The organism is Larkinella terrae, from assembly GCF_009668025.1.
In the GTDB taxonomy this organism is placed as follows: Bacteria; Bacteroidota; Bacteroidia; order Cytophagales; family Spirosomataceae; genus Larkinella; species Larkinella terrae.
Window position 1 is genome coordinate 865,543 of sequence record NZ_WJXZ01000001.1, and the last position, 115,343, is coordinate 980,885.

Consider the following 115,343-nt stretch of genomic DNA (forward strand, 5'->3'; position numbering starts at 1 on the left):
GGCTGCCTGTGTCGCGAAAGGGTAAGGAACTGGCACATTCGGGTAAACACGACCCGGTTTTTACGTCAAAACTCCTTTTCACCAAACTCGCTGGAAGGAAGTTTCGCTTTTTTCGAAGGTTGGTTCAGGGTGTAACTCAGGCTCAACAGGAACAGATCGGTTTCCTGAATGTAATTGGTTGTGGTGAAGAAGTTCCTGCCCCATGTGGTGATTCGTTGCCGGTTTGAACCCAGCAACCCCAAATCGATATTCTGCCATTGAAACGTCGCGGCAAGCCTGCTCTTCCAAAAAGTCTTCTTAGCCGATGCGCCCGGGGTAATAAAGCGCGAATCTTCGCCCTGCGCGGTTACTCTTTTTGAAAGATAATTCAACGCAAGCTGAACCTGAAAGGAAGGAGAAAGCCGGAACGTTGTATTGGCATTGATCGAATAAACCACACTGGCGGTCTGAACATTGACCGAATTATTAAAAAGAGAGCCCCGGATCTTGTAATGATAAACATTTCCTCCGGCGTACAATTGCCATAACCTGTTTAAATTCAGGCTACTCCCGGCTTCCAGCCCCCAGGAAGTGGCGAGTCCGGCGTTGGTGTAGATCCGGTTTAAAATCGTGTCATTGTAGACACTATTGACCCGGTTTACGACATTTTTGATGCGCTGGTTATACAACGTTACAAAGAGGTTTCCCTTGTCAAAATCCTTGATTACCCCAAGTTCGCTTAAATCAATAAATTCCGGTAAAATATTGGGGTCGCCCGATTCAAGCGTCTCGGAATGTTCCCGTTCCGGAAACGGGTTCAGCTCGTTGTTGGTGGAGCGCTGCACTCGTTTGCTATAGCCGCCCCTGGCCCGGAGGGATTTGGTGATTTGGTACTGCACATTCAGCGACGGAAAGAGATTGGACAGATTCAGGTTCCGGGTTGCCTGGCTGCCCGCCGTAAACGCGCGGGTGGCATACTCGTAGCGCAGCCCCCCGATGTAGGCCAGCTTACCCACCTTTGCCGTGTACTGCCCGTAAACGGAATGGATATGATTCACGACTCTGGTCCGGCTGCTAAACTCGGGGACAACCCGAAACGATCCACTTTCCAGATCCAGGTCCAGGTATTGGAAATTCCCTTTTTGAACCTGGTTTCTATATTGATAACCCGTTTCCAACGTCCCTTTTCCCAGGGTGGTTGTATAGTCCGACTTCATCCGGAAAGCCATCAGCGGATTTTCGCCCGGATTACGGCTGCTTTGCAAAACCGCCTGTCTGTCGGGCTCCCGCAAGTTCAGATTGGTGGTCAATCCATCCAGCGTAGCGTTTTCAATCAGACTGGAAACCGTCAGAAAGGATTTATTTGTAAAGGTGTGGGTGTAGTCGAGGTTTCCTAAGGAAATGCTTCCCGATTTGCGGGCCACATTCGAATTGAAGTACGTCATCTGTCCGATGGTTTTCCCCGTACCCAGATCGGTTTTTGTGTTATTGTAAACAATGTCGGCCCGGCGTGACTGCGAGCGGTAACCCCGGTAAAACCCGACCGAAAACGTATTTCTGGTGTTTGGCGTGAACGAAACCGCACTTCGTATCGTGTAATTATACCGGATAAAACTCCGTTCACCATCCGAAGGAAATGACGTAAAAACCTGGCCAATGGAGGTATTAACGTCGCCAACCCTTCTGCCCGCAATGTCATTACGCAAATAATTACCACTCAGCGTAATATCCCATTTTTCAGAATGGCTATTCAGGGTTACATCGGCTCCGTAACGCCGGGGATTTTGCAGGTTATGATAGGTGTACACTGCCGGAAAACCGCCCTGAATCGTAGCCGAAAGAGACCGGCTTCCCGCTACGCCGGTCCGGGTGGTGATATTGATGATACCCGCTTTCCCGTCCGGATCGAAACGGGCCGACGGCGAGGTGATCACTTCTACATTTTCAATGGTATTGGCCGGGATCTGGTTGAGCACCGTAGCCGGATCCGATTGCACCGGTTTTCCATTGATCAGCACCAGAAATCCCGAGGCTCCCCGAAGGGTGATGTCGCCCTCGCTGTTTACCGTCACAGACGGCGTATTTTTAAGCACGTCAAGGGCGGTGCCTCCCTGGCTGTTCAAAAATTTACTGGCCCGGTAAACCTGCCGGTCTATTTTATGATCGGTCGTTTGCCGCTCTCCCGTTACCTGCACTTCCCGGAGCGTCCGCAAATCAGGATTCATCCGAATCGACGGCAAGTCGACCCGGTTTTGACCTGTTGAAACAGGTTGTAAAGAGATTCTGGATTTGCGGTAACCTATATATTGGGTTTCCAGATAATAGAGTCCAACGGCAACATTTTCAAATTTGAAGCTCCCTTTTTCATTCGTCAGCAAGCCCGTCACCAGGCTCGAATCCGGGCTTTTGAAAAGGGCAACGGAGCAGTAAGCCAACGGTTGATTCGTGAGTGTGTCGACCACGTCGCCCGCAATCGTTGAACCGGTTTGTGCCTGGGCGTAGAACGGTGTACTAAGGATACTGAATACTAAAACCGTAAAAACTTTCATCGTGCGTAAGTTGCCTGTTCCACTGCCTCAGCAGATTTGCAAAATTAGCTCTATGAAGAAAGTAGACTTTGTACATCAGGGCCGATTTCTGGTACATTCAGGAAATTCCTTTGCGGTAAACGCCCGGCAGAACGCCGGTCTGGCGTTTAAAAAATTTGTTGAAGTGCGACAGGTCGGCAAATCCCAGTTCGAAAGCCAGCTCCGTCAGATTTTTAGAAGAATACAACAGCTGCTTTTTTGATGCGGAGGTTACTTTTTCGTTGATAACTGCGCCTGCCGTTTTTCCCAGAAACTTTTTACAGGCAGAATTAAGCGTTTTGGAGGTCGTATTCAATACTTCCGCATAAAACTTGGTTTCATGGTTCAGCCTGAATTCCACATCCAGAGCGGCAAAAAACCGCTTAAGCAGGGGCGGATACGTTAGCAGTTGCCCGGCGTTCATCTCGCGTTTGAGCAGGTTGAAAAGTAACAGCAGATACGTTTGAATGACAGCTTCGTAATTGGGTTCGCTTTTGGTATACTCCAGGTCAATGCTCCTGAAAAGGCCTGAGAATGTTTCGTGTACGTTTTCCAGGTGAAATCCGCTCGGAAAGGGCAACGGAAACGTCTGGAACAGGACGTCGTAAAGCGGGTGATCCAGCAGAAAATCCTGCTGAATCATCACCACAAACCCTTTCGGAATTTCAGTCAGCTCCCAGCTGTGGATCTGGCCAGGCATCACCAGATAAAGGCTGTGCGGTTTAACCGGAAACCGGTTATAATCAATCTGGTGAATCCCGGCGCCCTGCTCCAGATAGATAATTTCAAGATAATCTTTATGACCGTGCGGATTGGTGGTTTTGATTACCTCCTTCATTCGCTTAATTCGGAATAGCTCTTGTTGGTTGAGCTTGTTTTTAATTGGAATATTCATCAAGAGTAGCTAGGGTCAGCGCTGTCAAACGGTTTTTAAACCAGCGAAAATACGATTTATTGCTTTATACCCATTTTCACCTCCTCCGAATCTGAAATGATCCTGCAAGCCGCTGCAACCGACCGAATGCGTCTGACAAATAAGAATAGTAATAGTAAATTTTTATATCCGTCTATACCCGGCATCGGGCTATACCCTTCTTCGTCAACCTGCTTATATTATACCAATATGTGAGTAAAAGGTAAATATTATTACCAAAATACTATTATTAACAAATAATATACATTGAAAAATAGTTGTACTTATTTGTTAATTCACTACCTTTGTAAAGTAATTTTAATAGGCAGTTCCGACTGCCTGAAACCTCAGTACCGACCGTTACTTCCCCACCGTAACATTTTTTGAAGCGTCTTTTCTTATCCATGTTTACTCAGCGACTTTTTAAGTTACGCCTTTATGTCGTTACCGTTAAACCAGCAACAAGCCGAATCGCCAGATTTGCTGAAAACGTTTCCTCAATTTGACTGCATCTCGGATGCCCTTTACCGTCGGCAGTGCATCGACAAACGCACGGGCGTGCTCCACAGCGTGATCCGTCTGGAAAAAATGCGCTACTGCGTGGTGCCTCCGCAGCTGACCCGGCAATTGGAAAAAGCCGGTTATTCCATCGCGGTTCGCTAAAAACAAAACCGGATTATCCGATTTTGGAGTTGGTTAGCCGGGCAATACGCCCTACCTTGCCAACATGAAAAGGCAGATCCGGGAAGTCCGGTATTTTCTATTCGGTCAGCATTTTTCGGATGGGCTGCGAATTACGCTGGCCATCCTGATTCCTTCCGTCGTTTCCTATCATTTTGGCCAGTTCGAAACGGGAATGCCCATTTCGCTGGGTGCCTTTTGGGTGAGCATTACCGACGCCCCCGGCCCCGTTGTGCACCGTCGGAACGGGATGCTGGCGGGCAATCTCGTCGTGGTACTGGTTTCGCTGCTCACCGGTTTTATCCGGATGAACGTCTGGCTGCTGGGCGCCGAGATTCTCCTGCTCAGCTTTTTCTTCTCGATGTTTGCGATCTACGGCAACCGGGCCACGTCCGTCGGCACCGCCGGGCTGCTGGCGATGATTCTGATGATGGACCGCGAACTGGACCCTGCGGCCGTCTGGCGGTACGCGGGTCTGGTGTGCGCGGGCGGTTTCTGGTATACGGCCATCAGCCTGTCTTTTTCGCAGCTCCGCCCCTACCGAACGGCCCAGCAGGCCCTGGGCGAGTGCATTCACGAAATTGCGAAGTTTCTGACGATCAAGGCCGAATTCTACAGCATTCGGACGGATTTGCAGGAAGATTACCGGAAACTGGTGGCCCAGCAGGCCGTTGTTAGTGAGAAACAGGATGCGGTTCGGGAAATTCTGTTTAAAACCCGGGTTATTGTCAAGGAAACTACCTGGACGGGCCGGTTGCTGGTGCTCACGTTCGGCGACGTCGTGGATCTGTACGAACAGATTATTGCGATGTATTACGATTATGCCTCGATTCGGGAGCGATTTGGCAACACTGGCATTCTTGACGAAATCGCCCGCCTGATTCGCCAGATGGCCGTTGAAATGGATTACATTGGTCTGGCCATTCAGTCCAATCGTCCTTATAAAAGCCGCACGGATTTGATCCGGCACCTGGAACGGCTAAAAACGCGGATCGACGAGCTGGGTAAAAATGAAAAGGAAAGCAGCAATCTGGTGCTGAAAAAAATACTGGTTACGCTCCGCAACCTCAACCAGCGGCTGACCGACATTCATACCTATTCACCGTCGGAGTTGTCGGAAAAACCGAAAAACAACGAAGCTCCCGAGTATTCGCGGTTTGTGTCGCATCAGGAAATTGATCCGAAATTAATCGTCAACAGCCTCACACTCAGTTCGTCCATTTTCCGGCATTCGCTGCGGGTCACCATCGCGTGCCTGATTGGGTTTGTGGCCGCCAAATTAATTACCTACGGCCACCACGGCTACTGGATTCTGCTAACGGTTTCGGTGATCCTGAAACCGGCGTTCAGTCTGACAAAGCAACGCAACTACGAACGGATTATCGGCACGATAGCGGGTGGTTTGATCGGCGTCGGACTGCTGATCGCGATTCCGAACACGACCGGTTTATTCTGGGTGATGCTGGTGCTGATGATCGGTGCCTACAGTTTCCAGCGCACCAATTACATCGTGATGGTGATTCTGATGACGCCGTACATCCTGATTCTGTTCCGGTTTCTCGGGCTGGGCGGCATCAGCGTGGCCGAAGAGCGCGTGCTCGATACACTAATCGGCTGCGTAATCGCGTTTGCGGCCAGTTACCTGTTTCCGCATTGGGAATCGCAGCAACTGAAAGGCCTGCTTCGTGACGTGCTGGAAGCCAACCTGGCTTACCTGCGCAGACTGGCCGACAGCCTGTCGGGCAAACGGCTCACGGTGATGGATTACAAACTGGCCCGCAAGGACGTGTACGTCAGTTCGGCCAACCTGTCGGCGGCTTTTCAGCGGATGACGTCCGAACCGCAAAGCAAGCAGTGGCACAAGAACGAAATCCACGAATTTGTGGTGCTGAACCACATTTTATCGTCCAACATCGCCACAATCGCTTCCGCCCGACTGAACCTCGAGCAGCCGACCGGCTGCCCGCCCGACGTACTCCGCCCGCTCAAACGCTCGCTGACGGTTTTGAACGAAAGTTTGAAAAAACTTGACCCGGAACCCGCCAAACCGCTTCCCGAAGCCGTTGTTTTGGAAACTGCTATCGTCGAGAAGCCCGAGCCCGTTGTCGCCGACGATCGCTCCCTGAAAGAACAACTGGATTTCATACAGAAGGTCAGCCACGATATTGGTAAGCTAACCGACGCCATTCTGGCCTGAGTATCCCGGTTTTTTGCCCATCATAACGCCCCAAATCCGTTTGTAAGAAAGTTCTTTCGCTACTTGGCATTGCATAGTACCTTTGAATCAACAATAACAACAAAGAAACGGAACAAAGTAAACAACTAAACTAATAAAGCCATGACAACCAAGCAATTGCACCGCATTCCTTCCGAATCCATGTTAGGTGGTGTAGCCGCCGGACTTGCTGATTATTTCGGAATTGATAAAGTTTTCGTACGTCTTTTCTTCGTCTTGATGTTCATTGTCCCGACTCCGTTCCCGGTTTTTGTGGTCTACATCGTTTTGTGGATCATCATGCCGAAAGGCGAGCGGTATCTGGAAGCCCGGCCCGACCCGCACCATCAAACCCGATAAACGCACAGCTAATCATACAAAAAGGCGGACCGTTGAGGTCCGCCTTTTTGTATGATGCCGAGACTATGGATAACCCCGAATGCAATTCGGGGGCCTGACGAACCAACCCGTCCCAACCAACCCCAGTGGGGGTAAATCGGTGTTAAAGTCAACCCCTCCGGGGTTGGAGTCTGGGATCGATCCCCCTGCCCCGAATTGCATTCGGGGTTATCCATAGTCAAGCCCTTTGGGCTTTTGTACCAGTTCAGTAACTTCACAACCGTTCGCGCTGCGGCTGCCGAATCCTTCGCAACCGCCGAAACCGCTTCCGGGCGGTTTTCCGCTGCTTTCCGAATCGTTTCGACCCGGTAACCGGCGGCCGAGAGCGCCAGCAAACTACTTAAAACGAGTCCTTTGATCATGGTTTTGGGGTGGATTTGGTGGTCAGCTTCTTTTTAAAATTCAGGTAAACAACGGGCATCGTTTCCGGTCCGCTATACGGTTTTTCGAACTCGTCCAGCACTTTTTTGAGGTCGTCGCCCCCCGGCGTCCGGTAGTTCGGGTCGGCCCCGCGTTCCAGCAGCAATTCGCAAATCGCCCACGACTGGCGTTGTGCGGCATACATCAAGGGCGAGGTAAACGGTCGGATCGCGTATTCGTGGCTCCCGGCGGGCGCGTTCGGATTGGCCCCGTGATCGAGCAGGGTTTGCACTTTTTCCAGTCGCTCCACATCCAGGTCCATTACTTTAAAAATGATCGGGCTGCCGTCGCGCGGCACCATATTCGGATCGACGCCCTTATTGAGGAACCAGGTCAGCAATTCCGCCGAACCGGGTTCGCAAACCTGAAACTGAGTGGGGATGTGCGCCGAATCGGCAATCTGAAAAGTTGCACCGTGTTCCAGCAACACGTCCAAACATTGCATGATGAGTTGCGGGTTATCGCTTTTTGTCGCCGTCAGGGCCGCAAAATCGAGCAGCGTTTTGGACTGAAAACCGGGTTCGTTGATCGATGGCAGCGGTTTTGCCAGTAGCGTTTTCAGTTGAGTCACGTCACCCGCGGCAATCGCGGCCGCGATCTGCTGGCGACCGGCATCCTGAAAATAGGCTGAGCCATCCTCGCTGGCTGCTGCGTTCCGACGTTGTTTCTGTAATTCGAAGTAATTCCCAAAGGCGATATACAGCCCAACGAGGGCGGGCAGGGCCAGAACAACCAGGGCGATGATTTTCGTTGCCCGGTACGGCAGGATGTTTAAAACAATGAGTCCGGCCAGCAGAAGGGCCGCAAAAAACACCAGTCCCGACTCCATGCCGCGCCCGGCCGCGTCGTTGCCCGAACGATTGATGCCCAGCAGCGTATAGAGGACCAGCAGGCCGTAAATACCGATTAAAACCCAGTTGGAAATAGTAACGATTTTCATAATGTGAAAGTGGGTCGAATGAGCGTGGATTTCATACCCCGAAATTGCAACCGTTGCCTCACGGAAACCACCGGAAATAAACAATAAGTCGTTCTCAGTGAATAAGTAACAAACCGGGCCGACGGCTTACGCCGGCGTTTTGATTTCACTCAATAGATTTCCGGCATAAATTTTTAGTCGGATGTCGTTTTTGGCTAAACTTAAAGTAACTTAGGTAGCTGAAATACAGGGAGTTTTTTGCGTTCTATGATTTATACGATCCGAAGTCCGTTATGAAACGATATCTCACGCTCCTGCTGCTTGTGCTGTCGATTGCCAGCCGGGCCAATTCCATCCTGATTCCGATGGATGACCGCCAGAAAAACCATCTCAAATCATACGGTATTGCCTATTTTGTCCTGAAAGCCGGGCTGGAAGTCGACTGGCTGCTCAATTACCGGGGCGGTAGTTTCATGATCAAGCATAGCCCGACGGTCGAAACCGAGTGCCGGGTTCGGGGCATTTCGTTCGAGATCATCTCGGATGCCGACGCCAATACCATTCAGCAGCAGATTTCGAATCCGGACCTGAACATGGCTTCGGTCAAACTGGTGTCGGCCGCCCGGATCGTGGTCTATTCGCCGATCAAGGTCAGCCCCTCCGAATTTGAAAATACCGATGCGGTTTTGCTGGTCCTCAAATACGCCGAAATCCCGTTTGAAGTGGTGTATGACGAAGAAATCCTGCGGGGCGACCTGGCAAAATACGACTGGATTCACCTCCACCACGAAGATTTTACGGGTCAGTTTGGCCGGAATACGCGCCGGATGTCGGTCGAAGACGTGAAGGCGCAGGAAGACATTGCCAGGAAATTCAACTTCCCGAAAGTTTCGCAGATGAAGCTGGCCGTTGCCAAGAAAATCCGGGATTTCTGCGCCGGGGGCGGTTACATGTTCGCCATGTGTTCGGGGGCCGAAACCTTCGACATTGCGCTGGCGGCCGAGGGCGTCGATATTGTGGGCAGCACCTACGACGGCGACGGTGTCGACCCGAACGCCCAATCGAAACTCGATTTCAGTAAAACCGTTGCTTTTCAGAACTTTACGCTGGAACTCGACAACGGCTACGGTGGCATGGCCTTTTCCGACATCAACAGTTCGGCGGGTCGTTTCGGAGGTTGGGATCAGCCGTCGGGCTATTTCAGCCTGTTTAATTTTTCGGCCAAGTGGGACATGATTCCCGCCATGCTCGTTCAGAACCACGAATCGAACATCAAGGAATTTCAGGGCCAAACCACGGCTTTCCGCAAAAGCACCGTCAAACCGAACGTGCTCGTGATGGGCACCAGCCCCTCATCCGACCGGTACATTTACGGCGAAGTGGGCATCGGGCAATGGACATTTTACGGCGGCCACGACCCCGAAGGCACGCGCGGTGGCGGCTGGAAAATGCCCACCGACCTGAACCTGCACCCCAATTCGCCCGGTTATCGCCTGATTCTCAACAACGTATTATTCCCTTCCGCAAAAAAGAAAAAACGGAAAACCTAGGTGCACGGAAGGCAGCGTACGGGCCGGTTTTCGCCGGTCAAACGGGGAAGTGCTGGGTTTCCTGCGCCATAAATTGCCGGAACCGGTCCTGAAGCCCCCGGTAATAGGTGAGGTATTTTACACCTTCCGCCGTTACGCTGGCTCCCCCACCCCGCTCTCCGCCGGTTTGGGTAACCACCAGGGGTGCATCGGCCTGGCTATTCATGGATTGAATCAGGTCCCAGGCGCGTTTATACGACATTTTCATTTCTTTGGCGGCCTGGTTGATCGAACCCGTTTCCTGAATACGTTCCAACAATTCCATGCGGCCAATGCCAAAAAACCGCTCCTGAGCTTCCAGCCAGATCCGGCCGTTGATGCGTAGATTTGTCATACCAAACTTGTGACTTGCCTAAAACAGAGCTGTCACTTTCTTAAACGATCGTTCCAGCCGATTTAACGATAAAAACCGGTTTGAGGGCCGGAATTTCAGGGTCACGACGGCCCGGGTACCGTCGCTGGGCGAGGACTGCCATTCAATTTCGCCGTTAATCAATGCCACCCGCGACTCGATGTTGCCAATTCCCAAACCGCGCCTGGCGGCTTTGTAATCAAAACCCTGCCCATCGTCGTTGTAATACAGTTTCAGTTGCGGTTCTTCAAAAACCAGCCGAATGCTAACCTGCCGGGCGTTGGCGTGTTTCAGGGTGTTATTCAGCAGTTCCTGCGTAATTCGGTACAGCATCAGCTCGGTTTCGGGGTCCAGCCGCGACGGCAGCTCGTCGGCCCAGAAGTGGATTTCGAGCGTCGATTTGTCGATGCGGGAAATGAGTTCCTCCACGGCAGCCGCGTAACCGTACTGCTCGAGCGTCCGCGGACTCAGTTCGCGCAGGAGGTTGCGGATATTCCCAATGATATCGCTGATGAGCTGCCGGGCGTGGTCGCCGAGCGAAACCGTCCGCGTGGGATTGCCGGGCGGATCAACCAGGCGTCCGACATACAGCTTCAGAGTAGCCAGTTGGGTACCAATTTCGTCGTGCAGATCGCGAGCCAGGTTTTTCTTGATCTGCTCCTGCAACTCGACCGCCAGCCGGGTGTTGCGCTGGTGTTGCCGGTGAATGTGATTTTCACGTCGGCGAAGCCAGTAGAACACGATGGCTCCCACCAGCAACCCAATCAAAACCAGAAACCAGGCCCGCTGCCAGAACGGAGGCTGAATAACCAGCGTCAGGCGTTTGATTTTGGGGCTCCACTGCCCGTCTTTATTGGCGGCTTTAACCCGAAACGTGTACGTTCCCGGCGGCAGATTCGCATACCGGACGTAGGTATCATTGCCAGCCTGGACCCACTGCCCGTCGTAACCCACCAGTTGGTACTGGTACTGGTTCCGGCCGTTGCTGTAGTAGTCCAGCGCCGTAAATTCGAGGGCTACGGTATTTTGGTCATACGGCAATTCGACCCGGGAAATTTCGCCGATGTACCCATCCGACTGATAGGGTAATTCATTGACGCTCAGATCATGAATGTGCACCGCGGGCATGTAGGAACTGGTTCGGAACTGCTCCGGATAAAACCGGTTAAAACCGTTTACGCCCCCAAAAAATAATTCGCCGTCCTGCGTTCGGTAATACGCATTTCCGTTGAATTCGTAGCCCTGCAAACCATCGGTCAGGTCAAAATTCTTGAACTTTTTCGTGGTCGGATTAAAGAAGGAGATGCCCCGGTTGGTGCTCATCCACAGGCGGTTCTGGTGATCCGGCAAAATACCGTATACGAATGGATTGGCCAGGCCATACTGCTGATCGTAGATGCGAATCCGACCGGTTTTTGTGTTGAAAGCCGCCAGCCCTTTGTCGGTGGCCATCCAGACAATCGGCTGCACCGGATCTTCATAAAAATAAAGAACCGTATAGCCATCCAGCCCCTGAACAATTCGCTGCGGCTTCGGATTTTGGCCGGTGGGCGGTCGTTCGTAACAGTAAAAACCGGCCGAATACGTCCCGACCCAATACCGACCGGCGCGGTCGTGGCCCAGGCTGAAAATATTCTGATTGGCCAGCGTCGGCAGTAAAGTAAATTTCTTCCGGCGAATATCAAGCTCATAAAGACCATCTTCCGTGGCCGCCAGCATAATATTGTCGTCGATGGCCTGCAGTCGCCGGACAAAATTTTCGACCACTTTGCTGTTTGGTGAACCCGGCAACGGAATTTTACTGAAAACGGATTTTTCCTTGTCGAATGTAAAAACACCCCCGTTTGTTCCGACCCAAATCCGGCCCAGAGGGTCTTTATAGAGGCATTTGATCAGCGTTCGGGAGGGCAAATCGCTCTTTTTGGCCTGCGTCAGATACCGCCGGATGATGCGGTTTTGAGCCCGATCCAGCACGTCCAGGCTCCGTTCGGTGGCAATCCAGAGTTCGGTCGGTGAGGTTTCCAGAAAACCGCGCACCACAAAATGGCTGAGCGTGGTTGGATCTTTGGCAACGTGGGGTTCGTTTTTCGAAACCGCCATACCGCCAAAAAAAGTGCTCCCCGGCACAATCCGCGCCAGGCCGTCGGGATCGGTATTGGCCCAGATAATTCCTTGCGGATCAATGTAAATCTTGCAGATTTCGTAGTCGGACAATTGCCGCGAGCTGTTCGTAAAACCGCCCACCTGACTAAACTGGTTCGCCGATTTAGTAAAGAGCCAGATGCCATTGCGTTGCGTGCCCAGCCACAACCGCCCGTCTCGATCCTCCGCAATGGTGTAAACTGAGGTTAAGGCCCGACCATTGTCGGGCGTAAAAAGCTGATAACGACCCGTTTGTGGCTCAAAACGAACCAAGCCGCTGGCCGTACCCAGCCAGACGATCCCCGCCGAATCGCAGTGGAAAGAGAAAACGCCCATCGGCGGACCGGCCTCATTCGAGGAATGATTGCTGAAATAATAGTGAATCTTTCGTTCGTAGAGATTGTAGCGAATCAGGCCGGTTGGTGCGTGCAGCCAGACATCGCCGAGCGGAGTCCGAACCGTGGAATTGAGTTGATCGTATTCGTGGGTCGGCCGCACCGTCGGGTCCAGAACCAGCTTCCGGCGGGTTTTGATGGTCAGCGACACCAGCCCTTCCGTTTCGCTGTAATACAGAACCTCCTGCCCATTGGCGTAGAACGGAATGGTTTTGCTTTTGACCGATTTTTTGTCTTTGGAATACGAATAAATGCAGATAAACCGGTCGCTGGCGCGGTCGTAGTAATTGAGGCCGTATTCCGTGCCGATCCACAGATTGCCGTTACGATCCTCCACAATTCCGGAAATGTTGATGCCGACAATGGCGGTCGAATCCATCAAATTAGGCCGGTAATGGCGGAAGTGGGCGCCGTCGTAGCGGTTTAGGCCGTCCTGAGTGCCCAGCCACAAAAAACCGCGGCTATCCGTAAGCAAATGGTAAACAGAACCCTGCGTCAAGCCATCATCAACACCGATGTGATCAATCCGGAGGGATTGGCTCAAGGGGTCTTTGTCGGCTCCCGAGACGTCTGGCAACCCGAAGGTTAACACCCAGATGAGTAGGAACAAGATACGGGTTAGTTTCATTTGTCACCGAACCGGAAACATCATGGTAAATTACTAGATAGATCGGTAACCTGCAAATCAGATTGTTACGCAACGCTTTTAGCCGAATTAATTATCAGACAATCTGTCGCTATTTTAAAACCATTCCCGGCCCGATGAGATGGTTTTTCCAGTCTGTTTTGTGATTAAGCGGTTACTTACAAAAAAAGAAGTGAGACAAGAAATACAAATCTCTTGTCTCACTTCTCATCTCTTTTGTCTATTGTTTGAGTATTTTCAGCGTAACGCCCTTCTGACCGCTCGTTACGCGCAGCAACAACAGCCCCGCCGACTGCCGATGCACCGGCAGCGATTGGTGCTCGACGATTCCGGCTACGGCCACTTCCCGCTCCGTCACGATTCGTCCATCCAGATCAGTCAATTGCAGACGAAGTGGCTGGCCCTCAACGCCCCGAATGTCAACTTCAACGGTTTCGCCCACTGGGTTTCCCAAAACCGTTACCGCCAATTTTGTTTCGGTAACGCCAACCGACAACCTTGCCGCCGGACTACACGTCAGCGTTTTGGGTGCGCCCTTCAGTATGTAGCTGCTGTTCAGGATTTTAGCGCTAATCTGGTGAGTTGCGTTATTTTTCAGGTTCGCCGGGGTCGTGAAGCTATACGCATGCGCTCCGTTGCCTTTGTTGGCGTCTTTCAGATCCTGCCGGAAAATATTGGCCTCGGTTGTACCGATGGAAACGCCGTTGGCATAAAACTCAATTTTCATCGCCGTGTTGGGCTTGTTCCGATCCCAAACCCAGCCCCGAATGGAGCCGCACTCGACTTTATCCAGGTAGCCTTCAAAATCGCCCGTCACTGTAGTCGACGAAGGCGGTTGCGTGGCCGGTGGCTGAATGGTCAGCGAAACGGTTGTAGTTCCGACGCCGTTCCTCGGATCAGTCGCGGTATAAGTCATGGAGAATGACCCGTTTACGGTCGGTGTACCGCTCAAAACCCGGGTGCTCGCGTTGAAACCCAGCCCGCCCGGCAAGGGCGATAAACCGTAAGTCAGCGTTTCGCCGTCCGGATCGGTAAAAACCGGCAGGGTGGTCGAGAAAGCCACACCTTGCTGTGCCGTCAAACCCGAAACCGTGGGGGGCTGGGGCGGGTTGTTAGTCGGTGTCGGCGGAGTGCCGGTTCCCGCACATTCAATCACTTTGGGGCCGCTTTTCAACACGAACGAGCTGCCGGTTACCCGCGCCGAAAGCGTATGCTTCGTATTGTCTTTCAGACTGTTGTCAATAAAATACCGGAAAGCGTGCCGACCGTCGCCTTTGCCCGCATTCATCAGATCCTGCCGAAATTCATCAGCAGTCAAGGTCGCGATCACGTTGGTTCCATCCAGAATCTGAACCGAAATAGGCGTATTTTTTTGGTTGGCATCCCAGGCCCAGCCCCGAAACGTCTCGCAATCAGCTCCGTAGAGATAGCCGTCGAAATTACCGCTAACAACCGGGGGCGTGGGCGAACAGTTTACGTTAACCGGCACGCCAGTGGTTTCGCCCTTATTGAGCATGGGAGCCGAATTGGCAAAAAAGCTCTGCCCGTTATACAGGTTGGTCAGCGCCTTGTTCCATTCCGTCGCTACGGCACTCTGTCCCTGGCTGTTGAAGTGCGTTTTATCCGGATCAGGAAGCCGGTACGCGTTTCCAAACTGGTCGGTATTGGGACCGGCAAAAATATTGGCCCGGCCATACGGCGACGTAAACGGGTCCCCAAAGTCTTTGATCGGCGCAGCGGGATTCGAGGTTTGGTGGGTATTGTACCCAATTACTTTGGTCTGTGCCAGAATCACCATCGGATCGGTTCCTCCGCGGAGGTGGCTCACCTGCGAAACCACCCAGGGAACTTCGCTGCCCAGATCCGTCCGGCTTTGCCCAATCAGCTCGTTCAGCACATCTTCGTACGTTTCGGATGTGTTGATCGCGTTGGTCCGCACGTCGTAATAGCGCGACGCGCGCGGAAAAATGGCGGTCGAATTTTCCGGGGCGGTATTCGGTTTGGTCGGATCGTCCCGCCGGTCGTTTTCGCCCTGATGCCAGAGAATGGCCCGCAAACCCGTTTGCCGGGCCTTTCCAGTCAGGTAGTTTTTCAAATTCCGGTAGGGAAAACCGTTCACAAACCGGGGTTGGCCGTTACTGAACGGCGAGTTGCGGTTTTGGCTGCTGTTGCGCCACTCCACCACGCTGGAGGCCGACATCGCCGTCTGATGGAACGAAACCGGCACGTTCAGGACTTGAATCAGCTTATTGCCCAAGCCGCCCCAATACCACTGGTAATTGATGGTTTCCGGGGCACATCCGGCGCATTTGCCCGGATCATTCTGCTCAAAACCCTGAAAATTATTGCTCTGGTCTTTCTCATTGACAAACCGGACGAAGGTTGCATTGCCGGTTTCGTACGACTGGTTGTTGTCATTTGCATAGCCCGACGCGTTGGATTGACCGGCAATGGCGAAAACTTCGCCGACGCCAATATCGAAATCGGCGGTTTCCCGGTTGCTGTTGTCCTTCGCGCGAACCTTGTACATACCGCCCGCCATGTCGAGCTGCGCCGTTACCTGGCAGGTTCCGGCGCCGGAGATCGTCACGTTTGTCCAGCTTTGCGAATTGCCGGTAACCGGATTCAGTGGCCCCTGCGTACCGCCCGCCAGCGAATACTTATAAAACAGCAGTTGCAGGGACGAAATAGCCTGGCCGTTCGTCGAGGTGACGATAAATTTTACGTTCGCTTTATTGTCCTGCCCACGCTGGAAAACCATGCCGTTTTGGGGCCACGAAATACTGATCTGGGCGTGCAAATTGCTCGCACATACGAGCAGGAGAACAATCAGCCCATAAAATGAAAGTAGATTTTTTTGCATACAATGCGGTTTGGTGTAAATTAAATGGTCCGGATAGCTGAAAACGGAAAGTGCGTTACTGGATACCGGTTTTTGTATCGATCGGCGTCCCCAATAACTACGTACAAATTACGGCTTTTAAATCGGGTTTTTTACGAATAAATCACTAAGTATAAAGATACATAGATATACTCATAGGTGAGTGCGGTGGTCAATGAATCCGTTAGCCGGACTCGCCCAACTAAATACCAGACAGTTTTTTATTGACCAAAAACCGTATTTTGAACTTTATTGACTCGTTTCCTTCTTAACCTAATCAAGACAATGATGTATAAATCCATGCTGACCGGCCTGTTTCTGCTGGCAGAAATCGCCGGATCGATGGCCCAATCCAACTCCGTTTCCAGTATGTTGAAATACCCCCAAACCCGTAAAACGGATCAAATTGATGAGTACCACGGCACGAAAGTTGCCGACCCCTACCGTTGGCTCGAAGACGACCGCTCGGCCGAAACCGGGGCCTGGGTGAAGGCGCAGAATGCGGTGACCTTCGGATACCTGGAACAGATTCCGTACCGGAAGCAAATCGAAAAACGGCTCGAACAGATCATCAACTACCCGCGCTATTCGGCCCCGGGCCGCAAGAACGACTGGTTTTATTTTTACAAAAACGATGGGCTGCAAAACCAGTCGGTTTTATACCGGCAAAAAGGGTTGAACGGCGTGCCCGAAGTGGTGATCGATCCGAATAAACTGGCCGCCGACGGCACCACACGGCTGACGAGCTTCGATCTGTCGAAAGACGGTCGGTATGCCGCGTACGCCTTGTCGAAAGCCGGTTCCGACTGGCAGGAAATTTTCGTGATGGATATGCAGACGCTGAAGTCGCTGCCCGACAAACTCGAATGGGTGAAATTTACGGGCGCGGCCTGGCAGGGCGACGGTTTTTACTACAGCCGCTACGACAAACCGGGTGCGGGTCAGGAGTTGTCGTCCAAAAATGAATTCATGAAGGTGTATTTCCACCGGCGGGGAACCGCGCAGTCGGCCGACGAGCTGATCTACGAAGACAAAACCCACCCGCTGCGGTATTTTTTCGCGCAGACGACCGAAGACGAGCGGTTTTTGATTCTGAACATTTCCGAAGGTACCGATGGCTCCGAAATCTGGTACAAAGATTCTCAAGCGGGTGACAAGCAGTTCAAGCGGTTATTCGAGGGCTTCAAATATAATTATTCGGTGGTCGACAACCTAGGCGATCAGCTGCTGGTGTATCACAACAACGGCGCTCCTAACTATAAGGTGTCGAAAATCGATCCGAAAACCGGTGCGCTGAGCGATTTCGTGGGTGAAAAACCGGAGAAGCTGGATCACGCGAATACCGCCGGTGGCAAGTTGTTCGTGAACTACCTGAAGGATGTTACCTCCCGGATTTACGTTTACGACCTGAGCGGAAAGCTCGAGAACGAAGTGCAATTGCCGGGTTTGGGCACCGTGAGCGGTTTTGGTGGTGAGAAAGACGACTCCTTTGTTTTCTACACCTTCACGTCCTTCACCTTTCCGCCGACGATTTACCGCTACGAAATTGCCACGAAGAAAACCGCCCTGTTCCGCGCGCCGGAAGTCGATTTCAAACCAACGGATTACGAAACCAAACAGGTGTTTTTCAACAGCAAGGACGGAACCCGCGTGCCGATGTTCCTGACTTATCGCAAGGGCCTGAAACTGGACGGCACCAACCCGACGATGTTATACGGCTACGGCGGTTTTAACATCAGCCTGACGCCCGCTTTCAGCGCCCTGCTGATTCCGTTTCTGGAACAGGGCGGCATTTACGCATCCATGAACCTGCGCGGAGGCAGTGAATACGGCGAAACCTGGCACGAACAGGGGATGAAGCTGAAAAAACAGAATGTTTTCGACGACTGCATTGCCGCTGCGGAATACCTGATTGCCCAAAAGTACACTTCCCCGCAGAAGCTGGCGTTGCGGGGTGGCTCCAACGGCGGTCTGCTGGTGGGCGCCGTTATCAACCAGCGGCCCGATTTGTTCCGCGTTGCCATTCCGCAGGTGGGCGTAATGGACATGCTGCGGTTTCACAAATTCACCGTTGGCTGGGGCTGGGTGTCGGATTACGGCAGCAGCGACAACGCCGATGAGTTCAAAGCGATTTATGCGTATTCGCCGATTCACAATATAAAAACCGGCATCAAATACCCGGCTACGATGATCACCACCGCCGACCACGACGACCGCGTGGTTCCGGCCCACTCGTTCAAGTATGCGGCTACCCTGCAGGAACTCTACAAAGGTCCGAATCCGGCACTGATCCGGATCGAAACCAATTCCGGCCACGGCGCCAGCAATACGAAGAAAAACATCGAGACCATGGCGGATATTTACGCATTCACGCTGTGGAACATGGGCGTGAAAGTTTTGAAATAGACGTGAGAGATGAGACAAGAGAGTTGAGACTTGCCACTCGTAGTTACAACAACAAAGACACATTCTGTCTTTATTCTCTTGTCTCTCTTCTCATGTCTGATCTGATTTTAACGTAAAAAAGCCGCCGGGAGATTTCTCCCGGCGGCTTTTTTACGTTAAAATCAGATCTTAGAACTTGAAGGTAACGCCCAATTTCAGCGGAGCAACCCCGTAACCAACTTCGGCAAAAGCACCGATATTGGGTTTGAAGAAATACCGGCCACCGATGTGCAGGCCGAACAGTACGCGGTTTCCGTATGAGTTGTCATAAAAACCAGTGTAGCCTGAATTGTCGCTGTAGCTTGAGATGTAGTAACCCAACGCCAGACCAGCGTATAAATCCAGTTTGTCGTTGTTCAGGTTCAGCAGTTCGTTTACATGGTAAGAACCGCGGACGGCTACAGGTATGAACGTATACCGCCATTTGTAACCAACGTAGTTGTAACCCCAGGTATAAAAGTCAACCTGAGCGCCCACGCTGATTTCGTCAGTTACACCGACTTCGAAAGAGGCCCCGATGGGAACACCGCCACCATAGTAAGCGCCCAGACCAATACCGGCATTCAGAAATTTATCGCCTTTTTGATATTGTGCAAATGACTTTGTACCTACCAGGAGCAGGGTCATTACAAGAAGTGAGGAGAGTACTTTTTTCATTAGTATGAATGAGTTAGATGTGAAACTTGGGCCAAAATAAGGGAGTTTATTAACTTCTTACAAGTGGTGAGCGGTCAGTTGGTCTTATTTCTCCCAAAATCGGGTAGAATTCCCTTAAATTTTCGTAGTAGTAACCCTTATTTAGTTTTTGGTACCAAGTAGTTCTACGTATCCCTCCAATTCAATACATGTAATAACATGGATTTTAGGACACTGGAAAGGTAATTATTCGACAGGACTATTTTTAGTTAATCCACTTGCGCACCGGTTTTCCCGACAAAACTGCCCCCCTTTTTCAGGCGGTCCGTCAGTCGCCGGTGAAAAAAAACAGAAATTTTGAAAAACCGCTGTAATGAATGGCGAACCCGCTCGTCTTTGTCATTGAAATGGATTTACACGCCTTCAAACAAAAAGTACTCCCCGTTCAGGGCCGACTTTTTCGGTTGGCCAAGTTGTTTCTGCGCAACCGCGAAGAAGCCGAGGATACGTTGCAGGAGGTTTTACTGAAACTATGGACGAAACGGCAGCAACTGGAGACTTACCAAAGTGTTGAGGCTCTGGCGGTTCAGATGACTCGGAACCTGTGTCTGGACAAATTGAAGTCCCACGCCAACCGGACAACGGAATACGATGCCGACCTGACCGCCGTTCAGGCCGCCGGGGTTTCGCCCTACCAGCAGGCCGAATTATCAGACACCGCCAGCGTGTTGCGCCGGATCATCGGTGAATTGCCGGAACCGCAGAAGCTGGTGCTCCATCTGCGCGATGTGGAGGAGTATTCGTTCGAAGAAATTGAAGAAGTAACGGGCTTAACCGTCAACAACATCCGGGTGATCCTGTCGAGAGCCCGGCAACGTGTTCGGGACAGTTACCTAAAAACCAACGATTATGAAGCAGGATATTGAAAAGCTGCTGGAGAAATATTACGCCGGGGAAAGTACGCTGGAAGAGGAAAAGCAGTTGCGGGATTTTTTTCAGGGACCGTCGGTTCCCGCTCATCTGGCGAGCCAGGCCGGGCCGTTTCGCTACTATGCCGAAGCCCGGGCCGAGCAGCCGTCGCTCACGGTTAACAAGCGGTTGACCGACCAGTTGAGTTCGGAAAGTCGGGTTCGCAGCCTGACGACCTGGAGCCTGCGGATTGCGGCCAGCGTGGCCCTGCTGGCGGGCGGTTTTGCCGGCGGTTTGTATTACAGCAACCGGTTTTCGGACCAGCTCAATCCGACCGAAACCTCCTCGGCGCTGGCGATCAAAAAGGTGCTGGACTTCGACCAGTCGGCCCAGACATCGGCCAGCGAGCGGATTCAGGCGGTAAATCAGAGTTACGAGCTGCCGGAAGCCAGTCAGGACATTACGCAACTGCTCATCAACACGATGAATTTTGACGAAAACGTCAACGTCCGGCTGGCGGCCTGTCAGGCGCTGACACGCTTGTCGAACGAAACCGGTGTGCGGGAAGCCCTGATCCAATCGCTGAAGATCCAGACTGATCCGTACCTCCAGATCATGCTCATCGAAACGCTGGTGTCCATTCAGGAGAAACGGGCCGTCGACGAAATGCAGCGGCTGGCCCGAAACCGCCAGATTCTGGAAGCCGTCCGACTGAAAGCGGAGGAGGGCCTGAACCGCCTGACGCAGCCCCAAAACCGCTCGGCTTCGTAAGCGGTTTTGGTGGACAATTAGCATAGCCAACTCACTAGTAATTAAATCGTTGTGGTTTAATACTGAACCGATAAACAGTAAACACAATACTAATTAACGATTCGTTTTCCACTTTTTTAAGACCAAACCAATGAGAAAAATCACGCTGCTGATTGTCACGGCTTTGTCGTGCCTTCTGAACGCCAATGCCCAGGAGTACAAGGCTAAACTAGCCAATGCCAAAGACCGAAAAGTGGTCATCGAAATGGATGCCGGTGAATATAAAATTGAAGGGTACGACGGCGACGAGGTCATCATTCGGGCGTCGTCCGGGCTGGATGCGCCACCGGAGCGCGCCAAAGGACTGAAACCGCTGTATTATTCGGCGGTGGATAACTCCGGCATTGGGCTGGCGGTGACGCCGGAAAGTAACGGTTTGAAAATCGAAAAAGCGACCCGCAAGGACATCGATTACACGATCCGGGTTCCAAAGAAGGTATCGATTCTTTTCCGGCAGGTCAACTGGCGAAACGGCACCGTCACGATCAGCAACGTGGACGGCGATCTGGAAGTCCGCACGACCAACTCGCCCATTACGCTCAAAAGTGTGACCGGCCCCGTGGTGGCCAACACCACCAACGGCGAGGTGAACGTCACGTTCACGAATCTGAGCCAGGAAAAACCGACTTCCATTACAACCATCTCGGGGGCTGTCGACATAACGCTTCCGGCCAGTACCAAAGCCAACATGAAGCTGCGATCGATCAACGGCGAGATGTATACCGATTTTGATCTGGGCCTGAAAAGCGCCAAAGACGGCATGGCCCGCGTTGGCGGTGGCAACCACATCGAGGGAACGGCCAATGGTGGCGGAGTTGAAATGCAGCTCAACACCATCAGCAGCAATATCTACATTCGCAAGCAGAAATAAATATGTTAAACCAAAAACAAACGCGTTAAAACGCGTTTCTACGACGGTGAAAAAACTTCTCTTTTTGCTCCTGACGGTTTTGGTTTTCAGCCCCGTCTTTGCCCAGAAAATCATCGACAAGAAATTTCCGTTTACTTCGGATCAGCTCGTTAATCTGAACCTGAGATTTGCCGACAGCATCCAGATTCGGTACTGGGACAAAGCGGAAGTCTCCGTCCGCATTGCGGTGACCATCAACGGCGGTCGTCTGAACGACGCACTGCTGGTTGAGTCGGGTTCAACGCCCACCGAAATCAAACTCAAAACCGATTTCGACCGGGAGATGATCAAACAGGGCCGGGCCGAAGATTGTCCCGGCGACAAAAAATCGGTCTGGCGCACCGATTACAATGGAACCAATACCTACGTGTGCAGCACGATCAACTACCAGGTTTTTCTGCCCCGCAAAGCCAAATTACGCGTCGAATCCATCAACGGCAACATCGACATCGAGGGCGCCAGCGAAGACGTTTTTGCCAAAACCATCAGCGGTTTTGTGGACCTCAACTGGCCCGGAACCCAAGGCGCCAATCTGGCGCTGAAAACCGTCACCGGCGAAGTATATTCCGACTTAACGATCGACTTCAAAAACAAAAAACAGCAGAATCCGATTGTGGGCTACCTGCTGGAAGGAACCGTCAACGGCGGGGGGCCGGATGTGCGGCTGGAGTCGATCAGCAACAATGTGTATGTCCGGAAAAAGAAGTAAAATCCGGCCAATATTTCCACAAAAAAAGCCTCCAATCGGGGGCTTTTTTTGTGGATACAGCAAGTAGCTGATGGGATTGAAGTTTATTCAAATGCCATAGTAACGAGCTATTAATCAACTGATTTAATTTAAAAATACGATAAACTGATAACCCTAAACGTTGAACTAAAAACCTTAAACTTTTTCTCTAATAAACCGACACCTGATTGGGTTGAGTAAGCAGCTCTTCAAATTCCAGTAATTTACTGTAGTGAATGGCGACGCCTAAATAATTTTGCGTCTGGGTGGCCGCCGGGTCAACGGGCATGTCCTCAAATGCCAGCGTCCTGACCACGCCTTTATTGGAATGAATCAAAACGAATCCAACGATTCCCACCAAACGCATTCGCTTGACAAGCACATACCGATTGTCTTCAAGACTTACTTCATTAACAACCATAAAAACCGGTGAGCCACTCGAACCCTGAAAAATACCCGTGTCGACCAGAAATTGCCGCCGATCGCAGTAGTTCAGATTGATGTCCGTCGCGGTGATTCCTTTTCGGTAAATCGGCTCGTTGTTTTCCGAATCCAGCAACCCGTTGGGATAACCGACCACATAAATTTCTTCGACCGTATCCGTATCCCTCATTTCTTTTTCCGTCGGCGTTCGGTAGCTTCCCAGGGGCGGAATGTAAATGGCGATCCCCTCTCTCTCTGCTTTTTTCATTAAGCCATTCAAAGGGTAAATACAGAGGTCCGTTTTAGGATCCGGGTGCGGAACGCAGGAAGCCCAGAAGTCGGTGCAGACCGTTACGACCTGATTTCCGTGATCGGGCGTCCCGTCTTCTTTCTTTTTGGTAAACCGGATGTGGGTCCATTTCGCATCTCTGACGAGGTGTTTGTTTGTGACAATAGCCTGAATAGCCCTACCATCTTCTTTATTGCAAAATTCATAAATGAAGCCAGTGCCTTTCCGGGTTTCTCTGGAAGGCAAGGTGCACTCGATCATCACGATTGAATGAGCAATGCTTTTGAATGGTTTAATTTTTTGGGTAATCATTTCATTTTTCATATCGAGTGAGGACAGGTAATAAATGGCTTGAGAATTGACAACGGTTTTGAAACAGAACTTTTGCTGAGAAAAAGTCAACGTTGTAAAAAACGCATTCAAAAAAAAGTGATTAATTGGTACGTAATTAGTTAATCGATAGCTAGTTGTAATACAATAATTGTGCAAAAATTAATGGATAATAAATAAACCATGCAACATACTTGATTTTTCTTCAAATAATAATGTCGTCCAATACACGCATAAAAGTTGGCTTTTAAATGGAATATCCGGGGCCGCCGAACAGCTGCGAATAACCGCAAATCGGGCCGGAAATACGAGTTATCTTCACGAAAGCGAACTAGTTCTGAACAGCCGCGAAACACTCCGAAAAGGATCAAAATATAAATCCGCTTTGCAGACCAGGGATTTCTCAAAAAAGCAGATTCTTCAAAAAATACAAATCCACCCACAGTTCCGTATTCTTTCGTCAAAAAATAATTTATTTAAGAGACTGTCTGATAGTCAGATTTTCCTTGTTCGCCGAGACATCGCCCCCAACCCCCTAAAGGGGGCTTTCAAATCCGGATATTTAAGTTCCCTTTAGGGAGTTGGGGGCAAATTTTAACAGCACTTAACGGCCCTGCCCTGAAGGGGCTTTAACACACCGATTTAAGCCCCCTTTAGGGGGTTGGGGGCGATGTTTCCGTTGGGGACGGACCTGTATGGTAGAAAATGAGCTATTTAGATGCTCTCTAAAACCGGGCGAAAACCAGCGCCGATTATTATACCAATATCTCTATACGTTAAAAGCGCTTCCGACACTTTCTGATTATTTCTTACCTCCCGATCAGGGAATGTCCATTCAAATGGATTCGTTTCAAATACATTCGAGCAAGGCCATCGAGTATCCATCCACGGCTACGGCAGTTCGCATCAGCCAAAATTGGTGAAATAGCATTAAGCCGACTCCAATTTGTTTTTTTTCGAATCGTCGCTCAAAAAAATCGTACTTAATGCAACTATTCTCCAACGAACCCGGTCTTGAAAAGTAAGACCATCTCGCTCCAATTCATCATTAGCATCCTGCCAGGCGGCAAAATCACCGTAACCGGCTGATTAAACTAGCCTTATCCGCTGGCTCTTTTTGTGATTCTAATGAATTCAATAAATCTCCTATCCCAACCAAATTAAAACAGCATTAAATAACGTTATGCTGTTAAGGCATTAAATGATTACCATATTTTAATTTGTTAATTTTACTTTTTTTTGAGTCTCTATTTCCAAATCCAATCGCCGTAGGAACGGCTTTCAAAAATCTATGATAGAATACGTACTACCGCAAGCCCGGCTTAGCAGGATGGTGAAACTTTGCCTTTTCCCAACCCTACTGGCTTCTGTCTGCACAAGTGCAACCTTCGCTGCGAAGGACCCAAATTCGGGATCATTATCTAAAACCGCCTTCACCGTCGCGGTGGACCGTACTCTGACCGGGAAAGTGACCGACGAAACGAACTCGTCTCTGCCAGGGGTTAGCATTGTTATTAAAGGAACGACGCGGGGAACCGTCACGGACGCCGATGGCCAGTACAAAATTGAAGTACCGGAATCAGGCGCTACGCTGGTTTTTTCATTTGTAGGTTATTTGTCTCAGGAGGTGAACGTCGGAACGCAGTCTTCCCTCAACGTAAGTCTGAAATCGGACAATAAAGTGCTGGACGAGATTGTCGTGATCGGTTACGGTACGGCCAAGAAAAGTGACTTGACCGGTGCGGTCGGAACGGTGAAAGAAGCCGAACTGAAAGAACGCCCCGCACCATCGTTGCAGCAGGCGCTGTCGGGCCGGATGCCGGGTGTGCAGGTCAACACCAACTCGGGTCGCCCGGGTGGTCGGACCACCATCCGTGTGCGCGGTTTCAGTTCCATCAACTCGTCCAACAATCCCCTGTACGTAGTGGATGGCGTGATGTTACCGCAGGGAAGCGGAGCCCAGTTCAGCTCGGCCATCGACTACATCAACCCCAACGACATCGTGTCGGTGGAAGTCTTGAAGGATGCCTCCTCGACCGCCATTTACGGGGCGCGGGGTGCCAACGGGGTGGTGCTGGTAACGACCCGAAAAGGGAAATCGGGTGAAGGTCAGGTGACGTATAACGTGGATTTCAGCGTGAACACCATCGGACCCAACCGCCCGCACGTGCTGAATTCTGCACAGTATATCGCGACGGAAGATCTGGCGTGGGCCAACATGGCCAAGTATGACCCCGTCGGCTGGGCGGCTGGCAAATGGGCGTATCTGAACCCCAAACTCCGCCGGACCGACCCACGGGTGTGGAACTCCGATGGCAGTCCGAAATACGATACGAACTGGCTGGAAGAAGCCACCCAGAACAAGCTGTCGCAAAACCACCAGCTGGGTTTCAGCGGGGGTAATGAGCGCACCCAGTATTCGATTTCCCTGGGTTACCGGGATGACCAGGGCTTGATCAAGACGTCGTACATGAAGCGGTATTCAGGCCGGTTTACGATCGATGATCAGGTGAAGAAGTGGTTGAAAATCGGAGGTACGTTGAGCTACAACAACCAGTCGGAAAACATTGTGGATCAGGGCGATGCGGTCGCTCGCCAGATTGTGGAAGACTTCCCTTTCCTGCCCGTGAAATACGATGACGGAACCTACGCCAATAACCGCGACTATCCTTACGCAGAAGGAACGATGAGCTCGGTGCACCGTTTGATGGATACCAAATACATCCTCAATACGCAAACCACGTTGGGTAGCCTGTACTCAAACATCACCTTTGCGAAAGGACTGGAAATGCGCACGATTTTAGGTGCGAACATCCAGACGCAGGAAAATAATCAATCCGTCACCCGGACGCTGAACATTGGTGGGAACGGTAACGCATCCACTTCCAACCGGAAAGAATCGTTCTGGTCGTTGGAAAACTATCTGACCTATAACAAGCAGATCAACGAAAATCACAGCATCAACGCCCTGTTGGGGATTTCCTGGCAGGAAACCAATGTATTTTCTCAGGGAGCCAGCGTGAGCGGTTTTGCGACGGACTACTTCGGTTTTAACAACCTGGGTGCTGGGGCGACTAACCCCAGCGTGAGCTCAGGGGCGTCACGGTTTGCGTTTAACTCGTACTTCGGTCGGATCAACTACAGCCTGATGGACAAGTACCTGTTGACGGTAACGGGTCGGGCGGATGGTTCGTCAAAATTCGGAGAGAACCACAAGTTCGCCTTTTTCCCCTCGGCGGCTCTGGCCTGGCGGGCATCGGAAGAGGAGTTCCTGAAAGGCAACTCGGTGATCTCCAACCTGAAAGTACGGACCAGCTTCGGTCTGACGGGTAACTCGGAAATTCCGGCTTACACCTCGCTGTCGCTGCTGAGCTCGAACTACGCAACGGTTTACGGCGACACGAAAGTATCAGGAACGGGGATCAGCCGTCTGGCTAACCCGGATTTGCGCTGGGAAAAAACCGCCCAAACGGATGTTGGGGTTGAGTTGGGCTTGTTGAAAGGCCGCATCAACCTGGAAGCGGATTATTACTACCGCAAAACCACCGACATGCTGCTGGATGCACCCGTACCGCGCACGAGTGGTTACGCCACCATCCGTCGGAACGTGGGTTCAATGCAGAACAAAGGGGTTGAGATCGGCCTGAACACGGTGAACATCGACGCAGGCGGTTTTCAGTGGAACACGACTTTCAACATCTCGTTCAACCGCAACAAGGTTTTGTCGCTGGCAACGCCTTCGGACATCTTCAACGTGGGTGGTCCGAACTTCACCAACCCAACCAACGTGATTCGGGTGGGTCAACCCGTCGGTTCATTCTGGGGCTTGACCCGCGTGGGTGTCTGGAGCGAAGCGGAGCGTGAAGAAGCCGCCAAGTTCACCAGCTACCGGAACGGGTTGACGATCCTGCCGGGTGACATCAAGTACCTGGATGTGAACGGAGACAAAGCCATCACGGACGCCGACCGGAGCATCATCGGAAACGGTAGCCCGAAAGGCTGGGGTGCTTTCACCAACAGCTTCCGCTACAAAAGCTTCGATTTGACGTTTGAGACCCAGTTCTCATACGGCAACGATGTGATGTTGATGAACCTGCACCCGAGCGAAGACCGTCAGGCGCTGGCCAACAGCTACACCTCGGTGTTGAATGCCTGGACGCCAACGAATCAGAACACGATGATCGCCGAGATTCGGGACACGCGGGCGGGTTACGTAACGAACGTGGACAGCCACTGGATCAAGGATGGTTCGTTCCTGCGGGGTAAAAACCTGTTGCTGGGCTATACCTTCTCCAACCTCGTGACGAGCAAGCTGAAACTGAACCGTCTGCGGGCGTACGTGTCGGTGCAAAACTTCTTCCTGCTGGTGAAAGACCCAATCGTGGGTGATCCGGAAGTAACGCCGACCAACCAGGGTGACGATAACAGCGCGTTCTCACAAGGGATGATCTGGCATAACTACCCCAAACCGACCGTTTACATGTTCGGTTTGCAGATAGGATTGTAAGGAATTTTGGGGGGCGGTTTTTCTAAAAAATCGGGAAACCGCCCCCCAAATAAACCCCAATCCCCAATCGTTTAATAATACAATCAAAAGTGATTTTACCAATGAACTATACACTCAGCAAAGTAAGCAAGATTGTTTTGCTAGGAGCCACGCTGTTAGGACCCGCCGGTTGCAAGAATTTTCTCGAAGAACAGGCTCCTTCCAACCTGACCCCTGACAATTTTTACACCATTCCTGACCACGCTGAAGCGGCCATTGCCTCCGTCTATGCCGATATGCGTTTCATGGGCGATGGGGCCGGGATTTTCTCTTCCAACTGGCAACTGCTGGAAGCGCTGACGGGAACCTCGACCACCGAAACCGCTCAGAACTCGGATTTGAACAACCTTTACGGGCTGGTCCACGACGGCAACACCATCCACGTAGTCAACTACTGGAACGGTCTTTACAAAGTGATTGCGCAGGCCAACCAGGTCCTCGACAAGGTGCCGGGCATTACGCCGATGGATGAAGCCCAAAAGAAGAAGATTCTGGGCGAAGCCCGGTTTTTGCGGGCCAATGCCTACTTCACGGCGGTTCGCCTGTGGGGTGATATTCCGCTGATTACCAAGCCACAAACGGCTTCTTCGGAAGATTTCCAACCGGCACGAACCCCGCAGGAAGAAGTTTACAAACTGATTGTGGATGACCTGGTAGCCGCTGAAGCCGCCGGTCTGGCCTGGATGGATGTGTCGGGTCGGGTGAACCTGGCCGCCGTGAAAACCCTGCTTTCGAAAGTGTACCTGACAATGGCCGGTTTTCCGCTGAGCAAAGGCGCTACGCACTACAAACTGGCGGCTGACAAAGCCCTGGAAGTCATCACGTACGCCAACGCCAATCCATCGGAGATCGGACTGTTTGCTTCGCTGGAAGACGTACATAAGGAAAGTACCGAAAACCGCCTGGAACACCTGTTCGAGTTGCAATACAACACGCTGGTGGCGGGTAACCCGATGGACAACATGTACCCGAACTTCAAACCGGTGACTTACAACGGTCCGTCGGGAACGGGCAGTACGGTGCCGACGCCCTCGTTCTACGCTTCGTATGAGAAGGGTGATTTGCGGGCGAAGGACCAGGGCTATTTTTACTCGACCTACTTCACCAACGGTAGCGGAGATCGGTTCGATCTGGGCGCAAACTACATCTTCAAGCACTTCAACCGGACAGCCAACGGCACGCAGGGTGTAGCGGGCACGCGTCAGAACAACTTGAACGTACCGCAAATCCGGTACGCCGAAACGCTGTTGATCTACGCCGAAGCGCAGAACGAAGTGGGCGCTCCGACGCAGGCCGCTTACGATGCGCTCAAGAAAGTCCGGGATCGGGCGGGCCTGACGACACCGGCTTTGGGCACCTACACCCAGGCGACGTTCCGGGAAGCGGTTTGGCGGGAACGGTGGCACGAGCTGAGCTACGAACAAATCACCTGGTTTGATATGGTTCGGCTGCGGAAGGTATACAACGACAAAACCAACGGTTTCGACAACTTTGTGGGTCACATCAATCCGAGTTCGAATCAGCCGTTGCAGGAGAAACACCTGTTGCTGCCGCTGGGCAAGCAGGAAATGCTCAACAACCCCAACCTGAAACCGCAGAATCCCGGTTATCCGAACTAATCAGTTTCAGAATAAAAACAAACCACCCCGACTGGCAAGGCCTATCGGGGTGGTTTGTTTTGGGGAAAACCGCATTCGCTCAGTCCAGCCGTTTGATCCGGATATTTCGGAAGTAGACATGGTTGCCGTGATCCTGGAGCAGAATGCGGCCGCTGTCGGCTTTGGCGTAATCCGGGTAATCCCTGAATTTGGATTGGGCCACTTTTTCCTGAAAATCCGGACTCATGCGGTCGTAGCTGGCGAGGAGTTTTCCGTTCAGCCAGTGTTCGATGTGTTTTCCGTTGACAACAATCCGAACCTTGTTCCACTGGCCGGGCGGCAGCAGTTTCTTGTTCCGGGGTGGATAAAGCAGGTAAACCGCACCGGTCGAGATGGTGCTGTTGGGCTCCGGTTTGACTTCGGGATAATTGAAATCGTCGATGATCTGGTACTCGATGCCCATCAGCGAGGTCGCGTTCGTTTTAGCGTTTTTGATGCGGTTTACCAGGTATTTGATCCCGCTGTTGGCCGATTCGGTCAGGTTAAAATCCAGTTCCAGTTCAAAATTGCGGAAACTTTCGCGGGTAATAATGTCGCCACCGACGCGCCCGCTGGTCACCGCCAGCGTCCCGTTTTCAATTTTCCAGCCTTTGTAAGGTATGGAATCGCTGGTCGAGTTTTGCCATTTGGTCAGGTCATGACCGTCGAAAAGCACCTCCCAACCTTTTTGCTGATTTTTGGAGCGGTTTTCGGGATGATCGGATTTTGTGCTGCCCGATAACACCAGCAAAACCGGGATAGCCAGCAGCAAGGGCGCAAGGACTACTTTTTGGAAAGGGAAAGGTTTCATTTTCAGCAAATACGGGTTAAATGGATTTCAGAACCGGGGCTAAATTGAGCGTGTCACCCAGTTGGTGCTGCTGGCGAATCAGGCGGTTTTTCAGGTCCTGCAAAACGGTTTTATAAGCCGCCTGACCGGCCAGATCCTGCATTTCGTTGGGATCTTTCCGCAGGTCGAACAGCAGGATTTTCGGGGCTTTGGGGTAAACGATTAATTTGTAACGGTCCGTCCGCACCATCCGTTGGCGGTCCATGTAACTGCCGTAAATTTCCGGATAAGCGCCCATCGCTTTTTTGTTTTTGATCAGTGGCAACAGGCTGTTGAAATAGACATGAGCCGGTTTTGGAATACTCACCAGATCGTACGTCGTCGCCATAATATCCTGTAGATAAACCTGTTGCTCTCGCTTCTCGCCTTTGGGAATCGTCGGGCCAACTACCACCAGCGGAGCCCGAACGCTGTGATCAAACTGGCTCTGTTTCCCCAGCAATCCGTGGTGCCCGACGGCCAAACCGTGGTCGGCCGTAAAAAAGATGTAGGTATTGTCTAGCTTGCCGGTTTGGGCCAAGGCCCGCAGAATTTTCCCAATCTGCGCATCCAGATGCGAAATGCTGGCGTAATATTCCTGAATGTTCTTTTTGACGGCGTAGGGCGTTCGCGGAAACGGCGCTAGCTGCTCATCCCGCAGGTCTTTTCCGCAACCCATCGCATCTTTGTACGGATACTCATCCTGATAGCTGACGGGTAGCCTGATCTGGTCCAGCGGATACAGATCGACGTACTTCCTGGGCGACTGCCGCGGGTCGTGCGGAGCATTGAACGCCAGATACATAAAAAAGGGGGCATCTTTCTGGCTGGCTTCTTTCAGATAGCCCACCGCATCATCGGCCAGCACCTCGCTCCAGTGTTTGCCGCCTTTCCAGAAACCGCCGTATTCTTCGTCCCAGGGTTGCCAGGTCGTATCCTGCGCAGACAAAGGGCGGTTATACCCCGCCGGATTCTGGTTCGGCATCCCCGGCCGCTCATGCGTGACGTGGTCGAAAAGCCGTTTGACATCCGTGTTGACGTGCCATTTGCCGGTCATATAGGTTTCGTAACCCGCTTTTTTCAACTGCTGGCTCCAGAAACCGTCGGCGTTGACCAGCGCACTGAAATTCTTCTCGGCCTGTTGGGCCTTCCAGACCGGCAATCCCGTCACCAGCATTGCGCGGCTGGCGACGCAAACCGCGCCGTGCCACGCGCCCATGTTATACGCGTGGGTAAACGTGGTGCCCGCCCGAACCAGCGAGTCCAGCGTGGGCGTAATCACCACCGGATCACCCAGCGCCCGGATCGTGTTGTACCGCTGATCATCCGTAAAAATGAACAGAATGTTGGGTTTCCGAGGGGCGGCCTTTTTAGGGTCAACCGAAATCTGGCTGCTTGTCAGGAGGGCAAAGCCCAAAATCAATCCAATCCAGAGCTGGATTTTGGCGGATCGAAACCGGTTTTTGTAATTACGCACATTCAATCTTATCATAACTTACTTATCAAAATGCCCCTAAATCCCGAAACGTCGGCCCGGCCTAAAGGGGACTTGGACACTTAAACTTCCAGATGTTAAAAGTCCCCTTTAGGCCGGGCCGACGTTTCGGGATTTAGGGGCGGTAATAGAATCAATTACTTCCAGACCAAACCCATGTTCTGGAAGAGAAAAGCATACAGATAAGCCGAGGTTTCCAGCGATTTTTTCGTGCTGCTGGCCCCGTGGCCCGAGTTGACATCGACCCGGATCAGGAGCGGGCGGGGCGACGACGGCCCGGCTTTGGCCTGTAAGGTGGCCGCATACTTAAAGGAATGCGCGGGAATTACCCGATCGTCGTGGTCGGCGGTGGTCACCAGAATCGCCGGATAGGCAACCCCGGTTTTGATGTTGTGCAGGGGCGAATAGGCGTAAAGATACCGGAACTCGTCGGGTTTATCGCTGCAACCAAACTCCGGTATCCAACTCCAGCCCACCGTAAATTTATGAAACCGCAGCATGTCCAGCACACCGATCGACGGAAACGCCACCCGGAAAAGTTCCGGTCGCTGGTTCATGACGGCCGCCAGCAGCAGCCCGCCGTTGGAGCCGCCCTGAATGGCCAGCCGTCCGGGCGAAGTGTATTTTTTCGCAATCAGGTATTCGGCGGCCGCAATAAAGTCGTCAAAAACGTTCTGTTTGTTGCCCTTCATGCCCTGTTCGTGCCACTTCTGGCCGTATTCGCCCCCTCCGCGCAAATTCGGCTGCACATAAACGCCCCCCTGATCGAGAAACGCAATCCGTGTCGGGCTGAAGGTTGGTGTCCAGCTCACGCCAAAACCGCCGTAGGCATACATCAGCGTCGGGTTGGTTCCGTCCCGCTTCAAACCCTGCTTATAAATGATGGACGCCGGAATTTTCGTGCCGTCCCGGCTGGGGTAAAACACCTGCTCCACCACATAATCCTCGGGATTGAACGAGACTTCCGGTTTCCGAAAAACCGCACTTTTGCGCGTGGCAATCTGGTACTGAAACAGCGTCGGCGGATAATTCAGCGAGGTGTACGTATAAAAAACGCGGGTATCGGTTTTGTCACCACTGAATCCGGTGGCTGTTCCCAAAACCGGCAGACTGACCTCGTTCTCCAGTTGTCCCTTCAGGTTGTACACATACACATGCGTTGCAATATCCTTTGAGTATGAGGTAAATACCTTTCCTCCGGCGGTGCCGACGGCCTGCAACGGCTCCGGTTTTTCGTCCAGAAACGGTTTCCAGCGTTGGGAGGTTCGTTCATACCAGACCAGTTTTCCATTGGGCGCATTTTCATTCGTTTCGATCAAAAACCGGTCGCCCTCGTTCGTCACCAGGTTGTATTTGAAATCCGAAAGATCATTCCCGACCGCCGTGAACGCAGTTTCGCCTTTTTTTCTAATTCGCCAGCCGTTGCCGTCTTTCCCCTTGCCGCGATCCTTGATGTACAAAATGGCGTACTGTTCGTCTTCGGTCGTGAACATATTGTGGAACCGCTGCGGATTGGCCCGGTCCTCAAAAACCAGTTTGTCGCTGGTTTGCGGGGTTCCTATCTTGTGGTAAAACACTTGGTGGTTTTCGTTTTTGGCGGCCATAATCGACCCCTGCGGTTCCGGATAGCGGCTGTAGTAAAAACCGTCATCCTGCCAGGCCGCGTTCGACAGCTTCACCCATTCGATTTTATCGGACAGCAACTGCCGGGTTTTCAGGTCCATCACCCGGTATTCCTGCCAGTCGGAACCGCCCTTCGAAAACCCTAAAACCGCATACGCGCCCGTCTTCGAAAGACTGAAAACCGTCAGTTTCACCGTACCATCTTCAGAAAGCGTGTTCGGATCAATAACAATTTCGGGATTATTGGTCTGGCCTTTCTGCCGGTATAAAACCGCCTGGTTCTGCAAGCCGTCGTTCTTGTAAAAATACAAGTAATTGCCTTTCTGGCGTGGCCCTGAATACCGGGGATAATTGTTGACTTTTTCTAAATCCGAATAGATTTTGTCTTTGAACGGAATCTGGCTTAACTGCTGGTAAGTCAGTTCGTTCTGGGCCTTTACCCAGGCTGCGGTTTCCGGCGACCGGTCGTCTTCGAGCCAGCGGTACGGATCGGCCACCGTGACGCCGTGGTAATTGTCGGTTTGGTCAACCGTTTTGGTTGGCGGGTAAACCGGCTTTGTCTGGGCGCGACTGCTTGCCGACACCAGCACCAAAAAACCAACCGCCTGTATCCGCCAAAAATTGTTCATTTAGGTTTGTTTTTCAGTTACGAATGATCACCCAATCAGTTTGCCCACCTTGCGAAGCGTCTCGGCATCGCCTTGGTGAATGTCGCCTTCGGGCAGGGGGCCGGTATTCAGCAACAGGTTCATGTTCCGGCTTTTGGCATCCGCCAGCAAATCCATAACTTCCTGTACGCCAAGGTGTCGTCGTTTGTCGTTATCTTCGGGTTCATACGACCACGCGCCCCGCTGCAGGGTGCTGCACGTCTCGTTGTGCTTGCTGTGGTGCGCTTCCCAAACCCGCTTCGCCAGGGCCGCCGATTCCGCCCCAAAGTCGCTCTGAATCTGGTCGGCCAGCGAAGCCGCTTTCCGTTCGGGAGCCGCAAAATCTTCCGTTCCCGTCGCGCCCTGTTTGAAAGAAACCAGCGCGTGCGGACTCAGCGAGCGGATTTCCCGGTAAAATTCTTCCATCGGAAACAGGTCGGGCCGGGCATACAAACCGCGCACCGGATCGAACCAGATGCCCGCCGGATCATACTGCGTCACCAACTCCCGCAACTGCGCCTTGACGTAAGCGGTGTAGCGTTCCGCGTCCTTCTCGGTTTTGTAGCGGTACTCCGGCTGCGGTTGCGCATAGTCCGGTCGGAAATATTGCCAGCCCGCGGTTTTCGCCGGGAAATAGGGATGATGCCAGTCGGCGGCTACGGAATAATACAAAAATAAACCCAATCCTTTTTTCTGACAGGCCGCGTTCAGCTCGCCCACCAGATCGCGTTTCGCGGCTGCGTGAACGCTGGTGTAATCCGTTTGCGCCGACTTGAACAGGCAAAAACCGTCGTGGTGTTTGGTCGTGATGTTCACGTATTTCATCCCGGATTCCAGCGCCAGGTCGGTGATGAAATCGGCATCGAACTTCCGGGCGGTAAACTCGTTCATGAGCTTGCGGTACTCCGCAACCGGCGTTTTTTCGAACAACTGCACCCAGGCCCCGCGCCCCCAGATGCTGTACAGGCCGTAATGCATGAACAACCCGTATTTTGCCTCGTTGAACCAGGCCAGCGAAGCGGCTTTCGGGTCTTTGGCGTACAAGTCCTTGTATTTCGAGAGGTAATTCGGAACAGTTTTTTCGGGATTTATGGATGCGGCTGCGAACGGCGAAGGCAGCAACAACGAAGTTCCGGCGAGTGATAACGTCTTTATAAAATCGCGACGATCGGTCATTTGGTTTCAGGTTAACAGGTTGTAGAAAATGAATTCAAGACGGTTTTCAGGAAGGCAAAACGGAGCTGATCACATCCGTTACTTTTTGGCCCAGGAACCGGTTGCCTTCGGGTTTAAAATGCACATTGGATGGCAATTGAAGCGTGGCTAATTCGGGCAAAACCGCGCTGTATAAATCGTTGATCCGGATTTTATTTTTCTTCATAATCTTCCGCGCTACCTCGTTGTATTTCAGCACATCTTCGGCTTTTCGGTACGGACCTTCGGGTAAATCGGGATACGGCGTTGAGGTGGCAAAAATGAGCTTTGCGCCAGTCACTTTTAAGCGCTCCACAATGATTTTTAAATTGGCTTCGTACTGTTTTAAATCGGATTGGTGTGGATCGTCGGGTTTGTTGCTGTTGATGCCTGTGACTGGATCGACGTGTTTTAAATCGTGCAATCCAAAGTTGAAATGAATCACCGTCCAGGGTTCACTGCCAATCCATTGATCGATGCGCTGAACACCCAGTTTGGTCCCCTGGCAGTTCTCGGCGGGCCGGGATACAACGGCCTTTCCTTCCAGTAGTTGCTTGACAACCGGCGTATAACCCACTGAAATAGAGTCGCCGAGGATCAGGACGCGCGGCAACTCGGCAGCGGTTTGGGCCAGCAGGTTTGAAGCGCCGAGCGTCAGTCCACATGCTGCACCGATCGTTTGTAGGAAGGTTCTTCGTGATACATTTTTCATGCTTTGTGTCGGTTTACTGAACGATTAATTTCCCCCGCATGACGCTGTAATGGCCTGGGAATGTGCACACGAAAGGATAGACACCCGGTTTTTCCGGAGCGGTGAAGTAAATCTTTTCGGAGCTTTCGGGCTGCAGTATGGCGGTGTGGAAAAGCACCAGATCCGATTGCGGTATATAATGAAAATCGGGCCCTTTTAAACCCAGCGCCAACGACAATTGCCCGACTTTTTCAACCGCATCGTCCGGTTTGGTAATGACCAGATTATGCAGCATATCGTCGTTGTTATTGAACATCAGTTCAACTTTACTTCCGGCTTTTACTTTCAATTCCGTCTCATCGAACTGAAGCCCCGGTTTTGTGCCGACAGTCAGCGAAATTTCGGGGCCATATACCCACGAATCCGGTTGTTTCGTGACTCGTTTCGGGTCTTTGTCAATATCGTAGGACACGCCGGTTTTCCGAGCGGCTGCCATCGCGGTGGCGGCTTTTCCAACCGGAATGTTATTCAAGGTGTAATATCCCAGATTGTGCAGTAACGCCCGGCCATCGGCCGCTTGTAAACCGGCGGCTTTCACTTCGTGAATGTAGCCTTTCCGCAGCCCATGCACCACCAGTTTGACCGATAGCCGGTCTTTGGCCACGACGGCCTGATGGACCATGCAACTCTGCTGATTGATGATTTTGCTGCCGTACGTGCTCCAGTAGTGATACGTAAAACCGGTGATCTCGTATGAGCTTGTTTGTGAGGCCGTTGCGGGGTTGACGGGTTGCGTAAATTCCAGCACAAAACCGTCGGACTGCGCCTTGATGGTCTTGATTTCGAACGGTATTTTGCCGGTCCAGCGGAGCCGTTGCAGCCCGTACAACTCGGGACCTTTGGAGTTCCAGCCCCGGCTGGTCATCCCGACAAACATCGCGTGGTCGGTTCCCCATTTCATCCGGAAAACGCCCGACGAAAAACCTTCCCGAAACGGAAATGTAGCGCCCTGATATTCCCCCTTTACTTTTTCCAGAAATACCCGATTCACCTTGCTATGGCCCTGATCGCCAATGAAATACTGGCCGACAAAAGGGCCAAAACCGCCCCGGGTGGTATCGATCAGGATGTCGGAAGTCGAAACGCCCAGCAGTCCGTGCGGAAACCAGATCGCCGGGAGTTTGAGCGCCGGAATGGTGGCCGCGACTTCGTGCATCGGTAAATCGGGTGAGCTGGGCACATCGTCCACTTTCAGCGAAAGCGGAGAGCGCGGGTCGTTCGTCCATTTTAAACCGGCGGGATTGCCGGCAAAATCACCCGGTTTCAGGTGCGTCATCCGCCCGGAACCGACCCAATCACCCTGGTTTTCGGTGTAGAAAATATCACCGGCGGCATTGATGCCCAAACCGGCCGGGGAACGGAGCCCGGTTGCCAGCGGGGTCATTTCACCGGTTGGCGAGATTTTCAGCAGCCAGCCGCGCCATTTTGCCAGACTCGCTCCCCGACTGATCCACGAAAGATTCAGCGTCACCAGCATATTGCCGTCTTTGGTCACCACCGGCCCGTACGAATATTCGTGGTAATTGCCGGACAACGGCCAGGAATAAATTGCCTTGAAAGTGTCGGCTTTGCCGTCGTTGTCGCGGTCTTCCAGCCGGGTCAATTCCCCGCGCTGTGCCAGGTAAAAATGATTTCCAATGAACGCCAGTCCGAGGGCTTCGTGCAGGCCGGAAGCAAACTTTTTAAAGATGGGTTTCTCGTTTTTTTTCAAGTACGGATTTTCCAGAATCCAGACTTCGCCGTGGCGCGTACTAATGCCGAGCTGGTTTTTTCGATTGAAAGCCAAACCGCCCACTTCCAGTGCGATGTCCTTCGGAATGGGAATTGTTTCGATCTGGTAATACCGGGACTCTTCGGTCGTATCAGGAGGAAAAAACCGCTCGGCCCGGCCTGGTTGGATCACCAAACCAAGCAGTAGGCCAAACAGCCAGCGGGAACCGAAATATTTTAATAGGTTGACTATCATTGGAGTTACAAGTGTTTTTTTTACCAGATCAGCGTATAATCGATGGCATACTGACCCGCTTTGGCAGCTGAAAACAGCAATTCCTGGGTGTTACCAGTCTGGTGAATGGTCGGTTTCAGGTTCGGCGAGTTCAGCACCAGGTAATAAGCTTTGTCGTCAATGGCGTAGGAACCGTCGGGCAGCAACTCGATGGATTTTCCGGAAGCGATCCGATACTGGAAACCGTCTTTGCTGGTTAAGGTCACTTTTCGGTTCAGGCTTCGCTCTTTCGCTGAAGGACTTAGTTTGTCTGAAATGGTTACACCAAGGCAGGTATACTGAAATGTGGGCAAACCGCTCCTGTCCAGCGTGTACTCCGAAAACCGGAAGGCACTCTTTTGGTCCCAATCCGGGACAACCGCCTTACCCGCAACACTGCGTAAATCCGTACCCGCAGCAAATTTCTGCACCATTCCCAGCGGTATACCAATCTGCTGATTTCCCCGGCGATTCCACATGGGTGTCGCGTCGAGAAAACCGCCACTCCAGACCTGAAACAGGCGTCCTTCCTGCAAATCGACCGTAAAATGAATGCCTTCGGGTGTACCAATTGACAGACAGTGCGTGCGCCGTGTTTCGCCATCGTCCATAAAGGTTCGCTGCAAAACTGCCTGCTGCGGGTCAGTGTCGATAAGGATCGGTTCGACGGGCGGTTCGTGAAAAACGGAACCCGCTGCGTGCAACGGCTGGATCGTCATGCCCGGCCCTTCGACGTACAGCGCCAGGCCCTGCCGCCAACCGATAAACTTGTTGTAAATGAGCGTAAAGGGAACCGCCCCGGCTTTGGCCGCGAACGTCTGGATGGCTTCCTGCTCAAAACCGTGCACGCCGTCGTGGAGCATCACCGTATCCTTGTCGATGATCAGCAGCCCACCCCCACCGGTTTGCAGTTTGAACAAATAGGTGCCGGTTTTCGGGAAATTGAACTGGCCCTGATACGCCAGCAAAAAGATGTCTTTCTGGCTGGCGGAATGGTAGGAAATTGAATCGATTTTTCGCTCACCTACCGAGACAAGCGACTGATTTTGAAAGATTTCGCCGGGGGATTTGTATTCTTTAACAACCAGATTTGATATAGCCAGCGGTTTTCCCTCGTCGAGTTTGTAGGCGATTGCTTTCAGGGCCACGCGCCCGTGATTGCCCTGAATCATCAGCGGGCCGAGCGGTTTTTCGTCCTTGAAAGCGCCCGAGCGCGTGGGGCCGCTCACCTCAAAATCCTTCTGAACCAGCACGCCGTTGACGTACACCTCGACAAACCGGGCGTTGGCGATCTTTTTCCCCTGGCTGTCGAACTTCGGGGCCTTGAACCAGACGCGAATGTGCTGCCACAAACCGGGCGCTTTGCTGGCGTTGATCCGGGGTGCCGAACCCTCGTAACCCAGGTTGGTCACGGTATCGGTGCGTTGGTAAATCCCGCCCAAATCGCCGTATTTCGGTTTTTCGCGCTTTCCCCAGCTATCCTGCAACTGCAGTTCGTAGCGCCCCTGAAAATAGAGGCCGGAATTGGAGTTCTTAGCCATCATAATGTCCGCTTCCAGTTCCATATCGCCGTGTTCGAACCGGGTAAAAAGATGCCCCCGGTTTTGCGGGTCCGAGAGGTTGGCCAGCACGCCCGTTCCGGGAAAACCCTCCAGCGCCTGCTCGACCTGCCGATCGGCAAACGCATTGCCGACGATTTTCCAGTTGGCGGTGGTGGGCCGGAAAGCCGAAAGGTCGGTGAGCGGCAGGGGTGTTAAGGGCAGACGCTTCGCCTTTTCCTGCGAATAGCTTTCCGAAAAACCGGCCATCAGCACCCCAACCATCAGTAACAAATTTCTCATATCATTGTCAATCAGTTACTTAAATTTCACCTCCGCCGTTATGCCTTTCCAGGTATCGGTGCGGAATGGAGCCGCCGGAAACCCTTCTTTGTTGTACAGATTCGCTTCGATGTTGTCGTCGGACCAGCCGTAGCGCACGGCTACCGGATTACTCACCTGGTCGCACCAGACGACCACTTTATCGCCCTGAATCTCCGCCTTCGCCCAATGGAATTTCTGATCGGAACCGGCTACTTCAAAGCCTTTGAGGTACGCATATTTGTCCGAAGCGGTCAGGCCGCTCCCGGTTTGCCCGAACGTCAGCGTCACCTTGTTTCCGCTGATCTGTTGCGATTGATACACCGGGCCGCCGGGTAAAACCGGTTGCTGATAAACGGTTTTTAACGCGCTGTACGCCAGCCGTTTGCCGACATCCTGCTTGTTTTTCGGGTGAATATCGTTCGTTTCGCCAATATCGGAAGTAACCGCCATCCCGGTGTTCGGTACGGTCGTGAGCGTCATCGCCTGTGCTTCCCGCAGCTCGGCCCAGGTGCTGCCTTTTTCGCTGGTGCCACCGCTCGCGCCATAACTCGCCAGTTGCACGAACAGGAAGGGAAAGTCTTCACCCCAGCGTTTCCGCCAGTCATTGATTAGAAGTGGAAACGACTTCCGGTACTGGTACGCCCGCCCGGCGTTCGATTCGCCCTGGTACCAGATGACGCCCTGCATGGCGAAAGGAATCAGCGGAGCCACCATCGCATTGTACAGAATGGTTCCGGCGACGTTGGCCCCCGTAAACTGGTTGTTGTCCACGGACGTCTCCACGCGGTATTTCCAGTCACCGGCCAGCGGTTGTTCGTACGAATCCCGGGTGATTTTCAACTGCTCGGCTTTGCCGCTAAAACCGCCGATGCTGCCGAGGTCTTCGATGCGGACGGCAATGACATTTTTACCGGCTTTCAGCACATTCGGCGGAATGATGTAGGTACGGCCTTCCGGTACTTTTTTGGTCGATTCGCCCACTTTGACGCCGTTGACGTAGGTCCGGTCGAAGTCGTCGATGCTGCACAGATTCAGCACCATGCTTTGCCCGGCCCATTCGGCGGGGAGCGTAAATTCTTTCCGAACCCACACAACGCCGTCCAGACCCGAGAGAATTTTAAGATCAAAATAGCCCGGCACGGCCATCGTCTGCCAGTTCGAATCGTCGAGCGAAGCGCCCGACCAGCTTTGAACGGTTTCGGCGTCCGGAAAACCGCCCTGTTGCTGAATGATCACCTCATCCAGTTTTTTCTTCCGTGATTTGCTCAGTTCTTCGAGCGAAACCGGCATGCTGGCCAGCGGTTCCTTAAACTCATCAAAGCTGTTCATGGCCTCCCGGCTGATCCAGGATTCGACCTGCGTGCCACCCCAGGAGGTGTTCAGTAAGCCAATCGGCACCTGCATTCGGTGGTAGATTTCGCGGGCGAAGAAATAGGCCACCGCCGAAAAATTACCAACGGTTTCGGGCGTCGTGGCCTGCCATTCCCCGCCGGTTACATCGTCTTTGGGTGTCAAACTTTTGTCGTGCGGAACCTTGAAATGCCGGATTTGCGGGAAATTGGCGGCTTTTTTCTCCTCCTCCGCTTTCGCCGACCGGTTGACCAGCATTTCCATGTTCGATTGACCGGAACAAATCCAGACCTCACCCACCAGCACGTCGTCCAGCGTCAGGGTGTTTTTTTTGCCAGCAACCACGAGCTGATACGGCCCACCAGCTTCGGTCGGGTCGAGCCGGATCAGCCATTTGCCGTCTTTGTCGGCCTTAGCGGTTTTGGTCTGCCGCTGCGGTCCGGCCCCGATGAATTGGACCGTTACTTTTTCCCCGGCGGCCGCCCAACCCCAGACCGGGATGGGTTTCCGGCGTTGCAACACCATGTGAGAACCGAAAATCCGGGGCAAACGGACCTCGGCCCAGGCTTCAAAAACCGTCAGTGCCAGCAGCAAAACCGCACTAGTTCGTAGGAAAGCTTTCATTAATTTCAGGTAAGGGTCTGGTGATTCGTTATTTTTTTGCCCCCAACCCCCTAAAGGGGGCTTCTATCTCTGGAAGTTTTAAGCCCCCTTTAGGGGGTTGGGGGCAGTAATTCTCATCAGTAATCGTCGCCTTTTTCGCTCTTCTGACACGACAAAAGCCAGTCGTCCAAAGCGGTTTTCATTGATGCCAGCACGGCGGGCTGTGTTTCGGAAATATCCTGCAATTCGGTCGGATCGTTCAGCAGGTCGTAGAGCTCGTAATGGGCACCGTCGTCGGCCGAGTAAATCTTGAATTGGTTGTCGGTGTACGCGCGTTGCTTATACGACTTAAAACCAATCGGTTTGGTCCGTTGGGCGGTGTCGGTAAAAAGCAGCGGAAACACGTCGATGCCATCCATCGGTCGCGGATTGCCCGGAATCGAATAGCCCAAAAGGGAAAGAATCGTCGGAAAGTAATCGCTGGTCGTGACCGGAACGCTGACTTTGCGGTGACTTTTGATCTGCCCGGGCCATTCCAGCAGCGCCGGAACCCGAATGCCGCCTTCGTACAGGCTGCCTTTTCGCCCGCGAAAAATACCGGCCGTTCCCTGTTGCCGTTTACCGGGATGCTGGTCGATGCCGCCCCCTTCACCCGCCGGACCGTTGTCCGACGCGAAGAGAATCAGCGTGTTATCGGCCACGCCCAGTTTGCGGAGTTCCCGGCGCAAGCGGCCAATCTGCTCGTCCATCGCCGTGATGCAGCCGTAATAATGCTGGTGATTTTCGTCCAGACCGGGGTACATCGCCCGGTAATTCGGACCGGCCACCACCGGCGAATGGGGCGTATGAAACCAGATAACGGCCAGAAACGGTTTCTTTTTCTGAACGGACTGACCGATAAACGGCAGCGCGCGGTCCATGATAATCCGCGAATCATCGCCTTCCAGGTTGTTTTCGTCAAACCGGTCCGGGCCCGTCCAGTAGTGGGTTTTCACCATCTGGTCTTTCATCGGGTCCCAGGTTGGAACCGCCTGTTCGGTCGAAAAACACGTTTCAAAACCGTTCTCCCAGGGGGGCGAAAATTCATCGTTGGCCTTGCCGCCCCGGTGTCCGTCGCGGACGGTTTTGCTGAGGGTACCGAGGTGCCATTTCCCAAAGTGCCCGGTGGCGTAGTCATTGGCTTTCAGCACTTCCGCCAGCGTGGTTTCCTGCGGTTTGATGTGGCCGACGTTGGCAAAGAAAATACCGTACCGCTCCGGATTCCGACCGGTCAGGCAACTGCCCCGCGTGGGCGAACAAACCGGCGCGCCTGAATAAAACCGGGTGAATTGCAGACCGTTCGCAGCCATTTTGTCCAGCTCCGGCGTTTTGATCTGCGGATTTCCGTTGAAACCGACATCGCCCCAGCCCAGATCGTCGGCCATCACCAGAATAACATTCGGCCGAACCTTCGACGGTTTTTGGGCCCGAATGCTGTCCGGTTTCAGGAAAATCAACAGAAGAACCAGGGGGATGATCCGTTTCATGCGGTGTTGAAATGAGTTGAGGGTTTAAGAGGGTATTTTAAATTAAAACACTTTATTTCAAGATTGCCCCCAACCCCCTAAAGGGGGCTTAAAACTCCTGGTGTAAAAGTCCCCTTTAGGGGGTTGGGGGCAATCTCAGGATAAAACTTTCATTTTCGAGAGTTTTCAAAGTGTGACAATCAGAATATAACTTCCTGACTTTAAGAGAAATATTACCATTTGCTAAAGCCTTAAACCCTAAACTAGAAATCAATAACCCGGATTTTGCGTCAGGTTTTTATTGATGTCGATTTCGCTCTGCGGGAACGGGAACAGGTAGTGTTTCGCCGGATCGAACTTGCGCAAAACACCACCCGGATCGACGATGCCGGGAATCACTTTTTCCGCAATTTTCCACCGCTTGATATCCAGATACCGGTACCCTTCGGCACCCAGTTCGACGCGCCGTTCGTGCCGGATTCGGTCGCGTAGGGTTGCTTGCGTCAAACCGGTCGGAAGAGCTGGCATTTTGACCCGCGCCCGAACCGCGTTGACCGCATCGTACACGGATTGGTCGGGGCCGCTGGCTTCGTTTTTGGCTTCGGCGTAAATCAGCAGCACTTCGGCGTAGCGCGTCAAAATGTAATCCTGATCACTGCGGGTTGAATACGAAAACGGCAGATTCTCGGGATCAACGTATTTCCGAACCAGGTAGCTCGTATAAATCCCCGCGGCCGTATTGGTAAATTTGACACCGGTCGAACTGACAAGCTGCTCCTTGATATCCCGAATGGTGTAATCCAGCCGCGGATCGCGGTTTTTCTTGTAGGCGGTTTTGTCGTACAGGGGCGACTGGCTGATGGGTAAACCGTCCGTACATTCGAACTCGTCCACAAAATTCTGGCTACCATTGATGGCTGCCGCGTTGCCGTATTTCATATCCGGGCTTTCCGATGAAAACCGATCTGGGTTTAAATACCGCGCCGAGAACATAATTTCGGGGTTGTTGGTCTGGCCTTTGGTCAGAAACATCGTCTGGTAATCGGTCGCCAGCTTAAACACCTTCGACTGAATGACCAGATTGGCCGCATCAGCGGCTTCCTGCCACTTGTTGTTGTGCATCAGCACTTTCGCTTTCAGGGCCAGGGCCGAACCTTTCACGGCGTGGCTGGTGTAGAGTGTAGCGGGCAAGAGCGCAATCGCATCATCCAGATCTTTGATAACCTGCTCAATCACCGTCGCTTTCGGACTCTGCTTGACGGCGGCCTCGGCCAGCGTGATGGGCTTCGTATACAGCGGCACGCCCCCGTAAAACTCGGTCAGGGTGAAGTAAAACAGGGCCCGCAGGAACAACACTTCACCCTTGTACCGGTTTTTCTTGGCCTCATCCATCGTCACCCGGTCAATGTTCGCCAGGAAGACGTTGCAGGCCGTCACGCCTTTGTACGACTCCAGATAAACCGTGCTGACCAAACCGCCCGTGGCCGGTTCGATGATGCCTTTGGCGATGTTGTCGACACGCTGATACGTCCCGAACAGAAAGAAATCGTCCGTCAGGGCGTCCCAATCCATCCGGTGGTGGTCGTAGGTTAGGCTCAATAATTGGCTGTAAACGCCCGCAATGGCCATATCCGCGTCTTTTTCGGTGGTCCAGAACGTCTGGTTCGAGAGCTGATCGAGCGGATTTTTATCCAGAAAATCCTGGCAGGCAGTGAGCAGCAAACTCGCGGTACTCACCAGGCTTATGATCAAAAACTTTTTCATGGGAAGTTCTTTTAAGACTTAAAATTTGACCTTGAGACCCGCCGTAAACATGCGCACCTGCGGATAGGTGGCAAACCGCTGCCGACCCGTGCCGGTGCGCTCGGGATCGGCGCCCGGATACTTGGTGAACGTCGCCAGGTTATCCGACGACAGGTAAATCCGCAGGTCTTTCATCCGGATTTTGCTGGTAATGGTTTTCGGGAACGAGTAGCCGAGCACCAGATTTTTGATGCGCAGGTACGACGCATCCATCAGGAAATAGGTCGAGCGCAGGCCGTTGTCGGGGCCGTAGCCGTTGAGGTACATCGCCGGGTGGGTGGTCGATTTATTCTCCGGCGTCCAGGCGTTTTGCGCAAATTCGAGGGTCGGCGCGCTGCCCTGCGTAAACGGATCGATGCCCCAGCGGTCGACGTAGGTGTTGTTGCCGTAAACCCCCTGGAAGAAAATCGAGAAATCGAAATTTTTCCAGAACGCGTTCACGCCCCCGCCGTAGTAAAACTTGGGATACGCGCCGGGCACCACTACCCGGTCGTTGCCGTCGATCTTATTATCGCCGTTCTGGTCCTTGAATTTCAAGTCCCCCGGTTTTGGGTTGTACGGGTGAGCCGGTCCTTTGTCAATTTCTTCCTGCGACTGGAAAATCCCCGCCCATTCGATCAGGTAATTCGACATCCAGGGCAAGCCCTCCTGAATCGTATTGTTGTTGTCGTAAAAAGGCGCCTTGACTTTCAGGACTTTATTGGCGTTTTTGGAAAAATTGGCATTGATGTCGTACCGCAGCTCGCCGATTTTATTGGAGTGACTGAGGTTCAGCTCAATTCCCTGGTTCTGCATTTTGGCGTAGTTCACGGTCGGGCCGGTCAGACCGACGCTGCCGGGAACTTCGATCGCGTAAATGATGCCGTCCGTGATCTTGTTGTACCAATCGATTGAGCCCGAAAAAATGCGTTTTTTGAAACTGAAATCCAGCCCAATGTCGGTGATAGTTGTAGTTTCCCAGCGCAGGTTTTTGTCGGTGAGCCGCGTCTGCACGACGCCCTGTTGCAGGACATCGAACGGATAGGTCGTGACGGAAAGAATGTCCTGATACGGATAATTTCCGATGTTCTGATTTCCCAGCTGACCCCACGACGCCCGCAACTTCAGGTTGTCGATCCAGCTCTGCGACTTCAGAAATTCCTCGTTCGAAACCCGCCAACCTGCCGAAAGCGACGGAAAAAAGCCCCAGCGGTTGTCTTGCTGAATGCGCGACGTACCGTCGTAGCGAAAGTTGGTCTCGAGCAAATACCGCTCCTTGTAGTCGTACGTAAACCGTCCAAACAGCGACTGAATAGCCCATTCGTACGATGTTCCGGCGGTCGATTGGTTATCGGTCGACCCTGCGTTCAGCTCCATCAGGTCATCCGTCGGGAACTTCTGGCGAGCGCCCTGCAAATAGCGGTTTTTGAACGATTCCTGGTTATAGCCCAACAAACCGGTTACGAAATGGTCTTTGCCAAATGTTTTTTTGTAATTGAAAGTGGAATACAGCGTGGTCAGAATCGATTGATCAAACCGGTCGGTAATGCCGAGTCGTGTGGGATTTCCGTTGTTCTGGTAGGTTCCGTCGGAGAAATAATAGGCATCGACCGGATGCTCGTGCACTTTCGTAAAATCGTCACTGTAGTTGACGGCTCCTTTTACGCCCCAGGTCAGATCCGGCGTGATGTTGATATCGACGTACGACTGCGCCGTCAAATTGTATTTTTCGTAGCGTACCGAACCGCTGTTGATCACCGCCAGCGGGTTCCGGTTAGATGGAACGCCCTGCCGGTACGCCCCGGAATAATGCCCGGAACCGTCCGGTACATACGGCCCGTTGGTCGGGTTCATCGAGTACACCAGCAGCATGTAATCCGAGTCGGTGTAAGGCGGTTCCATAATGTCCTTTTTCACCAGCCCGATGTTCGCACCTACCCGCAGAATCCGGTTTACTTTCGAATCGACGTTCAGGTTAAAATTATACCGTTTGTAACTGTGACCACCGGCAATGCCGTTCTGGTTCAGGTAGCCGGTCGAAAAATTATAGGTGGTTTTTTCAGAACCTCCATTCACCGAGAGGTAGTGTTGCTGCGCGGAAGCGTTTCCGACGATGAAATCAATCCAGTCGAAATTCGGGTATTTGGTCCGGTCCGTCGCGTTGCGGTAGGTGTCGATTTCGGTCTGCGTATACAAAGGTGCCTGACCGGAACGGGCGCGGGCAGCATTGAAATACGTCATAAAATCCGCCGAATTGGTCACCAGTTTGGGCATCCGCGTCGGTTGATGCAGTTGAAAATCCGCCCGATAATCGACATTGAACGAACCGGCCTTGCCTTTTTTAGTCGTTACCAGAATCACGCCGTTGGCACCCCGCGCCCCGTAAATGGAAGCGGATGCCGCATCTTTCAAAACCGAGATCGACTCAATGTTGTCGGCGTTGAGGTTCGTCAGGTTCCCGACCACGCCATCGACCAGCACCAGCGGAGCAGCTCCGGCATCGCTGAACGTTCCCAAACCCCGGATCGTCATGATCGCGCCGTCGTCGCCAGGTTGGCCGGAGTTTTGAACAACCTGTAAACCAGTCACTTTACCCTGTAACAGGTTCTCCACGTTTGCCGTCGAGCGTTTCACCAGCTCATCAGCCGCCACCGTCGCTACGGAGCCGGTCAGGTTGACTTTCTTCTGTTCGCCGTAGCCCACAACCACGATTTCCTCGAGCGATTTGATATCGGTATTCAGCACGATTGCCAGGACGGTTCGGTTGCCGCTCACTACCACTTCCTCCGAAACATACCCGATGGAACTGACCACCAGCGTCCCCTTGCCGCCTTCCAGTTGCAACTGAAACTTACCGTCACCGTCTGTGACTGTGCCCTGCGTTTTCCCCTTGATCAGGATGTTGGCGCCGGGCAAAACCGCCCCGGTCTGATCCTTGACCGTCCCCTGAATGGTCACCGGGCCGTCGGACAGCGATTTTTCGATGATCGAAGCTTCGAACAGTTTCTTTTTCCGAACGTAAATCTGGGAGTTGACGCGCAGAAACTGCAGATTGGCGTCTTTCGACAGGATTCGCAACAGCGATGCCAGGGATAAATTCTTGTCGGAAATCGTGACCAGCTGGTTTTTGTCGAGCGTTTCGCCGTTGTAAGCAAACGAAAACTGGGTGCGCTCGCTGATGATGTTGAGGGCATCCTCCAGTCGCACATTTTTGAGGGAAAGATTCAGGTAAATTTCTTCCAGGCTTTTACTCTGGTACGGACTGGTTGCCGCCATAATCCGACTGCCGGGGAGCAACAGGATCAAAATCCCGAGTGCGCTCAGTCTGACCAGCTGCCGGATTTGGTTAAGTAAGGTTCTTTTCATAGTATTAAAGGTTTATTGAACAGTGGTTTCATGAACAGATACCTGATCGATAGCTTCGCCAAAAGAATAGGATTCAGGGGAAAGAGCCAGGTGTTAAAGGCACCTGGCTACTTTTTTATCTGCCCGGTTTTACTTTTTTTGGGTTACATAAACGGTATTATTGACTAATTCATACTGAAAATTGGAGGTGTAGTTCAACGCGTCAAGGATACTTTTTAAAGAAGTATTGCTGAACCGGGCACTGAAATCTTCCTTCACTTTCAAGCCTTTCGGGACGACAAAATTGACGGAATACCAGCGTTCCAGTTTCTTCTTTATTTCCTGAAAATCGGCGTTTTTCAAAATAATTACATCGTCTTTCCAGGCCACTAAATCACTCAGATTAACCCGTTCTTTCCGGGCTGTTTCGGTCGTTTTCGCGTACGAATAAAGCTCCGAGGGCAGCAGTAAACTTTGACTGGTTAGCGCCTTCGCCGAAACCGTACCGACTTTCACTTTTCCCGTCAAAACCGCTACGGTTATTTCGCGATTTTCGGGATACGCATTGATGTTAAAGGACGTTCCAACGACGGTTGTTTTCAGCGTTTCCGTCTGGATCGTAAAAGGTCTGGACGTGTCGTGAGCGACATCAAAAAAGGCTTCTCCTTCCAGGGTAACGGCGCGGGCGGCCGTGCCAAAATCGGACGAATAGGTCAGCGCACTTTCCGCATTTAATTTAACCAGACTGCCATCCGGCAGACGGACCAATTCCCGCTGACCCCGGATCGTCCGGACGTTTATTTGCCGAGCAATAGACTGACTGACAGCGGTTTTATCCGAATACTTCCGGATGGTATACTGCCAGATCGTCACGGCTGCGGCTGCGGTAATCAAAACTATAGCCGCAAATCGGAGCAGCCGGGGAATCGAAACCGGAAACCGGATGATTCGGGATGACTTCGTACTCGATTCACCGGCCTGAATCCGTCCCCAGACTTCCAGTAAATCCAGTTCGGAAGGCTGATATGAATGTTTATACCGCACCGCCAGAATCAGCTCTTTGGCCAGCGCAACCGTCTGTACTTTATCGGGATGTTCCTTCAACCAGCGTTCCCAAAAAAGATGCTGTTCTTCGGTCGGATTTTTCACCCACCGAATGAAATCGTCATCTTTTAAAAAGTCTTCCAGCTGATAATTCTGGTACATCATTCCTGCTCGTTGTGGTTAATTTTTCCATATCCTCCAATCAATACGGGAGGAATAGGCTTTCAACGGGTAAGAGCCTGAATTGCCGCCGACATATACAGGCGGTTTAAAAAATTTTCATTTTTTTTAAACGACTTGAAAAATCAGGGAAATGGCGCGGGAACGGCCCTCGGAGAAAACGAATAAATGCGGTGGTGATCAACCTATTTACCGGCCAGAATGGCCAGCAGCAGCATGGTGAGAGTGAACCGGGATTCGCCTAATTCTTTCCGGAGTTTCAAGATCGTTCGACTCATTAAAATCCGGGCGTATTCTATTTTAGCGAAACCCATCAGGGCGGTTATTTCGGCGTAGGAAAACCCTTCGTAGAAATAATAAATAATGATTTCTTTCTGCCGTTTGGTCAGCTGCGCAAAGGCGGTTTCCAGCTTTTGCCGCAATTCCTCATCCAGCAGCTCGCTGAGGCTACCCGATTCATCAGACAAAAGAATTTCAAAACCCCGGTCGTCGTCGTAATCCAATTGCTCCGGGTTCAGCAGGTTCTTATTCAGGTGCCGGACAATGCGGTTTTTATACGCCTTGTAGAGGTAAAATTTGATGGACGAAACCTCGCCCAAACCCGCTTTTTTTTCCTGAAGGTAAATAAAAAGGTCCTGAATGGTGTCTTTCACCAGGTCCGTATCGCTGGTAAACTGCCGACCGTAATTATACAGAACCGGAAAATACCGGGAATACAAAAACGCAAATGCCTGCTGATTCCCGCCCCTGAACTGCTGCCAGAGGTCGGCGTCGGTGATGCCGTTAAATGGAGCCGCTTCCCGTTGCTTCCTATCTAACTTTAGCTCCATAGCAGGCTGAATTGGTTCAATGAAATGAGTTACGGTTTGGGTAAAAAACAAGATAGAAAGAATATGTAATTAATAGAGCAATTTCTTGGGTTTTATCTATAAACTACTCAGAAAAAGTTGCAATATCTGTCAACTTCCTGCCCTGCTTAGGCTACTGATTAAAAGGACGAACGGACTAGTTTTGGTCGATCATTTGGACAAAAATAAAGAAAAATACTTAATCTATTTATTTAGTATAGAAAATTGATTTGGCTTTTTTACAGAATTACGGGCATTTTTTGTAACGATTATAGATATACGTTACGATGAAGTTTGGCTAATTGACGAACGAGCTAAACCTAGTTCGGCGTCTGATTTTTGGGTGGGAACAATTGAAACTCGCTGACGCCAACGCTGCCCTCCGACTCCTGAATGACCAGTCGAAACCGCTGCGCCTTCACGGGTTGAATCTCCTGCCGCCATTCGTCGCCAATCTGCTGGCCCGATGCGAGGGTCAGCCATTCATTGCCTTTCTGGTACTGGACGCTAAACCGGTTGATTTGGGAATACAGCTCGGGGTTGTTTTTTCGCTGAAATTCGTTGAGAACGATCTGCCCGACCGATTGCGGTTTTCCCAGATCAACCTCCAGCCAGCCGGTTTGATCGAACATGGCCTTGGCTTCCTTCGTCCGGTAATAGAGCGGTTTGCCATATTGAGCTTCAAAATTGACATCACTCCGCCGGCCCAGTTTCCAGTACGTCGCTTTATTATCATCCACCGTGGAGCCGGAACCGTGCAGAAACTCCCCGACGACACTGGAGGCCGTCGCTTTTTGAGCATACGCCAGCGACCCGGTTTTTGAGAACGGCAAAATGGGAGCTAATTGGGAAGCCGGGCGGTCGAGGGTCAGCTCAATGAGCGTCGCAATGGAATCCCGCGCCGGAACGGCCAGCCGGAGTTGCGCTTTGGTTTGCGAAAACTGAACGGGTTTACCGTTGAGAAACGTCGCCTTTTTGATCGTGGCCGGAAGAGCCGGTAACATCACTTCGTTCTCGGTTCCCGCCAGCAAATGCAAAAAAATCCGGTTTCCTTTTTGCGTACAGACGTACTCCTGTGCGGGGGTATACGGTCCGCCTTTGGTGCCGTAAATGGCCTCGGCCCGGGGTTTGATCCAATCGCCAACCTCCTGTAACCGGCTGGCAAACAGGGGCGGAATCTGTCCCAGGCTATCCGGCCCTACATTGAGCAGTAAATTGCCGTTGCCACCCACGCACCGCAGCAAGGTGTGCACAACCTCCTTCGCCGACCGGGGTTTGTCTTCAAACCGCCACGCCCACTGGTGGCCCATGTTCGTACAGGTTTCCCAGGGAACGTTGCCGTAACCGGCCACAAAACCCTCGGGAGTAACATAATCGCCGTAGCGGCCCGGCTGGCTGTGCGACTCGTCCGGGTTAAAGGCCTCGAGCCGGTTATTGAGAATAATCCCGGGTTGCAACCGGTGGGCCATGTCGTACACATTTTTGGGATTCGTGGGGCAGGGCCAGCCGTCGTAATCGATCCATAACAGGCTGATTTTGCCGTAGTTGGAAAGCAATTCCCTGAGCTGTTGCTGCATCCGGTTTTCGAATACTTTATTTTTTTCCGCTTCCGGATTGCGGCAGTCGGGATCTTTCCAGTCGCCGGGCGAAAAATACCAGCCCAACTGAAGTCCGGCTTCGTGAACGGCCTCGGCCAGTTCCTTGCAAACGTCCCGCCCAAACGGCGACGACATGATGTTGTAGTCGGTCGTCTGGGTATTCCACAGACAAAAACCGTCGTGGTGTTTGGCCGTCAGCACGACGTACTTCAACCCGCCCGCTTTCGCCAGCCGAACCCACTCTTTCGGGTTGAATTTTACCGGATTAAACCGTCGATACAATGAATCGTACCGGCTTTTGCCGGTTCCCACCCGCGACCAACTGATTTCCTTGCCCGTCAGTGTGGCCGGTCCCCAGTGGATAAACATCCCGAACCGGTCGTGTTGCCACCACTGGAGTCGCTGCGCCTGGGGTAGCGCTTTCTGGGAAACCGCCGGGAGCGTGATCAGGAGAAAAAGCAGCGGAAGCAGGAGCGGTTTTGCGTTCATGTTCTTAAGAATTTATGCTTTAATAATAACCCCTAAATCCCCTAAAGGGGACTTTTTGTACTTGGCTTGAGCTGCGTCCAGGTCCCCTTTAGGGGATTTAGGGGCGCCAAACTAATTATATACCCTTTTCGGGCGTAATACAGCACGTAAATGTAACAGACGATCGGTACGCTAAAGGCCAGTTTAATTCCGAAACCGTCAGAGATCCAGCCCATTAGCGGAGGAACGATGGCTCCGCCCACAATGCTCATGATGATCAGCGACGACCCGGTTTTGGTGTAAGCGCCCAGATCTTTTGTGCTGAGGGTAAACAGAATCGGGTACATGACGGAGGTACACAAACCGACCACCGACAGCGCATAGATGGAGACAAAACCGGTCGTCAGCATCGACGTCATCACCAGCAAAAAAGCGCCGATGGCACAAACCGCCAGCGCCCGGGCGGGCGGAATGCGCCGGAGCAGGTAAGCGCCCGCCAGCCGACCGGCCAGCACGAGCGCCATGTACAAAGTAATAAACAAAGCCGCTTTCTGTTCGCTCAGGTTCGGCAATTGCAACGATTTGGCGTAGCGAATCAGAAAACTGACGATGCCAACTTCGGCTCCCAAATAACAGAACACGCCCAACGCGCCCAGAACCGTATGCCGGAATTGGAAAATCGACCAGAGTCGGAGCGAGTCTTCGCCTTCTTCCTTGATCGTTGGGAGCGTAATGAAAAACAGCAGTATGCCTAAAACCGTGAATAAAACCGCCAGGCTCAGGTACGGAATTTTCACCAGTTGCGCTTCGGAATAGAGGTAATTGGTCAATTCGGTGGGGGTAAACTGCTGAACCACCGAGGTCGGAACATCCGTGGCATGCAGCAGAAACTGCGCGCCGATGAATGGCCCGAGGGTGGCTCCGATGGAACCCACCGCCGACGCCAGACTCAGGCGACTCGACGCACCCTCCGGATCGCCGAGTCGGGCAATGTAGGGAGTCGCGGTTACTTCCAGAAACGTAAAACCGGCGGCCATGATGAACAGGGCTGTCAGAAACAGCGGATAAAACCGGGTTTCGGCGGCCGGAAAAAACAGCATCGCGCCGGTAGCTGCCGTCAGTAATCCCGTGATCATGCCCGCCCGGTAGCCAAACCGCCGGATAAACTGCCCCACCGGCAAAGCCAGCAGAAAATATCCGCCAAAAAAGGCGGATTGCACCAGTGATGACTGGAAATCAGTCAGTTGACAGGCCCGTTTGAGGTGCGGAATCAGTACGTCATTGATGTTGCGGCTGAGATTCCAGATGAACATCAGGCTCATCACCACCAGCAACGGCACCACAACGTGTTTGGGCGAGGGCGTTTTCATCGTCAGGCGTTTAAGCGAAAAATTGGTTTCATCTTCGCCCAGTGTTCGCCCGGTTGCGCTTCGGCCAGCCGTTGCTGAAAACCGTCCATCAAAACCGCCCATTCAGCTTGCCGGGGAAGTTTACCGATTTCGTTAAACGCATCGTTCAGGTCAACTCCTTCGGCGGTTTCGACAATCATAAATAACCGGGTGCCGATGCGGTAAATCTGCATATCCGTAATGCCGCCCGCCCGGATGCCCGCCGGAATTTCCGGCCAGATGTGTTCCGGCTGGTGGAGGTGTTCGTACTGGGCAATACCTTCCGGATTGTCTTTCAGGTCGAGGGCCAGGCAGGTGCGCATTTTTTTATTGAGTGATTCGTTTATTGAGTGATTGAGCGAATTGCCTGTTCATTTTCGGTAGCCTAGTTCGGCGCCCCCGCCGACGGGCAGGATACAGCCGGTGATGAAGCGGGCAGCATCGGAGACCAGAAAAACGGCGGCATCGGCAATGACATCGCCTTCCGGGCAATAACCGAGTGCGTGGATGTCGTTCAGATACGTTTCGATGGACGAAGGATTGGGTTGTTGCGTCGCCCAAACCCGCAGCATCGGCGTCCAGACCCCCGCTGGGCAAACGGCATTGACCCGGATGCCAAAGGGCGCATAATCCAACGCCATTGCTTTCGTCAGGGCGTTCATTCCGCCTTTCGTCGCGACGTAAGCCGCATGATTTTCCTGCCCGATTTCGCCCACCAAACTGCTGGTATTCAGGATACAACCGCGCGATGCTTTCAGCGCGTCCAGCCCAAACCGGGTGGTCAGGTAGACGCTTTTCAGATTGACCGAAAAAAGCGAGTCCCATTCCTCCTCCGTTGTTTGATCGAGCGGTTTCGACGGACTGGCAATGCCTGCGTTGTTGTGAATCACATCCAGCCGACCAAATCGCTGCCTGGCCTGATCGATGGCTTGCCGGACGTCGTCGGCCCGTTGCACATTTCCCACGATTCCGTCGTGATCGTTTCCAAGCCGGTTGAGCAGGGTTTGGAGGGCGGTTTCGTCGCGATCCATGACAAACAGCTTCGCCCCGGCCCGCACGTAGGCGTCGGCGCAGGCTTCGCCAATGCCGGAAGCGCCACCCGTCAGGAAAATGATTTTGTCGGTCAGGGATGCCATGTCCACCATCGGTTTAGGGTTTCAGATCGCTGCTGCTGCCCGGTTCGGTCGGGACCTGGTAAAAACCGTCCCGGATTTGAACCGGATTGACAAAATACGATTGTAAATGCGGAATGTGTTCGAGAAACAGGTTTTCGTGCTCCATGGCGATATGGTTGTAAAGGACCAAATGCTGGTGAATCTGCCCCATATCGCCCACGTGCGGCACCACCGGAATACCGTATTTTTTGGCCAACAGGCTGATTGTCAGAAACTCGGAAATGCCGCCTACCCGAACCGCATCGACCTGGCAAAACGCCATTGCCCCGGCCTGCAGGAAGTTTTTGAAAATCACCTTGTTGGGAATGTGCTCGCCGGTCGCAACTTTGAAAGGTGCAATGGCGTCGGCGATGGCGCGGTGACCCAGCACATCGTCGGGATGCGTGGGTTCTTCGATCCAATACGGTCGAATGCTGCCCAGTTTCCGGCAAATTTCCAGTGCTTCCGGCACGTTCCAGCGCTGGTTGGCGTCGAGCATGATGGTGGCCGCATCCCCGGCGGTTTCCCGGATCAGGGTCGCTCGTCGGAGGTCGCGTTCCGGATCGTCGGACCCCACCTTGAGCTTCATGGCCGTAAAACCGGCATCAACGGCTTTGCGCGTGTTGGCGACGATACGCTCATCCGAAAAATTGAACCAGCCGATGGACGTATCGTAACCTTTGTAACCGGTTTTGAGAATACCGATTCGTTGCGGGCCGGTTTTTCGCGCTTCGGTCAGGAGTTGAATGGCCTGCGGACGGGTTAGTTCTTCTTCGAGATAACTCAAATCCAGGGTATTAACGACTTCTTCGGGCGTCAGATCGAGCAGCAGTTGCCAAAGCGGTTTTTGCCGGGATTTGGCCCAGAGGTCGTAACAGGCGTTGGTGATAGCGGCCAGCGCCAGATGCACAACCCCTTTGTGCGGACCCAGCCAGCGGAACGAAGGCGAATCGACAATGGAGCGATACGTCCGGCCAAAGTCGGCCATCAATGTTTCAATCTCCTGACCAACAAGTGGTTCCGAAAGATATTGAATAGCCTTGCAAACCAAATCCGTTCCCGCCCCCAGCGTAAACGCCAGACCGGTTCCTTCCACGGCAGTATCGGTTTTCAGGATACAAACCGCGTACGCGTATTGAGGCATGGTGTGCGTGGCGTCGGAACCGGCACCGTCGGCAAGGTCAAATCGGCGGTCCTGAACCTGAATGGAGGTAATGTGCATGGTACGGGAATAGGAAACTGCTAATATTGTATTGATTTAAGGGTATGACTCAATGAGATTTTTCATTAAATCTTTTAAATTTCAAGTTGAATAATACAAAAATAGGTCAGTCCTGTCTACCAATGCCAGTTATCTGTTGATAACTTTCAATACTATATTTGCATTCCTGCCTTCCGCAGTATCGCCATGAAACCGATTTATGCTCTGCTGCCTGATTTTGTCCGTGCGCAAAAACCGTTCGTGTTTCGGGAAATCGTGCGTCCCCAATTCTCCACCGACTTTCACTTTCACCCGGAATGCCAGCTGGTGTATGTGGTGTCGGGAGCGGGAACCCGGATTATTGGCGGCTCGGTCGAGCAGTTTGAAGCGGGCGATCTGACGTTTATTGGCCCGAATGTGCCGCATGTGTGGTACAGCCACGCGGCCCGGCCGGAGGTTCCCCAGGAAGCCCGGTCCCTGGCGTTGTACATCAATCCGGAGGTGGTGCTGCACCAGCTGAAACCGTTTACAAACACCCAAACGCTGGCCGATTTTTTCCGGCAGTCGGAACGGGGTCTTTGCCTGACCGGACCAACGCGCGAGCAATTGGTTCCGTTGCTGACGGCGATGGCGAACCAGCAGGACCTGACGCTGCTAACTTCGTTTCTGCAAATCCTGCAAGTGCTGGTAACGGGTCCGGAAGGTCGGTGGCTCAACCCGGAATCGTTGCTGGTTTCTTACGCGGGTAATGCCCAAAGCCGGGTGTCGCGGTTGATGCGTTTCATTCAGGACCATTTTCGTCAACCGATCACGCTCGAAGAAACCGCAGCCATGGCCGGGTTGCAGCTCCACTCGTTTTGCCGGTTTTTCAAAGCCCTGACCCAGCGCACGTTCTCCGAATTTCTGAACGAAATCCGCATCGGTTTTGCCTGTCAGTTGTTGCAGCAATCGGATTTGCCCGTTACGCAGATCGCCTATGAAAGCGGTTTTGGCAATGTTTCCTATTTCAACCGGTCGTTCAAAAAAAACCGGAGCATGACGCCGAAAGAATACCGCCGGTTGGTGCAACAGGTAAACGATAAAGTTTCGGGCGGCTTACCATCCTTTCCAGTATAAATCGCTCCTCCGCTACTTCAAGCTGGTAATTACGCAAACCGATGAGATCAATTTTAAAGCACATTACCCTGACCGTAATGCTGGTGTTCGGCAGTCGGTTACTTCCGGCACAGAATCTTTCCCTGACGATTACCAAGCGGTATCTGAACCTGCCGGTGTCGCAGACCCAAAACCGGGGAATCATGCAATTCCGGGTTCAGGGCAAACCGGAGCGATCGTTCAAGATTCGGCTGGCTACCGATAAACCCGATTACTGGGTGTTTTGCGATGTCGCGGCATTAAAAGGTAAAACCATCTCCATCAGCTATGACGGTAAACCGGAAGGCTTGAGCAAAATTTATCAGGACGATGCCATTGCCGGGCAGGATTCGCTTTATAAAGAAAAAAACCGCCCGCAATACCACTTTTCAACCCGCCGGGGCTGGATCAACGACCCGAACGGCATGATTTTTTATGAGGGGGAATATCACCTCTTCTACCAGCATAATCCCTACGAACGCGAATGGGAAAACATGTCGTGGGGGCATGCGGTGAGCAAAGACATGATCCACTGGGAAGAACTGCCCACCGCGCTCTCGCCCGACAGCATGGGAACGATGTTTTCCGGTTCCACCGTGATCGATTATACCAACAGCGCCGGTTTTAATCGGGGCAATACGCCCGCCATGCTGGCTTTTTTCACGGTCGACAATCCGGAAAAAGAAGTTCAGTGCCTGGCGTATAGTCTGGACAAAGGCCGCACCTGGACCAAATACAACAAAAATCCGCTGATTGACTCGAAGGCGAAATGGAACAGCAAGGACACCCGCGATCCGCGCGTGTTCTGGTACAAACCCGGCCAGCACTGGGTAATGGTCCTGAACGAGCGGGACGGCCATTCGATTTATACCTCAAAAAACGCCAAAGAGTGGCGCTACGAAAGCCACGTAACGGGTTTCTGGGAATGCCCGGACTTGTTTGAACTGCCCATCGATGGCGACAAAAACCGGACGAAATGGGTCATGTACGGAGCCTCCACGACCTACATGATCGGTTCTTTCGACGGAAAAACCTTTACGCCGGAATCGGGCAAACATGTTTACACAACCGGGAGCATTTACGCGGCTCAGACGTTCACCAACATGCCCGAGAGTGATCCCCGGCGCATTCAGATTGGCTGGGGCCGGATTCCGCAGCCGGGCATGCCTTTTAATCACCTGATGCTCCTGCCCACCGAACTGCGGCTTCAGACGACCCAAAAGGGACTGCGCCTGAGCAGTGTTCCGGTGAAGGAAACCGGGCAATTGTTTACCAGAACCGGGCAATGGGCGTCGCTCAGTGCCGCCGAAGCGAATGAAAAACTGAAAGCCCTTCCATCGCTCGACCGGTTTCGCGTCAAGGCGACCCTTAAACTGTCGCATGCGACCAGCGCGGGTCTTTCGCTGTTCGGTCAGCGAATCCTCGACTACGATCTGAATTCCAACCTGGTTAATGGCGTCTTCTATTCACCGGAAGACATGACCAGTATGGAAGTCACCGCGGACATTTACGTCGACCAGACATCCGTCGAGGTATTCATTGATAGCGGTGCCTACTCCTATTCGCTGGAACGAAAACCGGTTTCGGCACCGAAAGAAAATCTCGCGTTTTGGGGCAATCGGATCGAGGTCAAAAATCTGGAACTGTATACGGCTCAATCCATCTGGAAATAAAGCCGTTAAGACCTTTGTACCCAGTCAATCCAACCACCTCCCACCGGGAGCAAATGGCTTTTTACGGTTTTATAAGTACATTCGCAACCAATTTATGCGTAGTCTGAATGCAAGTAGTCGAGGTTGGCCAACATGCCAAATACCAACGTGAGTTTATCCAGTTTCCGGTGCGCCTTTACCAGAATAACCCGTTTTGGATCCGGCCGCTGGACACCGATGTCGAGGAAGTTTTTGACCCCGCCCGCAACAAGCGGTTCGAAAACGGCGAATGTATCCGGTATCTGCTGCTCAACGATGCGCAGGAAACGATCGGGCGGATTGCGGCCTTCGTAGACCGGGACATTGCGAATCTGGATAACGATCAACCTACGGGCGGCCTGGGTTTTTTCGAGTGCATCAACGATCAGGCAGCCGCGTTTCGGCTCTTCGATACGGCGAAGACCTGGCTCCGGAACCGGGGCATGGAAGCGATGGACGGCCCGATTAATTTCGGCGACCGCGACCGCTGGTGGGGTTTGCTGGTCGACGGTTTTGACCGCGAACCGAATTACTGCATGCCGTACACCAAGCCGTACTACATTGCCTTCTTCGAAGCGTACGGTTTTCAGGACTACTTCAAACAGTTTACGTTTGGGATTCCAACGACCTGGTCGAAGCTGACCAGCATGTCGCAAACCGTAAAAGACCGGGCCCAGCGCATCTACGAAAACGGCGATTACAGCTTCCGAACCATTGATAAACGGCAACTGCCCGCAGCGGCCGAGCAGTTCCGGCACATCTACAACGCGGCCTGGGCCGGGCACAGTGGCGTGAAGGAGATGTCGGCCGGACAGGCGCAGGCGCTGATGCAGAAACTGAAGCCGATTATCGACGAGAAAATTATCTACTTTGCTTATTACGGCGACGAGCCCGTGGCTTTTTTCGTTTGTTTGCCCGAACTGAACCAGATTTTCAAGTACGTCAACGGCAAACTCGATCTGATCGGTAAGCTGAAATTTTTATGGCACCTGATCCGCAAAACCAACCGCAAGGCGTTTGGCGTCGTATTTGGTGTCGCTCCGGCCCACCAGGGAAAAGGGCTCGAAGCGGCCATTGCCCTCCGGATGCCCCACGAAGCGGCCCACAATCCGGCCTTTCAGTACACCGAGCTGGAAATGAACTGGGTGGGCGATTTTAATCCGATTATGGTGCGGTTTGTCAGCCAGTTGGGGTCGACCATTGTCAAAACCCACATTACCTACCGGTATTTATTCGACCGCAGCAAACCGTTTAAACGTTGTCCGGTAATTGCGCGACGGAAAGAAAAACCGTCTGCGGAATAGCCCCCGATTCTGAGGCCGATCGCGTTCAGGCTATATTTTTCCCGTTATTAATACTATTATTGCGCTGGTCATACCTAGTAGTCACAATGTCAAAGCTGTTTTCCCTTTGTATTGTACGCCCGTACTGGCTTCTCCTTACAGTCTTGCTACTAATGCAGGCATCCGCTCAGCCGTATCAGGCCGCTGGCAATCCGGAAAAATACCCGATAGCCAATCAGTTTGAGCACCTCTCGGTGGACGATGGCCTGTCTAATAATTACGTAACGGCCATTCTGCAGGACCGTGACGGCTACATGTGGTTTGGAACCGGGGATGGCTTGAATAAATACGATGGTGCATCCTTCACGGTTTTTAAACCCAATCCCAGCCAGCCTGCCCGTAGTTTTCAGAATGGCTACATTATGGGCCTGTGCGAGGGCGACTCGAACCAGATCTGGGCAATTACCAACGGAGGAGGATTACACGAAATCAACCGAAAAACCGGTCTGGTTACTCCGCATCTCATTCAGGCGGCCCAGGCCAATCGCTGGAATACCCAACATTCCATCTTCCTGGATCAGCAACAGCTTCTCTGGATCAGCACACGGGCGGGGCTGGTTCGCTATGAGCCCGGCCGTCACCACTTTACACTTTACCCGCCCCCGATTGCCGATGTGCCGATCATTACGGCTTTTGAAGACCGGCAGCAGCGGTTTTGGGTAGCCACGCAGCGGGGTCTGTTTCTCTTCAACCGCTCGACCGGCCGCTATACCCCGGTCACCGTTCCGGGATTGAAGGATACCCAACCCGCCTTTCAATCGTTTTACCTTGATCAGCAGGATGTTCTCTGGCTGGGGAGTTCGACGGAAGGCTACAGCCTCTTCAAAATTGATCTGCACCGCCAGCCCCTGACGCCGATTCCGTATAATCCGGGCGGAAAACTGAATCCTTACATCTGGCGAAATACCGTTCACCAGGATTCGACCGGGCTTATCTGGATGGGTACAACCAACGGATTACAGGCCCTCAATCCGGTTACCCATCAGGTGTTTACTTACCAATCGGATCCAAATCGATACAAAGGGCTGGCCAGCAGCAGTGCCCAGACGGTTTTTCACGACCGCTCCGGGATGATCTGGATTGGAACCGATAACGGCATCGACCGGCAGGCCGTGAATACCAGACCCTTTGTCACCTATCAGGTTAAACCCAACGAGCGCCGGGCCAGTATGCCCGAAAACCGGGTCTATGCGGTTTTTAAAGATAAGCAGGGTCGACTCTGGTTCAACAACGCCCCGACTTTGTTCCGACTCTCCGCCGATGGCAAACAGCTTGATCGAATCGCTCCCGAAAACCGGAGCATCGAGGGTCTGCAGCCCGGCGAGGTGACGGCCTTTTTACCCGACGGAAAAGATGGAATCTGGCTGGGATCCTACGGAGGGCTGGTCCATTATGACCCCGCTACGGACCAATACAAAACCTATCCCTCAAAAATCCCGGCCCGATACCTGGCGGTACAGTCGATGAATCGGACGCCAAAAGGTGACATTTGGATTGGGGGTGAAAACGGTTTTGCTTCTTTCAATCCGCTCACCCACCAATATACCTATTATCCGTATCAACCGGGAAATCCGAATAGCATTCCCGACAAAGATGTTTACGGGCTCCTGGTGAGCCAGACCGGGGAGGTGTGGATTTTGATTCACCGAATGGGCGTTTGTCGCTTAAATCTCCAAACGGGCCGGATGATCCACTATACAACCGGTCCCCGGGGCAACCTGAGCAGTAACGACGTTCGGACTATTTACGAAGACGAGGGCGGTACGATCTGGATTGGAACGCACCGGGGCGGTTTGAACCGGTTTGACCAAAAGATGGGGCAGTTTACGGCCGTCACGCACCCGGACGGAATACCCGGTAACACAATCGTTGGCATTACGGGGGATAAGTCTGGAAACCTCTGGCTGAGTACCAACGAAGGCTTATGTCGGTTCAATCCCCAAACCAGAGATATTCAGACCTATCAGGTGTCGGATGGCCTGCCGAGCAATAATTTCAAGCAGAGCGCCGTATTTCGGCACACCGACGAACTGTTTTTCGGCAGCGAAAACGGGGTGGTCCATTTTAATCCCGAGCAGATTCGTGATAACAACCGCCCATTTCCGGTTTACATCACCGATCTGAAGGTCATGGAAAAACCCCGCGCACTGACGAACAGCGTGATTCGTCTTCAACACGACGAGACCTTCTTTTCCATTGGTTTTGCGGCCCTGGACTACGAACAGCCGGACAAAAACCAGTATGCCTATCGACTCGAAGGACTGAATCAGGACTGGGTGCAGAACGGCAACCGCCACGTAGCCAACTTTACCACGCTCCCCTCCGGCACGTATACGTTTCGGGTTAAAGCCGCCAATGGCAATGGGTTCTGGTCAACACAGCAAGCATCCGTACAACTGATTGTGCTGCCGCCTTGGTGGGCAACCTGGTGGGCTTACAGCCTGTATGCGCTGCTGGCTGGTGCGGCCATTTGGGGCTACATCCGGTTTTCGACCAACCGGATTCAGCAACGCCAGGAACTGGAATTCAATCGCCGTCAGGCCGAACAGTTCAAAACCATCGATGAACTGAAAACCCGTTTTTTTTCCAACATTACCCACGAGTTCCGTACCCCCCTGTCGCTGATTATTGCGCCGGTGGACAAGCTGCTCCAGGATGGCCGGTTCGACGGTCCGGCCCTTACCACGGTTCGTCAGAATGCGGAACGGCTCCTGCGGCTGATCAATCAATTGCTGGACTTGTCGAAGCTGGAAGGCCACCACATGAGCGTTTCGCGCGTACAGGGGCGGGTCATCGATTTTATTGAGCAGATCGTGGGGATTTTCCAGCGGGCGGCCGAGCAGAAAGGCATCCTCTTCACCTGCAGGATGGAGCATTTCCCAACGCATGAGTACGTCTTCGACGCCGATAAGTGGGAAAAAATTGTGACCAACCTGCTGGCGAATGCGCTCAAGTTCACAGGCGCAGGCGGAAGCATCACTCTGACCATCACCCCGATCCGGGCGGAGACAGAAATGACGGGGGTTGAATTTGAACTGACCGACACCGGTATTGGCATTGCGCCGGAACAACTCCCGCATATTTTCGACCGGTTTTATCAGGCCGACTCCTCCTCCACCCGCGCCCACGAGGGCACGGGCCTGGGGCTGGCGCTGGTCAACGAATTGATTCAGTTGCTGGGCGGAAAGATCGCGGTGGAAAGCCAGGTAAAAGAAGGAGCCACTTTCCGCTGGACCCTCCCCGTCGAACCCGTACCGGCCACGGCTAGCTATCCCGCGATGAATCGGTTCGCCAATCTACCGGTGGTTGACCCGGTTGTTCTGCCGGTTTCGACCGCCGTTGTCAAACCGGTCGGGGAGCAACCGCGTTCCCGCGTCCTGGTCGTGGAAGATAACGAAGAATTAAGGGCGTTTCTGGTCGGTGAACTGGCCCCGTCGTACGACGTCCTGCAGGCGGTGGATGGGCAGGAGGGCTGGGAAGTTGTTCAGGCGGAACTACCGGATGTGGTCCTGACGGACGTCATGATGCCCCGGCTGGATGGCCATGCGTTATGCCAGCTCATCAAAAATCATCCGGATACGGATCATATCGCCGTTATCATGCTCACCGCCAAGGCCGCCCAATCCAGCCGGATTGAGGGATTTCAGCACGGCGCCGACGAGTATTTATCCAAACCGTTCAGCATGGCCGAACTGCAGCTGCGGCTCCAGAATCTGCTGACCCGGCAGCAGAAATTAGGCGACGTTTACCGGCAACGGTTCGCCCTGCCCGAAGAGCCAAAGGTTTTACCCGCGGAATTGCCGACTCCGCTTCCGGAGATCACCAGTGATCCGTTTCTGATGCGGATTTATGCCATATTGGATCAGCATCTGGATAATCCCCTGATCGGCGTGGAATGGCTGGCCGACAAACTTGGCATGAACCGCAAGACGTTGTACCGTAAAATTCAGAGCCTGATTCAGCTGGCACCGGCTGAGTTGATCCGGCAGTACCGGATTCGGAAAGCGGCCGAGTTCCTGCTGGCCGGTAGCAGTGTGGCCGAGACGGCCGACCGGGTGGGTTTCAACACGCCTTCTCACTTCTCGATGGTCTTTAAGGATATCTACCACCAAACCCCTACCGAATTTATCACGAAGGGCGAAAAAGACGCTTAATCGGCGCGTTTTTCGCCCGTTTTAGGTGTTATGCCCCAAATTTGGTGATAAATGTCCCAAATTTGACAGGGTTTTGACGGGCAAAAAAGCACCTTTACTGCGTTAAAAAAGTTTGCTGTCCACCCCATTTATAATAACCACCTTTACGTTTTTTGTACGGGCTGTCTTTACAATCTTTACCCCATGATCTCCGGATTGTGGGGTAAAGGTGCGTTACAATAAATCCGTTGATTGGTAACGTAATCGATAAAAGTACCGGGGTCATTCACCTTTTTCGCTCTGCTCTGATTTACGTCAAGAATCTGCTAATCAAGCTCTTTCTACTGGATTTGGGAAGACGGATTGGCGTTCTTACACAAACCTCTTCCCGTTTTCAGCGAGTCTTCAACCCATTAATCTTTACGGATTCTATTCTTACCTAACCACTCAAAGCAATGTTCACGAAACGCTTACTTTTTTGGGCTGCCTGCCTGTTGGTAGCCACCCAGTTTTCAGCCTGTGACGATCACCTGCCGGGATCGGAACCGAGTCGCTTGCGCGTTAAATCCCTGACTCAGGAGCTACCGGATGTGGCCGGCAGGACTCTTTTGGCCCCGACAAGTACGGTTAGCACGTTTGCCTACGATTCGCAGGGCCGCCTGAGCACCATCACAACCAACCGCTCGGGAGCCGTTGAAACCAGCACCTGCCAATACGACGCCCAAAACCGGCTCAGTCAGCTCAAAAGAACGATTGTGGCAAATCCGCCTGCCGGTTCTGATTCGGAGGAACAATATATGTACAGCTATAATTCGGATGGGCAGGTTTCAGAACTGACGTATACCAACAATGGTGTCAGTGGCGGAAGCTGGGTACTGACGCCTACATACAATGCCGCGAATCAAATGATCAGCAGCACCAAACAATTTACTACTTCGGGCCTAACCCATACTGAAAACCATACTTTTGCCTATACGGATAACAACCTGACGTCTTTCACGGCCACCAGTTCCACGAATGCGAAACAAACCGTAATCAATGGCACATTGGAAACCACGTATACTTACGACACCCGGCTGAATCCGTTTTACGGCGTATTCGCCGTTCCGGCACCGGGTCCGGTTGCGTCGCTGCCAACCGGTGGTGTTTATAACTACGAAACCTATTATGGGGGGCTTACCAATCTGTTCAACCTGAGTCCGAACAATGTAGCTTCCAGCCAGTCTGCCAGCGTCATCACCACTGGATCGCTTCCTCCCGGACCAACGGTCAATACCGCCGTTACCTATTCGTATACCTATAATGGTTCAAACCTGCCGACGAGCCGGATCAAGAAAACGAACGGCGTTGTCGAGGAAACGCTTTATTACGAATACGAAACGTATTGAAACTGAACTGTCTGGCTACTAAAAAAGCCCCTTCCGGGGCTTTTTTAGTACTTTCTTATTCGTGGCTCGACGTTACCTTCTCGCTATTTTTGAGCTTGTCTTTGAACACTTTTCTGAATTTATCCAGCTTCGGCGCGATCACGAACGAGCAGTAGCCCTGCTCCGGATTGTTAGCGAAATAGCTCTGGTGATAGGCTTCGGCTTCGTAGAACGTCGATGCCGGACTGATTTCAGTTACAATCGGTTTGTCGTACGCACCGGATGCGTTCAGTTCTTTCTTGATGGTTTCGGCCAGTTGCTTCTGCGCATCATTGTGGTAAAAAATCACCGAACGGTATTGCGTTCCGACGTCGGCCCCCTGCCGATTTAAGGACGTTGGGTCGTGGCTGCGGAAAAAGGCCTGCAGCAGTTCGGCATATGTAACCTTTTTCGGGTCATACGTAATTTCTACGCACTCGGCATGGCCGGTATTTCCGGTGCAAACCTCTTTGTAGGTTGGATTGGTTTTGGTGCCACCTTCGTAGCCCGAAACGGCGTCATAAACGCCATCCAGCGATTCAAACATGGCTTCCGTACACCAGAAGCAGCCGGTACCAAAGGTTGCTTTTTCGGCTCCTGCGGGCGTTGTTGCGGGGTTGTTCGTATTCATAACTTTGGATTTTCGATCGGATGATTGTTGTTTTGACTGACCACATGACACCAGCGGCATAATTGGTAACAGCGCCATTAACCAGGCTGCCAGCCGTTTTAAATTCGATTGTTTAAACATAGTACGAAATTGAAAGGTTTATTCCGACATTGCACTGGTATAACAAAAGCGAGTTCCCTGCCTACGAATGAATCAGTCCAGCGGTTTTTACTAAACAGAATCCGGTTTAAGACGGTTCGATATTTAGTACCCACGGACTGTCAGTCCGTGAGAATCTGGGTACACTTCCACCTGGTATCCTGAAATTTAACACGGACTAACAGTCCGTGGGTACAGAAAATCCGTAAACTAACACCAAAACACCTTGAATACTACGAACGAACCCCTGCATCTGAAAACGGAACAATTTCGTTTTACCGGCTCTCCGGAAAGTGGCCCCTTTTCCATCTCCGATTTCCCCACCAAAATCGACGATCTTTACGAAAGCAAGGAACATTATGAAACCCTGCTCAGCGATCTGACCTCCGAACTGAACGATTTGCAGGAAAAAATGTACGCCCACAACCGCTACGGTTTGGTTACCATTTTTCAGGCGATGGATGCCGCCGGGAAAGACAGCACCATTCAGCACGTTTTTTCGGGTGTGAACCCGCTCGGGTTGCGCGTTCATTCGTTCAAACGGCCAACCGACCAGGAACTCGACCACGATTTTCTCTGGCGGAATCTGATCAAGCTGCCCGAGCGCGGCACCATCGGTATTTTCAACCGCTCGTACTACGAAGAGGTGCTGGTGGTGAAGGTTCATCCCGAGATTCTGACCAAAACCCAGCGGCTGCCCGAGGAACGCACCGCCGACCTCGACAAAGTCTGGAAACAGCGGTATAAAGATATCTGCCATTTCGAAACCTACCTCAACCGCAACGGTTTTCCGGTACTGAAATTTTTCCTGCACGTCTCGAAAAAAGAACAGGGTGACCGGCTGATCGACCGCATCGAAGACCCGTCGAAAAACTGGAAATTCGACGATCAGGATGTCGTGGAACGCGGTTTCTGGAAACAGTACATGCAGGCCTACGAAGACGCCATCAACGCAACCGCCACCAAAAAAGCTCCCTGGTACGTCATTCCGGCCGACGACAAGAAAAACATGCGGCTGATTGTGGCCAAAATTCTGGTCGAAGAATTGAAAACCCTGAAAATCGAATACCCGAAGGTGAACAAACGGCAGCAGAAGAGTTTGCAGGACTTGCTCGAAGTAATCAAAAAAGAATAACCCGGAGCGGTTTTCGTCAAAACCGCTCCGTCGGTGTGTCTTCGCAGGGTGTTTGTCGTCTAAGTTTCTGAAAGAACGTCTTTCAGCCGGAACGGGCTGTCCGGTAACAGTACAGCCTCTCCCACCGCGACGACGATTTGAAATTCACTTCTACGGTTTGGCTACTCACCGGTTTTTTGCTGCTGAATCGGGTTGCCGCTGCGCAGGAATACCGCCGACAGGAGACCAACCTCAGTACCTTCATCCAGAACTTATTTCCGGTTCAGACGGAGGGCATTGATTACCAGTCGGTTTCTGAGAATCTGTACCAGCTTTACGCCAATCCGCTCGACCTCAACACCGCCACCCGCGACGAGCTTTCGGCCACCTATCTGCTGACCGAGCGCCAACTCAACAGTCTGTTCAATTACCGCACAACCTTCGGCAATTTTCTGTCGATTTATGAACTCCAGGCCGTTCCGGATTTCGACCTGCCAACTATCCGCCGATTGCTCCCGTTTGTCACCGTCGATTCCCAAAACCGCACCCTTTCGGTCCGCAACCCCACCGACCATTACCTCATCCTGCGGGTGGAACGCGTGCTGGAACAGCAGAAAGGATTCACGGCGGGCGAACCCGACAAAAACAGCAATCCGGCTCGGCGCTACGACGGCAGTCGGCAGCAGTGGTACGTGCGGTATCGCTACAGCCGCCCGCGCGACTTCAGTTTCGGCCTGACGCTGGAACAGGACCCCGGCGAGCCGCTGCGCTGGAAACCGGGAAGTTACCAGTATGGAATCGACTACATCTCGTTTCACGCCCAAATTCAGAACCGGGGTCGCTGGCGGAACGTCCTGCTGGGTGATTACCAGCTGCAAATCGGGCAGGGACTGGTTTTGGCGTCGGGATTTTCGCTGGGCAAAGGAACCGAAACCGTCGCGGGCGTTCGCCGACCATCGCTGGGCGGCCGACCGTATTCGTCGCTGAGTGAATACGGTTTTCTGCGCGGATTGACGGCGACGTATTCCGTCAGCAAGAACTGGGATATGACGTTGCTGGCTTCCCGCAACCGGCGCGATGGCAATGTGGTTATCGATACTGAAAATCAGGAAGATAAAATCAGTTCACTGCAAACCAGCGGCCTCCACCGAACCGCAGCCGAACTCGCCGACCGGGCCAGTTTGCTGGAACAGAATCTGGGCCTGCACCTGCTCTACCATACCGGCCAGCGACTGCAACTGGGTGCGACGGTTTTGCATACGGTTTTCGATAAAACCCTGCAAAAACGCGATTTACCTTATAACCGGTACGAGTTTACGGGAAAACAGAACACCGTGATGGGTCTCCACGGCAATTATGTCTGGCAAAATGTCAATTTTTTCGGCGAAGCTGCGCGCTCGTCCAGTGGCGGAATCGGCGCCGTGGGCGGGGCCGTCGCCAGTTTGACCAAACGCCTGGATGCGGCTTTTCTGGGGCGGTATTACGCCCGGAATTTCCATAGTTTTTACGCCAACGCCTTCGGCGAAAATACGCGCAACAGCAACGAGCGGGGTATTTACACCGGTTTGCGCTACGTCATTTACCGCAAACTGACGCTGGGCACTTTCGTTGATTATTACCGGTTTCCATGGTGGAAATACCTGGTTGACAAACCGTCGCAAGGTTACGATTACCTGCTGCAGGCGACTTATTCGCCCACCAAAAAATGGTCGGTTTACGGGATTTACCACGAAGAACACAAGGAGAAAAATCTGCCGACGGCGCTCAGCAAAATCAAGGAAACCGTTAAAACCGTGCGGAAAAATTACGCGCTCAACGCCGAATACAATCCCTCGCGCGTGTGGTCGTTCCGGACCCGGATTCAGTGGGGCGGTTTTCGGTACACCGGTTTTTCATCCTCCAGGGGAGTAGCGATCGTGCAGGATGCTACGGCGGATTTCGGACGATTGTCTCTCAGCGGACGGCTGGCGTGGTTCAGCACCGCGGATTACGACAGCCGACAGTACGTCTACGAACGCGATGTGTTGTCGGCATTTTCGATTCCGGCCTACGCCAACAAGGGCATCCGAAATTACCTGCTGATTCAGTATAACCTGAACAAGCATCTGGACGTCTGGCTGCGCTGGAGCCGCACCGATTTCCGAAAACAGGAAACCGTCGGCTCCGATCTGGACGAAATTGCCAAACCGCACAAGAGCGAGGTGAAAGTGCAGGTGCGGTGGCGGTTTTGACTTTTATTATCCTCTAGACGCCGGTGATTTGGCGGGGAAATCTATCCATTTAATCGATTGAAGAAGATAAGCGGAATTGTTGATTACTGCTTTTTGAAAGCAGTAATTATATCGATAAATTTCTGTTTCGTTTCTAAATTGTTCACAGAAGTCCCGTTTTCCATTTACCTAAAATGGGTTGTCCTGGCGATTCAACAAGATTAAGTAAGTAATTGCAAAAGGTAGTTCTATTATAAGAAAAACAGAATCATATATTTACATAACTTTCCCCTTTCAAGCAGATACTAAAATGAGACATAGTATATTTCTGCTTATGTTGCTGATTGCTGGCTGTCATCGAACGATTGAGCCAGTGGAGCCAGTGCCGCCGATTGGTACCGCTTATCTACGGGTGGAATATGAGGGTAAGAAGTCAACCTATGTTGAAGGTAAAAATGGCATAATTTTGTCAAGCAGTTTCGGTAGTTTTATTAACAACTCCAATATGGTAGGCATGGGAGGAGGGATCAAAGATTCGATTAATAATATTGACTGGACAATTCTCTTTTATTTTAAAGCTGCTGACTATCAGAAGAACACAGGGAATTTTACAAAACTCTTCGATAGTGGAGATTATAATTACTTGCTGTTAGACAAAGATTATAATCCGATTGGGGAGAAAGGCGTCGTCATTTCAACATCATCACCATTGGATACTAGTACGACCTATCGAAAAGCCAATACTACCCTTCTTCAAAAAGATGATAGACCTAGACTTTTAGAAGTGAAAAAGGCGTACTTCTATAATTTGACCTATGATCGATTCATTTGGGTTGAAGGGAAATTTGAAAGCTGGATGAGTGATAACAAGAAAATAAAGGGAGAGTTTCGAATCAAAGTTCAACACGATTTACAGTAAGCCTTATCAGGCACACTCCTGATTGACACAAACTTACCAAACACTCGGTTTTACTCTTCCTTCGCCCGAACAGCTGCTTGTTCCATATGGACGGTTTTGTTACTCACCGCCGAATCCTTGAAGAAACCGAAGTTTCTGTGCCTTGGGCAATCTGATTGATCACACTGTCGGGCAGGTTGTACTCGTTTTCAATCCGCTTGCTGCTTCATCAGCTTTTGAACGGCGGGCGGCAGGTCCAGATCTTCACCCCGCAGCCGCATGACCGCGAGCTCTTTCATTTTCGATTCGAAGACAATATCCACTTCCTTCCCGTAGGTGTTGACGGACGAGTAGAGCCAGTCGGCATGCGCTTCCCGGCGGGCGCGGGGATCTTCCCAATGCTGGCGCGAATCCGAATAGTGAAAAACCGGTCGGACATCCCAGGTGCCGTAAGCGGTCAGAAACGCTTCTTCTTCGGTCTGATAACCGGGATTCAGTGAATGGTGGAAATAATCGAAAACAATCGGGATGCCAACGGCTTCGTAAACCGTCAGCAGGTCAGTCACGGTATACAGACTGGGCCGATCGTCATTTTCCACCGTCAGGCGGGCGCGCAGGTTGGCGGATAGCAGGCTGAAATTGCGCGCAAACCGCGCCAGCGTGGCGGTTTTATCGCCGTAAGTCCCGCCCACGTGAATGTTGATCTTGTTCCAGTGCGAAGGAGTAAGCCCCATCAGGTCAAACAATTCCGACTGGTATTCCAGATCCTTCAGGGTGTTGGTCAGCACGTTACCCTGGCCAGCCAATTGATTGAATGGTCCCGGATGCGTGGTCAGGCGAATGGGCCGACGGCCAATTTCTTCCAGCGTAGCCCGGATTTCGGCGAAGTCCGGCAGCTCGGCGATGCGGTATTCCGACGCCCACGGAAACAAATCCGACGAAATGCGGAACAGCTTGAAACCGTGCGCGATATTCCAATCAACGATCACCAATAAATCCTGCACGTTTTTCAGCGCCAGTTCGGAAGCGTAACCCAGGCCTTTTTCGGCAAAGGTTTTTTTGATCATCCCCCGGTTCGTGGTGACCTTGCTGGCCTGAAGGCTCAGATTAATACAGGCATAGCCCATGTTGACTGGTGTTGGCGTCATATTGCCTTAACCACAAACCGGTGCCTGCGGTTTTGGAAAACCGCAGGCTAATCCTCCTTCGCCCGAATATTGGCCTGTTCCACTTTAACGGTTTTGCTGCTTGCTGCCGAAACCCCGAAGAAACCGACGGCTTTCGGGCCATTGGCGTTCCGGTTGACCACGTTGGTCGGCACGTTGGCGGGCGGAGACGCAAACAAACCGCCGTTGTTGATCTGGGTGCTCAGTTGCAGGAAGAAATAGAACGCATCCGGCGTGATGGAAAATACTTCCACCTTGACCGAATCATTCATATTATACAAACTGTCGGGGTTGATCGATGTCCGGATGGGCCGAATGAACAGCAGGCCGTCGGTATTGGCCGAACCGTTGAACGAACCGTCGTAGGAAACGACGATGTTTTGCGTGCCATCGAGCCGTTTGCCGTTCTGGTATGACCGAATCCAGTAATAATCCGTCCGATTCGGGAGGTCAGTGGCGTAAAATTCAGCCCGAAAACCCGTCCGCTCCCCAAAGGGATTGGGTTTGCCTTCCCGGAAAACCAGCGAGTCGATGGCCGGAACCGGATTCATCTGGGAAATTGAAATGTATTCCTGCCCTTCGTAGCGGATGCCCAGCAAATACTTCTTCCCAATTTTCGCGAATACTTCGCCCGGTTTCGGCGTCCAGACGTAATTACCGTTGTTTTTCAGGTCAATAAATTCGTGAATCACACTGTCTTCGTCGGCCACAATCACCGTGGCACCCAGGGCCGGTGGCGGTTGAGACGCGTCGAAGTAACCGGTGGTTTTCGTCAGTTTGATGGTTTGAGGGCCGGGTTGATCGGTGATCCAGCCATCGACGGCGAGTTGCGTCGGACCGGTTTGCAGATCGATGTCGATTGGATCTTCGCAGGACGTCAGGCCCAGCACGAGCAGTCCCAGCAGGATGAGGTGAATGACCGAAAAACCGAATATATGGTTGTTTTTCATGGCTTTTAGAATTTGAAATTGTACGTCGCTGAAGGGATCAGGGTCGCGAAAACCGAATACCGGATGGCTTCGGCCACCGGAATCTGAACCTGCTCGCCGTTCATCGTCACCGTCCGTTTGTCTTCGGCCTGCCGGAAAAAAACCGAGAACGGATTTTTGCGGCCGTACGTGTTATATACCGAGAAAACCCAGTTACTTTCCCACTTCTGCGTCGGTTTTTTCTTGCGGTTTTGCAAGGTTGCCGCCAGGTCCAGGCGGTGATACGGCGGAATCCGGTAGTTGTTGCGGGAATTTTCGGCGTTGTGCGGCACCAGAAAACCCTGGAAAATATACCCGTTGGTCGGGAACGTGCCGGGCGTACCGGTCGCAAACGCAAAGGTGGCCGAGAAACTCCAGCGCTTGTTCAGGTCGTACAGCGCCACGGCATTCACGGTATGCCGTTTGTCGAAACGCGTTGGGAACCAGCGGTTGTTGTTGATGCCGTCCACAAACCGCTCGGTTTTCGCCAGCGTGTAACTCACCCAGCCCGTCAGATCGCCCTTGTTCTTTTTCACGAAAAACTCGGCTCCATAAGCACGTCCTTTGCCGTTCAGCAGGTCGCCCTCGAGGTATTTATTGAGCAGTAAATCCGCGCCGTCGATGTAATCGATCTGGTTTTGCAGCCATTTGTAATAGAGTTCAACCGACACTTCGTATTCCGTACCGGTTTTGCCCAGATTCCGGAAATACCCCCCGGCAACCTGGTCGGCCACCTGCGGTTTGATGTTGTTGGTCGATGGCGTCCAGACGTCCAGTGGGGTTGACGCCGTGGTGTTCGAAACGAGGTGAATGTACTGCGCCAGCCGGTTGTAGCTCACTTTCAACGAACTAACGTCATTCAGCTCATACTTGGCCGAAAACCGGGGTTCCCAGTTGCCGTACGTTTTAATGGGTTCACCACGGTCGTATTCCGTAGTTAAAACCGGAAACCGGCGCTGACCGGCCGGAACGCCGGTCTGAAATTCGTACGCTTCGCCGGGGCCGATGTAGTTGTAGAGCGAATATCGCAGGCCGTACTGCAGCTGCAGTTTTTTGGAAACCAGTTGCTCGTTGCCGACGTAGAGCGCACTTTCCAGCGCGTATTTGTTTTCCAGGCCAAACGTCCGCACCTCACCCCCGCTGGCCGCGTTGGCAACTCCCGGCTGAAAATCGTAAACGATGGCCTGACCGCCGAACGTCAGCGTGTTGTTTTTCAGGAACAGCGTAAAATCCGGTTTGAGGCTGTAATTGACGATGCCCGATTTCCAGTTGAAAAAATCTTTGGGGTTTTTACGCTTTAAGTCGCTGTCCAACAGGTAGTCGTAATTGCTGTAGAAAGCCGTGGTGTTCAGAAACAGCTTGTCGCTGAAGACGTGATTCCAGCGCAAACTGGTGGTGGTGTTTCCCCAGTTGAACCCGAAATCGGCACCGAACACGTCGCGGCCGAGGTAGCCTGAGGCATAAATGGTGTTTTTGGCGTTGATGCGGTAATTGGCTTTGGCCGTCAGGTCGTAGAAGTAAAACCGGGAGCCTTTCAGGTCGCCGGACAGAAACGGTTTGGCCAGCACGTCGGCATACGACCGGCGACCGGCGATAATAAACGATCCCCGTGCCTCACCTTCCTTGTTTTTGAAAAGCGGCTGTTCAACGGTTAACCGACTGAAAATCAGGCCAATTCCGCCCGAAACTGTGGTTTTCTTGGAATTCCCTTCCTTCATCCGAACGTCGAGAATGGACGAAATCCGCCCGCCGTACAGCGCCGGAATCCCGCCCTTCACCAGCTTCACGTCTTTCACCGCGTCGGGATTGAAAACCGAGAAAAAACCGAACAGGTGGGAGGAGTTGTAAACCGGTGCTTCGTCGAGCAACACCAGATTCTGATCGACGTTGCCGCCCCGCACGTTGAAACCCGTTGCGCCCTCACCCACCGTCGAAACACCCGGCAGGAGTTGAATGCTCCGGATGACGTCGACCTCGCCCAGCAGCGCCGGAATCTTCTGGATCGTTTTCATTTCGACCCGGTTCACGCTCATTTCGATGTTTTTCACATTGTCGTCTTCGCGCTTGGTCGAAACCGTAACTTCCTGCAGGTCACGACCTTCCTCCTTTAATTCAATATCCAGCCGCACATTCTGGCCGCTGAGGTCAACGGTGCGGGTTTGTTTGGTAAAACCGACGTAGGTATAAACCAGGTTGTAGGTGCCCGCTGGCAGGGTCAGCGAATAATACCCGTACGAGTTGGTAGTAATGCCCGATCCGGTTTCTTTCACGAACACCGAAACGCCGATCAATCCTTCGCCGTTGGCGGCATCCTTAATGTAACCGCTCACCGTTGCCTGGGCACTCGCCCGTCGGCTGGCCGATACCGGATCGGGTGTGGTCTGCGCCTGACTGACAGCAGTTGCCAGAAGCATCAGAAAAAAAGCTTGTAAGATCTGTTTCATAGATTGGTTGTATGACTGGGGAATCAGGGATGGTCTTGGGATTTGCTGAATGACATCAAAGGTCGGCTTTCCCCTCATTCGGTAGGACAAAAAAATGATGAACCGCCAAAATTCGACTCCGAAAGGCACGAGCTGTTGGATAAATTCGGCGATAAGCCCATTACGGCCTTCACTTTTCTAAATCCTTTCAACAGTTGTGCCCAAATGTAGTTAGATACCTACAACCTGTATTCTCACCAATCCGAAACATCATGACTGAATTGAAAGAACTTGGCTTAGGCATCATTGGTTTCGGCGGTTTTGGCCTTTTTGCCGCCCAGCATTTCCTCCAGACTCCCCACGTCAGACTCATTGGCATTGCCGGTTCCCAGCGCGACGAAGCCCAGAAGGCCGCAAACCGCTTCGGGGCAACGAATTTCAGTACCATCGACGAGTTGCTCGCTCAGCCGGACCTCGACGTTGTGTACATCGCCACTCCGCCTTTTCTGCACTACGAACAGTCGATGCAGGCTCTACGCGCCGGAAAACATGTGATTTGTGAAAAACCGCTGGCGACAAATGCCGAACAGGGCCGCGAAATGGTGGCGTTTGCCGAAAGCAAGGGTTTGCTCATGGTCACCAACCTGATGCAACGCTACAACCCGATGTTCGAACGCATTAAGACGTTGATTGACAAGAAAATACTCGGTGAATTTCTCCACGGTTATTTCGAAAACTATGCGGGCGACGAAGGCCTTTCGCCCCAGCACTGGTTCTGGAACCGGAGCCTGAGTGGCGGTATTTTTATCGAACACGGCGTTCATTTTTTCGATCTGTTTACGGGCTGGCTTGGCGAAGGTAAGGTGGAAGCCGCGCAGGCTTGCCTTCGCGACGGAACCGAACTTGAAGATCAGGTTCAGGCGACGGTTCGCTACGGCAACCGGCTCGTGAATTTTTACCACGGTTTTACGCAGGTGGGCCGGATGGATCGGCAGGAAATGCGGCTTTTGTTCGAACGGGGTGATGTTACCCTGCACGAATGGGTGCCGACGCGGGCGGTGATCCGCGGGCTGGTTGACGAAGCCGGGACGCGGGCGCTGATGGATCTGTTTCCGGGATCGATTCTGGATATTACGGGCAATTACGGCGGCAAGGACCGGGCCGTTCGCGGACGCAACAAGGAGTTTGAAGCCGCCCAGCAGGTGCAGATCAGCTACGGATTCGATCACAATAAAATGCACCTCTACGGCGAACTGCTCCGGCTCATGTTCCGCGACCAGACGTCCGCCATCTACTACCCGGAAACGCACCGGAAAATTACGGAACAGAACGGGTTGGTTTCGCTGCTGACGGCGGTAGAAGCGGATCAGCTGGCGCACCGGTGAAATCGCTCAAAGGCGGTTTTCCTACCATTCAGGCGGTTTTCGCTTCCATTGCCGGTTTTCTTTTTGAGCGGGATCAAGCCCCCCTTTAATTTCGGGCATACTTTCAATCATCGCTCAGGCATGGAAATGACCGCAACAACCACTGAAAATGAACAGCTTATCCGGGATTACATCCATCACGTGATCAACAACAAGCAATTGCACCGGCTCGGGGAGTTTTACACCGACGATTGCAAAATTCGCACCACCACGGGACGGCAGGCGCACGGACTGCGTGAATACACCCTCGCTTTACAGCAGGTTTTTACGGTTTTCCCGGATCTTTACGTAACCGTTAATGAAGTTGTAGTATCCGGCGATAATGCCTCGTTCCGGATCACGGCGCAGGGCACCCAGCACAGCGAATACGAGTCGATTCAGCCTTCGCAACCCGCCCGGCCGTTCTGTTTCGAAGAAGCCTTTTTTGTACGTTTCAAAGACGAAAAAATCACAACTGTCTGGATTCTGATGGATACGCACACGCTGTTACAGCAACTCCGAACAAGCTGATTTCTTACTGATAAATGTAGAATGATGAATGTAAAAGGACTGGATTAGAAACACATTTTACATTCATCATTCTACATTTATCATTCTTTTTTAGAGGCTATCTCAATTTTATAATTTCTCCCGTATTAAACTTGCCCCCAACCCCCTAAAAAGGGCTTTGTTACACCAATTAAAGCCCCCTTTAGGGGATTGGGGGCGATCTGAGAACAGTTGTAATTTCATTTTTAGAAAGTTTCGTCCTCTTTACATTCTATTTCTGCCAGATGACCACCGTTGTCTGGCTTTTTTATGTTCCCGTTATCGGGTCAATTCGGCATAAACTGGCCGAATTCTTCCCATTTTTCAATCCGGTTCAGGCCAGGCGGTTTGTCCGGTTTCTTCAAGTAAGATTTCATTAATTTATCCTGTGACCAACGCGCGACTCATCCCGTATTAAAACTTTATGTACCTTACAACTCCCTAATTACGAGAGTACTACTAACCTGTTATGACGCTTTCATTCGAACACTAACCTTTTAAAGACATGAAAAAAATGTATTTCCTGCTGGCGATCGGTTTTGCCGGAATCGTTTTGCTGGCCACCACCACGCGGACGAAAAAACCGTACGGTTTGACGGTTGGAACGCCCGAAATCAAGTCGATTAATGCGCTGACGTTCAGCCCGAACGGGATTCTGTTCGTGGGCGACGCCAAAAGCGGCTCCATTTTTGCCATCGATACCAAAGATGCTGAGGTGACCGGCCAGGCCGCTCCGGTTGAAATCAAGAACGTCGATCAGAAGATTGCCGCCCTGCTGGGGACCGAAGTGCAAAACATTACCATTCAGGACATTGCCGTCAATCCTGTTTCCAAAAAAACCTACATCGCCGTTCAGCACAGCGACGGCACCCCGGTTTTGCTACGGGTGGAAGGTGATAAAATCATGCCGGTTTCGACTAAAAACGTCGAATTTTCGAGCCTTGCACTAAACAATCTGCCGTCGGCCGACGCCAAAGACCGCCGGGGCGAATCGATCCGCGTGTCGGCCATTTCCGACATGGGATTTGCCGATGGAAGAGTGCTCGTCAGCGGCTTATCGGGGCAGGAATTCAACTCGACGTTCCGCAGCATTCCGTTTCCGTTTACCGACAAGCAGGATCAGGCATCGCTTGAAATCTACCACGCGGCCCACGGAAAATACGAAACCCTGTCGCCCATCAAAACCTTTACGACGGCCGAAATCAAAGGCAAAAAATACCTGGTAGCCAGCTATACCTGCACCCCGCTCGTGCTGTTTCCGATGGACGAACTGAAAGCCGGAAACCACGTAAAAGGCCGGACAGTGGCCGAAATGGGCAGCGGAAATTCCCCGCTCGACATCGTTACGATGAAAAAAGGCGACGATTCATTTCTGGTGATGGCCAATTCCAGCCGACCGGTTTTCAAAGTGAAATACAAAAACATTGAAGTTTATCAGGGCGCGCTGACCACGCCGGTGGAAGAAAGTTTTGCCACGGCGGGCGTTCAGTTCGTCTCGCTGCCGGTGACCAACGTCATTCAGCTCGACAAACTCGACGACACCCGAATGGTGATGCTGCAACGCCGGTCGAACGGGAATCTTGACCTCTGGACTTCCAGTGACCGGTATTTGTAAGAATTTTCAACGAATCGGGATCAGGCTGTGCGCGATGCAGAGCCTGATCTTTTTTGTGTTTGCCGGTTTTTTCGCCTGTCGGCAGTCGACCGAAACCACCGGAGTCTCCATTCACTGGCGCGACCAGCGCGCGACGGGCATTTCCATTCCCCAAAACCGGATCGCTTCTTTTTCGCCCGATTCCATAAGCCAGCTACTGACGGTTCGGCTGGCCAAAACCGGTGCGCAACCCGCCATTCTGGGCGAGTACCAGTTGGCGGACAACGCCATTATTTTTGAACCGCTGATTCCGTTTACGCGCGGGTTGCGTTACGAAGTCTGGCTCCGAAACCAACGGCTCGACGGTTTTGAGATTCCGCTGGCCGACCCGAAAGACGCGCCCGAACTGCTCGCCGTTTACCCATCGCCGGATTCGTTGCCCGATAATTTACTGAAAATCTACCTGCGGTTTTCGCGGCCCATGCGCGAAGGACAATCGCAGAAATACGTGGCTTTGCTGAAAAACCGCACCGACACGGTTCCCGGCGTTTTCCTCGATCTCCAGCCCGAACTCTGGAACCCCGACCGCACGATGCTGACGCTCTGGCTCGACCCGGGCCGCATCAAACGCGATCTGCAACCCAACAAACGGCTCGGCGTACCTCTGCAAAAGTCCGTTCATTATCAGCTTGTTGTATCAAACAGCTGGCCCGATCAGCAGGGCACGAAACTGACGAAAGCATTTACGAAATCGTTCGTTACCATTCCGCGCGACAGCCTGTCGCCGGACCCCAGCCGCTGGCAGATCACACCGCCTGCTGCGGACGGAAATCAGCCGGTGGACATCGCGTTTGGCGAACCGCTCGACTACAGTTTACTGACGGAAACCCTGCACATTATTGGCGAAGATGGCAAATCGCTTCCCGGCGAGTGGCGCATCGGTGATGAAGAAAAAACCGCCCATTTCAAACCGGCGCAGAACTGGAAACCGGGGCGCTACACCCTGCGGATTGAAGCCCGGCTGGAAGACCTCGCCGGAAACAACCTCAACCGCCCCTTTGACCGGGACCTGACGCAAAAAACCGTCCCCGTCACGTCGGCAAGCTTTTTTGAGCGTTCGTTTCGCATCGATCAGCCCTCCCGGCAGTAAGATTTGATAAGTCCTGAAGACATAAACCGCTTCTTCGCATTACCCGGTTGGAATCGATCGAATTAGCGTTTACCTTTGCCGCACTGTTACTTAGAATCATCACATACTGCCCATCCATCACGAAAGCTCTTACGGCAAACCGGTAAGACGTTTTTTCGTGCGCGACAGTCTGCCATCCGGCACGCGTATTTCGCAACTCTTATTTCTAAAACCGATCAACCCAAGTCCGAAGGACTTGACTAAGGCTAACCGCGTACGCAGTGCGCGGAAAACCGGCTCAGGTTTCCGACAAGATAACCCTGACGGACTTGCGTGATCGACAACGTTCGTTTTCACGTTTTTCAATTGACAGGAATCATGCAAAATATTGAATTCAATAAATCCATCATTCGTGATTTTTACCGGCGCACCGTCGCCAACGGTGACCTCGACTTCGCCGAACAGATCATTGCCAACGATTACATTCAGCACAGCCCACGGGTAAAACCGGGGAAAGCGGGGTTACTCGAAGCCCTGGCGGCCATGAAACAACTGCCCAAACCGGCCTCGACGACCAAACCGTTCATGCGGCTCATTGCGGAAAACGATTGGGTAGTGACCAATCTGAGTTTCGAAATGGGCGGCCAGCCGATGGCGGTGATTGATCTGTTCCGGTTGCGAAATGGGCAGGTGGTCGAGCATTGGGACGCCATGCAGAAACAGCCCGAAACGACGCTGAACGGCCATCCGATGCTGGGGGGAGTCGTAGAAATCGAGGATGTCCCTGCAACGGAAGCGAATAAAAAAACCGTTGCCGAGTTTTACGAACGGGTTTTGGTAAATCGAAAAGTCGGGTTGCTAAGCGATTATGTGGCGTCGGACCTCATCCAGCACGTTCCGGAAATCGCCAACGGAGCGGACGGTTTGCGACAGTATTGGCAACAGAAAGGCGACGGTTTTGTCGTTCAGAATGTGCTCCGAATCATCGGTGAAGGCAATTTTGTCGTTGTTCAGGCCGACGGGCAGCTCGATCAAAAACCGGTTACGTTTTACGACGTATTTCGACTGAGCCAGGGAAAAATTGTTGAACAGTGGGGCGTTAAACAAAATTATTGATAGCCCACGGTTTTAACTGTGGGGCCATCAACGTAACCCTTGGTTGTTTTTAACCGTTTTAACGGTTTCGGTTGATCACCAAAACCGTTAAAACGGTTGTATAATTTCGCGAAAATGTTTCGTAATCCCACGGTTAAAACCATGGGCTGATTTTGACTTCTGTATTCTTACAACCGCGCATTCCGCAGCCGCAAACTATTGCTGACCACCGACACCGAACTGAGCGCCATTGCGGCCCCGGCCATCATCGGATTGAGCAGAAAACCGTTGACCGGAAAGAGAATCCCGGCGGCAATCGGGATGCCGATCAGGTTGTAAATGAACGCCCAGAAGAGGTTCTGCCGAATGACCTGCACGGTTTTGCGCGACAATTCCAGCGCTTTCGGAACGCGGTTCAGATCGGAAGTGATGAGCGTCATCCGGGCCACGTCCATTGCAATGTCGGAACCCTGCCCCATCGCAATGCTCACGTCGGCCTGCGCCAGCGCCTGCGAGTCGTTGATGCCGTCGCCCACCATCGCCACCACCTTGCCCCGGTTTTGCAGTTCCTGCACGAAAGCCGCCTTATCGGACGGCATGACCTCGGCGCGGAAATCGGTCAGTCCCACGGCTTTGGCAACGGCTCCGGCGGTTTGCCGGTTGTCGCCGGTGAGCATATACACCTCGACGCCCCGGTTTTGCAGCGTTTGAATGGCGGTTTTCGACGTCTCCTTGATTACATCCGCAATCGACAGGACGGCCAGTACGGTTTTTTCGTCGGCAAAATACACCACCGTCTGCGCTTCTTCCTGCCACTGTTGAGTGCGCTGCTCCACCGATTGATTGATTGAAATACCGCGTTCGTCCAGCAAACGGCGGTTTCCCACCACGTACATTGTTCCTTCGTAACGGCCCGAAACGCCCCGGCCGGTCAGGCTTTCGAACGTTTCCAGCTTCACGCCTTTCACCGGCAAACCGTTCAGGTGTTCCACCACGGCATCGGCCAGCGGGTGTTCTGATTGGCTTTCCAGCGCGTATAAAAGGGAGGATAGCTGAGCGGTTTCCGATACCTGCCATGCCAGATTCGTAACGGCGGGTTTCCCGGCGGTAATCGTACCGGTTTTGTCCAGCACCACGGCATTGACTTTGCAGCCCAGTTCCAGACTTTCGGCGTCCTTGATCAGAATCTGATTGTCCGCGCCTTTGCCAACGCCGACCATAATAGCCGTGGGCGTGGCCAGTCCGAGCGCGCACGGACAGGCAATCACCAGCACCGTGACCGACGTCAGCAACGCCTGAGCAAACGCGTTTTCGGCGGGTCCGAAAAACATCCAGGCGGCAAATGTCAGCAGCGCAATCGAGATCACAACCGGCACAAAAATCCCGGCAATCCGATCGACCAGCTTCTGCACCGGGGCCTTGCTGCCCTGCGCGTCCTGCACCATGCGAATAATTTGCGCCAGCACCGTATCCGCTCCGACCTTCTCGGCCCGAAACCGGAAGCTGCCCTTCTGGTTGATCGTTCCGGCAAAAACCGCCTGATCCGGTTTTTTCTCCACCGCCAGCGGTTCGCCCGAAATCATGCTTTCGTCCACGAACGACGACCCGGCAACCACGACGCCGTCGACCGGAATTTTCTCGCCGGGCCGCACCACAATTACCTGACCCGCCCGCACCGACGCCACTGGAATTTCGATTTCCGCGTCGTTTTCCACCACGCGAACGGTTTTGGGTTGCAAACCCATCAGTTTTTTAATCGCCGACGACGTATTGGATTTGGCCCGTTCTTCGAGCAGTTTTCCCAGCAAAATGAAGGTAATGATCACCGCAGCGGTTTCGAAATACACGTGCGGGTGAATGCCGCGCCGATGCCAAAACTCCGGATTAAACGTATTGAACGCACTGAAAACGAAGGCAATACCGGTCGACAGCGCTACCAGCGTGTCCATGCTGGTTTTGCCGTGCCGGGCCTGTTTCCAGGCATTGACGAAAAACGTGCGGCCCAGCCCAAAAACCACCGGTGCCGACAGCCCCAGCATGATTTCGTTGGCGTAGGGCATTTCCATGAAAACCATGCCAATAACGACCAGCGGAACCGACAAAACGGCCGCCCAGATCGTGCGGTTTTTCAGCGATTCGTAGTGCCGCTGCTGCGCTTCAGCCTGCACCGCCTGCGGATCTTCCGCGTCGATGACCAGGTCGTAGCCGATGGAGCGAATGGCCGTCTGCAACTCCTGCTGCGAGACGGTTTTCGGATCAAATTCGACCCAGGCCTGCTGGTTGGCGTAGTTGACGCCCGCATCGGAAACGCCCGGCGTCGTTTTCAGCATCGACTCCACACTGACCGCACAGGCCGCGCAGGACATTTCCAGAACGGGGTAGGTTTTCCGAACCGTTTTGGCGCCGGTTCGGGCAGGCCGATCTACGGTTTTGGGTTGCGCGTTCATACCGGTTCGGCTTTGTAACCGGCTTCCCGGAGGGCTTCCTGGACCTGCTCGACCGAAGCGCCTTCAACGGTCAGCAGCTTGTCGGGCGTCAGCGTATCGACCTGCCAGTTGGCTTCCCCAACGGCTTTGTTCAAATAAGGCGTAACGGTGGCAACGCAATTGGCGCACTTGATATTGGTTTTGAAAGTGGTCTTTTCCATGAGTTTATTGCTGTGATTTGACACGGCAAATATCACAGATAGAACAGGATTCGCCGTTACAGAATTCCGGTTGGCTGGTATAGAATTATGCGCGAAAGGGGTTCCGGCAAAGGCGTTTGACATAAAAAACCGGTTTTGCAACAAATAGACACATCGTTGACACGGTGGGAATAACGCCAAAACACGCGCTGCGCTATTTTTATACGGTATTGCAAGCGTGATTTTTTATTGAATTTACCAGACAAAAAATGGCGAATAAACGCGTAAAACACTGGACCATTCTGGGAGCCACCTACGCCCTCATGACGGGCATATTGGTCTACCTGCTGTATCTGCTGCTGTGAAGAAACCGGGCTAATTCAATTTATTGTTCAGTATATCGTTCAAATAATCCGAAGGTGATTTGCCAAACTGTTTCTTGAACGACTTGCTGAACGAGGAAGAGCTTTTGAATCCGACTTCGTACGCAATTTCGGACACGTTCAATTTGCGGCCCAGCAGCAGCTCCATCGAATGTTTCAGCCGAATGTAACAGATAATTTCCACCGGCGTCTGGCCCGTAATCGCCTTGAGCCGCCGGAAAAGGTTGCTGCGGCTCATTCCGACCTGCGTCCCCAGTTCTTCCACGCTGAATTCTTCGTTACTCATGTTCTGCCGGATGCAGTCGATCACTTTTTGAAGAAACACGTCGTCGAGCGGATTGTGACTCAGATCGTCAGGCATCAAAATCGCGTTTGAACGCAATTTTTCCAGCAATTTCCGCTGTTTTTCGATCAGCTTTTCGACCCGGATCCGGAGGTAATCCGGCCGGAAGGGCTTGGGTACGTAATCGTCAGCGCCCCACTCGATGCCCCTGATCGCATCCTCCACCGTCGACCGGGCCGTCAGCAAAATCACCGGAATGTGCAGGGTCGATACCTGCCCCTTCACGATCCGGCACAGCTCAATGCCGTCCATCCCGGGCATCATCACGTCGCTGATGATCAGATCCGGTTCCCGTTTTCGGATAATGGCCAGCGCTTCCTCCCCATTTTCCGCCTTAAGCGTCTGGTAATCATCCCTGAAAAGCAGGTCCAGAAACTCGAGCACCTCGTAATTATCGTCCACCAGCAGCAGCGTCGGCCTGTCGTTTTCGTCCTCATCCAGCATCTTGTTCATCAGCGGAACTGTCACCAGGAGATCGCTCTTTTTCGGTGCTTCGGTAACAAACTGGCTTTCACCGCCCGACTGATTTACCGGTTTTTCTGCCCGTTGATCACCCTCCGTCAGCGGCAAATAAATTGTAAACGTGGTTGAAACATCCGGTTCGCTTTCGACGGTAATGGTTCCGTCGTGTAAATCCACGATGTTTTTTGACAGCGAAAGGCCCACGCCCGAGCCGGTTTTGGCGGGATCGGCCTGAAAAAACCGCTCAAAAATATGCTCGATTTCCCGCTGATTTATGCCCTTTCCGTTGTCGTTGATAACGATCCGTAACCAGCCATTATCCCCGTTTTTATTCGGGACAGTCCCGGTTAATTCAGAGACGGTGTCCATCACAACGCGAATGGTGCCGCCAACCGGCGTGAATTTGAACGCATTGGAAAGCAGGTTATTCATTACCATTTCCATCTTGCCCGTATCGACGGCGACCGGATAGTTATCCGATTCCGTATGAACCTGAAAATCTATCTTTTTATGGCCCGCCAGCCCGTTAAAATTGGCGGTTATTTCCTCGATAAATGGCACCGCATTGATATCCGCGAATGACAGTTTCAGTTTCCCCTGATCCAGTTTCTGGAAAGTCATCAATTCATCGACCAGCGAAAGCATTTTTTTGCAGTTTCGATAGACCAGTTGCAGCTTCTGTTTAACGGAAGACGACGTCTGGCCGGAGGTTAATAAATCTTCCACCGGCCCGACAATCAATGACAAAGGCGTTCGGAATTCGTGGGAAATATCGGTAAAGAACGACAGTTTCATTTTATTCAGATTCTCCAGTTGTTCGCGCTCCAGCTGATGAAAACGAAGTTTTTCTTTCTGCTTCGACTGAACAATGATGTAGCGGATAAAAAGAAACAGGAGCAGGTTAAAGAGGAGAACATAAGCCGTGATTGCCCACCAGGTTTTCCAGGGTGGCGGCAAAATGGTGACCTGAATACTACGCGGTTTCGCGTTCCAGTTTCCGAAACTGTTGGCGGCTTTTACCTTGAAAAGATACGTGCCGGGGTTCAGGTTGGTGTAAGTTGCCGAGCGGTTTGCGGCTCCGGTATACACCCAGTCCTGATCAAATCCCTCCATTTTATACGCATAATGATTATTCTCCGGCCCGGAATAATGTAAACCGGCAAAACCAAACGTAAAGACATTGTTTTTGTAGCCCAACGTGATCGCATTCGTATTGGTAATCGACTGATTTAAAATCACATCACCATTGAATTCAGCGCTAATCGCAACGTCTTTATTGAATAATTTAAGGTCCGTTAATACAACATCCGGCGCATCCGTCCGATTCGAGATGGTTTTCGGATCAAACAGGATAAAACCGTCCGCAGCACCGAATAATAAATGATTATTGGGCAGTTTATGATAACAACTCGCGCTGAAACTCAGGTTGGTTAAAAAATGCTGGAATTGTTCCTTCTGCGCATCAAACCGCAGAAGGCCCTTGATCGTACTGATCCACAAAAAACCGTCTTCGTCAACGATGATTCCATTGACACATTTGTCGGGCAGGCCGTCTTCTTCGAAATACGTTTTGGTTGAATGAATCAGTTCTCCACCCTGATTTTGTTGTAACGCTATTTTATGCAAACCCGATTCCGATCCGACCCAAATCGTGTTTTCAGGATACTCGGTAATGGACAGAATCGTATTTCCAATTAGCTTTGTTTTCTGTCCGGTAAGACTTGAAATTAAACCGGTTTTAGGGTCCAGATAATGAAGGCCGTTATCATCAAAACCGATCCACAAAAGACCCCGGCTGTCTTCGTACAGCGAGCGAATGAACTTCGACGGAATACTTCCCGGTTTGCCATCCGGCAGATACCGAACGACCGAACCGTCCGGCTGGCATTTGAACAAACCGCCATTGGTGCCCATCCAGAGATTTGCCTGAGAGTCCTTGAGAAAGGCAAAAACCGCCAGTCCTTTCACGTCCTGAAGGATTTCGGCTTTGTCGGTCAGTTTGACGACCCCGCCCAGCGTCCCAATCCAGGTGAAACGACCGTCCACCAAAACCGAGCGATTGGCGTTCAGCAGCGAATGTTCCGGCTGAAATTTGAAGCTCTTCGAACTATTTGTATTGACGTCGTACGCGTAAAATCCCGACTTGGCCGTTCCGAAATAAATCGAACTTCCGTCTTCCGTATAAATGCTCCGGATCTGATCCTGATCCTGGTAATTCGTAAAGGAAAAATAATGAAAGGGCAAGGTATTTAAATCCAGTTTATTCAGGCCCATTTCGGTACCGCACCACAAAACGTGGGTTTTATCCGCGAAAACTTTAAAAACCATATTTTCGCTTAAACTGTGACTATTGGTCGGATTATTTTTGTAGAATGTCAGTTTAGGAGACGCCGTATCAAACTCTTCTACTTTGGCTAATCCACGGGCGGTTGCCAGCCAGATCGTATGGGTAGAAGAACGACAAATGTCAAAGATCTGGGTATTTGACAAATCAATGGTTCGATTATTGAAAAGATTAACCGGTTCGAAGGTTCCCAAACGATTATCACCCGGTTTCCGGTGGTATTTCAGCAATCCATTGGCCGCCGTGGCAATGAACAAATCCTGATTATGCTCCAATAAAGACCACAAACGCTCCCCATAAGCATTCGGTTTTAAATTCAGGAAATGGTAGTCGTATTGATCGTTCCTGGGATTATAACGAATGAGCCCTTCCGCAGCCGCAATCCAGATAAAACCATCCGCCGACTGAATAATTTTACTGATATTCGTATTAAAAGGCGCTTGTTGGTATGCTTTGAATTGCTGAGTAGCCGGATCGTAACTTGCCAAACCTTTTTTCGTTCCGATCCAGAGTTTACCGGTTTTGTCGAGCAATAGTGAGCGAACTTCCTGATACAAACCGGCATCTTTGTTGTTAATCAGCGCCGAAAAATGCGTGAATTTTTCCTGTCGGGTATCGAAATAATTCAGGCCCTCCAGCGTCCCGATCCAGAGGTTGTGCGAGCGATCTTCGCAAATGGCATTGACCCAATTGCCGGAAATGCTATTCGCTTTTTTGGACTTGAAATACTTTTTAAACGTATATCCGTCGTACTTGCTCAGACCATTCATGGTGCCCACCCATAAAAAACCGTTACTGTCCTGAAAAACAGAACGAATCCGGTTATCTGGCAGGCCGTTTCGGTTGCTGGTAAATCGCTCGAACAGGACATCCGGCCGAACGACGCGTTCCGGTTTAACGTCCAGACCCGGCCCTTCGGTGGCAGCGTATAACGGGCAGATAGCCAGCCCGAAAAATGCCAACAGAATGATTGCTTTTAACCTTTTCATGAGCCCATTTCTTTTGAAACCAAAAGCACCGACTGAGGCAGATATAATAGTTTAGTCACCTATTTTCGCCAATTTACCGCGCTGAAGAAGGCCTTATTTCGGGTAATAAACAGCCTCGGAATCAGCCCGCTGCGTATTCGTTCGGCGGAACGGCTCGCCCGGTTTCGGATTCCAGTGCAGCCAGCTATCCGGGTTTGTGGTCAACGGGTCACTCAGCCGACTTTCACCATTTTTGTTGATGGCCGAAACCGCGTATTCATAAACCAGTTTCCCAGTCAGCGCCGGGTCGTGGAAGGTCGAGTTGGGTCCGGTGTAAACCACCTGAAATTTGCTCGTTCCGGCCAACCGCCGGTACAATTGGTAAGTCGTGCAGCCCAGCACTTGCCCCCAGTTCAAATTTCCGGTGGCTAAATCCGCTTTCAGGCCGTCGGGGAAATGCGGTTTTTGAGCAATGAAATAAACCGGATAGGCCGGTGAGGGCTCACTCTGGTGGTCGCGGTTCAGGGCGATAACGCGGACGTGGGCTTTGGCCAGCGTATCCGGTTTCAAAACCGTAAAAGCGGTTTTGGCGGTTTCGCCCAGCGTCTGCCAGGAATCGCCGTTGTCGCGGCTGATTTCGATGCGATAACCGGCTGCTCCGGCGGAAGGCGTAAAAAACACGGCTGTTTTTCCGTGGTCATTTTCCGACGATTGAATGGCCGAACGCACCGGAACGGGCTGCCCCGCCGTCAGTTGCCAGCTGTGCTGCCCCGCCGGAAACGGAATCGAAAAACCGCCCGCTTTCCATTCCAGCGGCTGTTTTTTTCCGTCGATATACAGCGCAAGGCCCGGCGCAAGGTCACCGTTCCACTGCACCGAAACAGTGGCCGGACGCGGGCTGAAAAACGTTCCATCCACCCAACCCTTCGGTTTGACCGATGCGCTAAGGCCCGCATCCGTATCACTGACCGTAAGCGTCAAGGTGCCGTTGCCAATCCGCTGGCCGTGAAACAGCACCAGTTCCTGCCTCCCATCGGGCTGGACCCGAATGAAGCCCGCCGTTCCTGAAAACCGCCATTGATCTTCCTGAAAATCAACCGGATTGTCGTTTCTGAAAATATAATCCACCTGATTGGCGGGCGTTTTGACCCGGCATCCATAGGCCGTTGGTTCCAAGGCAAACCCTTTTTTGTGCGACACAAAAACCGTAAAATCGCCCAGGCCGTCGAACCAGACGCCTTTCGACTCCGCGCCGGTAACCTGGGTTTTGTTTAATTTGTCCCGCCCGGTTCCGACTCGCACGATTTCCAGCGTCGGCAGGTCTTCGTCGGGGTGCGTGAACCACGAGAACCGCCCGCCGATGTTGTTGTTGTAAACGTCGTCGTAGGTGATAAAATAGTCTTTATCGACCAACATGATGCTCCGGCTCTGGTAGTCGGGCCAGGCATAACTGCTTTTTTCCGAGGACGTAATTTCCGTAAACTGGCCGATGCCGAGGTTGTAGAGCGGTCGGTGCAGCCCGTTCATGCCGATCGACTTGAAATGGCCGTCCTTGAAAACGCCGAAATTGGTCATCAAATCGGTGTCCTGCACCTTGCGGTCGCCAACATCCTCGCGGCCGTTGTGGCTGTACGATTTGCCCCCGGCGTAAAAATAAATACCGCCCGTGCCGCCCTGTGCCGGAACACCCCAGCGGTAATTCGGCCCCTCGTCGATCTGGCTCAGGTGAACGGAAAGCTCCTCCGGCGTATCGACGCCCGCGCGCAGAATGGTCCCGTAACCAGTCAGCTTGATGCTTTTGAAATCCGGTTTTGTTCCCCGGTCATACCGTCCTTTTGGGTACATGACCTGCTGAAAAGCTTCGTGGCTGGCGTAAAACGCTTCCTGATCGTCGTCGGTCGGTTTGGCAACATACCGCAAATGCTCGGCCAAAAGCGGATCGTAATGGTTCAATAAATTCCCGAGCATCCAGAGCGAACTCGGCGCTTTCCGGCGGGCGGCATGGGCGCCCTGCGGAGGATGAATCCGGCGCGGCCCTTCCGGTTTGGTCACGATGCCCCAGAAGTGATAGTCCAGGCTACCGTTCGGATTACGGTAAAAATCCAGCGATTCGCCATTGTACGGAGCGGATAATGCGTTCAGAATCCAGTTGCCGATGGCGCTCACCTGCGGCCCCGCCAGACGGTTTTTGCCCGGCTGTGACTGGTTCAGCAAAAACGACGCCCGGATCGTGGACCGAAAAAAGCCCCAGACGTAGGTGCCCAGGTTTTCCGTCCAGCGACCGCCCTGCGCACCCCAGGTTTTCACCGTGGGGCGGGTGTGGTAATGCGTATTCAAATCCACGTACTTTTCGAACAGATCGGCCCAGTTGGCAGCCTCGGGGTGGTTCGGAAACTGGTAGGCCGTCATGGCCGGAATGCTTTTCACATCGGCCAGAAAGTTGGGATGCCCGCTGAGCATGTACCGCATCGGCATGTATTCCTCGTCGGCGGCCACGTAGGTATGAAACAGGAACATGGCCGTCACGCGGGCTTTCTCGTCCGGGTTCAGGGCGGGGTAAAACCGGTTCAGGGCGTCGATCCATTTCTCGAAAAACTGCCGGGCGGGCACCGGGCCGTAGCCGCTGTTCTGCCGGGTTCCGCTGAAAGGCAACTCCGAGACGTAATAATTGCCCAGGAAATCCCGAATAAAATCCGCCCTGGTGTTGAGTTTGCCTTCCTGGAACAAAACCGGGGCTGCGGGCAGCGAGTCCGGGTAGGTCAGCTGCCAGTTTTTGATTTTGTCGAGGTGAATCGTGCCGTAGCGGTTTTGCAGAAACGCGTTGTACGAAAGCTGCGAAATTTCGGCCTTGTAGGTAAAGCCGAACGGGTGTTGCTGAGGCTGATTTTTCGTTTCCAGCTCGTTCATGTACGCAATGTCCTGCTGATGCGGATAGCAACTCAAGGCAACCGACCGACTGCCTTCCGAAACCGGAAATTCCCAGGAAAGCAGCTTATTGCGGTAGAAAAACCGGATGTTCAGGATGCGGGATGAGTGCCAGATGCTGTAATCGCTGTCGTTCCAGCCGCTCAGATCGTTGGCAAAAACGCCGACCGACTGCCCGGTTTTTTCGTCCCAGAACAGCGTGGACGTTACGGTTCGTTCGGCCGGCCAGGGTTCAAACATCCCGATTTCGAACGGGATTTTTCCGACTTCGCCGTCGGGCATGATGCCGTGGTGGTAATTCAGTTTCGTCTGGTCGATGGTTTCCCAGTTGAATCGCCCAAAACCGGGGCTGGCACTGTAGGTTTGCTGCTGCGGGCTGGCTCCGGCCGTCGTGACGGTGCCGGGTCGGCCAAAGGGATGGTTCGGTGCCTGCCGATGCGTGGGCTGAAACTGGGTCCAGTCGAGCCGCCAGTGCACGTTGTCTTCCGGTTGGAGGCCGGTCATTTCTTCCCGGATTTCCAGAAAATCGTAGCCCTGAATGCATTTCACCGTTGCTTTGTACGAAGCCCCGCTAGCGAAGCGGTAAGTAATTCGGTACGTTACAAAAAGCGGCCCGGCCGACAGTTGTTCCGTTTCGATTTTCTGCACTTTTTTAGTTTTTGTTACGAGTTCCGATTTTCCCATCGCCGATTTCCCCGCCTGAAAAAGCTGCATCACCGGCCCCGGAACCGGCCCGGAAGCGGGCAAGGAAGCCGGAATCCGAACGCTTAGTTTATCCGTCCGAATCAGAATCGTTTCACCTTCTTTCGTTTCGCTCAGCGAAATTGCCGACGGCGTCGAATTTCCCGGCGTCAATACGAACGTTCGGGTTCCGCCGGATGGCAGGTCACTGAGCACACTGAGGGTGGTCAGCGTTTTTCCGTCCGGCGTTTTCCGAAAGTCCGAAAACTGGAAGGGTACGGTTTTTTCCGATTCTTTTTCGACCAGACTGAAGTCCTTCGCATCGACCGGCTGATCGAACTGAACCGGGTAATTCAGCAGCGTCCGGGGCCACCAGTAAAACGGATGCCGCAACTGGTCTTTCAAGACAAAAACCGCCTGTCCGTTTTCAAAACGAACCGGCGGAGTGGTCGCCAAAGCGGCTGAGAACGGAATCAGAAGCAGACCGACCCATAAGCGGCATTTTAACAGGTACTTCACTTAAAAAAACAGGGTTTAGGAATAAAGGAAATTCATTCAGCTCAAATCATGTATTGCGGACCGTTTGAGAAAAGATGAAAGAATAAATTAGTGATTTTTAACCAATTAGTCGTTTATCTTTTCTCTTTCATCTTGATATAATCTGATAGCTGATCATTCGGTTGATTAAGTGCCACAGGTACGACATATTTGTAGTAACCCTGGCTACTTGAGGCCTATCGCGTGCCTTCAGGTACGCAATTGGCAGTGCCCGTTGCGTACCTGAAGGCACGCGTGATTTTATACTTACACTTTTCTACAAACATTTGACCGCTAAGCGGTCGATATTCTCTTCGCCCGGATTACTTCACCAGCTCTCCGACCAGCAACACCGAATTGACAAACCAGCCAAAACCGGCGTAATCGTCCGGGTTGGTGATGGTAATATTCTTTTTCTTCATGATTTCGGCTTTGTCGAACGGTTTTCCGCTCACCCGAAACGTCGCTTCGTGTTCGCCCTCGGACAGGTCTTTCAGGAAAAATGTGTTCTTCCGGTAGTTGTTGCACCACTGATCGAACCGGTACACGTCAACGGGCGGTTTGCCATCTACGATCACTTCGACAATTCCGGTTTTGGGACCGATTACGTCGTAAACGCCGAACGTATTTCCTCTGAATTTCACCGTAAACGACGCATCCGGCGGATTTGCCCCGGCCAGTTCGGGCATAAATTTGTCGAATTTCTGGCGCAACTCGTTCGTCGCGGGCAGAATCTCCCATGAACCACTCCGGCGTAGCTTCGACAACGGAATCAACTGGGCCGACTCCCAATTGTCCTTTTCCAGCGCCGGGGGCAGCGCGTGCGGTTTTTGCCCCACTTTGTCCTCCAGCTTTTTCATGAAATTGATGACCGAATGGGCGTAAATCGGATGCCCGGACAGCGGGAGCGGATGGGTTTTATCCTGCGTAAAAACTACCTTGCCGAGATGATCAACCGGGTTACCGGTAAACACCAGTTTGCCCGCTTCCAGCAACCGGATCACTTCCACACCCAGGTGAAGCGACGGAATCCGGTAGTGGTCGGCCACCTGTTCCATCGCCACCGCCGAGTGCTGGTACCGGCCTTTGCGCAGCGTTTCCACCACGTTTTCGGCAATGGTATACACGAAACAGATATCCGCCGACGGATATTTTTTCCAGGTTTTCCGGACAATTCCCTCGATGGTTTTTCGGATTTCTGCCTCCGTTCGCCCGTAATCGTTGACCGCAAATTCGACAAACACCAGATCGGGCTGGTGGCTCAGTACGTCCTGCTCCATTCGGAAAACGCCCAGGTCCGAACCGGTGCCGCCGATGGTCGCGTCGATTTGCCGGAACGGAGTCAGCGGATAATTGGCGCGAAACCAGTTGAAAGTCAGGTCCCGCCAGCCGTCTTTGGCTTCGGTGATGCTGCCGCCGATGTAGGCAATCCGCACGTCCTGCCCCGACTGGATTTTGCGGAAAAAGTTCGGCAAACCACCCCGCTCGTGGGATTCGACCAACGCGTTCGTGCCATTCCGGGTCGGATGACCGGAAACCGGCCCGGAATAGCACGAACAAAGCCAGATGAGCAGGAAGAGAAATCGGTTGGCGGTCATGAAATTGCTACGGTTTTAGGGTCAGTACACTTATTTGGCCGGGCGCGGGATGGTGCCTTGCGGATTCCTTTTCACCACGGGCAGGCTGGCGGTCCAGTCGACCTGAATCGTTGACGGTCCGGTTTGAATGGCCAGTAAACGGTTGTCCATCCGGATAACCGGGCTTTCGATCATCGGCCACTGGTCCGCAGACTTTTCCGGTTTGCCATTGACCCAGATCAACGGCACTGAGCGGGCCAGTCCGTCGGCGTCCACCGGCAAACCCGGTTGGTATTGCATCCGAATTTTAGCGCCTTTTGAGTTCTGATAAGTGAGAACCATCGTGTTCCAGTCGACCGAAACCGGGTTGCGGGGCAATTGGCTCACAAATTTTTGGAAACTACCGAAATCGGCTTCCGTTCCCACTTCAAAAATAAAACCGGTTTTTGGCCCTTCGCTTTTGACGACGTTGAATCCTTCCAGCCCCTTTTCGGTCAGGTTGGTGTGGAGAACGTACGGTTTCAGTGGTTTGATGCCGATGTACGTTTTCCCTTCCCGGAGGAAAAGCCAGCCGCCCGTTTCAACTTTTTCGTCGACGGATTTCGGATACCGCAACGCGCCCCAGTTCAGCAGGTTATTGGCGTGGCCGTCGCGCCAGGCCCATTTTTCCTTGCTGGGCTGGTTGGGCCAGGGGTCTTTCTGCGGAATGTCGAACAGCATGATTGCGGTATTCTGTTCCTGCGCGGTCTGCTGAAAAGGCGAAACCGTGCCTTTGTGCCAGGTGTCGGGCGTGCGGTCCGGGTGGTCGCCGTCGCTGTACCAGTACGGGTGGAAGCAATTCAGGTAATTGAACCGGTCGGTGCTGCTCCAGACGATGTTGAACCCGTTGGCATCGTGGTCGGCGTAATCGCCCCCCGGCACCCAACGGAAATTGCCGCTGCCAATCGCGTATTGCTGCGTCCGGTACCCATTCCGCAACATCATGTGCGGCCGGGCCCGCTCCCCGGCGTAGGGGCCAAAGGTCGAAGCCGATGATTTCAGCGCAAAAGGGGCGGTTTTTCCTTCCGCCAGCCCGAAAAAAACCGCATCCGGAATGACGTTGGAAAGCGCGGTGTAAATGGCGTAGCTGGTTTCCCAGTAATTCGTAAAATCCTGAATTTTAACGGATTCGGTGTTTGGCCCCCAGCCCCAGTACAGCCAGTTCTGGTAGAGCGTGCCGGTTACGTACGGGTCTTTGGGCTGGTAATCTTCCTGGGTATTCATCCGGCCATAAGGGGCCAGCGTGCGGCCTTCAAAATTATTCAGGGCCTGCAACGACCATTTGTAGAGCAGATACGCTTCGGCGATGGCTTTCATCTCCGGGTCCTGCGCAAACTCCTGCAAAATCGCCACCGGGAAATTCATCGTAATCTCGTAGGTCGTTGAGAGGTATTCCGTGTAGCCTTTGGCGTAGACGTTTTTAAAGGTTTTGCGCAGCCGCTCCTTCATCTCGGCCATCAGTTGGGCGCTGGTCATGCCGTTGGCCCACTTCGCGTCCGGAAAATACTGCCCGAACAGGTAGGCACTGGTCCACATCATGGTGGCGTGGTTTTCGGTACCGTGGCCCAGAAATCCTTCCCCGTCTTTTTTATCTTCTTTGGCCAGCCGTTCGGCATCTTTCTGAATTACCGCAACCTGTTCCGACGTAAAACAATGCCGAAACCGCCCCAGGGCCAGCGCAACGCCCGGAAAATCGAACATCGTTTGCTGCGGATGGTGCAGGATGTTGGTGATGTAGTTGATCGCGACGGTGTCTTTCGGGTTGTTCCAGAGCCGGGCGCAGGCTTTGGGCAGGTTGTGTTTGCCCCGCGTGCTGCTATCCGCCACCAGGCGGGCATCGTGCAGGCCTTTTAGCAGCCATTGCCGACGGTTTTCGAACGTAGATAGATCCTGCGCCGGGAGCATTCCCGAAACCAGTACACCAAAAACCGCTAAAAACCACCCTGTTTTCGTCTGTTTACCTTTCATAGAAAACGGATCAGTAGCCCGGATTTTGTTTCAACACACCCTGCATTTTGTCGATTTCCGTCTGCGGCAGCGGAAACAGCAGCCAGTTCTCGTTCGCGTTCAGGCCAATGGCTTTCAGGGCCTCAACGGCGGTGCCGGTCCGGACCAGATCGAACCAGCGGACGCATTCAAACATCAGTTCACTGCGCCGTTCTTTCTGCATCGCCACCCGGAAACTGGCCAGATCCGGCACCTGAGCGGGCGTCAGGTCTTTCAAACCGGCCCGTTTCCGCACCTGATTCAACAACGCGAGCGACTCGGTGTTTACTTTTCCGTCTACTTCCGACAACACTTCCGCATGTAGCAGCAGCACATCCGTGTACCGCTGGACAGGAAAATCCATGCCCGATTCGGTCGAAGCGCGGTCGTAACCGTAATCGAACTTGGTGTTGTTCAGTGCTTCAATCCTGGTTCCTTCCAGCGTGGTGAATTCCTTCGCGATGTTGAAATCCCGGCGGAGGTCGCCCGTTTCGTAGGATTCGTACACACCCTTTTCAAACACCGGATTGCCGCCGTAAGCCGGGTTAAACTGCCGCTGGTACTGCGTGCTTTCGCCAATCCCGCCGATTTTAAACTTCGCCCCCAGAATCACCTCCTTGCCGCGCTCGTTTTCCAGCGAAAAAATCTCCGCGTACGTCGGCGCAAAGGCATACTGACCGCTTTTGATGACACTTTCCAGCAGCGGTTTGGCGTCGGCCCAGTGGTTTTCCTTCAGCGGAACACCGCTCATGGTGATGTAGGCCCGGGCCAGTTCCACTTCGGCGGCCTGTTTCGAAATCCGGCCGTTCTGAGCCGCTGTGAGGGTCGCGGGCAACGCTCCGATGGCCGCCGTCAGGTCCTTCGTAATCTGGCCGTACACCTCCTTGATCGGCGAACGTCCGATTAGCAGGGCCTCGCTGGTGGAAACTTCTTTCAGCACCAGCGGTACATCCCCGAAAATCCGGACGAGGGCGAAATACCCGTACGCCCGAAAAAACTGCGCTTCCCCTTTGATCCGGTTCCTGACGGCTTCATCCATCGAAACGGCGTCGATGCGTTCCAGAATGAGGTTCGAATACGTAATCATCTGGTACATCGTGTTCCACATCGTGGAGGTCGTGTTCGACTGAAACGTGTTGTTACTGATCTCGGCGTACGAATACATGATGTGGGTGTAGGTGTCGGCCCGAAACTCGTTGTACTCGGTCCACATCGTCGAGTGAACGCCCTGAAAGACGTTGTAAACACCCACAATCGCCGTCTCGAAATCCTTCTGGCTTTTGTAGAAGGAGTTGAGGTTAGCCGACGAAATCGGATTCAGGTCGATAAAGTCTTCTTTGCAGGCCGTCTGGCTCAAACTTAGCGCGGCCGCAACCAGTAAAATCGAATATTTTTTCATGATGCTGGACGGTTTAGGAATCAAAACGTGACGTTCAAACCCAGAATGAAGGTGCGGGCGAGGGGGTAGGAGCCATAGTCGCCACCGGGCGCCAGCGGGTTACCGCTCCGGGTGTTGACTTCCGGATTGTAGCCCACATCGTATTTGTCGACGGTCAGCAGGTTTTCGCCGGTCGCATACAGCCGGATACGGCCCGCTTTGATTTTCCGGGATACGGTTTTGGGTACGTTGTAGCCCAGCGAAACGTTCTTAATCCGCCAGAAACCGCCATCGTACAAATGCCGTGTGGTGTATTGCGAACTGGCGCCTGTCACCAGTTCCGAGGCCGCCGGGGTGGTACCGTCGCCCGGTTTTTCCGGTGATTGCCAGCGGTTTACCCAGTTTTGGTAGTGATTTTTCTGGCTATCCGACGGCCCGTTGAATTCCCGCCCGATGTCGTTGAAAATCTTGTTGCCCCCCAGGCCGTAGATCAGCACGCTCAGATCAAACCCGGCGTAGGAAAACCGGTTGGTAATCCCGAAATAGTATTTGGGCTGATTCTGGCCCACAATTGTCCGGTCGTCGATGTTGATTTTGCCGTCGCCGTTCACGTCCTTAATCCGCACATCGCCGGGCTGCGAACCCGCCCAACTGGGGCTGGCGGCAATTTCTTCCTTCGTGTTCCAGATGCCTTCCTGCACCAGCATGTAATATGCGCCGATCGGCTGGCCGACCTGCGTGATGTTCACCTGCCCCCACCAGTCTCCGCCGATGATTGGCGCGTTGCCCGGACCCAGTTGCAGTACCCGGTTTTTGTTGAACGACAGGTTCAGGTTGGTATTCCACTGAAATTTGCCGACGAGGTTTTTGGTGGCTACCTCAAATTCCCAGCCCTTGTTTTCGACCCGGCCCAGGTTGCGCAACTCCGAACTAAAACCGGTAACGGTCGGCACCGGCACGTTCAGCAGCAGGTCTTTCGTCTGGTTGTTGTAATAATCGATGGACGCATAAATCCGGTTTTGCCACACGCCCACATCCAGCCCGATATCGGTGCTCGTGGTGGTTTCCCAACTCAGGTTGCGGTTCGAGATCGAGTTCGGGTACATGCCCACCGTCACGGCCTCGTCCGTTCCGAACAGATACGCCGACTGGCCCAGTAAACCGACCGCGCCGTAATTGGGAATGTTGTTATTGCCGGTCGTTCCCCGGCTGGCCCGCAGCTTCAGATCGCTCAAAACCGGTACGGATTTCATAAAAGCCTCTTCCGAAATCCGCCAGCCGATGGAAGCCGCCGGAAACCAGCCCCATTTGTTGTCGGCTCCAAACCGCGAACTGCCGTCGCGCCGTAAACTCGCGCTGATCAGGTACTTGTTGTCGAAGGCGTAGTTGACCCGCCCCAGGTACGACAGCAACGACCATTCACTTTCGTTGGTGTTGCCCTGGGTGATTTTGCCAGCGGCATTGAGGGTCGGTACCAGGTCGTTGGCAAAGTTTTCCCCCCGCAGATAGCCCGACTGGTCGTTCTGCCGTTGCGACGTAAAACCGGCCAGCGCCGTGATGCTGTGCTTGGTGTTAATGGTCGTCGCGTAATTCAGGATGTTCTCATTCAACCAGTTTAAGCTGACGGTATTCCAGCTTTCGCCGATCGGGGCGCGGGTGCGGGAGATGATCTGGTTCTCAAACCGGTCGCGCTTGGTGCTGATGTAGTTGGCGCCAAAACTCGTTTTGAAACTGAGCCCTTTCGCCAGTTTGACGGTTGCAAATACGTTGGCCAGCATCTGGCCCCGGGTTTCTTTGTCGATCAGATTTTCGACGCGCGAAACGACGTTGGCTCCTCCATCCCAGGACACGGAATAATCCGTGTATTCCGGCGATTCGCCCCAGATACCGGTGCGGATTGGCAGGAACGGATTCGCGTACAGAATGGTGTGCAAAACGCCCCCTTTGCCTTCCGTATCGCGGTCGTTGCTGACGGAGTAAGAGGGCGTCAGGTTCAGGCCAACATTCAGATAGTCATTGACATCCACCGAGACATTCGTCCGGAAAGAATACCGGGTATAATCGGTATTTTTCACGATCCCATCCTGCTTGAAATAATCGGCCGAAACGAGGTATTTCGCTTTCGCACTGCCGCCGGATGCCGTAATCTGGAAGTCCTGCATGGGGGCTGTGCGGTAGGGCCATTTCTGGTGATTGTAGTACGGCACGTTCGCCGGATTGGTTTTCCAGACCGGATCGTACTGGTAATTGCGGGGCCGGGTGGCCATCGGCGCGTTCGGATCACCGCCGGTTTTGACCCAGGCGCGGTCGCGGCCATCCACCAGCATCGACAGCCATTCCGTGGTGTTCATCATCGGAATCAGGCGCTCGACGTTCTGAATCCCGGCATAGGCTTTCACGTCCAGTTTCAGATCCCCGGCCTTGCCCTGTTTAGTCGTGATGATGACGACGCCGTTGGAGCCCCGCGACCCGTAAATCGAAGCCGAAGCGGCATCTTTCAACACCTCAATGGATTCGATGTCGCTCAGGTTCATGTTCGCGAAAGTGGTCGCATCGATCGGAAAACCGTCTACGACGTACAGCGGATTGGCCCCCGCCGAAATCGAGCCGATGCCCCGCACCTTAATTTCGGCGGCTTTGCCCGGCCGACCACTCGGCTGTTGCACCTGCACCCCGGCCAGTTGCCCCTGCAACGCCTGATCGACGCGCGCAACGGGCCGCACCTGCAAGTCTTCCCCACCCACTTTGGCAATGGCGCTGGTGACGTCGCTTTTGCGCTGCGTGCCGTAGCCCACCACCACCACTTCCTCCAATGATTTGGTATCGGTGAGCAGACTGACATTGATGGTGGATTTGCCGCCCACGGGCACTTCCTGATTGATAAAGCCGATGTAGGAAAATACCAGCGTGCTGCCGGCACCGGGTACCGAAAGCACGTAATTGCCCTCGGCATCCGTCACGGTTCCATTGGTGGTTCCTTTGACGATGACCGTGACGCCGGGCAACGATTTGCCGTCGCTCTGGGAGGAAACCGTCCCTTTGACGGGATTGGTAACCTGCGCGTGAACGGATTGGAAAACCGCCAGAACGGTTGCGAAAAGGAGCATGATTCGACGGACACCGACCTGGTCGGTGAGCAGTCGATGAAGGTGGTACAGCGTTGTGTTCATGGTCGGGAATCGGGTTCAGGAATAATTGGGAATGCTTTACTCAAATATCACTCAACCGCGAAAAAATAGCAGTCAAGGTAGTCCCAAATGCATGTCCAAATGTTGCAAGCCCCCAACGACCGTGAAATCGGGCGGATTTAGGCGGATCGGTCCGGGGAAGAATGCGCTCCTGCCCGTTCACCGGTGCAACCCGGAAGACCGGCTGGCAGGGATAAAAATGAGGGGCTTCAGGAAATCTGAAGCCCCTGCCGTTCAGGCTATTTATAGTTCGGGTTTAGGTTTGCTTCTTCCGCCGGAATGCGCCATTTCCAGTTGGTGTAGGGAGCGTCCATTGCAGAAATCGTCGTGCGATCGGCGGCTGGAATCGGCATCCGGGTACTCATCATAAAGTCGAGCGTCCAGCCTTCGCCCGACATTTCGCGCAGGTACTCCGCCAGAATTGCGTCGTGATTCACGTTTGCGGTTGTGTAGCGGTTCAGGCCGGTCGGATTCGCCCGGTTCCAGACTTTGTTGAGGTCAGCAACCGCTCCGGCAGAATCCCCGGCTTTCCAGCGGAGCCAGGCCCGGCTCAGGTACAAATCCGCCAGCCGAATGGTCGGAAATTTCGTATACCGACCGTCGCCCGGTCCACCCCGGAAATACTTGTCGACGTAAATCTGCGGTTTGTTGACGGCCGCGTGGGCGCTCAGCGTCTCGTACAGCAACGGGTCGCCCGTCGGGTTGTAGGCCAGCAGCGGGTAGTAGAGTTGCTGAAACCGCAAATCGCTTTTGGCCGCGTCGGTTACCGTGTAATCGCCCCGTGTCGCGTCCTTCATCCAACCCATTTTGTCCAGCGCCCAGTAACTCATCGTGAACTGGTTCCAACTGCTTTTGACCATATCTTTGCCGCGTCCACCGTTGTCGGCATCCCGGAAGTTGAGCGAAATGATCATGCCGTAATACATGTAATTGGACGCGCCCCCGATGGCCGGATCGCCCGTGTTGTGTTCCCAGACCGCTTCTTTCGGTATGGTTTTGACCACGTTTTTATTGAACGCTTCCAGCGGAGCTTCGAGCGCAAAGCGGTTTTCTTTTTCGGCGGCATCGAGCACAATGGTCAGTTCCTGCTGGGCTTTCGTGTAATCACCTTTCAGGAATAGAACCTTTCCCAGCAAAGCTGCCGCCGTGTACTGGGTCGCCCGGCCCACTTCGTAAGTCGGCAGCATGGTCGCGGAATTGAACGCTTTCGGCAGTTTGGCTTTAGCGGTTTCCAGATCGAAAATGATCAGGTTGTAGATTTCTTCGGTCGAACCCAGTTTTTCGGCAAAAACCGCTTCTTTCGAGGTCGGAACCGTCGTTTTGAACGGAATGTACGCGCCCGAGTTGTTTCCGCCCGGGTTGTAGGGTGGCGCAAATATTTTGATCAGATTCCAGTAGGCATACGCCCGCAGGAAGTAATATTCGCCGAGCTGCCGGACGTAATTGTCCTTGTAATCGGTGCCGTCCGTCTTCAGCGTGAACGGATTGCCAGCCTTTTCCCTGTCCAGTTCAATCGCCATGTTGCAGAGCGTAATGGCCTGATAAGCAAACTTCCATAGCTCGTTGTTGTGGCTGACATTCTGGTCGAACTGCCAGAAATACATTTCGTTCCAGGCCACACTGGTGGAAGTCTGGGGCAAGAGCTGGGCCGCGCCCGAGCTGGCAAAATCGCGCATCTGGTTCACGCCCTGAAAACCGTTGCTGTAGGTGAGCGCAAAATACGCCGACGACAAGCCCTGGTCGAAGGTCGTGGTGTTGACCCACTGCGTTTCCTGCGGGCGTTTCAGTTCGAAAAACTCATCCTGCTTGCAGGCGTGGGAACTGACAAGGAGAATCGCTGCAAAAATATAAACGAGTGATTTTTTCATGACCGGTGACATTAAAAGTTGGTGGACAATCCGAAGTTCAGGGAGCGCGGAATCGGCAGATCGTCGTTACTCTCGGGATCCAATCCCCGGAATTTAGTGAACGTCAGCAGGTTGGTGCCACCAATGTAAAACCGGGTGCTCTGCAAACCCGCCTTTTTCGCCAGGGTGTTGGGCAGCGTATAGCCCAACTGCACGTTCCGCAGTTTGACGTAACTGGCTTTTTCCAGAAAGAAGGTCGTGAAATCGGTGTTAAAGTTGGAGCCCGCGCTCGACGGCTCGCCGTTGTTGTCGTACGGATACCGGCTGCCCCAGCGCAACTGCGGGAACTGGGCCACGTCACCCGGTTTTTCCCAGCTTTTGCCGACCACAGCTTTCGCAATCTGGCCCGTTCCTTCCTGGTCTTTCGTGCTGCGGCTATAGAGCCAGTTCATCAGGTAATGGCCACCGGCAAAGGCAAACAACACGTTCAGGTCGAAATTCCGGTAGCTGACGCGGTTGGTCATCCCGCCAAAAAACCGGGGCAGCGCCGATTTGCCGTGCTGCACCATCTTGTTGGCATTCACGTTGGCCTGGTTCATCGGAATCAGCTTGCCGGTCGCTTCCGTCACGAATGCCGTATTCCACTGGTCCTTGTTCAGTTCTTCGATCATCGCAATGCCCTTCGCCGGGTCGATCTGCACGAAATTGGCGAGGTACCAGGTGTCCAGCCGTTCGCCTTCTTTCCGGATGGTGCTGGTTCCTTTGCCGCTGTTGGTCGCGACGGTTTCGGCACCTTTGCCTTTTTCGAACTCGTTCAGGCGGATGATTTTGTTGTCGTTGTAGCTGATGTTGAAATCCGTGCTCCAGCGAAAACCGCCTTTGTTCACGTTCACCGTCGAGACGTTAAACTCCCAGCCCCAGTTTTTCAGATCGCCGACGTTTTCCCAGATCTGGTTGTTGGCAAAACCGACCGAAACCGGCACGTTGCCCCGCAGAATCAGGTCCGAAACGCTTTTGGAGTAATACGCCACCGAGCCCGAAATCCGGTCACCGAGGAACCCGAAGTCCAGCCCGACGTCCAGACCGGTGGTGGTTTCCCACTTCAGGGCGGTGCTGCCGATGGGTCCCAGCGTGGTGCCGCCGGGCAAATAACCGCCCCCGTAGCGGTTGCTGGACAAGCCCCAGGTGAGTTGGGTCATTTCGTTGCTCAGGGAGGTGTTGCCGGTCTGGCCGTAGCTGCCCCGCAGTTTGAGCAGGCTCACGCCCGGAATCTTCGCAAACTTTTCGTCGCTGATGATCCAGCCCGCGCCAATGGCCTTGAAAGTCGCCCAGCGGTTGTCTTTGCTCAGCGCCGAGTGGCCGTCGCGCCGGATGCTGGTGTTCAGGATGTACCGTTCGTTGAACTTGTAGTTCACCCGACCGAACATCCCCATCAGATACTGTTCACCGCTCATAAAACCATCGGCGTCCGTGATTTGCAGTGGATTGCGCAGCTCGGGGTAATTGCTGTAAATCTGCGTTCCCGACGCCTGGCGGGTGTAGGAAGAGGTTCGGGTGGCTTCGGCCCCCGCCGTGACGCCGAAGGTGTGTTTGTTGAACGTGCGGTCGTAATTCAGGTAGGTGTTGTAGTTGAAAACCTGCTGCGTAATCGAGCGCTCCGTGGCCTGATTCTGGAAGGGCGCGTCGGCATCCAGAAAAATCGACCGCCAGTTGCTGCTGTTGTTGATCAATAAATCGACGCCCGCTTCGCTGCGCAGACTCAGTCCCGAAACCGGCAGGTTCCAGCGCAAATAGGCATTGGTGATGGTGCGGTATTGGTCGGCGCTGTTGCGAATCAGGTTCCGATCGACCGACGCCAGCCCATTGTAGCCGGAACTCGGCACCCAATAACCGGTTTGCGAATTCGGATCGTAGAGTTTATACCAGGGCAGCATCGCCGGGAGGTTGCCCCAGCCCGCACCGCCTTTCCCTTCGCTGGCCGGAATCCCCAGGTTCTTGACGTACAGGAAGTTGGAGTTGATACCGACTTCCACCGATTTGACGGGCGAAAACGTGAAGTTAAACCGGGTCGTCAGGCGTTTGAAATCGTTGTTGCGCAACAAGCCTTTCTCGTCGCGGTAATTGAGCGAAAACATGATACCGCCGGTCTGGAAGCCCTTCCGGGCCGTAAAACCGGCCTGATGAAACCGGGATTGCTGGGTCATGGCCGCCAGGTGGTCGGTGTTGGTCGCCAGTGCTTCGTCGCGGCTGATGGTCGGTTTTTCGTCCAGAAACACCACATCGGTGATCGATTTGGGTTGCAGCGTCGTGGTGTTGCCCGCGTTGGCCCAGGCTTTGTCGATGAGCTGCCACCAGGTTTTCGAATCGACGTAAATATCGCTTTGCCTGAACGGCAGCTGCGAAACACCCCCGTCGTAATTGACGCTAATGCCGGTCTGGTTGCCTTTGTTGGACTTGGTCGTCACGATAACAACGCCATTCGAGCCCCGGTTTCCGTAAATCGCCGTGGCCGACGCATCTTTCAGCACTTCAATGGATTCAATATCGTTGGGATTCAACATCGCCAGGGGCGACACCGGTTTTACCCCGCCGACGGTCAAATCCAGCGAACCGGTCTGAATCGGAACACCGTCGACAATCCACAACGGGCTGGTATTCAGGTTGATCGAGTTTTTACCACGGATTTTAATTTCCGGGCTGCTGCCGGGGTGACCGCTGGTGTTGCTGATGTACAAACCGCTCGCCATGCCCTGCATGGCTTCGGCTACGGAGGTCGTCGGCACTTTCGTCAGGTCGGCGCTGGAGATTTTGGCGATGGAACCGACGATATCCGCGCGCTTCTGCGTCCCGTAACCAACCACCACCACTTCGTCCAGCGATTTGGTGTCCGCAGCCAGGGTCACATCGATGGCGGTTTTTCCACCGATCGTGATTTCGCGGGAAACAAAACCGATATAGGAAAACACCAGCGTGCTGCTGCGATCCGCGACGGAGAGGGTGTATTTCCCGTTGGCATCCGAAACCGTCCCGTTGGTTGTGCCTTTGACCACCACCGTGACGCCGGGTAGCGCATTGCCGTCACTTTGGGAGGTCACCACGCCGGTTATGACCAAACCGGGGCCTTGTGCCCGCGCAGCCGGAGCGGCAAATACTGCCCAAATCAGGGCATATAAAAAGAGGACGCACAGGTAACCTGCCTGGCGTGAGGAGTAGACATTTTTTCGCATTCAGGTAAAGATTGGAATGGGTTGGCCGAATTTTTTCGTGGCTCAAATATCACTGAGCCACGAAAAAATAGTAGTCCAGAACGTTCCAAATGCATGTCCTAATGTTGCACGCTTCGGTAAATGGTAAAATCGGGAAGTTTTTTTGGCTTATTTCGATTGAAAAATGGCGTTGCTACCGGAAAAGACCGGATAATTGGCGGTCAGTTGAAATTGAAAAGGGTTTCGTTTTTTGAAGAAGGTATCCGAAAATGTTCCGAGACAAGGCAATAAAAAACCGGTAGCAGCATTGCGCCACTACCGGTCAAAGTTTCTTGAAGGAAGGTTGATCTGTTTGTAATTCTTAATAAAGTATCGTTCAATATTCCGCCAGGTGGGGCAGTTCTACGGTTCTGAGCCAGTAGCGAAGCGTCGTTTGCAACTGTTCCTGCCAGTCTTCAAACAAAACCGGTTTGGTATGGAAAGCCCGCGCACCCAGCCAATAGGCCTGACTGATGTCTTCGGGTCGCGACGAACCGGACCACATCACGACCGGAATCTGCTGGAAATTTTCGTTGGCTTTCAATCGTCCGAGGGTTTTCAGGCCATCCAGGACCGGCATAAAAAAGTCAAGCATAATCAGCGAAGGGTATTCTTCCGGGAGAATGGTTTGCAGATGAGCCAGCAAAGCCGCTCCGTGCAAAAACCGGCGGATTTTCAGTGTTGGCTGGATTTCATGAATCGCCCGATCAATGTGAGCAAAATCTTCCTGATCGTCTTCCACAACGTAAAATGTAATGTTATTTTCCATGGCCGTGCGGTTGCTTATTTCATCCACTCGAAATAGAACGTACTTCCTTTTCCGACTTCCGATTCGACCCAGACTTTGCCTCCCTGTTCTTCGACCAGCATTTTCAGGATAAACAGGCCAACACCGGTGCTGCTTTCGGCCTGGGCCACGTTCGAGGTGGTCCGAAACAGCCGGAATATTTCGGCCTGGTCGTCTTCCATAATCCCCGGCCCGTTGTCTTTCACGTAAAATTCGACCATCTGGCCCGTGTCCCGGCAGCCGATTTCAATGAGGCCGTTGGCTTTATCGCTGTATTTGACCGCGTTGCTGATCAGGTTCTGAAAGATCTGATGAAGTTTGATTTTCTTGGTTTTCAGGATGGGCAACACCCCATTAATCTCAATCGAAATGTGTTTAGGCGGAAAAATCAACATCGCAATCTGCTCAACCAGTTCCTGAACATCGACCTCTTCAACGGTTTGCTGCGACACGTTTTTCCGCGAATATTCCAGCAGCGAGTTGATCATGTCGGATAAGTGAAAGGCGGCCGTTTTCGAATGGCCCACGTACTCCTGAATCTCTTCGCGCGGCACGACATCGTCCTCGTTTTTCATTTCGAGCAACGAAAGCGCGGCAATCATCCCCACCAACGGCGACTTCAGGTCGTGGGCCACGATGTAAACAAACTTCTCCAATTGTTTATTGATCTTCTCCAATTGAAGGGCGGTTTGCTTCAGTTCCTGCTGATAATGATACAGTTGCTCAAATACGTTTACCTTGGCTTTGGTCACATTGACATCGAGCGGTTTTTGCAGGTAATCGACCGCTCCTTCGCCAAAGCCCCGCATGATGTACTGCTCTTCCTTGCTGATGGCCGTCACAAAGATGATCGAGATATCCTTGGTTTTGGGGTTTGACTTGAGCAGCCGGGCCACCTCAAAACCGTCCATTTCGGGCATCTGCACGTCGAGCATGATCAGGCCAATCCGGTCGTTTTTCAGGGCATACCGCAACGCTTCATTACCGGAAGTGGCCTTGATGAAAGTTCGCTGGTCGTTGGCCAGCATTTCCTCTAGCACAAGCAAGTTCTCCTCTCGGTCGTCGACCAGCATGATCGTCATATCGGGGGAGTTGTTCGTTGCTACCATTTTGTAAAAAGTTAATCGTTGAGAGTTTGTAGAAAGGATGCTATTTTTTCAGGTGTCATTGCAACTGCACTTTTATTTCGATTCAGAGCGGCCTGCGGCATGGCCGGATACTCGGCGGTGGCCGGGTCCTGCACAATGGCCGTTCCGCCCTGATCAATAACCGACCGCAGGCCGTCGGCCCCGTCCTGGTTCGCCCCGCTCAGTAAAACCGCCACAACCCCGGCGGCATACACCTGCGCAACGCTTTCAAAGGTCACATCGATCGATGGACGACTGTAATGAACCGGTTCGGAATAATCCAGGCTGATCGTATGGTCGGCCTCGATCAGCAGGTGGTAATTCTGCGGAGCCAGGTAAACCCGGTGTCCCTGAATCACTTCCTTGTCGTCCGGTTCTTTAATATAAATTCCCTTGCCTTTGCCCGCCAGAATCACGTCCATGCTGCTCGGTACATTTTTCAGCCGGTGTAAAACGATGAAAACGCTGAATTTGAAATTCAATGGCAAGGCCCGCAACAGTTCCGTTACGACCGGTATACTCCCCGCCGAACCACCAATTACTACCGCCTTGTATCCTGCCATCGTTTCCTGGTTTACAGTTTACGGCTTACAGTTTATGGTTTTGGGATTACGGTTGGCTGACGCCTGATTATCCTGATAGCGTCAGCCAGCTGTAAACCAGAAACTACAAACCGTACACCAAAAACCAACCCACTATTTTATATTTTACTCCGGTAAATCCGGACAGCCGGATTGATGGTTTCGAACTGATGCCGGGCTTCCGAAAACATCAGCGATTCCTTCATACCGAGTGCCAGGTATCCCAGCGGGGCCAGGCTGTCGCTGAACAACGTCATGGCCCGGTTTTGCAAATTCCGGTTAAAATAGATCAGCACGTTCCGGCAGCAGATCAGCTGAAATTCATTGAAAACCTGATCGGTTGCCAGATTATGCATCGCAAATACCACATTTTTCCGGTATTCCTTGTGAATGATCGCGTTCTCGTACCGGGCCGTGTAATACGACGAAAAATCACTGGTTCCGCCCGACTGAATGTAGTTGGACGTATATTCTTTCATGTTTTGCAAAGGTACAATGCCCTGCCGCGCGCGTTCCAGATTGGCGGGGTTCAGGTCGGTTGCATACAGACGCGTCCGGTTGAGCAAACCCGCTTCGTGCAACAGAATCGCCATCGAAAACACCTCTTCGCCGGTTGAACAGCCCGCGTGCCAGATTTTGATGGTCGGATACGAAGCCAGCTTCGGCAACACACTATTTCTCAGTTCCTTGTAAAAAGCCGGATCGCGAAACATTTCCGTAACGTTCACGGTCAGCGACTCGATAAACCAGGTAAAAAACCGGTTGTCGTTGGTCAGCTGGTACTTCAATTCATAGGCCGTCAGACAGTTCGCTTTCTGCATACACCGAACCACCCGACGCTGAAGCGAGGCCCGGGCATAATCACTGAAATCGTACCCATACTGCCGCCGAACCAGATGGATGATATCCTCCAGTTCCTCCATCGTAATCAGACTGTGCGCCGTCATACTTTTACCGATAGCCATACCCGCATCAATGAAAATAGACGACTACTATCGACCGGCTTCGTAATGTAATCCGACGCCCCGGCTTCGATGGTTTTTTCGCGGTCGCCGGGCATGGCCTTGGCGGTCAGCGCAATGATCGGCAGATGGATCATCTTCAGATCCGTACGAATCCGCCGGGTGGCTTCGTAGCCATCCATTTCGGGCATCATAATGTCCATCAGCACAATGTCGGTATCCGGATTTTGCTGCAACAGCTCCAGCGCTTCCCGCCCGTCGACCGCCGTCACCACGTTCATCTGCTGATCTTCCAGTAAGGTGGTCAATGCAAACACGTTACGCATGTCGTCATCCACCAGCAGCACTTTTTTACCCTGCAAACTCTGATCGTTGATCACGGTCAGCGGTTTGGGCAGATCCTTCGTTTCTACTTCCTGTACTTTATACAAAAATAATTCCAGTTCATCCATCAGCCGGTCAATGGCCTGCGACGATTCCCGAATCACGACGTCGGACAGTTTTTTCAGCCGCCATTCATCGGCCGGCTCCAGGTCCTTGTCCATGTAAATAATGACCGGCAGCGATTCCGACGGCATATTTTCCCGTAGTTCCTTCAATTGCAGCAGCCCTTTTTCCAGATCGCCCCCCATGTCAACAATCAGGCAGTCGTACGCGTGTTGCCGGAGTTTTTCCAGCGCCTGTTCGTTGGTCGAAACGTACTCACATTCCAGACCGGAATGCCGCTGACCAATCACCTGCCGCAACACATCGTCGTTGAGGTAATCGCCCGACACCACCAGTATTTTCTTGATCTGGGACTTCAAATGATCGCTGATCCGGCTGAAGGCCTGTTCCAGATCACTTTTTTCGACGGGTTTACGCAGGTACGCCAGCGCACTCCCCACACCCAGTTTCGGCTCGTCGGCCGCCGACATCACGTGGACCGGAATCGACTTTAAACTGTCATCATTTTTCAGCCAGTTGATCACGCTCCAGCCATCGACAACCGGCAGCTGCATATCCAGAATAATGGCCGACGGTTTATACTTGCGGGCGTAATAAATGCCCTCGTCGCCCTGCAAAGCCACGATGGTCTTGTAATTTTTACTGCGGGCAAAATCCTGAACGACTCCGGCAAAAATAGGATCATCTTCCACAATCAACATCACTTTGTCGCCTTTCTGGAGCGTTGCCCGATCGTCTTTCAGCTTGTTCTGCTCCACAATACTGGCCTGCAAAGTCGGCAATGTACCGTTTACAGGTGCCGTTTCTTTCTTCGGAGCGGTTTCGGTTGTGCTGACTTTCTGGACGGCGGCCTCCCGGGGTTCGGTTAGCGGCAGGTAAACCGTAAAGGTACTTCCTTCCCCCTCGGCGCTCTGCAGCCGCATTTCGCCCCCGAGTCGTTTCACCAGTTCCTTGCTGATCGAAAGCCCCAGGCCCGTGCCGCCGTATTTCCGGCTGGTCGAGCCGTCGGCCTGTTGGAAGGCTTCGAAAATCACCTGCTGTTTTTCGGGCGGTATGCCAATACCGGTGTCGGTAACGGAAATCACCAGCAGTTGACTGGCTTTCTGCAGCGGTTCGTTGGAAAAACCGTTCGTATGTCCCTGCGTATTGAACGCCAGCGTAACCGTTCCGCCCTGTGGTGTGAACTTGAACGCGTTGGACAGCAGGTTTTTGATGACCTGCTCAATGCGCTGTTTGGCAATGAACAACATTTTCGGGACCGATTCGTCCACGACCGTGACCAGTTTAACGCCTTTCTGATCGGCCACCACGCTGAAGAGTTGTTCCTGATCGTGGACAATACCACTGACCGACGCGTTTTCCGCCACCATGTCGATCTTCCCGGCTTCAATTTTCGACAGATCCAGAATATCGTTGATCAGATTGAGCAGATCCGAACCCGATTTGTGAATGACATTGGCGTATTCGACCTGCTTGCCGGTCAGGTTGTTGGTTTTATTCTCCGCCAGCATTTTGGCCAGAATCAGCACGCTGTTGAGCGGAGTCCGTAACTCGTGGGACATGTTGGCCAGAAACTCCGACTTGTACTGCCCGGTTGCTTCCAGCTCACGGGCTTTCAGCGCGAGCGATTGCCGACCCACCTCCACGGCTTCGTTTTTCTCTTCCAGTTCGGCGTTGATCTGCCGCAGTTCTTCTTCCTGCACCTTCAGTTCTTCTTCCGATGCCTGCAAAATTTCGGCCTGCCGCGTCAGTTCTTCGTTCGACTGCCGGAGTTCTTCCTGCTGATTTTCGAGAGTTTCTTTCTGCTCCTGCACCTGTTCCAGCAATCGATTCACCCGTTTGCGGGCATCGGCGGCATTGAGGGCAATCGCGATGTTGTTATCGACGGATTTCAAAAGTCCGATTTGCGCCGGAGTCAACGGCTGGAAAGTCGCCAGTTCAATGACTCCTTTCAGCTCTTTTTTGTACCAGAGCGGTACGCAGATCACCTGCCCCGGAACGGCATTTCCGCTCCCCGACTGAATGGCCCAGAAACCCGCCGGAACATGGTCCGTGATCACTAGTTCCGCCCCGGTGGCGGCCTGCCCAACCAATCCTTCATCAAGGACGTACGCCCGTGGGGCCGTTGCCGGAAAAGCAACCGACGCATTCAGTTCCAGCAGCTGTTTTTCTTCGTCATAGCAATAAAAACCGCCCGCCTGAACGCCCAGATACCGAATAAGGCTCCGCAAAACGGCCTGCGCCAGCGATTCCGATTCGCCGACGCCCTGAACCGCATCGTTCACCTCCGTCATTCCGGTCAGCATCCAGTTTTTCTCGACATTTACCTGGTTGAGCTGTTCCAGTTCTTCCAGATTCTGGTGCAGTTCTCCCTCGGCTTTTAGCCGTTTCTTCGTCTCAATGAAAAACAGATACGAAATGACAACGCCCAGGAGCAGCAGAAAACCGGCTCCGCTGCTGAACACGTAAATGGCAGAGCTGACGGCGCGGTCGCTTTCCTTTTCCCGGTTGACCAGCAGCGACTCCTCAGCCCGGATCATATTGGTCAGGTTCTGCCGGATTTGATCCATCCGGAGCTTTTCTCCGTCGGTAATCCGAATGATGTCTTCCCGGGTGTATGTACTGGCATCCACACCCAGTCCGCGCCAGTATTCCAGCAAGGCTTTAACGGAATTTTCGATTTCCACGGCGCGCGCGCTTTGTTCGGGATTGTCGGCAACCAGTTGCTGGATGTTTCGGACCGCTGGCTCCACTTTTCCGATGGCGTCATCGTACGGCTTCAAAAACCGCTTTTCATTCGTGGCCCGAAATCCGCGCCGGCCCGTTTCCATATCGATCAGATACTGCTCGGTAATGGCAATGCTTTTCAGCACTTTATAGCTGTGCCTGACCCACAGCGCTTCATCAAACTGATTTTCGATCGTACGAAAAGCAATGACACCCAGTCCGACCAGGAGAATAAGCGCAAGGCCAATACCAACAGACAATCGATTGGTAGACGATAATTTCATACGTTATGATCTTAAATATTGGCGGGCGACAAATGTAGGACTTCCCAAAGGTGCGTCACGAATTAAACAGCAAAAAATCAGTGCAAACACCGACCTGATGATTAACTAACGGGATTAATACAAGGTTAAATCGGGGCATCACGACCATTAAATTATAGCGGTGGCAAAAATCATACCGCTATTGTTACTAGATTTACAAAATCATGCATTTAATAACATCTTCCAAAACTAGCGAGGAAATCCATTTGTCAGACTAAAATTCACCAAAAAAATTTGTACTGTTGTCCGTTGAAATAAGTTGTTAGCCTTTGCCGAGCGCCCGATTATTTAGACATGAATCCCCCATTTTCACCACAAAACGGAAAAACTGATTTGACTGTCCGGGTTCTTATTGTTGAAGATAATCTTATTAATCAGACATTTCTATCGACGCTGCTTCGCAAATACGGCGTTCCCAGCATTGTCGTTAACAATGGTCTGGAAGCGGTCAATTTTCTGAAAACCCAGTCCGTCGATCTGATTTTGATGGACATTCAGATGCCGGTGATGGACGGGCTGACGGCCACCAGGCAAATTCGCACGCAATTGGGATTAACCGTGCCGGTGGTAGCGGTTACATCCAATCCGGAATACGAAGCCCGCCCCCGCTGCCGCGAAGCCGGAATGGATGATTTTCTGTCCAAACCGATTCAAAAAAAGCAGTTGGAAGCGATCCTGGAGCGGTTTTTACCCCCGAAAGAAGAAAAACCGCCCGTCATCGATCAGGCTTATTTACTGGAAATTACCGGTGGCGACAACGATTTATTAACTGATCTGCTCAGCTTTTTCAAAAGCGAGCTTCCGGCAAACCGGCAGGCGCTGTTCGATGCCGTTGAGCAGGGAAACCGCGTGGAGTTCGATCACCACGCGCACCGTTTTCGCTCCTCGCTGAACTCCCTGGCGATGGTGAATCTGGCCGCCGATCTGAAGAAAATGGAGAAAAACCCCACCCTGACGGACGCTGAAATCGGCGAACAATTAAAGGCGCTATTCCACGAAATTTCGGCAGGTTTAAAGATGCTGGACGGCCTTATTAAAGATTAAGAGCCTGCCTGGGTTCTCAAATCGACCCCCGAACGATGAGCTTACTCTCCAGAACCACCCGTTCAAACGCAGCACGGGAATTAGTTAATTCACTGAAAATCAATTCAACCGCCCGCACACCCATTTCAAACGCCGGTTGCGAAACCGAGCTGAGGGGCGGATCAAGCAGCTCATTGGTAGGTTCGTTGTAAAAACCGATAATCGCCAGTTCTTCCGGAATCCGGATTCCCTTCCGTTTCGCCATCACCAGCGCCCATTGGGCAATCTGATCACTGTACGCCAGAATGGCATCCGGTTTTTCCGGTGAATCGAGCACCGCATTGAGCGTCGCCAGCATCGCTTCCTTTTCCAGACTCACCATGTTGATCAATGCATCGTCGGGCGAAAAACCGCCTTCCTTCAGCGCCTGCTGATACCCTTCGAGCCGTTTCTGGCTGATTTGCAAATCGGTAGGTCCGCCAAGATACGCAATCCGTTTCCGCCCCTGCCGAATCAAAACCGTAACGGCTTCGAAAGCGGCTTTGTGGTTGTCGATGGTCACCTTCGAGCAGTTAATTTCCTCACAATCGCGGTTGAACAGCACCAGCGGCACATTTTTGCTCTGGATTTTCCGCAAATGGTCAAACTGCGTGGTGCTGGCCGAAACCGACAGAATGATGCCCGATACCCGCGAACTCAGCAAACTCTGCACCTGCCGAACTTCCTTTTCGTAACTGTCGTCCGTCTGGCAGATCAGCAACTGGTAACCGTACCGCTCCGACACATCCACCATGCCCGGAATAGCCTGAGCATAAAGCGAATAGGTAATTTTAGGTACCACGACACCGATGGTATTGCTCCGGCGGTTGAGCAGTTGAAACGCCAGTTGGTTGGGTTCGTACTCGAGTTGTTCGGCCAGTTCAAAAACCGCCTGCTTGGTGCTGTCTTTAATGTCCGGATGGTTGCGGAGCGCCCGCGAAACCGTCGAAATTGAAATGCCGAGCTGGGTGGCAATGGTCTTGAGGGTGATCTCTTCCATGATGTGTTTCTCTGAATAATCTAATCACCGAACGGTGGCCCGGAACGGCAAATTAGGCCGGCAACTTCAACTAAATTTCAGGAATTCCCAAATCTAAAAAATATGCAAAGGTTTGCGGCAAGGATTGCAGAAATATTTCGGCTGTTTTTCTTGAAAAGACAG

At 52.7% G+C, this 115,343-nt stretch carries 72 protein-coding genes; 25 read left to right on the top strand and 47 right to left on the bottom strand.

Translation table 11 applies throughout. The features are described 5' to 3' along the window. Positions 1-65 precede the first annotated feature (65 nt). The gene (locus tag GJJ30_RS03545; protein ID WP_154173200.1) at positions 66-2,528 is read right to left on the bottom strand and encodes a TonB-dependent receptor; all 2,463 of its coding nucleotides are present in this window, start codon (positions 2,526-2,528) and stop codon (positions 66-68) included. A 97-nt stretch (positions 2,529-2,625) separates the two neighbouring features. Continuing rightward, positions 2,626-3,384, bottom strand: coding sequence for an AraC family transcriptional regulator (locus GJJ30_RS03550; RefSeq protein ID WP_229312928.1), 759 nt, complete (start codon positions 3,382-3,384; stop codon positions 2,626-2,628). A 513-nt stretch (positions 3,385-3,897) separates the two neighbouring features. On the opposite strand from GJJ30_RS03550, the gene GJJ30_RS03555 reads away from it, so the two are divergent. The 3 genes from GJJ30_RS03555 to GJJ30_RS03565 all read left to right on the top strand — a co-directional run bounded on the left by GJJ30_RS03555 (position 3,898) and on the right by GJJ30_RS03565 (position 6,715). Beyond that, positions 3,898-4,122, top strand: coding sequence for a hypothetical protein (locus GJJ30_RS03555; protein WP_154173204.1), 225 nt, complete (start codon positions 3,898-3,900; stop codon positions 4,120-4,122). 64 nt (positions 4,123-4,186) lie between these two features. Continuing rightward, positions 4,187-6,337: an FUSC family protein gene (locus GJJ30_RS03560; protein ID WP_154173206.1), complete on the top strand. Its 2,151-nt coding sequence runs from the start codon at positions 4,187-4,189 to the stop codon at positions 6,335-6,337. A gap of 141 nt (positions 6,338-6,478) precedes the next feature. Continuing rightward, positions 6,479-6,715 carry a PspC domain-containing protein gene (locus GJJ30_RS03565; protein ID WP_154173207.1) on the top strand — a complete coding sequence of 79 codons (237 nt, stop codon included), beginning with the start codon at positions 6,479-6,481 and terminating at the stop codon, positions 6,713-6,715. 8 nt (positions 6,716-6,723) lie between these two features. Here GJJ30_RS03565 and GJJ30_RS03570 read toward each other — a convergent pair whose 3' ends face one another. Beyond that, complete coding sequence (locus GJJ30_RS03570; RefSeq protein ID WP_154173209.1) at positions 6,724-7,116, bottom strand: hypothetical protein; 393 nt, start codon at positions 7,114-7,116, stop codon at positions 6,724-6,726. After that, the gene (locus GJJ30_RS03575) at positions 7,113-8,114 is read right to left on the bottom strand and encodes an ankyrin repeat domain-containing protein (RefSeq protein ID WP_154173212.1); all 1,002 of its coding nucleotides are present in this window, start codon (positions 8,112-8,114) and stop codon (positions 7,113-7,115) included. Before GJJ30_RS03575 ends, GJJ30_RS03570 begins: the two co-directional genes overlap by 4 nt. Before the next feature lie 272 nt (positions 8,115-8,386). On the opposite strand from GJJ30_RS03575, the gene GJJ30_RS03580 reads away from it, so the two are divergent. Then, positions 8,387-9,643 carry an asparagine synthetase B gene (locus GJJ30_RS03580; protein WP_154173214.1) on the top strand — a complete coding sequence of 419 codons (1,257 nt, stop codon included), beginning with the start codon at positions 8,387-8,389 and terminating at the stop codon, positions 9,641-9,643. Between the two features lie 37 nt (positions 9,644-9,680). On the opposite strand, the gene GJJ30_RS03585 is transcribed toward GJJ30_RS03580, so the two are convergent. From GJJ30_RS03585 to GJJ30_RS03595, 3 genes are all read right to left on the bottom strand, one after another. After that, positions 9,681-10,016 (bottom strand): winged helix-turn-helix domain-containing protein, encoded by a 336-nt coding sequence (locus GJJ30_RS03585; RefSeq protein WP_154173216.1) that lies wholly within the window; start codon positions 10,014-10,016, stop codon positions 9,681-9,683. Between the two features lie 18 nt (positions 10,017-10,034). Continuing rightward, the gene (locus GJJ30_RS03590) at positions 10,035-13,181 is read right to left on the bottom strand and encodes a ligand-binding sensor domain-containing protein (RefSeq protein WP_170299115.1); all 3,147 of its coding nucleotides are present in this window, start codon (positions 13,179-13,181) and stop codon (positions 10,035-10,037) included. A 256-nt stretch (positions 13,182-13,437) separates the two neighbouring features. Continuing rightward, complete coding sequence (locus GJJ30_RS03595; protein ID WP_154173220.1) at positions 13,438-16,080, bottom strand: putative Ig domain-containing protein; 2,643 nt, start codon at positions 16,078-16,080, stop codon at positions 13,438-13,440. A gap of 306 nt (positions 16,081-16,386) precedes the next feature. On the opposite strand from GJJ30_RS03595, the gene GJJ30_RS03600 reads away from it, so the two are divergent. Further along, positions 16,387-18,504 carry a prolyl oligopeptidase family serine peptidase gene (locus tag GJJ30_RS03600; RefSeq protein ID WP_154173480.1) on the top strand — a complete coding sequence of 706 codons (2,118 nt, stop codon included), beginning with the start codon at positions 16,387-16,389 and terminating at the stop codon, positions 18,502-18,504. Positions 18,505-18,672: 168 nt separating this feature from the next. On the opposite strand, the gene GJJ30_RS03605 is transcribed toward GJJ30_RS03600, so the two are convergent. Then, a complete protein-coding gene (locus GJJ30_RS03605; protein ID WP_154173222.1) occupies positions 18,673-19,200 on the bottom strand; it encodes a hypothetical protein in 528 nt (175 codons plus the stop codon). 356 nt (positions 19,201-19,556) lie between these two features. Here GJJ30_RS03605 and GJJ30_RS03610 point away from each other — a divergent pair, with 356 nt between their 5' ends. The 4 genes from GJJ30_RS03610 (at position 19,557) to GJJ30_RS03625 (ending at position 22,517) form a co-directional block, all read left to right on the top strand. Beyond that, positions 19,557-20,105, top strand: coding sequence for a GFO_1088 family ECF-type sigma factor (locus GJJ30_RS03610; RefSeq protein WP_229312929.1), 549 nt, complete (start codon positions 19,557-19,559; stop codon positions 20,103-20,105). Further along, on the top strand, positions 20,089-20,859 hold the full coding sequence (locus GJJ30_RS03615; RefSeq protein WP_154173224.1) for a HEAT repeat domain-containing protein: 771 nt from the start codon (positions 20,089-20,091) through the stop codon (positions 20,857-20,859). Before GJJ30_RS03610 ends, GJJ30_RS03615 begins: the two co-directional genes overlap by 17 nt. Positions 20,860-20,989: 130 nt before the next feature. Then, positions 20,990-21,769, top strand: a complete 780-nt coding sequence (locus tag GJJ30_RS03620) for a DUF4097 family beta strand repeat-containing protein (RefSeq protein ID WP_154173226.1) — start codon at positions 20,990-20,992, stop codon at positions 21,767-21,769. Positions 21,770-21,815: 46 nt separating this feature from the next. Continuing rightward, on the top strand, positions 21,816-22,517 hold the full coding sequence (locus tag GJJ30_RS03625) for a DUF4097 family beta strand repeat-containing protein (protein WP_310588177.1): 702 nt from the start codon (positions 21,816-21,818) through the stop codon (positions 22,515-22,517). Between the two features lie 187 nt (positions 22,518-22,704). Here the strand turns inward: GJJ30_RS03625 and GJJ30_RS03630 are convergent, their stop codons facing one another. After that, positions 22,705-23,571, bottom strand: coding sequence for a S1 family peptidase (locus tag GJJ30_RS03630; protein WP_154173228.1), 867 nt, complete (start codon positions 23,569-23,571; stop codon positions 22,705-22,707). 1,336 nt (positions 23,572-24,907) lie between these two features. On the opposite strand from GJJ30_RS03630, the gene GJJ30_RS03635 reads away from it, so the two are divergent. Both GJJ30_RS03635 and GJJ30_RS03640 read left to right on the top strand, forming a co-directional pair. After that, positions 24,908-28,084, top strand: coding sequence for a SusC/RagA family TonB-linked outer membrane protein (locus tag GJJ30_RS03635; protein ID WP_154173486.1), 3,177 nt, complete (start codon positions 24,908-24,910; stop codon positions 28,082-28,084). A 101-nt stretch (positions 28,085-28,185) separates the two neighbouring features. Beyond that, the gene (locus GJJ30_RS03640; protein WP_154173230.1) at positions 28,186-29,742 is read left to right on the top strand and encodes a RagB/SusD family nutrient uptake outer membrane protein; all 1,557 of its coding nucleotides are present in this window, start codon (positions 28,186-28,188) and stop codon (positions 29,740-29,742) included. A gap of 79 nt (positions 29,743-29,821) precedes the next feature. On the opposite strand, the gene GJJ30_RS03645 is transcribed toward GJJ30_RS03640, so the two are convergent. The 18 genes from GJJ30_RS03645 to GJJ30_RS03730 form a co-directional block, all read right to left on the bottom strand. Further along, the gene (locus GJJ30_RS03645) at positions 29,822-30,571 is read right to left on the bottom strand and encodes a 3-keto-disaccharide hydrolase (protein ID WP_154173232.1); all 750 of its coding nucleotides are present in this window, start codon (positions 30,569-30,571) and stop codon (positions 29,822-29,824) included. A gap of 16 nt (positions 30,572-30,587) precedes the next feature. Further along, positions 30,588-32,081 (bottom strand): sulfatase family protein, encoded by a 1,494-nt coding sequence (locus GJJ30_RS03650; protein WP_154173234.1) that lies wholly within the window; start codon positions 32,079-32,081, stop codon positions 30,588-30,590. A gap of 140 nt (positions 32,082-32,221) precedes the next feature. Next, positions 32,222-34,336, bottom strand: coding sequence for a prolyl oligopeptidase family serine peptidase (locus tag GJJ30_RS03655; protein ID WP_154173235.1), 2,115 nt, complete (start codon positions 34,334-34,336; stop codon positions 32,222-32,224). Between the two features lie 27 nt (positions 34,337-34,363). Then, a complete protein-coding gene (locus tag GJJ30_RS03660; protein ID WP_154173236.1) occupies positions 34,364-35,530 on the bottom strand; it encodes an alpha-L-fucosidase in 1,167 nt (388 codons plus the stop codon). A gap of 46 nt (positions 35,531-35,576) precedes the next feature. Further along, positions 35,577-36,260: an SGNH/GDSL hydrolase family protein gene (locus GJJ30_RS03665; RefSeq protein ID WP_154173237.1), complete on the bottom strand. Its 684-nt coding sequence runs from the start codon at positions 36,258-36,260 to the stop codon at positions 35,577-35,579. Positions 36,261-36,273: 13 nt separating this feature from the next. Further along, entirely contained in the window at positions 36,274-38,265 is a 1,992-nt protein-coding gene (locus tag GJJ30_RS03670; protein WP_154173238.1) for a plastocyanin/azurin family copper-binding protein, read from the bottom strand. Between the two features lie 20 nt (positions 38,266-38,285). Continuing rightward, a complete protein-coding gene (locus tag GJJ30_RS03675) occupies positions 38,286-40,124 on the bottom strand; it encodes a 3-keto-alpha-glucoside-1,2-lyase-like domain-containing protein (protein ID WP_154173239.1) in 1,839 nt (612 codons plus the stop codon). Between the two features lie 15 nt (positions 40,125-40,139). After that, on the bottom strand, positions 40,140-42,119 hold the full coding sequence (locus GJJ30_RS03680; RefSeq protein ID WP_154173241.1) for a sialate O-acetylesterase: 1,980 nt from the start codon (positions 42,117-42,119) through the stop codon (positions 40,140-40,142). A gap of 116 nt (positions 42,120-42,235) precedes the next feature. Then, positions 42,236-43,624 carry a sulfatase family protein gene (locus tag GJJ30_RS03685; RefSeq protein WP_154173243.1) on the bottom strand — a complete coding sequence of 463 codons (1,389 nt, stop codon included), beginning with the start codon at positions 43,622-43,624 and terminating at the stop codon, positions 42,236-42,238. 249 nt (positions 43,625-43,873) lie between these two features. After that, positions 43,874-45,367 (bottom strand): RagB/SusD family nutrient uptake outer membrane protein, encoded by a 1,494-nt coding sequence (locus tag GJJ30_RS03690; RefSeq protein WP_154173245.1) that lies wholly within the window; start codon positions 45,365-45,367, stop codon positions 43,874-43,876. Between the two features lie 18 nt (positions 45,368-45,385). Then, a complete protein-coding gene (locus tag GJJ30_RS03695; RefSeq protein ID WP_154173248.1) occupies positions 45,386-48,751 on the bottom strand; it encodes a TonB-dependent receptor in 3,366 nt (1,121 codons plus the stop codon). Positions 48,752-48,880: 129 nt separating this feature from the next. Next, positions 48,881-49,939, bottom strand: coding sequence for a FecR family protein (locus GJJ30_RS03700; RefSeq protein WP_154173250.1), 1,059 nt, complete (start codon positions 49,937-49,939; stop codon positions 48,881-48,883). A 200-nt stretch (positions 49,940-50,139) separates the two neighbouring features. Then, on the bottom strand, positions 50,140-50,784 hold the full coding sequence (locus tag GJJ30_RS03705) for an RNA polymerase sigma factor (RefSeq protein WP_154173252.1): 645 nt from the start codon (positions 50,782-50,784) through the stop codon (positions 50,140-50,142). 338 nt (positions 50,785-51,122) lie between these two features. Continuing rightward, entirely contained in the window at positions 51,123-52,889 is a 1,767-nt protein-coding gene (locus tag GJJ30_RS03710; protein WP_154173254.1) for an alpha-L-fucosidase, read from the bottom strand. A 41-nt stretch (positions 52,890-52,930) separates the two neighbouring features. Continuing rightward, positions 52,931-54,238, bottom strand: coding sequence for an L-fucose:H+ symporter permease (gene fucP, locus GJJ30_RS03715; RefSeq protein ID WP_154173256.1), 1,308 nt, complete (start codon positions 54,236-54,238; stop codon positions 52,931-52,933). A gap of 2 nt (positions 54,239-54,240) precedes the next feature. After that, entirely contained in the window at positions 54,241-54,579 is a 339-nt protein-coding gene (locus tag GJJ30_RS03720; RefSeq protein ID WP_154173258.1) for an L-rhamnose mutarotase, read from the bottom strand. Between the two features lie 48 nt (positions 54,580-54,627). Continuing rightward, positions 54,628-55,392: an SDR family NAD(P)-dependent oxidoreductase gene (locus tag GJJ30_RS03725; protein ID WP_154173260.1), complete on the bottom strand. Its 765-nt coding sequence runs from the start codon at positions 55,390-55,392 to the stop codon at positions 54,628-54,630. A gap of 13 nt (positions 55,393-55,405) precedes the next feature. Beyond that, complete coding sequence (locus GJJ30_RS03730) at positions 55,406-56,632, bottom strand: enolase C-terminal domain-like protein (RefSeq protein ID WP_154173262.1); 1,227 nt, start codon at positions 56,630-56,632, stop codon at positions 55,406-55,408. Between the two features lie 186 nt (positions 56,633-56,818). On the opposite strand from GJJ30_RS03730, the gene GJJ30_RS03735 reads away from it, so the two are divergent. The 5 genes from GJJ30_RS03735 to GJJ30_RS03755 all read left to right on the top strand — a co-directional run bounded on the left by GJJ30_RS03735 (position 56,819) and on the right by GJJ30_RS03755 (position 66,300). Then, positions 56,819-57,727: a helix-turn-helix domain-containing protein gene (locus GJJ30_RS03735; protein WP_154173264.1), complete on the top strand. Its 909-nt coding sequence runs from the start codon at positions 56,819-56,821 to the stop codon at positions 57,725-57,727. Between the two features lie 41 nt (positions 57,728-57,768). Next, positions 57,769-59,418 carry a glycoside hydrolase family 32 protein gene (locus GJJ30_RS03740; protein WP_154173266.1) on the top strand — a complete coding sequence of 550 codons (1,650 nt, stop codon included), beginning with the start codon at positions 57,769-57,771 and terminating at the stop codon, positions 59,416-59,418. A 107-nt stretch (positions 59,419-59,525) separates the two neighbouring features. Next, complete coding sequence (locus tag GJJ30_RS03745) at positions 59,526-60,740, top strand: hypothetical protein (protein ID WP_154173268.1); 1,215 nt, start codon at positions 59,526-59,528, stop codon at positions 60,738-60,740. A gap of 152 nt (positions 60,741-60,892) precedes the next feature. Beyond that, a complete protein-coding gene (locus GJJ30_RS03750) occupies positions 60,893-64,933 on the top strand; it encodes a hybrid sensor histidine kinase/response regulator transcription factor (protein WP_154173488.1) in 4,041 nt (1,346 codons plus the stop codon). A 434-nt stretch (positions 64,934-65,367) separates the two neighbouring features. Next, positions 65,368-66,300, top strand: coding sequence for a DUF4595 domain-containing protein (locus GJJ30_RS03755; protein ID WP_154173270.1), 933 nt, complete (start codon positions 65,368-65,370; stop codon positions 66,298-66,300). Positions 66,301-66,355: 55 nt separating this feature from the next. On the opposite strand, the gene msrA is transcribed toward GJJ30_RS03755, so the two are convergent. Then, complete coding sequence (gene msrA, locus GJJ30_RS03760) at positions 66,356-66,949, bottom strand: peptide-methionine (S)-S-oxide reductase MsrA (protein WP_154173272.1); 594 nt, start codon at positions 66,947-66,949, stop codon at positions 66,356-66,358. A 364-nt stretch (positions 66,950-67,313) separates the two neighbouring features. On the opposite strand from msrA, the gene GJJ30_RS03765 reads away from it, so the two are divergent. The 3 genes from GJJ30_RS03765 (at position 67,314) to GJJ30_RS03775 (ending at position 71,330) form a co-directional block, all read left to right on the top strand. Further along, complete coding sequence (locus tag GJJ30_RS03765) at positions 67,314-68,222, top strand: polyphosphate kinase 2 family protein (RefSeq protein WP_229312930.1); 909 nt, start codon at positions 67,314-67,316, stop codon at positions 68,220-68,222. 137 nt (positions 68,223-68,359) lie between these two features. Next, the gene (locus tag GJJ30_RS03770; protein ID WP_229312931.1) at positions 68,360-70,432 is read left to right on the top strand and encodes a ComEA family DNA-binding protein; all 2,073 of its coding nucleotides are present in this window, start codon (positions 68,360-68,362) and stop codon (positions 70,430-70,432) included. A gap of 313 nt (positions 70,433-70,745) precedes the next feature. Further along, positions 70,746-71,330 carry a hypothetical protein gene (locus GJJ30_RS03775; RefSeq protein WP_154173274.1) on the top strand — a complete coding sequence of 195 codons (585 nt, stop codon included), beginning with the start codon at positions 70,746-70,748 and terminating at the stop codon, positions 71,328-71,330. Positions 71,331-71,518: 188 nt separating this feature from the next. Here GJJ30_RS03775 and uvsE read toward each other — a convergent pair whose 3' ends face one another. From uvsE to GJJ30_RS03790, 3 genes are read right to left on the bottom strand one after another with little or no spacing between them, the layout of a single operon-like run. Further along, entirely contained in the window at positions 71,519-72,457 is a 939-nt protein-coding gene (gene uvsE / locus GJJ30_RS03780) for a UV DNA damage repair endonuclease UvsE (protein ID WP_154173276.1), read from the bottom strand. A gap of 47 nt (positions 72,458-72,504) precedes the next feature. Next, positions 72,505-73,425 carry a DUF4249 domain-containing protein gene (locus tag GJJ30_RS03785; protein WP_154173278.1) on the bottom strand — a complete coding sequence of 307 codons (921 nt, stop codon included), beginning with the start codon at positions 73,423-73,425 and terminating at the stop codon, positions 72,505-72,507. 5 nt (positions 73,426-73,430) lie between these two features. Continuing rightward, on the bottom strand, positions 73,431-75,887 hold the full coding sequence (locus GJJ30_RS03790; protein ID WP_154173280.1) for a TonB-dependent receptor: 2,457 nt from the start codon (positions 75,885-75,887) through the stop codon (positions 73,431-73,433). Positions 75,888-76,138: 251 nt separating this feature from the next. Between GJJ30_RS03790 and GJJ30_RS03795 the strand changes: the two genes are divergently transcribed. The 5 genes from GJJ30_RS03795 to GJJ30_RS03815 all read left to right on the top strand — a co-directional run bounded on the left by GJJ30_RS03795 (position 76,139) and on the right by GJJ30_RS03815 (position 81,657). Further along, complete coding sequence (locus GJJ30_RS03795; protein ID WP_154173283.1) at positions 76,139-77,251, top strand: Gfo/Idh/MocA family protein; 1,113 nt, start codon at positions 76,139-76,141, stop codon at positions 77,249-77,251. Positions 77,252-77,371: 120 nt separating this feature from the next. Further along, positions 77,372-77,800, top strand: a complete 429-nt coding sequence (locus GJJ30_RS03800) for an ester cyclase (RefSeq protein ID WP_154173285.1) — start codon at positions 77,372-77,374, stop codon at positions 77,798-77,800. A 523-nt stretch (positions 77,801-78,323) separates the two neighbouring features. Next, positions 78,324-79,433, top strand: a complete 1,110-nt coding sequence (locus tag GJJ30_RS03805; protein ID WP_154173287.1) for a hypothetical protein — start codon at positions 78,324-78,326, stop codon at positions 79,431-79,433. 34 nt (positions 79,434-79,467) lie between these two features. Then, complete coding sequence (locus tag GJJ30_RS03810; protein ID WP_154173289.1) at positions 79,468-80,562, top strand: Ig-like domain-containing domain; 1,095 nt, start codon at positions 79,468-79,470, stop codon at positions 80,560-80,562. Between the two features lie 357 nt (positions 80,563-80,919). Beyond that, positions 80,920-81,657, top strand: coding sequence for a nuclear transport factor 2 family protein (locus GJJ30_RS03815; RefSeq protein WP_154173291.1), 738 nt, complete (start codon positions 80,920-80,922; stop codon positions 81,655-81,657). Positions 81,658-81,824: 167 nt separating this feature from the next. Here the strand turns inward: GJJ30_RS03815 and GJJ30_RS03820 are convergent, their stop codons facing one another. From GJJ30_RS03820 to GJJ30_RS03890, 15 genes are all read right to left on the bottom strand, one after another. Continuing rightward, positions 81,825-84,083: a heavy metal translocating P-type ATPase gene (locus GJJ30_RS03820; RefSeq protein ID WP_229312932.1), complete on the bottom strand. Its 2,259-nt coding sequence runs from the start codon at positions 84,081-84,083 to the stop codon at positions 81,825-81,827. Further along, on the bottom strand, positions 84,080-84,283 hold the full coding sequence (locus GJJ30_RS03825) for a heavy-metal-associated domain-containing protein (RefSeq protein WP_124879214.1): 204 nt from the start codon (positions 84,281-84,283) through the stop codon (positions 84,080-84,082). The genes GJJ30_RS03820 and GJJ30_RS03825 overlap by 4 nt, the downstream gene beginning before the upstream one ends. Positions 84,284-84,637: 354 nt before the next feature. Further along, positions 84,638-88,783 carry a hybrid sensor histidine kinase/response regulator transcription factor gene (locus tag GJJ30_RS03830; protein WP_154173293.1) on the bottom strand — a complete coding sequence of 1,382 codons (4,146 nt, stop codon included), beginning with the start codon at positions 88,781-88,783 and terminating at the stop codon, positions 84,638-84,640. Positions 88,784-88,876: 93 nt separating this feature from the next. After that, a complete protein-coding gene (locus tag GJJ30_RS03835; protein ID WP_154173295.1) occupies positions 88,877-92,887 on the bottom strand; it encodes a fibronectin type III domain-containing protein in 4,011 nt (1,336 codons plus the stop codon). A 341-nt stretch (positions 92,888-93,228) separates the two neighbouring features. Further along, the gene (locus GJJ30_RS03840) at positions 93,229-94,503 is read right to left on the bottom strand and encodes an SGNH/GDSL hydrolase family protein (protein ID WP_154173297.1); all 1,275 of its coding nucleotides are present in this window, start codon (positions 94,501-94,503) and stop codon (positions 93,229-93,231) included. 30 nt (positions 94,504-94,533) lie between these two features. After that, on the bottom strand, positions 94,534-96,489 hold the full coding sequence (locus GJJ30_RS03845; RefSeq protein ID WP_154173299.1) for a hypothetical protein: 1,956 nt from the start codon (positions 96,487-96,489) through the stop codon (positions 94,534-94,536). Positions 96,490-96,499: 10 nt separating this feature from the next. Next, positions 96,500-97,906 (bottom strand): RagB/SusD family nutrient uptake outer membrane protein, encoded by a 1,407-nt coding sequence (locus tag GJJ30_RS03850; protein WP_154173301.1) that lies wholly within the window; start codon positions 97,904-97,906, stop codon positions 96,500-96,502. A 20-nt stretch (positions 97,907-97,926) separates the two neighbouring features. After that, positions 97,927-101,055 (bottom strand): SusC/RagA family TonB-linked outer membrane protein, encoded by a 3,129-nt coding sequence (locus GJJ30_RS03855; RefSeq protein WP_154173303.1) that lies wholly within the window; start codon positions 101,053-101,055, stop codon positions 97,927-97,929. A gap of 257 nt (positions 101,056-101,312) precedes the next feature. Next, complete coding sequence (locus GJJ30_RS03860; RefSeq protein WP_170299116.1) at positions 101,313-102,941, bottom strand: RagB/SusD family nutrient uptake outer membrane protein; 1,629 nt, start codon at positions 102,939-102,941, stop codon at positions 101,313-101,315. 11 nt (positions 102,942-102,952) lie between these two features. Next, entirely contained in the window at positions 102,953-106,147 is a 3,195-nt protein-coding gene (locus GJJ30_RS03865; protein WP_154173308.1) for a SusC/RagA family TonB-linked outer membrane protein, read from the bottom strand. 355 nt (positions 106,148-106,502) lie between these two features. After that, positions 106,503-106,934, bottom strand: a complete 432-nt coding sequence (locus GJJ30_RS03870) for a response regulator (RefSeq protein WP_154173310.1) — start codon at positions 106,932-106,934, stop codon at positions 106,503-106,505. Between the two features lie 14 nt (positions 106,935-106,948). Next, entirely contained in the window at positions 106,949-108,061 is a 1,113-nt protein-coding gene (locus GJJ30_RS03875) for a sensor histidine kinase (RefSeq protein WP_154173312.1), read from the bottom strand. Between the two features lie 11 nt (positions 108,062-108,072). Further along, entirely contained in the window at positions 108,073-108,642 is a 570-nt protein-coding gene (locus GJJ30_RS03880; protein WP_154173314.1) for a chemotaxis protein CheB, read from the bottom strand. A 137-nt stretch (positions 108,643-108,779) separates the two neighbouring features. Beyond that, positions 108,780-109,607, bottom strand: coding sequence for a CheR family methyltransferase (locus GJJ30_RS03885; RefSeq protein WP_154173316.1), 828 nt, complete (start codon positions 109,605-109,607; stop codon positions 108,780-108,782). Beyond that, positions 109,604-113,080 (bottom strand): response regulator, encoded by a 3,477-nt coding sequence (locus GJJ30_RS03890; protein ID WP_154173318.1) that lies wholly within the window; start codon positions 113,078-113,080, stop codon positions 109,604-109,606. Before GJJ30_RS03890 ends, GJJ30_RS03885 begins: the two co-directional genes overlap by 4 nt. Before the next feature lie 372 nt (positions 113,081-113,452). On the opposite strand from GJJ30_RS03890, the gene GJJ30_RS03895 reads away from it, so the two are divergent. Beyond that, positions 113,453-114,163 carry a response regulator gene (locus GJJ30_RS03895; RefSeq protein WP_170299117.1) on the top strand — a complete coding sequence of 237 codons (711 nt, stop codon included), beginning with the start codon at positions 113,453-113,455 and terminating at the stop codon, positions 114,161-114,163. 16 nt (positions 114,164-114,179) lie between these two features. On the opposite strand, the gene GJJ30_RS03900 is transcribed toward GJJ30_RS03895, so the two are convergent. Further along, complete coding sequence (locus GJJ30_RS03900; RefSeq protein ID WP_154173322.1) at positions 114,180-115,181, bottom strand: LacI family DNA-binding transcriptional regulator; 1,002 nt, start codon at positions 115,179-115,181, stop codon at positions 114,180-114,182. Positions 115,182-115,343: the final 162 nt, after the last annotated feature.

Excerpts from the sequence above, each read along its gene's own strand:
- GJJ30_RS03545 (WP_154173200.1), bottom strand. The coding sequence starts at position 2,528 with ATGAAAGTTTTTACGGTTTTAGTATTCAGTATCCTTAGTACACCGTTC.
- GJJ30_RS03550 (WP_229312928.1), bottom strand. The coding sequence starts at position 3,384 with ATGAAGGAGGTAATCAAAACCACCAATCCGCACGGTCATAAAGATTAT.
- GJJ30_RS03555 (WP_154173204.1), top strand. The coding sequence starts at position 3,898 with ATGTCGTTACCGTTAAACCAGCAACAAGCCGAATCGCCAGATTTGCTG.
- GJJ30_RS03560 (WP_154173206.1), top strand. The coding sequence starts at position 4,187 with ATGAAAAGGCAGATCCGGGAAGTCCGGTATTTTCTATTCGGTCAGCAT.
- GJJ30_RS03565 (WP_154173207.1), top strand. The coding sequence starts at position 6,479 with ATGACAACCAAGCAATTGCACCGCATTCCTTCCGAATCCATGTTAGGT.
- GJJ30_RS03570 (WP_154173209.1), bottom strand. The coding sequence starts at position 7,116 with ATGATCAAAGGACTCGTTTTAAGTAGTTTGCTGGCGCTCTCGGCCGCC.
- GJJ30_RS03575 (WP_154173212.1), bottom strand. The coding sequence starts at position 8,114 with ATGAAAATCGTTACTATTTCCAACTGGGTTTTAATCGGTATTTACGGC.
- GJJ30_RS03580 (WP_154173214.1), top strand. The coding sequence starts at position 8,387 with ATGAAACGATATCTCACGCTCCTGCTGCTTGTGCTGTCGATTGCCAGC.
- GJJ30_RS03585 (WP_154173216.1), bottom strand. The coding sequence starts at position 10,016 with ATGACAAATCTACGCATCAACGGCCGGATCTGGCTGGAAGCTCAGGAG.
- GJJ30_RS03595 (WP_154173220.1), bottom strand. The coding sequence starts at position 16,080 with ATGCAAAAAAATCTACTTTCATTTTATGGGCTGATTGTTCTCCTGCTC.
- GJJ30_RS03600 (WP_154173480.1), top strand. The coding sequence starts at position 16,387 with ATGTATAAATCCATGCTGACCGGCCTGTTTCTGCTGGCAGAAATCGCC.
- GJJ30_RS03605 (WP_154173222.1), bottom strand. The coding sequence starts at position 19,200 with ATGAAAAAAGTACTCTCCTCACTTCTTGTAATGACCCTGCTCCTGGTA.
- GJJ30_RS03610 (WP_229312929.1), top strand. The coding sequence starts at position 19,557 with ATGGCGAACCCGCTCGTCTTTGTCATTGAAATGGATTTACACGCCTTC.
- GJJ30_RS03615 (WP_154173224.1), top strand. The coding sequence starts at position 20,089 with ATGAAGCAGGATATTGAAAAGCTGCTGGAGAAATATTACGCCGGGGAA.
- GJJ30_RS03620 (WP_154173226.1), top strand. The coding sequence starts at position 20,990 with ATGAGAAAAATCACGCTGCTGATTGTCACGGCTTTGTCGTGCCTTCTG.
- GJJ30_RS03630 (WP_154173228.1), bottom strand. The coding sequence starts at position 23,571 with ATGAAAAATGAAATGATTACCCAAAAAATTAAACCATTCAAAAGCATT.
- GJJ30_RS03635 (WP_154173486.1), top strand. The coding sequence starts at position 24,908 with ATGGTGAAACTTTGCCTTTTCCCAACCCTACTGGCTTCTGTCTGCACA.
- GJJ30_RS03640 (WP_154173230.1), top strand. The coding sequence starts at position 28,186 with ATGAACTATACACTCAGCAAAGTAAGCAAGATTGTTTTGCTAGGAGCC.
- GJJ30_RS03645 (WP_154173232.1), bottom strand. The coding sequence starts at position 30,571 with ATGAAACCTTTCCCTTTCCAAAAAGTAGTCCTTGCGCCCTTGCTGCTG.
- GJJ30_RS03650 (WP_154173234.1), bottom strand. The coding sequence starts at position 32,081 with ATGATAAGATTGAATGTGCGTAATTACAAAAACCGGTTTCGATCCGCC.
- GJJ30_RS03655 (WP_154173235.1), bottom strand. The coding sequence starts at position 34,336 with ATGAACAATTTTTGGCGGATACAGGCGGTTGGTTTTTTGGTGCTGGTG.
- GJJ30_RS03660 (WP_154173236.1), bottom strand. The coding sequence starts at position 35,530 with ATGACCGATCGTCGCGATTTTATAAAGACGTTATCACTCGCCGGAACT.
- GJJ30_RS03665 (WP_154173237.1), bottom strand. The coding sequence starts at position 36,260 with ATGAAAAATGTATCACGAAGAACCTTCCTACAAACGATCGGTGCAGCA.
- GJJ30_RS03670 (WP_154173238.1), bottom strand. The coding sequence starts at position 38,265 with ATGATAGTCAACCTATTAAAATATTTCGGTTCCCGCTGGCTGTTTGGC.
- GJJ30_RS03675 (WP_154173239.1), bottom strand. The coding sequence starts at position 40,124 with ATGAGAAATTTGTTACTGATGGTTGGGGTGCTGATGGCCGGTTTTTCG.
- GJJ30_RS03680 (WP_154173241.1), bottom strand. The coding sequence starts at position 42,119 with ATGAAAGCTTTCCTACGAACTAGTGCGGTTTTGCTGCTGGCACTGACG.
- GJJ30_RS03685 (WP_154173243.1), bottom strand. The coding sequence starts at position 43,624 with ATGAAACGGATCATCCCCCTGGTTCTTCTGTTGATTTTCCTGAAACCG.
- GJJ30_RS03690 (WP_154173245.1), bottom strand. The coding sequence starts at position 45,367 with ATGAAAAAGTTTTTGATCATAAGCCTGGTGAGTACCGCGAGTTTGCTG.
- GJJ30_RS03695 (WP_154173248.1), bottom strand. The coding sequence starts at position 48,751 with ATGAAAAGAACCTTACTTAACCAAATCCGGCAGCTGGTCAGACTGAGC.
- GJJ30_RS03700 (WP_154173250.1), bottom strand. The coding sequence starts at position 49,939 with ATGATGTACCAGAATTATCAGCTGGAAGACTTTTTAAAAGATGACGAT.
- GJJ30_RS03705 (WP_154173252.1), bottom strand. The coding sequence starts at position 50,784 with ATGGAGCTAAAGTTAGATAGGAAGCAACGGGAAGCGGCTCCATTTAAC.
- GJJ30_RS03710 (WP_154173254.1), bottom strand. The coding sequence starts at position 52,889 with ATGAACGCAAAACCGCTCCTGCTTCCGCTGCTTTTTCTCCTGATCACG.
- fucP (WP_154173256.1), bottom strand. The coding sequence starts at position 54,238 with ATGAAAACGCCCTCGCCCAAACACGTTGTGGTGCCGTTGCTGGTGGTG.
- GJJ30_RS03720 (WP_154173258.1), bottom strand. The coding sequence starts at position 54,579 with ATGCGCACCTGCCTGGCCCTCGACCTGAAAGACAATCCGGAAGGTATT.
- GJJ30_RS03725 (WP_154173260.1), bottom strand. The coding sequence starts at position 55,392 with ATGGCATCCCTGACCGACAAAATCATTTTCCTGACGGGTGGCGCTTCC.
- GJJ30_RS03730 (WP_154173262.1), bottom strand. The coding sequence starts at position 56,632 with ATGCACATTACCTCCATTCAGGTTCAGGACCGCCGATTTGACCTTGCC.
- GJJ30_RS03735 (WP_154173264.1), top strand. The coding sequence starts at position 56,819 with ATGAAACCGATTTATGCTCTGCTGCCTGATTTTGTCCGTGCGCAAAAA.
- GJJ30_RS03740 (WP_154173266.1), top strand. The coding sequence starts at position 57,769 with ATGAGATCAATTTTAAAGCACATTACCCTGACCGTAATGCTGGTGTTC.
- GJJ30_RS03745 (WP_154173268.1), top strand. The coding sequence starts at position 59,526 with ATGCAAGTAGTCGAGGTTGGCCAACATGCCAAATACCAACGTGAGTTT.
- GJJ30_RS03750 (WP_154173488.1), top strand. The coding sequence starts at position 60,893 with ATGCAGGCATCCGCTCAGCCGTATCAGGCCGCTGGCAATCCGGAAAAA.
- GJJ30_RS03755 (WP_154173270.1), top strand. The coding sequence starts at position 65,368 with ATGTTCACGAAACGCTTACTTTTTTGGGCTGCCTGCCTGTTGGTAGCC.
- msrA (WP_154173272.1), bottom strand. The coding sequence starts at position 66,949 with ATGAATACGAACAACCCCGCAACAACGCCCGCAGGAGCCGAAAAAGCA.
- GJJ30_RS03775 (WP_154173274.1), top strand. The coding sequence starts at position 70,746 with ATGTTGCTGATTGCTGGCTGTCATCGAACGATTGAGCCAGTGGAGCCA.
- uvsE (WP_154173276.1), bottom strand. The coding sequence starts at position 72,457 with ATGACGCCAACACCAGTCAACATGGGCTATGCCTGTATTAATCTGAGC.
- GJJ30_RS03785 (WP_154173278.1), bottom strand. The coding sequence starts at position 73,425 with ATGAAAAACAACCATATATTCGGTTTTTCGGTCATTCACCTCATCCTG.
- GJJ30_RS03790 (WP_154173280.1), bottom strand. The coding sequence starts at position 75,887 with ATGAAACAGATCTTACAAGCTTTTTTTCTGATGCTTCTGGCAACTGCT.
- GJJ30_RS03795 (WP_154173283.1), top strand. The coding sequence starts at position 76,139 with ATGACTGAATTGAAAGAACTTGGCTTAGGCATCATTGGTTTCGGCGGT.
- GJJ30_RS03800 (WP_154173285.1), top strand. The coding sequence starts at position 77,372 with ATGGAAATGACCGCAACAACCACTGAAAATGAACAGCTTATCCGGGAT.
- GJJ30_RS03805 (WP_154173287.1), top strand. The coding sequence starts at position 78,324 with ATGAAAAAAATGTATTTCCTGCTGGCGATCGGTTTTGCCGGAATCGTT.
- GJJ30_RS03810 (WP_154173289.1), top strand. The coding sequence starts at position 79,468 with ATGCAGAGCCTGATCTTTTTTGTGTTTGCCGGTTTTTTCGCCTGTCGG.
- GJJ30_RS03815 (WP_154173291.1), top strand. The coding sequence starts at position 80,920 with ATGCAAAATATTGAATTCAATAAATCCATCATTCGTGATTTTTACCGG.
- GJJ30_RS03820 (WP_229312932.1), bottom strand. The coding sequence starts at position 84,083 with ATGAACGCGCAACCCAAAACCGTAGATCGGCCTGCCCGAACCGGCGCC.
- GJJ30_RS03825 (WP_124879214.1), bottom strand. The coding sequence starts at position 84,283 with ATGGAAAAGACCACTTTCAAAACCAATATCAAGTGCGCCAATTGCGTT.
- GJJ30_RS03830 (WP_154173293.1), bottom strand. The coding sequence starts at position 88,783 with ATGAAAAGGTTAAAAGCAATCATTCTGTTGGCATTTTTCGGGCTGGCT.
- GJJ30_RS03840 (WP_154173297.1), bottom strand. The coding sequence starts at position 94,503 with ATGACCGCCAACCGATTTCTCTTCCTGCTCATCTGGCTTTGTTCGTGC.
- GJJ30_RS03845 (WP_154173299.1), bottom strand. The coding sequence starts at position 96,489 with ATGAAAGGTAAACAGACGAAAACAGGGTGGTTTTTAGCGGTTTTTGGT.
- GJJ30_RS03850 (WP_154173301.1), bottom strand. The coding sequence starts at position 97,906 with ATGAAAAAATATTCGATTTTACTGGTTGCGGCCGCGCTAAGTTTGAGC.
- GJJ30_RS03855 (WP_154173303.1), bottom strand. The coding sequence starts at position 101,055 with ATGAACACAACGCTGTACCACCTTCATCGACTGCTCACCGACCAGGTC.
- GJJ30_RS03860 (WP_170299116.1), bottom strand. The coding sequence starts at position 102,941 with ATGAAAAAATCACTCGTTTATATTTTTGCAGCGATTCTCCTTGTCAGT.
- GJJ30_RS03865 (WP_154173308.1), bottom strand. The coding sequence starts at position 106,147 with ATGCGAAAAAATGTCTACTCCTCACGCCAGGCAGGTTACCTGTGCGTC.
- GJJ30_RS03870 (WP_154173310.1), bottom strand. The coding sequence starts at position 106,934 with ATGGAAAATAACATTACATTTTACGTTGTGGAAGACGATCAGGAAGAT.
- GJJ30_RS03875 (WP_154173312.1), bottom strand. The coding sequence starts at position 108,061 with ATGGTAGCAACGAACAACTCCCCCGATATGACGATCATGCTGGTCGAC.
- GJJ30_RS03880 (WP_154173314.1), bottom strand. The coding sequence starts at position 108,642 with ATGGCAGGATACAAGGCGGTAGTAATTGGTGGTTCGGCGGGGAGTATA.
- GJJ30_RS03885 (WP_154173316.1), bottom strand. The coding sequence starts at position 109,607 with ATGACGGCGCACAGTCTGATTACGATGGAGGAACTGGAGGATATCATC.
- GJJ30_RS03890 (WP_154173318.1), bottom strand. The coding sequence starts at position 113,080 with ATGAAATTATCGTCTACCAATCGATTGTCTGTTGGTATTGGCCTTGCG.
- GJJ30_RS03900 (WP_154173322.1), bottom strand. The coding sequence starts at position 115,181 with ATGGAAGAGATCACCCTCAAGACCATTGCCACCCAGCTCGGCATTTCA.